This is a genomic window from Suttonella indologenes, assembly GCF_900460215.1.
Taxonomy (GTDB): domain Bacteria; phylum Pseudomonadota; class Gammaproteobacteria; order Cardiobacteriales; family Cardiobacteriaceae; genus Suttonella; species Suttonella indologenes.
This window is the reverse complement of record NZ_UHIA01000003.1, coordinates 112545-227887: the sequence shown is the minus strand read 5'-3', so window position 1 is coordinate 227887 and position 115343 is coordinate 112545. Positions and strand designations below refer to the sequence as shown.

Here is a 115343-nt window from a genome sequence, read left to right as displayed (position 1 = left end):
ATTGAAAAACGTAATCCGCCGAATATGCAGCGCCTAATGGCGGCTTTGAAAACCTGTTTTACACATCGTCCGACTTTGGTTTATATGTTGATATTAAGTGCGATGTTTTCGATGATGATGATTTATATCGGTCAGGCGGAGCAGATTTACGGCAGTGCGGTTTATGGTTTGGGCGAGAGGTTTGCGTTGGCTTTTGCCGTAACGGCTTTGGGCATGGTGGCGGCTTCTGTGGTCAATGCGCAGATTGTGATGCGTTTGGGTATGCACCGTATTGCTTTCTGGGCTTTGCTTGCCATGGTAATCGGCGACGGTTTCTTATTAGTCAATGCTTTATTGTTTGGCGGCAAACCGCCTTTATGGATTTTTATGCCGCTGCTCATGTTTCATATGTTTTGCTTTAGCTTGACGATGCCGAATCTCAACAGCTTGATTTTAGAACCGCATGGAGGTATTGCCGGCACGATTTCCGCGATGGTCGGCACGATTATGTCGGTAATTGGTTTGGCGGTGGCGCATCTTGTGTCAGGACAATTCAACGGTACGGTTTTTCCTTTGGCGATAGCTTGGTTCGTATTGTCTTTGCTTGCGAATCTGGGTAATTATTATGTCAATCGTCTGACGCGCTATATGTATTGAAATATAAGATATCGTCATAATTGCGTGTTTTGACTTTATCATTTCAATTGTGTTATGCTGAGCTTTCTTTTAACAAAGGAGCAAAAAATGACTGATACGCGTGTTCAAAAATTGGAACAAGATATTGAAAATTTCCGCAAAGATTTTGCCGAAATCGGCAAAACATTGCGTCAAATCGCGGAAAGCAAAGGTAATGAGGCTTCTGCGCGTGCGCAACATGCTTATGATCGTTTCAGCCGTCAGGCGCAGAATTTTATGGATGATGCCAGCGCTCAAGGTCAGGCTTATTATGAGCGTGCGCGCGAGCATTTTGATAATACGGTTGAAAATGCTACCGATCGTGTGCGTGAAAATCCTTTGCAATCCGTGGCGATTGTCGCAGGAGTAAGCTTTATTGTTGGCTTTTTGATGAGCCGCCGCTAAGAGGTTCCCTTGATTGGTAGGCTAATCAAATTTTTCTTGCCTTATGCTGTGCAAATGGGCTTGCAACGCAAGCAGCCGCAGCGTATGGTATTAAGTCTTATTGCTGCAGTGTTGATCTTGGTTGCTGTGATTTTCGCCCTGATTGCTCTGCATCAATATTTGTTAATTGAACAATTGCTGTCGATTTATCAAGTCAACGGTTTATTTGCATTAGGCTTTATCGCTCTTGCTTTGGTTTGTCTACTGATTAGTGCGATAAAAAAACCTCAAGCAAAGAAAAATCCCGTATTGGCTGAAATCGGCAAAACTGCGACGGATATGAAAGAGGTGGCTCAATATCATTTGAAAAACCAAGCGCATGAATTGCAGTATGTTACCGAGCGCGGGATTCAGCGTCACGCGGGCAAAGCCTTAACGGCGGCTATTTTAGCCGGTCTGATTATGGGGATTCGCACCGGGCGCAAATAAGTCTTGCGATGAGATATGCCATTATCGGCTGCTGTGCTACTTAAGCAAAAATAAACCCTGCTTCATGCAGGGTTTATTTTTGCTTATTTCGGATTTAGGCGGTGAGTGTTTCGTAAACCAAAGGACGCTCCTCAGGTTTTGCTTCGCCGATCTGCAAGGCGGCGCGATAAGCTTTTGCGGCGGCTTGCCATGTAGCTTCGTCTTTGGCATGAATCATTGTCAAAGGCGTGCCGACTTCGACTTTGCTGCCGATGACTAAGATTTCATCAAAGCCGACACTATGGTCAATATGATCGCTGGCAATGCGTCGGCCACCGCCAAGATTAATGACCGCTACGCCGATATCGCGCGTGCTCATGCTTTGAATATAGCCGGTGCTTTCCGCTAAGACGGGTTTGACGATATTGGCAAGGGGTAATTGATCAAATTGCGTCGAACCGCCTTGTGCATGAATCATTTTTTCAAAGATTTCATAAGCTTTTCCGGAGTCTAAAACGTTTTGCAATTGTTGGCGGGCTGTTTGGCGGGAATCGGCTAATTTGCCATTGACCAAAGCTTCTGCACAAAGGGCAAGGTTGATTTCATGCAAACGCGGATTGCGAACACCCTCGCCGCGTAAATAGCGGATGGCTTCGCGCACTTCTACGGCATTGCCGGCGCTAGAGGCTAAGACTTCGTTCATATCTGTCAATAAGGCGGTCGTTTGGCAGCCTGATTGTGTGGCTACTGCGGCAATACTTTGTGCCAAGGCTTTGGATAATTCATAGCTTGGCATAAATGCACCGTTGCCTACTTTAACGTCCATCACCAGACTGTCTAAGCCTTCCGCCAATTTTTTAGAGAGAATGGAGGCGGTGATGAGTGATATGTTTTCCACCGTGGCAGTAACGTCGCGAGTGGCATAAATTTTGCGATCGGCGGGAGCGAGATTGCCTGTTTGTCCTACGATGACGCAGCCGATTTCTTTAACTAATTCCTGCATTTTCTGAGGATTGGGGAAAATATCAAAGCCTTTAATACTTTCTAATTTATCCAAAGTGCCGCCGGTGTGCCCTAAACCGCGTCCTGCAATCATCGGCACGAAACCGCCGCAGGCGGCAAGCATGGGCGCAAGCATTAATGAGACCACATCGCCCACGCCGCCGGTGGAATGTTTGTCTAGGGTAGGAGCGTTGAGCTGATAAGATTCCCATTGCAAACTGTCGCCGCTGTCGCGCATGGCAAGTGTTAAGGCACTGCGTTCTTCTATATCAAGATCGTTAAAATAAATCGCCATACACATGGCGGCAATTTGGCTTTCGCTGATGCTGCCGTCAGTCACGCCTTGGATGTAAAATTGAATTTCTTCCGGACTTAATTTTTGCTTGTCGCGTTTTTTACGGATAATTTCTTGAATTAACATTGATTTCTCCTTTTTGATTCAATCAATTTTTAAACAAAGTAGAAGCGTCAATATGCTTTGACGCAGGTTTAGCCCTGCAGTCGTGATGACGACTTTACAAGACCAAATAAGATAAAGGTATGCTATAAACAGCGTAAGCCTAATCCGAAACCAGTGTCAACATATCGAAAATGCTGTTAATAACCTCCATAATTGAAATATCTTCATGTAAAAAGTATGATGAAAAGGGAACGGACTAACAGATTGTTAACAGAAAAGGCATTCTACCCATTCTTATTTTTAATTGCCACTTGGAATAATAAAAATGTTGAGTTTTTTAGATAAAAATGAAGTCGAGCAGGGCAGTAAGGCATTTGGCAATGATCCGATTGCCTTTGCTCTCTCTTTATTGCCGCAGGCGGCGACACTGGCGGTGACGCCGGTTTCTCAATTTAATGTGGCGGCAATTGCCATTGATAAAGAAGGCAATTTTTATATCGGCGTTAACCAAGAATGCCGAGAAGCGGATATGGGGCAGACCGTACATGCCGAGCAAAGCGCTATTGCACATGCTTGGCAAAGGGGCGCAGATATCATCAGCGATATTGTGGTGAATTACACGCCTTGCGGACATTGCCGCCAATTTCTGAATGAATTGCGCCATGCGCAGCAGATAAAAATCCATTTGCCGCATAGCCGCGACCAATTGTTGCAACAGTATCTGCCCGATAGTTTTTCGCCTAAAGATCTTGGTTTGGATATTTGTTTGCTAGATAAAATGCAGCATGAATTATCGCCGCCCAAAGCTTCCTTGGACGCCTTGGAACAGGCGGCTTTTGAAGCGGCGAACACCTGCTATGCGCCTTATAGCCGTGCTTACGCAGGCATTGCATTAGCGCTTGAAGGAAAAATCATTACAGGGCGCTATGCGGAAAATGCCGCCTATAATCCCAGTTTGCCGCCTTTGCAAGTAGCGATTAACAGTCTGCGTTTAAGCGGTTTATCGCTTGCACAAGTGAGCCGGGCGGTATTATGCTGCACCGCGCACGGCGGACATGAGTCGCGCAGTCGCGAATTATGGCAGGCATTAGGACAATGCGAACTGGAAATTTTAACGCTTTCATCATAACAATAAAGGAACGTGTATGAACCTACTCAATACAGCCAAGCAATGGCTTGCACAAGACCCTGATACTGAAACGCGGGCTGAACTTGGCGCATTAATCGAAGCCGCCGATGGCGGTGAGCAAAGCGCTCTTGCGCAATTGCAGCAACGCTTTGAAGGACGTTTGCAATTCGGTACCGCCGGTTTGCGCGGACCTCAGCAGGCGGGACCAATGGGTATGAACCGCGTATTGGTTGCGCAGGCGGCAAAAGGGCTTGCCGATTATTTGCTGAGCTTCGACCCGGAGCAGACCAGTATCGTGATTGGTTATGACGGACGCAAAAACTCCGATGTTTATGCACGCGACACCGCTGCCATTATGGCAGGGGCGGGAATTAAAACCTATCTGCTGCCGCGTGCTTTGCCTACTCCCGTGCTTGCCTATGCCATTCAGCATTTGGATGCCAGCGGCGCTGTCATGGTGACCGCCAGTCATAACCCGCCCGAAGACAATGGCTATAAAGTTTATCTGGGCAAATCTAATGGCGGCGGACAAATTGTCTCTCCTGCCGACAGCGCCATTGCCGAAAATATTGCCGCCGCCGCACAAACGCCGATTGGTGAATATCCGCGCAGCGAAGCTTTTGACTTAGTGGAAGAAAGTTTGATTGAATCCTATGTGCAAAAAACCGCTGCCTTAGCGCAGGAAGCTGCCTGTGAATTGAATTATGTGTACACCGCGATGCACGGCGTGGGTAAAGAAATATTATTCAAAACCTTAGTCGCCGCGCAATTGCCGCTTCCGCATGTGGTGGCAGAGCAGGCGGAGCCGGACGGCACTTTCCCCACCGTATCCTTCCCTAATCCCGAAGAAAAAGGAGCGCTTGATTTGGCGATTGCGCTTGCCAAAACCAAAAACGCGGAATTTATTTTGGCAAATGATCCCGATGCTGACCGCCTTGCAGTTGCCATTGCCGACGAGACAGGGCAATGGAAAGCCTTGCACGGCAATACCATTGGCTGTTATCTGGCATGGTATTTGGCGCAAAGATATCAAGGTAGTACAGGTACTTTTGCCTGTTCTTTGGTCTCCTCTCCCGCCTTAGCGCACATCGCCCGACATTACGGCTTTGACAGCGAAGAAACCCTGACGGGCTTCAAATATATCGGTAAAGTGGAAAATTTGCGCTATGGTTTTGAAGAAGCCATCGGCTATTTGGTCGATCCCGACAAAGTCCGCGACAAAGACGGCATTTCGGCGGCAATCGTCTTTTTAGATTTGGTGCGTCATTTAAAAGCGCAGGGCAAAACGTTGTTAGATTTGGCGGAAGAATTTGCCCAAACCTTCGGTGCTTTTGTGAGTTCGCAAATTTCTATCCGCGTGAAAGAACTCGCCGATATCGCAAGGCTTATGCAAGCCTTGCGCAGCCAAGCGCCTAGCCATATCGGCAACCATGCCGTCAGCGAATTCATCGATCATTTGAATACGGAGCGGCGCAGCGATATTTTGGTCTTCTACATGGACAACGGCAGCCGTTTGATTGTGCGCCCTTCCGGCACTGAGCCGAAAGTCAAATGCTATTTGGATGCCAAAGGCGATAACGCTGCGCAAGCGCAAAGCGTTTTGCAGGAATTCGACGCCGCCGTGCGCGCCTTATTGCGTGAAGAACGCTACGGCAAACAGCAATGCTAACACGCTTAGCAATTTTCTATCCACTTAAAATTAAGGAAAAATTTATATGGCAACACCCCATATCAGCGCTGCAAAAGACGCTTTCGCCCCAACCATTCTCATGCCAGGCGATCCCTTGCGCGCCCAATACATCGCAGAAAATTTCCTCCAAGATGCCGAACAAGTTACCGCTGTGCGCAATATGTACGGATACACAGGTACTTACCAAGGTAAAAAAATCTCCGTCATGGGGCACGGCATGGGCATTCCCTCCTGCTCCATTTATGCCAAAGAATTGATTACGGAATACGGCGTGCAACATCTGATTCGAGTCGGCTCCTGCGGCGCGGTTTTAGACGATGTGCATGTGCGCGACGTTGTCATCGGCATGGGCGCAAGCACGGATAGCCAAGTCAACCGCAGCCGCTTCCACGGCTATGATTTTGCCGCATTAGCCGATTTCGGCATCGTGCAAGCGCTTGCTCAGGCGGCTCAGGCACGGGGCGTGAAGGCGAAAGTAGGCAATTTGTTTTCTTCGGATTTGTTCTATCATCCTGATCAGGCGCTCACGCAAACCCTGCGTAAATATGGCATTTTAGGCGTAGAAATGGAGGCGGCGGGCATTTACGGCGTGGCGGCGGAATTCGGCGCGAAAGCAGCGACCATCTGCACCGTTTCCGATCACATCATCCGTGAAGAATACACCACTGCCGAAGAGCGCCAATCCACCTTCAATGAAATGATAGAAATCGCTCTGGATGCGGCTCTGACTTTATAAATATAGTCGGAGAAGTGAAAAAGTAGTACAAGGCGGCAAGCCGCAGACAGTACAAGAGCGTACGGCAAGGCGAGCCAACGCTGTAATACTTTTTCAATTCTTTGACTATATCACTATCGCGCCATTTCTGTTTCCAAGTGCTTGAAACGGAAATGGCGATGTTTAACGGCGTTGGCGCAATAAACAATATTGGCGCAGCGTCAGCCAAGCATCGCCGCGCTCTACGCCTTTATTGATGCGGTCGAGTTTCGCGGCAAGCTGATTTAAGCTCAACACCAGACTGATGGGAAAATGCTGTGCCGCCTGCCGCAAAGCCGCCTGCTGGCGCGGATAAAACAGGCGCGCGCGTTTGAAAATCTCTTCTTTTGATTGCGGCGCATGATGCAGTTCTAGCAAAACATTGGCATCGCGCGCCAATTGCCAGACCAGCAAAGTGATTTCGTTTTTACTGCTTTGGGCGATTTTTTCCGCACTACGATAAGCACCTAGCCAATCGCCGCCCAATAAGGATTCGCGAAAAGCATTGACGCCGAAATGGGAAAAATCGTCCAGCAGGCGGGCAATATCGGCTTCTTCCAATAAACCTTCGCGCGCCGGACTATGACAAAGCCGCGCAATCGATTGCTGCGCCGCCGCCAAATTGCCCTCGTGAAAATCAATAAACAGAGCTTTTGCCGCCGCATCCAAATGCAATTGGCTGCGATGCAGGCGTTGCTCGATTTGGGCGGCAAATTCTTCTTCATTAAGCGCATAGCCGCGCACTTCTAAAAAATCTTGCTTGGCTAAATGTTTATACCACGCCGCTTGGCTGACTTTTTCCAAGCGCGGAAAATACAATACAATCCGCACATTATTCAAATGCAAACCTGCGATTTTCTGCACATGCGCCGCCGCCTGCTTATCCAGACTTTTCTGCTCGCCGTGTACTTCAATCAAACTGCGCGGCGCAAATAAAGACGGGGTTTCCACCTCATTGAGCAATTCCTGCCAATCGGCGGCGCTGCGCCCGACATCAAGGCGTTTACGTTCGCTAAAATCCGCTTTCAAGGCTTGCTGACGAATCGCGTCTAAGGCTTCCTGCAATAGCTGAGGCTCTTCGCCGTAGAGCAGCGTCAGGGCAGGCAGTCCTTTTTTATGTAAATGCGCGCTTAACTGCGTTGCGCTGATGCTCATTGAGCGGCTTTTGTATGCGTTTGGATAAAGCGTAAGGCGCTATGCGCATTTTCGCGCGCCAGCTGCTCATGCATATTGCGTTCTTCCTGCAGGCTGCCGATAAATTGCCCTGCGCTGTAAGCAATATTGCTGCGGCTTTGCACGGTTGTTTCGCCTAAGTTTTTATTGTCTTTAAACAAAGTGATGGAATAGCTGTCGCTGATTTCCAATTCGCGACTATTGCCGCTGTCGCCGCCGATTGCCACTTCACGACTGTGAAAACGGAAATTCGAGACCACCAATTTATGCGCGCTTGCCGCCTCACTGTCAACAAGCTTAACGCCGCTTTCGCGCAAAGCATCCAGCAAAGCTTCATAAGTCAGCTGCTGCGAGGCATCGGGTTTTTCTACCGTACTCAATACATAAATATCGCTGAAATTCAGACTGCTACCGCTCAAACCTTTGAGATGGAAACCGCAGGCGGAAAGCAGACACAGACAGGCAAATAAGCAGAGTTTTTTCATTAAAAATTCCTTACTGGTTGAAACCCTTCCCTTTAGGAAAGGCAATGAAAGCAAAAGATGCGCAAACCGCCCTTTTCAAAGCAAGACGCAGAACGATGTTTTTGTATCTTCCTGCCTGCTGAAACATACTTAATCGCTCACCACTAAATTCAATAATTTTTGCGGCACGACAATCGCCTTGCGCAGCGTTTTGCCGTCGGTATAGCGGCGTAATTCGCCGTCATTTAATGCCGTCTGCACAATGCTGTCCTCATCGGCATCCGCCGCCACCTGAATTTCGCCGCGTTTTTTGCCATTGATTTGTACCACCAAAGTAAAGCGGTTCTGCACCAATGCCGCCTCATCCGGCTGCGGCATTTGCTGATTGAGCAAATCGCCGCCGAAGTCTAATTCCTGCCATAAGACACTGACAATATGCGGCACAATCGGCGCCAAAATCAATAACAAAATCCGCACGCCCTCGCGGCGCAAAGCCGCATAATCCGGCTCAATATTGCCAAGCGCATTGAGAATTTTCATCGCGGCGGAAACAACCGTATTAAATTGATTGCGCTCATAATCAAAGCGCGCGCTGCGCAGCTGCTCATGAATCTCGCGGCGGATGCTCTGATGCTTCTCGTCCAAGGCAATTGCTTCATGGCTTTGGCTCAGGCTTTGACGGTATTCATAAGCATAAGCCCAGAGGCGGCGCAAAAAGCGGTTTGCCCCCTCCACACCATGTTCCGACCATTCCAAAGTGCTTTCAGGCGGTGAAGTAAACATGGTATATAAACGCGCGGTATCCGCGCCGTATTGCTCAATCAAGGCTTGCGGATCGACACCGTTGTTTTTGGATTTCGACATTTTTTCCATGCCGCCGTATAAGACCGCTTCGCCGTCGCGCTGCAGACTGCCGCCGATAATTCGCCCTTTCTCATCGGTTAGGGTGCTGACTTCATTAGGATTAAACCAATGTTTTTTGCCGCTTGCTTCTTCGCGGTACCATGTACCTGCCAGCACCATGCCTTGGGTAAGCAAACGTTGGAAAGGCTCATCGACTTGCACAATACCTTCGTCGCGCATCAATTTGGTATAAAAACGCGCATAGAGCAAATGCAAAATCGCATGTTCGATGCCGCCGATATATTGATCGGCGCTTTGCCAATATGCCGCCGCCTCGGACTCAAGCATGCCTTGCGCATAATCGGGTGACATATAGCGGAATTGATACCAGCTGGATTCCATAAAGGTATCCATGGTATCGGTTTCGCGTTTTGCCGCTTTGCCGCAATTCGGACAAACCGTTTCATAAAATTCGGGCATTTTTGCCAATGGCGAGCCGCTGCCGTCCGGTACCACATCTTCAGGCAAGACCACCGGCAAATCTTTATCCGGCACCGGCACGTCGCCGCAATCCTCGCAATGAATAATCGGAATCGGACAACCCCAATAACGCTGCCGCGAAATGCCCCAATCGCGCAGGCGGTATTGAGTTTTCGGCTCGCCGGCGCCAAGGCTTTGCAATTTTTTGCCGATGGCTTCAAAAGCCTGTTCGAAATTCAAACCGTTAAACTCGCCGCTATTGATAAGAGTAATGTTTTCTTTGTTGCCGTACCATTCCTGCCATGCCTGATTATCATAAGGCTTATCTTCTTGAGCAATCACTTGTTTAATCGGCAAATCATATTTAAGCGCAAATTCAAAATCGCGCTCATCATGTGCCGGCACCACCATGACCGCGCCGTCGCCATAGCCCCAAATCACATAATTGGCAATCCAAACTTCCAAACGTTCGCCGCTAAGGGGATTGATGACATAACGCCCCGTCGGCATGCCTTTCTTTTCCATTGTCGCCACATCGGCTTCTGCGACCGAACCCGCCTTACATTCTGCGATAAAGGCTTGCAAATCCGCGCGATTCTCCGCCGCCGCACCTGCTAAAGGATGTTCGGCGGCCACAACCACCGCACAAGCGCCGAAAATCGTATCGGGACGCGTAGTATAGACCTGCACATATTGCGCCGCCTCGCCGCTCAAGCCCGCTTTGCTCTCCTCGGCAATCGCAAAACGCAGGGTCATGCCGCGCGATTTACCGATCCAATTGCGCTGCATCGTTTTCACGCGCTCCGGCCAATGCTCGAGCTTATCCAAATCGGCTAATAATTCTTCGGCATAATCGCTGATGCGGAAGTAATACATCGGAATTTCGCGCTTTTCGACCAAAGCGCCGCTGCGCCAACCGCGGCCGTCAATCACTTGCTCATTTGCCAACACCGTCTGATCAACAGGATCCCAATTCACCGTACCGTTTTTGCGGTAAACAATCCCTTTTTGAAACAGGCGCGTAAACAGCCATTGCTCCCAGCGATAATAATCCGGCCGGCAAGTGGTAATCTCGCGCGACCAATCAATAGCAAAACCGAGCAGTTTTAATTGATTGCGCATGTAGTCGATATTTTCATAGGTCCATTTGGCAGGAGCGACCTGATGATTCATCGCCGCATTTTCCGCCGGCATACCGAAAGCGTCCCAACCCATGGTTTGCAAAACATTTTTGCCATTCATACGCTGATAGCGCGAAATCACATCGCCGATCGTGTAATTGCGCACATGCCCCATATGCAGGCGCCCCGAAGGATAGGGGAACATCGACAAACAGTAAAACTTTTCCTTATTCGGCTGAATTTCAGCACGAAAACTCTTATTTTTCGCCCAATTCTCTTGGACTTGGGCTTCAATAATATTCGCTTGATATTGCTCTTGCATGATTTTTCCGCATTGGGTACAACAAAGCGGCAATGATAGCATAGAGCAGCCACAGAGAAATAAAGAGCGTATTGCCGAAGCGCGCGTAAGGCGTTAGCCCTATGCGCGGCTGAATCCAACCCGATAACACCGCCTGCTCATGCTGCGGCAGACTGCTTAGGATTTTGCCTTGGCTGTCAATAAATACCGTAATCCCCGTGCTCGTTGCCCGCGCCATCTCGCGCCCTAATTCCAAGGCGCGCATCTGGCTCATCTGCAAATGCTGATGTGCGGCAATTGAGCCCTGAAACCAGCCGTCATTCGAGACATTGATTAAATACTGCGCATTAGTCACGCCCTGCCGCACCTGCCGCCCGAAAGCCGATTCGAAACAAATCGACACCGCAGCGGGAACTCCCTGCGTAAAAATCGGCGCCTGTTGACTGCCGCCGCGCGAAAAATCGCCCAAAGGCATATCCACAAAGCGGCTAAAAATTTGAAATACTGGTTTAAACGGAATAAATTCGCCGAAAGGCAGCAGATGATTTTTGGCATAACGACCGTTTGCCGCCCCTAAAGTAATGACGCTGTTATAATAATCGGCACGAATATTGCCGCTGGGAATGCCTAAAACCACCGCCTGCCGCTTATCCTTAAACAAAGCATCCAAAGGCTCCAAAACCGGCGCTTTAATACTCTCTTCCATAAACGCCACCGCCGTTTCCGGCCAAATAATCACGCTTTCGCTGCGCGCTGCGCTGAGTGCAATATAATCCTCCATATCCTTCTGCATATGCTCGGCATCAAACTTCGTATATTGCGAAGCATTGCCCTGCACCAAAGCCACCGAAAAGGGCTGCCCGATTGCATGGGTAAAAGACAATTCGCGTGAGACTAGTGCAATAGCGACAATAAAGCCGGCAATCACAGTAGGATAAGCCACCCGCTGCGACAGCGTGTAAGCGAATAAAGCGCATATCAAGAGTAAAAACAGCCCCGTACCGAATACGCCGAAAATCGGCACAAAACCGTTCAGCACGCCGTAAAGCTGCGAATATGCCGCCGACAACCAAGGAAAACCCGTTAAGAAATAAGCGCGTAAAAACTCCGCTCCCAACCATAGCAAAGGAATCAGCAGCAAGCGATAGACCGTGCGCGGCGCGCTCAAACGCCGCAAAACATAGCCTACCAAAGCAGGGTATAGCGCCAAATACAGCACTAACAGAATATTCGCCAAAATAGCGAAAATCAGCGGCGCATTGCCGAAGCGATACAAACTGATATAAACCCAATACACGCCTGAGCCAAAATTGCCCAAGCCGAAGAGGAAGCCGTAACGCACCGTGCGGTTAGTCGGCGCATGCAGCCACACCCAAGCCAAAGCCGTCAGGCTAATAAACGCCGCATACCAATAATCAAAAGGGGAAAAGGCCGCGGTAAACAATAAACCGCTGAAAAAACTCACCAGCGCATACATAGCAAACAAACCACTTTAGCTTAAAAATTTCCAAGCATAGCCCAAAGCCGAGCGGTTAAGGCTTACCGCTTATCCAGTTTTGGCTGATGCACCTAAGAGTAACAATAATCAAAGCAAATAAATCCTTATAAAGCGCATTATGTTGAAAATGAGAATAACCATATCAAATACATAAAGATACGACAGCTTTTCCTACATGGCTTGCGGGGATTTGCTACAATGCGCGCTTAATTTTGAACATAGAACAAACATGACAGCTTATTTTGATGCCGCTTTAATAGAAAAATACCGCATGAGCGGACCGCGTTATACCTCTTACCCCACCGCCGTACAATTCACGGATCAATTTACCCAAGAAGACCATATCCGGCATTTGCAGGCCAGCAATGCCGGCAAGCGCGATTTATCCGTTTATCTTCATATTCCTTTTTGCGAGCATGTCTGCTATTTCTGCGGTTGCAATAAAATCATCACGCGCAATCACAGCAAATCAGGGGAATATTTAGACTATTTGACACAGGACATCACGCGCCAAGCGGCGCATATCGACAGCGACCGCCGCATGATTCAATTGCATTACGGCGGCGGCACGCCGACTTTTATCAGCATGGACGAGCAAAGTCGGCTGATGGATTTATTGCATCGGCATTTTCGCTTTGCCGATGATCATGAGGGCGAATTTTCGATTGAAATCGATCCGCGCACGATTAACCGCGACTACCTCGCCCATTTGCGCAAATTAGGTTTTAACCGCGTCAGCTTCGGTGTGCAGGATTTTGATCCTGCGGTGCAAAAGGCGGTCAACCGCATTCAGCCGCGCGAAGAGGTGGCAAGGCTGATGGAGGATGCGCGCGATTTAGGTTTTCACAGCATTTCGGTGGATTTAATCTATGGTCTGCCTTTGCAGACGGTGGACAGCTTCAGCCATACCCTTGAGCAAATGATTGAATTGGCGCCGGATCGCCTTGCGATTTTCAACTATGCCCATATGCCGGATTTATTCGGCGCACAAAAGCAAATCAAGCAGGCGGATTTGCCCAGCCCTGCCGTCAAACTGGCGATTTTGGAGCGCACGATTGCCATGCTCACCGGCGCGGATTATGAATTTATCGGACTGGATCATTTCGCCAAACCGGAAGACAGTCTGGTCAAACATCAGAAAAACGGCACTTTGTACCGCAATTTCCAAGGCTATTCCACTTTCTCGGACACGGATTTACTGGGCTTCGGCATCTCAGCCATCTCGCAGGTGCAGGGCAGTTACAGCCAAAACCATAAAGCGCGCGATAAATATTACCGCGCCATTGACGGCGGCGATTTAGCCATTGCGCGCGGCGTGGCATTAAATTCAGACGATGAAATCCGCCGCTATGTGATTACCGAAATTATGTGCAATTTAGGTTTGGATTTGGCGAAAGTTTCCGCCAAATACGGCATTGATGCCGTCGCCTATTTTGCCAAAGAATGGGCGCAGCTCGAGCCGCTGGCCGCCGACGGACTGCTGCAATTGCAAGGCAATCGCATGCAGGTGCAAGCTCCCGGGCGGCTCTTGATTCGCAATATTGCGATGGTCTTCGATGCTTATCTACAAGCGGAAAAGCACCGCTTTTCACAAGTGATTTAGAAAAAACGAAAATTGCGATATTTTTTTAATTGAAACTACTTTTTCGTAATTTGAAGTTTCTAACAAACTTGTCAGAATTGAAGACAAAAAAATAATTGGCTTAAAAATTGCATTTGGCTTAAAATAGCTTTTAAGCTTTTAAGCTTTTAAGCTTTATTGAAATTTTTTTGCATCAAAGCAAATATTGTCTTCATTAAAGCAAAGGAACTTTTATGTCCAACATAAAACGCATCATACCCGGCCTGCTCTCATTGGTCTTAGCCGCCTGTGCCCATCAAGGCAATCACATCAGCTGGCAAGACTTCAATCAAAGCGGCGTACAAGAAGCACAAGCGCAGCAAGGCCTGCTGGTTTTCTACCGCAGCGGGGAAGAGAAAATGGGCTCGGCCGTAAACCTCTCTATTGACGGACAATACCTCAGCTCCCTACTTGCCGGCGGACACATCAGCACCCCCGTATGCCCCAGTGCCCACCAAATCACCGCCGTCCCCACAGGCAAAGACCAAGCCTACCTAAACAAACTCAAGCAACACGGCAGCAGCCTCAACATCCAAGCAGGGCAAACCGTTTACATCAAAATCCATAGCGACGGCAACAACGCGCAACTCCAACAAATCGACCCGCAAACCGCTCAAACAGAACTTGCGCAGACCCGAACACAAGCCCACACCCTTGCGCGCCTGAGCCCAAGCATCAGCTGCGCCCACTAAACACGTATCAAGAAACACAAAGCAAAAAGGTAAAAACACATGGCAACAATCACAGTATCCATCCAACAAGGCAACAACACCCTTAACAGCCACCGCCTCGCCACAGAAAACACAGAAGCCCTACGCATCCAAGCGCAAAAAAACGTCAACTACCTATTAACAGACGAAAGCACAGGCTTCGCCCCTGAAAACCTCACCGCCACCCGACACGGCAAAGACCTGCATATCGCCTTCGAAGGCAGCCAAGAAGCCGACCTCATCATTGAAAACTACTACGAAGACGGCAACAACAACCTCCTCATCGGCCTACACGAAAACGGTCAATACTACGCCTACATTCCGGAATCGGCGAACAACCTCGACATCGTCACCCAACTGGCCGAACAAGTCTCGGCAGGACAAGCCCTAGGCGGCGAAGCACTGAGCGCAGCCGTATTTAACTCCGCATTCAACCCCGCCTGGCTCTTCCTTCCCCTCGCCATCGGCGGCATAGCCGCAGCAGCCGGCGGCGGCAGCAGCAGCAATAATGGCGGCGGCAGCAATAATAATAACAACAGCGTAATAGCAAGCCCCGACATCGAACCCAGCACCAATAATGCTGAGAACAAATTTGACGGCGGCGCCAGCGTGATACCTAGCGCTAATGCCGGCACACTCAACATCAGCTACCTCGACCACAACGGCAAAAAAATAGAAATTAAAGCGACTAAAAGCGATCATGACAACGATCCTTCTACCCCTGCCATCTGGACGGCAACCGACCAAAACGGCAAAACATTGCCAAATGCCCAAGACCCTAACAGCCCTTGGATAGACCCGACAAGCGGCAAAGTAACCCTGCCGCCCAACAGCGTACCAAACGGCGAAACAGTGAGCGCCGAGCAAAGCATTGACGGCAAAAACAGCAGCCCTGCGACAGAAAAAATCACCGACCAAATCCCGCCGAATGCACTGCACATCAGCGTCGACCAAGACAGCGGCAAAGTCAGCATTGATCCAAACACAGATCCAAGCACGACACAAACAAGCATTACTTATATTAACGACCAAGGCGAAGAAACAACCGTTATTACCGCCAAAGGCGACCATGACAATAATCCGAACACGCCGGATACTTGGGCGGTAGTGGATGAGAACGGCGAAGAAATTTCAAACTCAGATGTTGAAATCGATTCGAGAACAGGAACCATTACCATTGCCGGCGAAAAAATCAAAGCGGAAAGCAAAATCGAAGCGAAAGCCTCAGACGGTCTCAATATTAGCCAGCCTGCAACAGCCTACGAACCGGCAGCGCCTCAACCGCGCATTACCGCCAACATCGACGGCAGCGCCACCGTAGACGCACTCAAAAACGTAAAAGATTCGACCCTCGAGATTTCAGGCACCTACGCACAACCGCAAGCAGGCATAGACACATTCAAATTCACTCTGAACTGGGACGGCATAAAATGGGCGGCCCAAAATACGAGCGACCCCATTACAGTCGGAACCGACCCTGCTGACGGCAAACCCATCGTCACCGTTAACGCAGGCGTTGCCAAAGACGGCAGCCAAATCACAGCCATTCAAAAGGTTCCCGGACTTGGACAAGGTAAACATGAAGTCACCATGCGCGATCAAATCCCCGAGCCGCAGGTCATTGACAACAGCGACGGCTCCGTCAGCATCACGCCGAAAACAAGCAAAATCGCAGAACCGACAGAAGTCACCATCACCTACACCGATGAAAGCGGTGCAGAGAAAACCGTGACTGTTAGCAAAGATCCGAACAACAACAAATGGACATCATCGAATCCTAACATCACAGCAAACCCTATCACAGGGGCAGTCACCCTTCCCGAGTCAAGCGTACAAGACGGCTCAACCGTCAGCGCCAAACAAAAAGTAACACTCACAGACCCTAACACCCAAAAACAAACAAGCGTCGTCAGCAGCGACGAAACCGTCATTGCCGGCAACGCAATCCCTAATCCTGAAATCATCGCCAACAACGACGGCTCCGTCAGCATCAAACCCAGCGACACCGCCAAGCAAACCACCATCAACTACACCGACGAAAACGGCAAAGAACAAGAAAAAACCTTCACCAAAGAAGATACCAATGGCGACGGCAGACCGGACACTTGGAAAGACAATGACCCTAACGACAAAGTCAGCATCGACCCGATGACCGGCGAAATCACCATCCCTGCCGACGAAGTCAAAGACGACAGCACCGCTACCGCCACCCAAACCCTGCTTAACGACACACAAGGAACCGGACAAACCACCGCCAAAGCCCAAAACGGCGACAGCAGCACCACCGTCAAACCGGACATCAAAGCAGGACCGGACGGCTCAGCCATCGTCACCCTGCACCCGGATGCCGAAAAAAGCACCATCACCTACACCGATGAAAAAGGCAAAGGCAAAATCGTCACCGTCAGCAAAGACCCCAAAACCAATGAATGGACAAGCAGCGATCCGAAAGTCAGCATCGATGCAAGCGGTGAAAAACCCGTCATCACCGTCGCCGGCACAGACATCAAAGACGGATCAACCGTCACCGCCACCCAAAGCACCGCCGCAGGCGCCAGCGCCCCTGTCAGCGTTAAAGTAGCGGACAATACACCTGAGCCGACAATTAAAGCCAAAGAAAACGGCAGCGTAAGCGTGACGCCGAGCAAAAAAGCGACAGAAGTCAACATCCGCTACACCGATGAAAGCGGTGCAGAGAAAACCGCGACTGTTAGCAAAGATCTCAATACCAACGAATGGACAAGCAACAATCCTTCAGTCAGCGTAGACAAAGACAAAGGCACCGTTAGCATACCTGCGGATAAAGTCAAAGACGGCAGTGAAGTCACCGCCAACCAAACCGTTGACGGACAGAAAAGCAATGATGCTACTGATCGCGCCAAAGAAAATGACACCGCAGACAAACCGAGCAAACCTGGCGACTCAAACGGAGACGGAGTTGTTAACGAACAAGACGACTCACCGAAAACTACCGACATACCGGTCAAACAAGCCGACGGAACAACCCAACCAGAACCTACGGCGAAAAATACCGATGGCAAACCGAACATTGTCTTTGTAGACGATGCGGATAAAAACGGCACATTGAGCGATGCGGAAATTGGCACAGACAATAAAGTTCAGGCAGCCATTACCATTCCTGACAAAACCCAAGCAGGAGATAAAATAGCGGTAAGCATCAACGGTGCTGCAAAAGAAGTGACCTTAACGGATGCAGACATCCAAACAGGTCATATTGTGGTAGACGTTCCGACAGTAGACGAGAATGGTAAAAAACTGGCAGAAGTATCAGTAAAAGCCAAAGCTGTCACTGCAGATGGAAAACACGAATCCGGAGAAGGCGAGGAAAAAGCCTCAGTAGCAGCCACCAAACCTGGCGACTCAAACGGAGACGGAGTTGTTAACGAACAAGACGACTCACCGAAAACTACCGACATACCGGTCAAACAAGCCGACGGAACAACCCAACCAGAACCTACGGCGAAAAATACCGATGGCAAACCGAACATTGTCTTTGTAGACGATGCGGATAAAAACGGCACATTGAGCGATGCGGAAATTGGCACAGACAATAAAGTTCAGGCAGCCATTACCATTCCTGACAAAACCCAAGCAGGAGATAAAATAGCGGTAAGCATCAACGGTGGTGCTGTAAAAGAAGTGACCTTAACGGATGCAGACATCCAAACAGGTCATATTGTGGTAGACGTTCCGACAGTAGACGAGAATGGTAAAAAACTGGCAGAAATATCAGTAAAAGCCAAAGCTGTCACTGCAGATGGAAAACACGAATCCGGAGAAGGCGAGGAAAAAGCCTCAGTAGCAGCCACCAAACCTGGCGACTCAAACGGAGACGGAGTTGTTAACGAACAAGACGACTCACCGAAAACTACCGACATACCGGTCAAACAAGCCGACGGAACAACCCAACCAGAACCTACGGCGAAAAATACCGATGGCAAACCGAACATTGTCTTTGTAGACGATGCGGATAAAAACGGCACATTGAGCGATGCGGAAATTGGCACAGACAATAAAGTTCAGGCAGCCATTACCATTCCTGACAAAACCCAAGCAGGAGATAAAATAGCGGTAAGCATCAACGGTGCTGCAAAAGAAGTGACCTTAACGGATGCAGACATCCAAACAGGTCATATTGTGGTAGACGTTCCGACAGTAGACGAGAATGGTAAAAAACTGGCAGAAATATCAGTAAAAGCCAAAGCTGTCACTGCAGATGGAAAACACGAATCCGGAGAAGGCGAGGAAAAAGCCTCAGTAGCAGCCACCAAACCTGGCGACTCAAACGGAGACGGAGTTGTTAACGAACAAGACGACTCACCGAAAACTACCGACATACCGGTCAAACAAGCCGACGGAACAACCCAACCAGAACCTACGGCGAAAAATACCGATGGCAAACCGAACATTGTCTTTGTAGACGATGCGGATAAAAACGGCAAATTGAGCGATGCGGAAATTGGCACAGACAATAAAGTTCAGGCAGCCATTACCATTCCTGACAAAACCCAAGCAGGAGATAAAATAGCGGTAAGCATCAACGGTGGTGCTGTAAAAGAAGTGACCTTAACGGATGCAGACATCCAAACAGGTCATATTGTGGTAGACGTTCCGACAGTAGACGAGAATGGTAAAAAACTGGCAGAAATATCAGTAAAAGCCAAAGCTGTCACTGCAGATGGAAAACACGAATCCGGAGAAGGCGAGGAAAAAGCCTCAGTAGCAGCCACCAAACCTGGCGACTCAAACGGAGACGGAGTTGTTAACGAACAAGACGACTCACCGAAAACTACCGACATACCGGTCAAACAAGCCGACGGAACAACCCAACCAGAACCTACGGCGAAAAATACCGATGGCAAACCGAACATTGTCTTTGTAGACGATGCGGATAAAAACGGCACATTGAGCGATGCGGAAATTGGCACAGACAATAAAGTTCAGGCAGCCATTACCATTCCTGACAAAACCCAAGCAGGAGATAAAATAGCGGTAAGCATCAACGGTGCTGCAAAAGAAGTGACCTTAACGGATGCAGACATCCAAACAGGTCATATTGTGGTAGACGTTCCGACAGTAGACGAGAATGGTAAAAAACTGGCAGAAATATCAGTAAAAGCCAAAGCTGTCACTGCAGATGGAAAACACGAATCCGGAGAAGGCGAGGAAAAAGCCTCAGTAGCAGCCACCAAACCTGGCGACTCAAACGGAGACGGAGTTGTTAACGAACAAGACGACTCACCGAAAACTACCGACATACCGGTCAAACAAGCCGACGGAACAACCCAACCAGAACCTACGGCGAAAAATACCGATGGCAAACCGAACATTGTCTTTGTAGACGATGCGGATAAAAACGGCAAATTGAGCGATGCGGAAATTGGCACAGACAATAAAGTTCAGGCAGCCATTACCATTCCTGACAAAACCCAAGCAGGAGATAAAATAGCGGTAAGCATCAACGGTGGTGCTGTAAAAGAAGTGACCTTAACGGATGCAGACATCCAAACAGGTCATATTGTGGTAGACGTTCCGACAGTAGACGAGAATGGTAAAAAACTGGCAGAAATATCAGTAAAAGCCAAAGCTGTCACTGCAGATGGAAAACACGAATCCGGAGAAGGCGAGGAAAAAGCCTCAGTAGCAGCCACCAAACCTGGCGACTCAAACGGAGACGGAGTTGTTAACGAACAAGACGACTCACCGAAAACTACCGACATACCGGTCAAACAAGCCGACGGAACAACCCAACCAGAACCTACGGCGAAAAATACCGATGGCAAACCGAACATTGTCTTTGTAGACGATGCGGATAAAAACGGCATATTGAACGATGCGGAAATTGGCACAGACAATAAAGTTCAGGCAGCCATTACCATTCCTGACAAAACCCAAGCAGGAGATAAAATAGCGGTAAGCATCAACGGTGGTGCTGTAAAAGAAGTGACCTTAACGGATGCAGACATCCAAACAGGTCATATTGTGGTAGACGTTCCGACAGTAGACGAGAATGGTAAAAAACTGGCAGAAATATCAGTAAAAGCCAAAGCTGTCACTGCAGATGGAAAACACGAATCCGGAGAAGGCGAGGAAAAAGCCTCAGTAGCAGCCACCAAACCTGGCGACTCAAACGGAGACGGAGTTGTTAACGAACAAGACGACTCACCGAAAACTACCGACATACCGGTCAAACAAGCCGACGGAACAACCCAACCAGAACCTACGGCGAAAAATACCGATGGCAAACCGAACATTGTCTTTGTAGACGATGCGGATAAAAACGGCACATTGAGCGATGCGGAAATTGGCACAGACAATAAAGTTCAGGCAGCCATTACCATTCCTGACAAAACCCAAGCAGGAGATAAAATAGCGGTAAGCATCAACGGTGCTGCAAAAGAAGTGACCTTAACGGATGCAGACATCCAAACAGGTCATATTGTGGTAGACGTTCCGACAGTAGACGAGAATGGTAAAAAACTGGCAGAAGTATCAGTAAAAGCCAAAGCTGTCACTGCAGATGGAAAACACGAATCCGGAGAAGGCGAGGAAAAAGCCTCAGTAGCAGCCACCAAACCTGGCGACTCAAACGGAGACGGAGTTGTTAACGAACAAGACGACTCACCGAAAACTACCGACATACCGGTCAAACAAGCCGACGGAACAACCCAACCAGAACCTACGGCGAAAAATACCGATGGCAAACCGAACATTGTCTTTGTAGACGATGCGGATAAAAACGGCACATTGAGCGATGCGGAAATTGGCACAGACAATAAAGTTCAGGCAGCCATTACCATTCCTGACAAAACCCAAGCAGGAGATAAAATAGCGGTAAGCATCAACGGTGGTGCTGTAAAAGAAGTGACCTTAACGGATGCAGACATCCAAACAGGTCATATTGTGGTAGACGTTCCGACAGTAGACGAGAATGGTAAAAAACTGGCAGAAATATCAGTAAAAGCCAAAGCTGTCACTGCAGATGGAAAACACGAATCCGGAGAAGGCGAGGAAAAAGCCTCAGTAGCAGCCACCAAACCTGGCGACTCAAACGGAGACGGAGTTGTTAACGAACAAGACGACTCACCGAAAACTACCGACATACCGGTCAAACAAGCCGACGGAACAACCCAACCAGAACCTACGGCGAAAAATACCGATGGCAAACCGAACATTGTCTTTGTAGACGATGCGGATAAAAACGGCACATTGAGCGATGCGGAAATTGGCACAGACAATAAAGTTCAGGCAGCCATTACCATTCCTGACAAAACCCAAGCAGGAGATAAAATAGCGGTAAGCATCAACGGTGCTGCAAAAGAAGTGACCTTAACGGATGCAGACATCCAAACAGGTCATATTGTGGTAGACGTTCCGACAGTAGACGAGAATGGTAAAAAACTGGCAGAAATATCAGTAAAAGCCAAAGCTGTCACTGCAGATGGAAAACACGAATCCGGAGAAGGCGAGGAAAAAGCCTCAGTAGCAGCCACCAAACCTGGCGACTCAAACGGAGACGGAGTTGTTAACGAACAAGACGACTCACCGAAAACTACCGACATACCGGTCAAACAAGCCGACGGAACAACCCAACCAGAACCTACGGCGAAAAATACCGATGGCAAACCGAACATTGTCTTTGTAGACGATGCGGATAAAAACGGCAAATTGAGCGATGCGGAAATTGGCACAGACAATAAAGTTCAGGCAGCCATTACCATTCCTGACAAAACCCAAGCAGGAGATAAAATAGCGGTAAGCATCAACGGTGGTGCTGTAAAAGAAGTGACCTTAACGGATGCAGACATCCAAACAGGTCATATTGTGGTAGACGTTCCGACAGTAGACGAGAATGGTAAAAAACTGGCAGAAATATCAGTAAAAGCCAAAGCTGTCACTGCAGATGGAAAACACGAATCCGGAGAAGGCGAGGAAAAAGCCTCAGTAGCAGCCACCAAACCTGGCGACTCAAACGGAGACGGAGTTGTTAACGAACAAGACGACTCACCGAAAACTACCGACATACCGGTCAAACAAGCCGACGGAACAACCCAACCAGAACCTACGGCGAAAAATACCGATGGCAAACCGAACATTGTCTTTGTAGACGATGCGGATAAAAACGGCACATTGAGCGATGCGGAAATTGGCACAGACAATAAAGTTCAGGCAGCCATTACCATTCCTGACAAAACCCAAGCAGGAGATAAAATAGCGGTAAGCATCAACGGTGCTGCAAAAGAAGTGACCTTAACGGATGCAGACATCCAAACAGGTCATATTGTGGTAGACGTTCCGACAGTAGACGAGAATGGTAAAAAACTGGCAGAAATATCAGTAAAAGCCAAAGCTGTCACTGCAGATGGAAAACACGAATCCGGAGAAGGCGAGGAAAAAGCCTCAGTAGCAGCCACCAAACCTGGCGACTCAAACGGAGACGGAGTTGTTAACGAACAAGACGACTCACCGAAAACTACCGACATACCGGTCAAACAAGCCGACGGAACAACCCAACCAGAACCTACGGCGAAAAATACCGATGGCAAACCGAACATTGTCTTTGTAGACGATGCGGATAAAAACGGCACATTGAGCGATGCGGAAATTGGCACAGACAATAAAGTTCAGGCAGCCATTACCATTCCTGACAAAACCCAAGCAGGAGATAAAATAGCGGTAAGCATCAACGGTGCTGCAAAAGAAGTGACCTTAACGGATGCAGACATCCAAACAGGTCATATTGTGGTAGACGTTCCGACAGTAGACGAGAATGGTAAAAAACTGGCAGAAATATCAGTAAAAGCCAAAGCTGTCACTGCAGATGGAAAACACGAATCCGGAGAAGGCGAGGAAAAAGCCTCAGTAGCAGCCACCAAACCTGGCGACTCAAACGGAGACGGAGTTGTTAACGAACAAGACGACTCACCGAAAACTACCGACATACCGGTCAAACAAGCCGACGGAACAACCCAACCAGAACCTACGGCGAAAAATACCGATGGCAAACCGAACATTGTCTTTGTAGACGATGCGGATAAAAACGGCAAATTGAGCGATGCGGAAATTGGCACAGACAATAAAGTTCAGGCAGCCATTACCATTCCTGACAAAACCCAAGCAGGAGATAAAATAGCGGTAAGCATCAACGGTGGTGCTGTAAAAGAAGTGACCTTAACGGATGCAGACATCCAAACAGGTCATATTGTGGTAGACGTTCCGACAGTAGACGAGAATGGTAAAAAACTGGCAGAAATATCAGTAAAAGCCAAAGCTGTCACTGCAGATGGAAAACACGAATCCGGAGAAGGCGAGGAAAAAGCCTCAGTAGCAGCCACCAAACCTGGCGACTCAAACGGAGACGGAGTTGTTAACGAACAAGACGACTCACCGAAAACTACCGACATACCGGTCAAACAAGCCGACGGAACAACCCAACCAGAACCTACGGCGAAAAATACCGATGGCAAACCGAACATTGTCTTTGTAGACGATGCGGATAAAAACGGCACATTGAGCGATGCGGAAATTGGCACAGACAATAAAGTTCAGGCAGCCATTACCATTCCTGACAAAACCCAAGCAGGAGATAAAATAGCGGTAAGCATCAACGGTGGTGCTGTAAAAGAAGTGACCTTAACGGATGCAGACATCCAAACAGGTCATATTGTGGTAGACGTTCCGACAGTAGACGAGAATGGTAAAAAACTGGCAGAAATATCAGTAAAAGCCAAAGCTGTCACTGCAGATGGAAAACACGAATCCGGAGAAGGCGAGGAAAAAGCCTCAGTAGCAGCCACCAAACCTGGCGACTCAAACGGAGACGGAGTTGTTAACGAACAAGACGACTCACCGAAAACTACCGACATACCGGTCAAACAAGCCGACGGAACAACCCAACCAGAACCTACGGCGAAAAATACCGATGGCAAACCGAACATTGTCTTTGTAGACGATGCGGATAAAAACGGCACATTGAGCGATGCGGAAATTGGCACAGACAATAAAGTTCAGGCAGCCATTACCATTCCTGACAAAACCCAAGCAGGAGATAAAATAGCGGTAAGCATCAACGGTGCTGCAAAAGAAGTGACCTTAACGGATGCAGACATCCAAACAGGTCATATTGTGGTAGACGTTCCGACAGTAGACGAGAATGGTAAAAAACTGGCAGAAGTATCAGTAAAAGCCAAAGCTGTCACTGCAGATGGAAAACACGAATCCGGAGAAGGCGAGGAAAAAGCCTCAGTAGCAGCCACCAAACCTGGCGACTCAAACGGAGACGGAGTTGTTAACGAACAAGACGACTCACCGAAAACTACCGACATACCGGTCAAACAAGCCGACGGAACAACCCAACCAGAACCTACGGCGAAAAATACCGATGGCAAACCGAACATTGTCTTTGTAGACGATGCGGATAAAAACGGCACATTGAGCGATGCGGAAATTGGCACAGACAATAAAGTTCAGGCAGCCATTACCATTCCTGACAAAACCCAAGCAGGAGATAAAATAGCGGTAAGCATCAACGGTGGTGCTGTAAAAGAAGTGACCTTAACGGATGCAGACATCCAAACAGGTCATATTGTGGTAGACGTTCCGACAGTAGACGAGAATGGTAAAAAACTGGCAGAAATATCAGTAAAAGCCAAAGCTGTCACTGCAGATGGAAAACACGAATCCGGAGAAGGCGAGGAAAAAGCCTCAGTAGCAGCCACCAAACCTGGCGACTCAAACGGAGACGGAGTTGTTAACGAACAAGACGACTCACCGAAAACTACCGACATACCGGTCAAACAAGCCGACGGAACAACCCAACCAGAACCTACGGCGAAAAATACCGATGGCAAACCGAACATTGTCTTTGTAGACGATGCGGATAAAAACGGCACATTGAGCGATGCGGAAATTGGCACAGACAATAAAGTTCAGGCAGCCATTACCATTCCTGACAAAACCCAAGCAGGAGATAAAATAGCGGTAAGCATCAACGGTGCTGCAAAAGAAGTGACCTTAACGGATGCAGACATCCAAACAGGTCATATTGTGGTAGACGTTCCGACAGTAGACGAGAATGGTAAAAAACTGGCAGAAATATCAGTAAAAGCCAAAGCTGTCACTGCAGATGGAAAACACGAATCCGGAGAAGGCGAGGAAAAAGCCTCAGTAGCAGCCACCAAACCTGGCGACTCAAACGGAGACGGAGTTGTTAACGAACAAGACGACTCACCGAAAACTACCGACATACCGGTCAAACAAGCCGACGGAACAACCCAACCAGAACCTACGGCGAAAAATACCGATGGCAAACCGAACATTGTCTTTGTAGACGATGCGGATAAAAACGGCAAATTGAGCGATGCGGAAATTGGCACAGACAATAAAGTTCAGGCAGCCATTACCATTCCTGACAAAACCCAAGCAGGAGATAAAATAGCGGTAAGCATCAACGGTGGTGCTGTAAAAGAAGTGACCTTAACGGATGCAGACATCCAAACAGGTCATATTGTGGTAGACGTTCCGACAGTAGACGAGAATGGTAAAAAACTGGCAGAAATATCAGTAAAAGCCAAAGCTGTCACTGCAGATGGAAAACACGAATCCGGAGAAGGCGAGGAAAAAGCCTCAGTAGCAGCCACCAAACCTGGCGACTCAAACGGAGACGGAGTTGTTAACGAACAAGACGACTCACCGAAAACTACCGACATACCGGTCAAACAAGCCGACGGAACAACCCAACCAGAACCTACGGCGAAAAATACCGATGGCAAACCGAACATTGTCTTTGTAGACGATGCGGATAAAAACGGCACATTGAGCGATGCGGAAATTGGCACAGACAATAAAGTTCAGGCAGCCATTACCATTCCTGACAAAACCCAAGCAGGAGATAAAATAGCGGTAAGCATCAACGGTGCTGCAAAAGAAGTGACCTTAACGGATGCAGACATCCAAACAGGTCATATTGTGGTAGACGTTCCGACAGTAGACGAGAATGGTAAAAAACTGGCAGAAGTATCAGTAAAAGCCAAAGCTGTCACTGCAGATGGAAAACACGAATCCGGAGAAGGCGAGGAAAAAGCCTCAGTAGCAGCCACCAAACCTGGCGACTCAAACGGAGACGGAGTTGTTAACGAACAAGACGACTCACCGAAAACTACCGACATACCGGTCAAACAAGCCGACGGAACAACCCAACCAGAACCTACGGCGAAAAATACCGATGGCAAACCGAACATTGTCTTTGTAGACGATGCGGATAAAAACGGCACATTGAGCGATGCGGAAATTGGCACAGACAATAAAGTTCAGGCAGCCATTACCATTCCTGACAAAACCCAAGCAGGAGATAAAATAGCGGTAAGCATCAACGGTGCTGCAAAAGAAGTGACCTTAACGGATGCAGACATCCAAACAGGTCATATTGTGGTAGACGTTCCGACAGTAGACGAGAATGGTAAAAAACTGGCAGAAATATCAGTAAAAGCCAAAGCTGTCACTGCAGATGGAAAACACGAATCCGGAGAAGGCGAGGAAAAAGCCTCAGTAGCAGCCACCAAACCTGGCGACTCAAACGGAGACGGAGTTGTTAACGAACAAGACGACTCACCGAAAACTACCGACATACCGGTCAAACAAGCCGACGGAACAACCCAACCAGAACCTACGGCGAAAAATACCGATGGCAAACCGAACATTGTCTTTGTAGACGATGCGGATAAAAACGGCAAATTGAGCGATGCGGAAATTGGCACAGACAATAAAGTTCAGGCAGCCATTACCATTCCTGACAAAACCCAAGCAGGAGATAAAATAGCGGTAAGCATCAACGGTGGTGCTGTAAAAGAAGTGACCTTAACGGATGCAGACATCCAAACAGGTCATATTGTGGTAGACGTTCCGACAGTAGACGAGAATGGTAAAAAACTGGCAGAAATATCAGTAAAAGCCAAAGCTGTCACTGCAGATGGAAAACACGAATCCGGAGAAGGCGAGGAAAAAGCCTCAGTAGCAGCCACCAAACCTGGCGACTCAAACGGAGACGGAGTTGTTAACGAACAAGACGACTCACCGAAAACTACCGACATACCGGTCAAACAAGCCGACGGAACAACCCAACCAGAACCTACGGCGAAAAATACCGATGGCAAACCGAACATTGTCTTTGTAGACGATGCGGATAAAAACGGCACATTGAGCGATGCGGAAATTGGCACAGACAATAAAGTTCAGGCAGCCATTACCATTCCTGACAAAACCCAAGCAGGAGATAAAATAGCGGTAAGCATCAACGGTGGTGCTGTAAAAGAAGTGACCTTAACGGATGCAGACATCCAAACAGGTCATATTGTGGTAGACGTTCCGACAGTAGACGAGAATGGTAAAAAACTGGCAGAAATATCAGTAAAAGCCAAAGCTGTCACTGCAGATGGAAAACACGAATCCGGAGAAGGCGAGGAAAAAGCCTCAGTAGCAGCCACCAAACCTGGCGACTCAAACGGAGACGGAGTTGTTAACGAACAAGACGACTCACCGAAAACTACCGACATACCGGTCAAACAAGCCGACGGAACAACCCAACCAGAACCTACGGCGAAAAATACCGATGGCAAACCGAACATTGTCTTTGTAGACGATGCGGATAAAAACGGCACATTGAGCGATGCGGAAATTGGCACAGACAATAAAGTTCAGGCAGCCATTACCATTCCTGACAAAACCCAAGCAGGAGATAAAATAGCGGTAAGCATCAACGGTGCTGCAAAAGAAGTGACCTTAACGGATGCAGACATCCAAACAGGTCATATTGTGGTAGACGTTCCGACAGTAGACGAGAATGGTAAAAAACTGGCAGAAGTATCAGTAAAAGCCAAAGCTGTCACTGCAGATGGAAAACACGAATCCGGAGAAGGCGAGGAAAAAGCCTCAGTAGCAGCCACCAAACCTGGCGACTCAAACGGAGACGGAGTTGTTAACGAACAAGACGACTCACCGAAAACTACCGACATACCGGTCAAACAAGCCGACGGAACAACCCAACCAGAACCTACGGCGAAAAATACCGATGGCAAACCGAACATTGTCTTTGTAGACGATGCGGATAAAAACGGCATATTGAACGATGCGGAAATTGGCACAGACAAAAAAGTTCAGGCAGCCATTACCATTCCTGACAAAACCCAAGCAGGAGATAAAATAGCGGTAAGCATCAACGGTGGTGCTGTAAAAGAAGTGACCTTAACGGATGCAGACATCCAAACAGGTCATATTGTGGTAGACGTTCCGACAGTAGACGAGAATGGTAAAAAACTGGCAGAAATATCAGTAAAAGCCAAAGCTGTCACTGCAGATGGAAAACGCGAATCCGGAGAAGGCGAGAAAACAGCAGCATTGATGGGTAAGTTGACTGTTTCTATTGAAGGTAAAGATAACTTGACCGATGAGGATTCGAGTAAGCTACCAACAAATTATGATAAAGATAAATTTATAGGTAAAGTCAATAATTCTAAAGGTTTAAATTATGAAAATCTTACTACAGGTTTGACTAACGATAGTAATATTAAATTTACAGTCACTCTGCAGCGGGAGATGACTGATAAAGAAAAAGTTACTATCGTTCGTCAGACAGTCGTTAGAGATAAAGATGGCAATATTATTAGTGTTGGTAAAGAAGAGGAAATTAAAAGTTTAACTAATAAAGATAAATTTGTTTTTGATGCGACTGATAACAAGTTCAAATTTAACTTTGAGGATTCAATGTTAAAAGGTATAGAGACTTATGGCACAGAATATCGTTATACTGCTAAAGTCAAAGATGGCAATACTCTTATATCTGACCCGTCAGTACTAAATTTAAAATTAGATACAATAGTAGAAGCTTTTAATATGATCAGTGCAAGTAACAATAGAACTGGCTATATCTTTGAAGGAAAAACAGAGAAAGGTTCTAAAATTCATCTTACTTATGAAGATACAAATGGTGTGACAAAAACCCTTGATGCGACAGTAGGAGATGAAGGTCAATTTAACTTCACAATACCAAACGATTGGAAAAGAAATTCAAAAAATGCGGTGCTAACGATAACTGATGCTGCGGGTAATGTTTCGCAAACTAATTTGTCATATATCAAAAGACTATATGTTGATATGAATACTGAAAACGCATTAAGCTTTGTAACTCAGAATAATCCTATCGGTTCACAACGCACATCCACCGACAAAAATCAAGCTCATATTATGTCTGATGATAATGATTGGGTGTTTATTGGTGGCACAATTGGTACACAGTGGAAAGCGCCTAATATTGATATGTCAGGTGGAGATGATTACCTATTCGTTGATGGTAATATTACCTCTGGACCTAAAATTGACATGGGTTCAGGAAATGATAAATTAGAAGTTAAGGGTGGTTTTGCTGCAGGTTTTTACAGTATTAAACTTGGTAATGGCAATGATATTTTAGATATTGCTACTAATATTGATAATAGTGTAACAGCAGATATTGATGCTGGTGCAGGTAATGATATTTTCCGTATTGGTGGTAACTGGGATGGAAAAGGTACAGTTGACTTTGGTGCTGGTGATGATATTGCAACCATCGGTGGCTATATCGCAGGTGCTAAGACTATCGACTTTGGTGAAGGTAATGATGTTCTGATTGTTAATGGTAAAGCACCAGCAATTATTCCTGGAACTCCTTCAATTTATGGTAATAACACCATTACTATGGGGGCAGGAAATGATACGGTTGTAGTTAAAGGTAAAATTACTGCAACTAAGCTTGATGCAGGTGATGGTTATGATATTTTGCGCTTCTCTGATGAAGGTGTTGAACAAAATCTAAGTAATATTGTTAATTTTGAACTGATTGATTTGACTGGATCGCAAAAAGGAGCTAATAGGCTAAACATTTCAATTGATGATGTTTTGAAAAACGGTGATACTGTTACTGAAATTGATGGTGTTTCTTATAAAGGTCTGTTTATCAATGGTACAAGTAGTGATACGGTTGACTTAGGTAATAATGGTGATCGTGGTCTAGGCGGTTTCGAAAAAACTACTGAAAATGTTCCAAATGGCTATAAGGCTTATTGGGATGGAAGCAATAAAGAAAGTTTGATTTTCATTCAGAATGATATCAATATTATCTAAGCAGCCTGAAAAGTTATCCGATTTCATCTGATAGCTTTTTAAAAGCAACCGCAGCGGATTTCCGCTGCGGTTTTTTTATTGCTTGAATTAAAAATTTATAGAGCAGATTATTTCATATTTTTATAATTTTGGTTTTCAATTATCCCTTACACAAGCAGTTTGCCGTTTTCAATCAGCCCTTGCTGTGATTGGCGCAGGATGTCGGCGCTGTGTTGCAGTTGCCGGCGTTCCGCTTCGCTTAGGGCGGGCATCAGGCTGTGCATAATGCCTTCTTTGCCGACGACGTTGGGCAGTGCCAAACTGAGTCCGAATTCGCTGATGCCGCTGACGGTCATCACGGCGCGGCTGTCTTTTAATACGGCTTCCACGATTTTCGCCACAGCGGCGCCGATGCCGTAGTAGGTGGCTTGTTTGCCGGCGATAATGGTGCCGGCGGCGCCGCGGACTTTTTCTTCTATGCGTTTGGCATCTGCTGCTGTCCAGTCTTTATTGATGGTGGCGAGGTAGTCTTTAACGGAGAGGCCGGCAATTTGCGCATGCGCCCAACATAATACGGAGGAGTCGCCGTGTTCGCCTAGGACGTTGGCATGGATGTAGCGCGGGCTGACGCCGCTTTCGCGTCCGAGCAGGTCGCGAAAACGTGCGGTGTCTAGCACGGTGCCTGTGCCTAAGACGCGTTGCGGTTGCGGATGCAGGGTGCGGGTGACGTCGGTCATGATGTCGACCGGATTGGTCGCGACGATGACGACGGCTTCAGGCGCCATGGTGACAATTTGCGGCACGATGGATTTAAAGATTTCGGCATTGCGCGTTAAAAGGGCGAGGCGGGATTCGCCGGGTTTTTGGTTGACGCCTGCGGCGATGACGATGACGGCGGAGCCTTTGATGTCGACGTAGTCGCCGCTATGTACGCGTACGCCGCTGGCGACTGCCGCACCGTGTGAGATGTCGGCCGCTTCTGCTTTTGCGCGGTCGCGGTTGGCGTCCACTAATAATAGATCGCTGCATATGCCTTGCAGGGCAAGGGCGAAGGCTGAGCTGGCGCCTACAAATCCTGTGCCGATAACGCTGACTTTTGTCATGTGTGTCTCCTGTTTATGAAAAGGCTTATTTTAACGGTATTGTTTTGCCGATAGGAATATTTTTCTTAGGCTCTAGTCTAGCCTTGTTAAATGTTTCTATTGATTTTCTCATATTCTAAAAATAGAATAATCTCAAGTTTAAAATCAATAGAAGTCGTCTATGAAAGAAAAAATATACATAATAATCATTTCGTTACTTTCACTTTTCAGCTCTATATCCTCCGCACATACAGTGTTTGCTCCTAATGGACAAGCCATGATATTTGTTTGTTCTCGTTGTGGTTCTCTATAGTCGGAGAAGTGAAAAAGTAGTACAAGGCGGCGAGCCGCAGACAGTACAGATAGTACGGCAAGGCGAGCCAACGCCGTAATACTTTTCAATTCTTCGACTATAGATGAAAATTGGCAATCTCCAATTGGAAATTTATGCGCGTGGTGCTTCATAAAATATTCGGCTTTCATCCTTCTCATTTCAAATAAATTAAATAGATATGATAAATAAGACGGGGAAATTGTCTCCTCATGCCCTCATTGAATTTGATTTGATGATTAAAGGAGATAAGGATGTATCTTTTTTTTACGGTGAAATAGAGAACAATAGCACTGTGGATAAAAGATTTTTTCACTTAAAACCAGAATATGGAATTGAAAAACTAGATAAAAAATCCGAGTTTCCTATCCATATTTTTTATAGAAAAGAAAAAAAATACAAGGCGTTATTTTTATTTAATATATTAGAAGCAACGCTCTTTAACAAAGATCAAATTTTCCTAAAAGAATTAGAGATTATTACAGGCAGTTTATTGGGATATTCTAAAGAAGATATAGAGTTATATCTTGAAAAAAATGGACTGAATTAATGAAAATTAATGTAGAACAACATTGTTTTATATATAAAAAAGCCCACAGAGTGGGCTAATGTCATTGATTGAAATGGTTTGTCTCTACTATTTTAGAAAAACCACCAGTTCTTACACTGATGACTTGTAATGATTCAGAAAACTTGGAAAAACTAAGTAGATCAACCAAATAATTCAGAATGAGAACCTAAACGCGCCAAATGCAGCTTGTCGCCACGAATGGCATATACAAGCAACAAATCAGGTTTAACATGGCATTCTCGGTAGTCATCTAAATCGCCTTTAAGTTGATGATCGCAGTATTTTTCTGCTAATGGCAAATCATTCAGCAAACAATACATGACTTCCGTCCAATTTTCAGTTAGTAGCTCTGCTATATTTTTCTTTGCTTCTCGCCTAAATTGAGCTGTGGGTATTGGTTTTCTTTTGTTCACACTCATGACTTCTCAATATCCCGCATCATATCTTCCAAACTGTTGTACGCTTTTGCTGTTTCAAACTCTTTTCTAGCATCAATTAAGCTTTTGCGTGTTGCTTCGCTATAGGTTTTAGAATTCGCATTATGCGTGAATGAAAGCGGAATAGTGCGTGTATCTGCAACTTGATGTAAAAACAGTTTGATTGCTTGCGCTGGCGCTAAACCGTAGCTCTCAAAGACTGAGAAAGCTCGGTCACGCAAATTTTGATCTATGCGAATATTATAGTTTGTAGTGGTCATTGCTTTACTCCTGCTTGATGTTTGTTTTACACTTGACGTACAAATACTAAACCTCTACTTTATTTTTGGCAAGCATTTCTTGCAGCTTCTCAAAGGAGTCGATTTGATAATCGGGCGTGGTTGCCGGATTGTTGATAAGCGCTTCGTTGTCGCAGTAGCCGTAGCTGACGAAGAGGGTAGGGCTGCCGGCGGCTTTGGCGGAGAGCATGTCGTTGGGCGAGTCGCCGACCATAAGAACTTGCTCGGGTGCGAGATTGAAGTCTTTGGCGACGCCTAGAATTTGGTCGGGCGCAGGTTTATGCACGGGCAGGGTGTCGCCGCCGTAAATGGCGGCGAAGTATTCGATGATGCCGTAGTGTTCGAGGATTTTTCTGGCATGTCTTTCGATTTTATTGGTGACAAGGGCAATGCGGATGTCGCGTGCCTGCAAGGCGGCAAGGGTTTCTTTGACATGAGGGTAGAGTTGGGTGCGGTTGGTGAAATGTTCGCCGTAGTAGGCGATATGGATGGCAAGGGCTTCTTCAATGCGGGCTTCGTCTGTGCCATTAAAATCCGCGGTGAGAGCGCGGTGCATGAGATGGGTGACGCCGTCGCCGATGAAGGTTTCAATCAGGCTTTCTTCTAAGGGCGGCATGCCGAAATGGGCGCGCACGGTATTGGCGCTGTCGGCTAAATCGGGTAGGGAGTGGATAAGGGTGCCGTCGAGGTCGAAGGCAATGGCTTGAATGTTTTTCATCAAAATTTCCTTATTGCTTAAAACCCCTCCCTTTAGGGAGGATAATCTTGTGGGAGAGGTGTAAGCTCTTCCAATTCAGGGCAACACGTAGAGCGACGCTTTCTGTGTCGCTCTGTGTGTTGAAACATGTTCGGCAGGCTTGTCATGACTTAAGCTGTCGATGCTCTCTATGTCTTGTATAGTCGAAGAATTGAAAAAGTATTACGGACTTGGCTCGCCTTGCCGTACTATCTGTACTGTCTGCGGCTCGCCGCCTTGTACTAATTTTCACTTCTCCGACTATATATTGCTTTTTTTAGCCATAGCTGTTCCTTGTGCTGGGGTTTGCCAGTGTAGCAAATTGCTTTAAGGATAAAAAAGATTTTTCACCAAAATTTCCTTACTGGTTGAAGCCCCTTCCTTTAGGGAGGATAATCTGTGGGAGAGGTGTAACCTCTTCCAATTCAGGGCAACACGTAGAGCGACGCTTTATGTGTCGCTCTGTGTGTTGAAACATCTGTTGCAAAAATGATGCAAAAGCGCAATCTTTGCGGTAAGGTATCACTTCTTTTCTTCAAAAAAAACGATATAGAGGCATGAACGAGGCTTTATCCGCAAGCGCGCCGCTGCTGACGGTGCGCGATTTACAAGTCAGCTATCCTTCGCGGCACGGGCGTTTCGATGCCGTGAAAGCGGTGTCTTTCGATTTATACGCAGGCGAGATTTTAGGCATTGTCGGCGAGTCCGGCGCTGGTAAATCCACGATTGGCAATGCGATTGCCGGTTTGCTGACGCCGCCGGGCTATGTGGCGGGCGGCGAGGTCTTTTTAGACGGTAAGGATTTGCGCCGCTTATCCGAGAACGAATTGCGCTTGGTGCGCGGCAAGGATATCGGCTTTATTTTCCAAGACCCGATGACTTCTTTAAATCCGCTGTTGACGATCGGCGAGCAATTGATGGAGCCGATGCTTCTGTATTTGCCGCTGACGGCGGCGCAGGCGCGGCAAAAAGCGCTGGAATTATTAGCGGCGGTGGGCATCAGCGAGCCGGAAGTGCGTATGGGGCAATATCCGCATCAGTTTTCGGGCGGCATGCGTCAGCGCGTGGTGATTGCGATTGCTTTGGCGACCGAGCCGAAATTCGTGATTGCCGATGAGCCGACCACGGCTTTGGACGTCTCGATTCAAGACCAAATTCTGCAATTGCTGCGCAAGCTCTGCCGCGAGCAGAATGTGGGCTGTATTTTAGTCACGCACGATATGGGCGTGGTGGCTTCGGTAACCGACCGCGTGATGGTGACTTATCGCGGCGCTTTGATGGAAATCGGGGCGACGAAGCAGGTGTTGCGCCGTCCGCAGCATGATTACACCAAAAGTCTGATTTCCGCCGTACCGCCTTCTACGCATAAAATCGCGCGTTTTCCGTTGGTTACCTATATCGAAGCCGGCACGGAGCATCAGCAGGCGGTGCTGGATTTGCAAAGCCATTGGCTGGGGCAGAAAGAAGCGGTGCAGACGGCGGATTATGCCGGCGGTATTTTGCAGGTGCGCGATGTCTCGCTGCGTTTTTGCACTCGCCATTCTTTGTTCCCGAGCAAACGCCGCTATGTGCAGGCGGTCAATCAGGTCAGCTTTTCAATTGCCAAAGGCGAGAGTTTCGGCTTGGTGGGCGAATCCGGCTCGGGTAAATCAACCATTGCCCGCATTATCACGGGTTTATATGCACCCGATAGCGGGCAAATTATCTTTGAAGACCGCGATTTAACGGCTTTAAGCAGCGAAAAAGCGCGTCTGCCCTATCGTCGCGAAATGCAAATGGTCTTCCAAAATCCTTATTCTTCGCTTAATCCGCGCATGAAAGTCAAAGACATCATTGCCGAGCCGATGCTCTTCCATCAATTGGCGGATAGCGCCCAAGCGCGGCAGGTGGTGCAGGATTTGATTGATTATGTCGGACTGGCGGCTAATGCCGGCGACAAATATCCGCATGAATTTTCCGGCGGGCAGCGGCAGCGGATTTCGATTGCCCGCGCCCTTGCCACGCGTCCGCGGCTGCTGATTTGCGATGAACCCACTTCTGCTTTGGATGTGTCGGTGCAGGCGCAAATTTTAAATCTGCTCAAAGATTTGCAGTCGGAATTGGGCTTGACGATGCTCTTTATCAGCCATGATTTGCCGGTCATACGGCAAATGTGCGACCGTATCGGCGTGATGAAATTCGGGCAATTGCTCGAAATTGGCGACAGCGACCGCATTTTCGAGCAGGCGGAAAACGACTATACGCGCGAATTGATTGCCCTCATGCCGCGTTTTGAACAAACCAGCCCTGCTGGACTGTAACCACTACTCAATAGGAGACAACATGAAAAAAACCTTACTCAGCGCTGCTATGGCGGCTTCATTCCTTTCATGGGCGCAGGCGGCGAATATTACCATCGCTTATGATTCCGACCCCGTATCTATGGACCCGATGGAGCAATTATCCAACGGCACTTTGCAAATGGCGCACATGATTTTCGAGCCATTGGTGCGGATCAGCGCCGATTTGGAGCCGCAGGCGCGTTTGGCGGAAAAATGGGAATACCTCGACCCTGAAAATCCGACCGTGATGCGCTTTTATTTGCGCAAAGACGTGAAATTCCACAGCGGCAATCCTTTTACTGCCGATGATGTGATTTTCAGCTTTAACCGCGTTAAAACTTCCGCCGATTTCAAAGGTTTGTATGAATCTTATGAAGGCATGGAAAAAGTCGATGATTACACCGTCGATTTGAAATTCAAACAGCCTTATCCGCTGGTGCTGAACAATATTTCCTACCTCTTTATCATGGACAGCAAGCACTACAGCGGTAATGACGATAAAGGTCGTGCCAAAGATTTATTGGAAAAAAGCACCGGCACTTTCGCCTCGACCACGCCTTCCGGCACCGGGCCGTTCAAATTGGACAGCCGCACGCAGGGGCAACGCAGCGTCTATAGCGCTTTCGGCGATTATTGGAACAAAGCCAATCGTGGTAACGTCGATAAAATCACGCTGGTAACGATTAAAGAAAACGCCACGCGCCTATCCGCTCTGCTTTCCGGCGATGTGGACTGGATTTATCCGGTGCCGCCGACTGATGTGGAGCGCATTCAAAAATCAGACAAACATCAGCTTTTATCATTAGCCGGTGACCGCCTCATCGCCATTCAGATGAACCAAAACGTGGTGCCTGAATTCAAAGATGTGCGCGTGCGTCAGGCGGTGGTGCATGCCGTGAACAGCGAAGGCATTGTAGAAAAAATCATGCGCGGCAACGGTACGGCAGGGGCGCAATTCTCGCCTGAAGGCTATAGCGGCTACAAACCCGAATTGAAACCGCGCTTTGATTTGAACAAAGCTCAAGCCTTGATGAAAGAAGCCGGCATGGAAAAAGGCTTCAGCGTAACTATGATTACGCCGAACGACCGCTATGTGAATGATGAGAAAATCGCGCAAACCGTCTCGGCGATGTTGGCAAAAATCAATGTGAAAGTGAATTTGAACGCCATGCCGAAAGCACAATATTGGGATGAATTCGATAAATGCGCCGCCGGCTTACAGCTTGTGGGCTGGTCATCCGATACCGGCGATTCCGCCAATTACAGCGAATTTTTGACCATGACGCGCGATGCCGACACCGGCATGGGACAATACAACTGTAACGGCTACAGCAATCCGAAGCTCGACGAGTTGGTGCGCCAAGCCAATGTCGAAACCGATATTGAAAAACGTAAGTCCCTGCTGCGCGAAGTGGCGCAAATCGAATTTGACGATGCGGTCGTGATTCCCCTGCATTGGGAAAACCTCAATTGGGGCATGAGCAAACGTTTTGAAAATTTTGAAGAAATCGTCAATTTGAAAAACTATCCCTATTGGGAAGAACTCAAAGTGAAAGAATAAGCCTTTCCACTTTATCCGCCTGTCTTAAGACAGGCGGATTTTTCCCTTTTTGACCTTAAAGAACACTATGTTGACTTTTTTGCTTAAACGCCTCGCGCAATTACTGATTGTGATGCTGGCAATTTCCTTTATCGCCTTTGCCATTCAAAGCAAATTGGGCGATCCTGTGGCGCAGATGTCGGGCATGATGACTTCCAATGCCGAAAAAGAACTGCTGCGCGAACGCATGGGGCTGAACGATCCCTTCCTGAGCCAATACGGACGCTATCTTAGCAATATCGTTACTGCCGGCGATTTCGGCGACAGCTATTTTTTAAAACGCCCCACCTTAGAACTGATTTTGCAGGCGCTGCCCGCCACCTTGGAATTGGTGCTGGCAAGCTCCTTTATCGTCATCGGCTTATCCATTCCCTTAGGCATTTACGCCGCCATTCATCCGCGCAATTGGCTGACGAAAATCATCATGGGCATTTCAACGGTCGGCATCTCCATACCGGTATTTTTGACCGCGATTTTATTGCTCTTTGTCTTCTCGCAATGGCTGGGCTGGCTGCCTTCCTACGGACGCGGCGAAACGGTGGCATTTTTCGGCGGCGCTTTGAGCTTGGGCATTCTGACATGGGACGGCTTTTTGCATCTCATTTTGCCGGCGATTGCCTTATCCACCATCATGCTGCCGCTGTTCATCCGCTTGGTGCGCAGCGAAATGATGGAAAGTTTGGGGCAGGAATACATCCGCTTTGCCCGCGCCAAAGGCTTGCCCAAGCGCAAAATTTATTACCGCCACGCCCTGAAAAACACCATGTTGCCGGTAATTACCGTCGGCGGCGTGCAATTAGGCACGATGATTGCCTACACCATTCTCACGGAACGCGTGTTCGAATGGCCGGGCATGGGCAATTTATTCCTTGAAGCGATTAACCGCGCCGATATTCCTTTGATTACCACCTATATCGTCTTTGTAGGATTTATCTTTGTGATGACCAATACCATTGTGGATTTAATTTACGGACTGATTGATCCGCGCGTCAGCATCGGCGGAGGCAAGGCAAAATGAAAGCATTCTTAGCCAGTGATTTTTTCTACTATTTCAAGCGCGATAAAGTCGCGATTTTGTCCTTTCTGATTTTATTCGGCATGATTGTCTTGGCGTTTTTCGCCCCCGTCTTGGCGCCGCACAATCCCTATGATTTGGCGACCATCGACATCATGGATGCGGAATTGCCGCCGCTGGGCTTGGACGGCGCGCAAAGCCACTTTTTGCTTGGCACGGACGAGCAGGGACGCGACATGCTTTCCACCATGATGTACGGGCTGCGCACCTCCCTGACCATCGGTATTTTCGCCGTTGCTCTGCAAATGCTGCTGGGGGTCGTCATCGGCTTGCTCGCCGCCTATTACGGCGGTTGGCTGGATAATCTCCTGATGCGGGTTGCCGATATTCAGCTGTCTTTCTCCACTTTAATGGTTGCCATCATTATTTCCGCGATTTTCAAAACCGCCTTCGGCACGGCGTTTTTTGTCGCCCATGCAGTCAGCATCTTGGTCATCATTATCGGCATTTCCGAATGGCCGCAGTATGCGCGCACCATCCGCGCCACCGCTTTGGCGGAAAAAAGCAAAGAATATGTGGAAGCGGCGAAAGTCATGGGCTTTAGCTCGCCGCGGATTATGTTCCGCCATATGCTGCCCAACTGTCTCTCGCCGATTTTAGTCATTTCCACCGTGCAAATCGCTAATGCCGTGATGAGCGAAGCCGCCTTATCCTTCTTAGGCTTGGGCATGCCGCCCGACAAACCTTCGCTGGGTTCTCTGATTTCCAACGGCTTTGAGTACATCAGCAGCGGCTCGTGGTGGATTACGCTCTTTCCGGGTATTGTCTTGGTTGTGCTGACCTTAAGCGTCAATCTGCTTGGCGACTGGCTGCGCGATGTCTTTAATCCCAAATTGTATAAAGGATAAAAAATGACGCTCATCGACAGCTTAGGCAAACAGGCCAAAGCGGCAGCCCCCTTGATTGCCGCCGCCTCCACTACACAGAAAAATCGGGCTTTGCAGCATTTGGCGCAGGAATTGGAGGCGCAGGCGCAGCACATCTTGGCAGTGAATGCACAGGATATGCAGGCGGCAGGCGAAAAAGGCTTGGATGCGGCTTTGGCAGAACGTCTGGAACTCAATCCCAAGCGGATTGAAAGCATGATTGACGGCGTGCGCCAAATCGCCGCCTTGCCCGATCCCATCGGCGAAATTGCAGCCATGAAAACCAATGCCAAACGCTTGCAAGTGGGCAGAATGCGCGTGCCGCTGGGTGTTATCGGGATTATTTACGAATCGCGCCCCAATGTGAGTATCGATGCCGCCGCCCTGTGTTTGAAATCGGGCAATGCCGTGATTTTGCGCGGCGGTTCGGAAGCCCTGAATACCAATCTGGTCTTGCAAGACTGCATTGAGCGCAGTTTGCAGGCGGCAGGTTTGCCAATCGCCGCCGTGCAGATGATTAAAGACAGCGACCGCCGCCATGTGCAGGATTTGCTGCAAGCGGCGGATTATGTCGATGTGCTAATTCCTCGCGGCGGCAAAGGCTTGGTCAAACTGGTTAGCGAGCAGGCACGCATGCCCGTGATTAAGCATTTGGACGGCATCTGCCATATTTATGTGGACAAAGCGGCGGATATGGACAAGGCATTGCGCATCGTCGATAACGGCAAAACCTACCGCTACGGCATCTGCGGCGCTACCGAAACCCTGCTGGTACATCAAGACATTGCCGCCGTCTTTCTGCCGTCAATTGCGGAAATATTTGTCAGTAAAGGCGTGGAAATTCGCGCTTGTGAGCAAACTTGTCAACTCCTGCCGCAAGCAAAATCTGCTGTTGAAGAGGATTGGCGCAGCGAATATCTCGCGCCTATCATCAGCGTGAAAATTGTCGCCGATATCGACAGCGCCATCGCGCATATCGAAGCCTACGGCTCACATCACACCGATGCGATTGTGACGGAAAATCTCGCCGCCGCGCAGCAATTCCTGCGCCAAGTGGATTCTGCCAGCGTGATGCTCAATACGCCGACCTGCTTTGCTGACGGCTATGAATACGGCTTGGGCGCGGAAATCGGCATCTCGACCGATAAAATTCATTGGCGCGGGCCGGTGGGATTGGAAGGCTTGACTAGCCAGAAATTCATCATCATCAGCGACGGGATTACGCGTTAGGCGCAAAATTTGCTATTATGCACCGACATTTTTAATTTAAGACATTATGACACAAGCATTAAAAGACATCGTCAATCATAGCCTTGAAGAATTAAAGGCAGTGGAAATTCAAATCATCGACCTCAAAGGCAAAGCCGATTTTGCCGATTATATGGTTATTGCCGGCGGTACTTCCGACCGCCATCTGCACGCCATGGCGGGCAAAGTACAGGATGATGCCAAAGCAGCCGGTTTTCCTGTCTTGGGTGTAGAAGGGGAAGACAGCCGCGATTGGGTATTAGTCGATTTGGGCGATATCGTCGTGCATCTGATGCGCCCTGAAACACGACAACTTTATGCGCTGGACAAATTGTGGTCTTTGCCGCCTAAACGTGAAGAATAATTGTGTTTGCAATGATATTAGCCGCTAATGAATCTGATATGAAAAATATCGGATTTTTAAGTAAGATATTTTCTAAGATATGGAGGAGACAATGATGAAAGGTTTTTTGAAAACATTTTTAGCAGTTAATTTAAGCTTATATATGGCTTTTGCGCAGTCGCAAGAAGTGTATAAAGCCGCTACAGAAGGCAATATCTTGCCGATCGCATTTAAAGACGAAAACGGCTTGCTGATAGGTCTGAATGTAGAAATAATGAATCGTATTGCGGAATTGGAAGGATTTAAAGTCGAATTCTTTGAGGCTACATGGGAAGATATTTTCGCAGGAATAGATAGTAAACGCTTTGATATAGCGATTACCGATATTTCTTATACAGACGAAAGAAATGAAAAATATACACTGTCTAATCCATATTTGGCCGCTCCGAGTGCTATTATGGTTACGAATAAGCATCATGAAGTCAAAGGTATTGCGGATTTAAGTTCTTTGCGCATCGGTTTGATGAAAGATGCGAAACATAAAAGCGTTTTGGAAACGGCTGGCGTACAAAATATACAAGAAGAAAATAGTACTTTTTCTTTGTTTAAATTATTAGCGCAAGGTAAAGTAGATGCTATTTTGCATGACAGCATTATTCTAGAATATTTTGCTAATGCGTATGCGCATACCAATTTGGATTTTAAAATTATCACGTACGAAGCCGAATCAAAACTTGAATCCCAATTAGTGTTTTTGATGAGCAAAGGCAATGCCTCCTTGCAGGGAAAAGTTAACCGTGGTATTGAGCAATTGAAATCCAGCGGCGAATTGGAAAAAATTAAAAATAAATGGCTGAATTTTAAAAATTAAGATATTGGCTTAGATTATTTGAATTATCATCGGAGAAACGAAAAAATATTAAGTCGACAGATTGTAGTAGTGTAGCAAGAGACTCAAGGCTTTAATATTTTTTCGATTTCCTATTTTTTCGATTTCCTGCTTATGATGTTTAAAAAGAGTATGTCCTTATTTAGGAGGCATTATGAAAAAATGGAATGGATTAACCTCTGCCGCCATGTTGGCAGCTTGTTCCGGTCATGCGCAAACTTTGCCGACAGAGCCGCCAAGCGCGGAGGATCTTTATTTATCCGCCAAGGAAACCCCCGGGATTCAGGTGCCGAAAGAAGAGGTGACGCAGGACAGTTTGCATAAGCATCAATGCGAATTGATTGAAGACAAATATTATCGTTGCGAAGTGACGATTGCCTATTATCTGCAAACAGGCGATGTATTGTTAGACAAGCAGGAATTGTTATTGTCTTGGCAGGACGGTCAGTGGCAGCGGCAATAGAAGAATGAGATGTTGAGCGTATTCTCGGTTGTATGTGTTTATTGTTTATCAAAATTTCCTTACTGGTTAAAACCCATCCCTTTAGGAGGATAATCTTGTGGGAGAGGTGTAACCTCTTCCAATTCAGAGCAACACGTAGAGCGACGCTTTATGTGTCGCTCTGTGTTGAAACATTGTGAATTAATAAAAAAATAGAGATTCTTTCGAATCTCTATTGTTAATTTCCTATTTATTTAAATTTGAACAAATAGGTTTTTCTAATTAGACAATTGACTCGATATGGATATGTTGGTTATCTAAATAGTCTAGACCTTTGAATTGCGCAATGGCTACAGCCGCTTTTGAACCGTTGCCGTCGGCATCGTAGTAAAGCTGTTTGGAGACGGTATCAAAAATGATATGGTCATTGCTGTCTTTGGCAGTGGCATTTGCCCCTGATACGAAATAATCGCTGCGGAGCATGCCTTTTCCTAAATGCCCGAAGACACTTGCATCCAAGACAATGCTGTCGCTTTCTCTCATATTGAAATCGAGTACAACATCTCTATCTTCAGAGTTGAGGCTGTTAAAGACGAATTTATCTTTTCCCGTACCGCCTACTAAGATGTCTTGACCGCTGCCGCCGATGAGAATGTCATTTCCTGCACCGCCTTCCAGCCAATCCTTACCTGCGCCGCCTTCAATACGGTCGTTTCCTGCACCGCCTTGAATATGGTTATTGGTTTCGTTGCCGATGAGGATATCATTGCCGCGTCCGCCTTTGAGATTTTCAATTTGTGTGCCAAAACCGATAAACATCTGATCGCCTACAGGATTGCCTTTGGCATCATAGACTAAGGTGTCGGCTTTGTAGTCGCCGCGATAAATCCAAGAGCCGGGCGTGAGGTTAATATAGAGATTTTGGGTTTCGGCGCTGCCGTCAAAGGTATCATTGCCCGAGCCGTCCCAAATATAGATGTCGTTGCCTAATGTTTTTGGATTGAAATCCTTAAAGGTATAAGTGGTGTCGCCGGCATGTTGCGACTTGTTCACACCGAAGCGGTAGTGTAAGGCAGCCAAGTCAAAGATGCCGAAATTGCTTGTGCTGACCGTGGTATAGACGGTTTGCCCGTTTTGCAATACAACATGTTCTTTGATGTCGTTGCTATAAGACATCATGGTTAAATGGCTTTTGTCTTCGGCCGAATTTTTCTGAATGCGGTGATTACCGTCAAAAGGATGCGTAAGTCCGACGCTATGCCCGATTTCATGGATTAAGGTGCCGAATCCGCCGCTGATCCACGAGGTATAGCGACCATTAACGGTTTCAATGATTTTCGTATCACGGTTTAAGTCGGTGTCGCCGCCGAATTTCGTGGAATTCATATGCACGTCGCCGCCGAAATAGGCATAGCCCGCCACAAATGAGTCGAAGGCTTTGTCGCCGTTGACGGTTTGTTTGCTGCAGCTGGCGCAATTACATTTATAGGCAACCGGATTATGGTCTTCGGATGTGTTTTCCGTGCCGAAATGACGATGGTTATTGGCGTAGGTTTTATCTACCGTTAAATCGTCTAAGTAGAATTTGAAATTGGCTTTTCCTCCCGAACCGGGTGCTTTTTCCGTAAATTTCAGATTGGTTTGCTCTTCATAGAGTTTTAAGGCATCGCGTACTGCCTGTTTTTGCGTGTTGCTATATTTTTGGAAACCGCGAACCGTGAAAGCATAGCCCGAACCGGAATCGCTGGCGCTTGTGGCGAATTCATAGCTGATATTGGCACCGCTGCCGGGGCCGTCCCAAGTTTTATGCAGATAGCCTGATTTTTCACCGTTTAAAATTTTAATGAAGTAAGGCAGTTCGACTTTATTTAAATCGCGGCTGTCATGGAAGCGCGTATCCACTTCAAATTGCGTCTTGACAGGCTCATATACAGGTGGCTTAGGTGCCGGATTGCTTGGGGTTGGTGTCGGCGTCGGTCTATCCACATGTCCGTTAACGGTATTGGCGACGTCTAATGTGCCGATGCTGCTGATGGCTTTGCCGTCATAGGCGACGACTTTCAGATCAGGCAGATTTTGTCCTGCATTAATCATTGATACGCCCACAGAGCTTAAGCTGACGACACCGGTTTTATGATTAATCACATAAGGATTGTTGTGATCATTTACGAGGTAATAGCTGAGTTGATCGCCGTCAATATCTTTTGCCGCAGCTTTGGCGACAATATCGCCGACTTTCGCTTGACCTTTGACAAATTGTTTGACTGGTGAAGTGAACACCGGTGTTTGCGGCGCATGATTGACTGCCGTGACTTTCACGATGGTGTCGGCAACATCCAATCTGCCTACTTCGCTGGTCGCTTGTCCGTCATAAGCCAGTACTTTCAGATCGGGCAGGTTTTGTCCTGCATTGACCATTGCCACGCCTCTTGCGCTAAGTGTCACAACGCCTGTTTTAGCATCAATCACATAAACATTATTCGGGTTTTCAGCCAAATGGTAGGTGACTTGATCGCCGTCGATATCTTTGGCACTGGCTTTGGCAACGATATCCCCGATTTTGGCCTGACCTTTGACGAATTGCGTGACTTGCGAAGTCACTACAGGGGTTTGCGGCGCATGATTGACGGCAACCGGTTCGGGATCTGAGAATTGTAAGGTTGAAGTCGAGCTGCTTGCTCTGCCGTCATGGGCAATCACGTTGATAGGCGGCAGGGGATAGCCGTTGTTCATGGCATAAGCGCCTGTAGAGGTTAAGTAAATATACCCTGTTTTTGCATCGATGCTGTAATAGTTGGAATGATTGCCTGATAAATAGTAGTTGATGCTGTCTCCATTGGCATCAAACGAGCGCACCGCCGCAATCAAATCTCCCGATTTGGCCTGCCCGCGTACTAATGAATTTGAGATATAGGTAAATTCAGGCGTAGTCGGGGCATAATTAGGCTGATAATAATTGTTAAAGTAGTTGCCATATGTTCCATAGAAGTTACTGTAACTATTATAGTAATTACTGTAGTGGCTACTGTAATTAGCTGTAAAAGTATTTTGGTAATATGAACCTAGTCTATACATTAAGAGCTCCTAAAATATTACTTGCTTAATTAAATAATTTGTCGGTGTTTATATGTACCGTCAGATATTTCCAGTAAATAATTTTCTCGAATAATGTTCAATACAACAGATGAGTGATTAGGTATCTAATATCATTATTGATAGTGAATCATTTGATATGTTTATATTTATGTATCCTTGCGTATCGAGAGGAAATTCTGCTTATTTGCATCGGCAGTCTATACTGTTAAGCAAGCAGGATTGATATGAATTTATTATAAATCGGTGATTTATAATAATCTCGACTCAGTGCTTAAATTTAATAAATAGCGCTGAGTCGGCATGGATTTTACAGGATTGTTTCTTTAGATTAAAGAAAAATTAATCTCGTTACATCAAATGTTTATTAAATAATTTGTTTTATGAAAACATAAAAAAATCCCTCTAAATGAGGATTTAACGTGAATTTATATTATAGCGTATCAATTTAAATAAGGCTTAAATCAACATCGAAGCGGCTTTGATAAGCGCGCCGAGTTTGTTCAGGGTTTCCTGCCATTCGCTGTCGGGATTGCTGTCATAGACAACGCCGGCGCCCGCTTGAGCATAGAGTTTGCCGTTTTTAATCAATCCGGTGCGGATAGCGATGGCGAGATCCATATTGCCTTTCCATGCCCAGTAGCCGATGGCGCCGCCGTAGATGCCGCGCCGCGACAGTTCCACTTCATCAATGATTTCCATGGCGCGGACTTTGGAGGCGCCGGAAAGCGTGCCGGCGGGGAAGGTGGCTTTAAATACGTCCAAAGCGCCGGCATTGTCCGCCAATTCGCCTTCTACGTTGGAGACGATGTGCATGACGTGGGAGTAGCGTTCGATGCCCATTTTTTCCGTGACTTTAACGCTGCCGGTTTTGCAGACGCGTCCGATGTCGTTGCGCCCGAGGTCGATAAGCATGGTGTGTTCGGCGAGTTCTTTTTCGTCGGCGAGCAGATCGGCTTCAAGCGCCAAATCTTCTTCCATCGTCTGTCCGCGTTTGCGTGTGCCGGCAATCGGGCGGACGGTAACTTTGCGGTTTTCCACGCGCGCCAAAATCTCGGGCGAGGAGCCGACGATTTCGTGATCGCCCATGTTCAGCACGTACATATAGGGTGAGGGGTTGGTGATGCGCAGGGCGCGGTATAAATCCAGCGCGGGGCGGTCGAAATCGATGTGCAGGCGTTGCGAGGGCACGACTTGCATCACGTCTCCCGCCGCGACGTAGTCTTTGATTTTATTGACGACGGCTTTATAACCGTCTTCGCCCATTTCGTATTGCGGGCGAAAGCGTTCCGCTTTGGCTTCGCCGAGCGCTAAAGGTGCAGAGGCAAAGGGCGCGAAGAGGGTGGCTTGCATGGCGTCGAGTTTGGCTTCGGCTTGGGCGATGCCTTCGGCTTTGCGGCAGTCGGCAATGGCTAGTAAATTCGCCTCGCCGCGCAGATTGTCCATGACGACGACGGCATCGGATACGCAGAATAGCATGTCCGGCAGTTGGAGTACGTCGTTTGTCGGGCGTTTGGCAAGGCGTTTTTCAATGTAGCCGATGCAGTCATAGGCAAAATAGCCGACCAGTCCACCGCTGAAAGGCAGGTCTTCGGGAATATCCGCCACATGGCGCTGCGCATGGAAGGCTTCTAAAAAAGCAAAGGGATCGCCGCTGTGACGGCTGATTTCTACGCCGTCGCGCTGATGGACAATCTCGCCGTTTTTGACTTGAATCCATTCGTCGGCAGGCAGTCCGACGACGGAGAAGCGCGCCCAGCGTTCGCCGCCTTCAACCGATTCCAATAAATAGCTGTAAGGCGCATTGCCTAGGCGTTGATAAATAGCGACGGGGGTCAGCGTGTCGGCTAAGACTTTGCGGCGCAATACGCGGTGTGTGATGTCTGTGTTCATCGGCGAACCTTGGCGATTTCGCCGCGCATGGCGGCAATGGTGGCGGCATAGTCTTCGGCAGCAAAAATGGCTGAACCGGCGACAAACATATCGGCGCCGGCGGCAGCGATGTCGGCGATATTGCCGGTTTTTACGCCGCCGTCGACTTCTAAGCGGATATCCATGCCGCTGGCATCAATCCATTGTCTGGCCGCTTTGATTTTTTCCAAAGCGCGCGGAATAAAGGCTTGTCCGCCGAAACCGGGATTGACCGACATAATTAAAATCAAATCCAATTTATCGGCTACCTCGTCCAGCACATGCAAAGGCGTGGCAGGATTAAAGACCAAGCCCGCTTTGCAGCCGCGGCTTTTAATCAATTGCAAAGAGCGGTCGATATGGCGGCTGGCTTCGGGGTGGAAAGAAATATAGGCGGCGCCGGCATCGGCAAATTGGGCGATGAGATCGTCCACAGGTTCGGCCATCAAATGCACGTCAATCGGCGCTTGAATACCGTAATCGATTAAGGCTTGGCAGGCCGCCGGCCCGAAAGACAAATTCGGCACATAGTGATTATCCATCACGTCAAAATGAATCACGTCCGCGCCGGCTGCAATCACATCTTCGACTTCCTCGCCGAGGCGGGCGAAATCCGCTGCCAAAATCGACGGCGCAATCCAATCTTTGAATACGGGCATTGCAATCTTCTCCTGCTGATTTAGAATTGCGCCATTCTAACAAAGCGACAAGCCGATGACAGCCATTCATTCTTATCATTTTGCCGAGCTGGATTCCACCCAAACCTATTTGCTCAAACATGCCGCCCTGAATGCGGCGGTTTTTTGCCGTGCCGAACAGCAAACAGCAGGAATAGGGCAGCGCGGTGCGCAATGGCAATCGCCGCAGGGCGGATTGTATTTTTCCTTGCGCTATCCCTTGGCGGGCGGTGCGGCATTGCATGGCGGACTGGCGCAGGCCTGCGCCCTCAGTATCGCCGAATGCCTCGATCCCGCAGCGCAAAGCCTGCGTCTGAAATGGCCGAACGATTTATACGTCGGCGAGAAAAAAATGGGCGGTATTTTAATCGACATGCTCGGCGATAGCGCCGTGATCGGCATCGGCATCAATCTCCGCGGCGAGCGGCAGGACATTGCCTATGCGGACGAGCATTTTCCCGCCCTCAAGACAGACGAATGCTATCCGCGCCTGCAAGAAGCATTGCTGCACATGCTGGAAAAATGGGCGCGCCATCCCTATTTAGCCCTCAATCATCGCTGGAATGATTACGACCGCTTTTATGGTCAAGACATCCGCTTGGAAGCGCGGACAGATAGCGTGCGCAATCTGGGTATCGACCAAAAAGGACGTTTAATCATCGCCGATGAACAAGGCATTGCCTGCCTCAGCAATGCCAGAATTTCTTTGCAGCCTTAAACAGGGCAAATCATTTAAGGAACATTATGTATTTACTCATCGATGCCGGCAATTCGCGCTTAAAATGGCTTTATGGCAATAACGTGCCGGGGATTGTCGAAGCCGTCTCTTACCGCAGCGACTGGCAGCGCAAACTCTATCTGGCTTGGCATCTGCTGCCCGAGCCGCGCATCATCGCCTTTTCCAGCGTCAATCATGCGGAAATCGAAGAACAAGTAGCGGCATTGGTGCAGCGTCTGTGGCAGAAACCCCTGCATACCTTTACCGCACAAAAGCAAACCAATCATACCCTGACGATTGCCTATGAAGAACCGCACACTCTCGGCACAGACCGCTACCTCGCCATGCTCGGCGCGCGCAGTTTGAGCCAAGATCCCTTCTGCGTCGTCGGCTGCGGTACCGCCATCACGCTGGACGCGGTGGACGGCAGCGGCAACCATCTCGGTGGCTTAATCCTGCCGGGCATTCGTTTGGCGGAAAACGCGCTCCTGCAAAACACGCAGAAGCTCATTCCGATGCGTTGGACGCCCAATCCCCTCGGCACGGATACCGCCGGCTGCATCGGCGCCGGCATTCATCATGCCCTACCGGCAGGCATCGACCACATCATTGACGAACTGGAAAGTACGCACGGCTATTATTTCAAACGCTTCGCCTTTGGCGGCGACGCGCAAATCCTTTTCGGCAACCGCCCCACCTACCGCATCGAACCCGATTTACTCTTCGGCGGCATGATTGCCCGCCTACAACCGCAATCCTCACAACCATAGGAAAACACGATATTTCAACACATAGAGCGACACATAAAGCGTCGCTCTATGTGTTGTCCTGAATTGGAAGAGGTTACACCTCTCCCACAAGATTATCCTCCCTAAAGGGAGGGGGTTTAACCAGTAAGGAAATTTTGATAAAAAATAGCACATTTATAGATGCGCTATTTTTTATTTCTTTTGTTTTCTGATTGATACATTATTGAGAGATATGATGATTGTTATATTTGTTTACATAAAAAATAATTTTTAAATTTAATACACTATAAAGTGATAGTTGCATGGCTATTACTGTTTGACTATGATAGACGCGCAATAAATTGCTATTTCTATAAAAAAATAATATTTTACAGTTACTTATCTTCTAGAATGTTAAAAGAGAAAACAATGAAAAAATATCAACGCTATGTACTTTCAATCGGTTTGAGCATCTGCTTGTTGGCTCCTGGCGTCTCTTGGGCGGAAAGCTTCCGCCTTTTGCGCAATTATCCTGATCGTATGCCTTTGAGTTTTATGGACGGAAAAGGACAGCCGACAGGATTTGAAACGGAATTAATGGCGGAAATTGTCAAACGCAGCGGATTATCGCTGAATGAAGAATTTGTGCCGAGCATTCGTCACGGTTTGCAGGCTTTGCGCGAAGGTGAGGCGGATTTGCTCGTTGCGGCGGTGAGTATTACCGAAGAGCGGAAGAAGGAATTCGATTTCAGCGAAGAATATTTTCTCTCCAGACCGATGATTATTACCAAAGACAGCAGCATTAAAAGTTTTGCCGATTTGGCGGATAAAAAAGTAGGCATGATTCAAGATTCCGTGCATGAGCGCCGCATTCGCGCCGTTCAAGAAGGAACGGAGCAGGAAGGCTCGACGCTTGGACGCGATACGATTTTTTTGGCTTTGAAAGATATGCTGCAAGGAAAAAGCGCGGCGATTGTCGGCGGCGAATCCTATATGGCGCAAATTCCTTCTTTGTATGAGAAATATCAATTAACGGCGGTTTTTGATGATTCGTTTGCCCAAGATCACTATGCGGTGGCGATTAGAAAAGGCAATGATAATTTGCGGCTGAAAATCAATGTGGCTTTGCAGCAAATGAAAGAAGACGGCGCTTTGCAGCGGCTGACGGATAAATGGTACGGACAGAAAAAGCTTTAATATTTGTGTTGGCATATTGTCGGAAAAGTGGAAAAAGTACAGGCGGCGCATTGATTTCTCATGCGCCGCCTTTGTTGTGTGAAGAAGTGTTTATTAAATAACGAATGCAGTTTATCTTTGAGCGGAATCAAGCGCGCTTAATTTCTTGCCGAGCAGACGTTGCGTTACTACGCCGGCAGTCATCGAACCGTTCACATTCACCGCGGTGCGCATCATATCAATCACCGGTTCAATCGAAATCAGCAAGCCCGCCAATTCAATCGGCAAACCCAAAGTGGACAGCACGATAATCGCTGCGAAGGTCGCGCCGCCGCCCACGCCCGCCACGCCGAAAGAAGCAATCACGACCACGACGATAACAGAAGCGATAAAGGAGAAAGACCAAGGATCGATGCCCATTGTCGGTGCAATCATGATGGCGAGCATGGCGGGATAGACGCCTGCACAGCCGTTTTGTCCGATGGTGGCGCCGAAAGAGGCGGCGAAATTGGCAATCGGCGAGGCGATATGCAGGGCTTGGGTCTGCGCTTCGATATTCAGCGCAATGGTGGCTGCCGAGCTGCGCGAGGTAAAGGCGAAAGTCAGCACGGGCAGCACTTTGCGCACATAATCTTTCACATTGCGCCCGCTGGCGTAAATAATCGCGGCGTGCATCAAGAGCACCAAAGCAAGGGCGATATAAGAGGCGACAAAGAATTTTGCCAATTGCAGCAAGGCGCCCGCATTGGTGGAAACCATGACTTTTACCATCAGGGCGGCGACACCGTAAGGCGTGAGGCGGATAATCATGCGCACCAAAGCCAACACCCATATCTGCAATGTCTCCACGCACAGCGCAATGCGTTCGCCCTGCAGCGCATCTTTGCGCGCCACTTGCAAGGCGGCAATGCCGAGCAAGGAAGCGATAATCACGGTGGAAATCATGGCGGTATCGCCCAAGCCGGCTAGGCTCGCCACGATATTGCTCGGGATAAAGCTCTGCAATAAAGCGGGAATCGTCAGAGCGGCGGTCTTGTCTTGATTTGCCAACATACTGGCGCCGCGTGCTTTTTCTGCTTCGCCGGCGACTAAGGAAGCGGCATTGAGGTCAAAGAGATTGGCGATGACGATGCCGATAAATGCGGCGGCAGCGGTGGTCAGCAATAAAGTGGCAATCACAAAAAAGCTGATTTTGCCGATGGCGCTGGCGCGCTCGACCTTAGCCACCGCCGCCAGAATGGAAACAAAAACCAAAGGCAGGGCAATCATTTTCAAGAGTTGCACATAGCCGTTGCCCACGATATTGACCCACAGCAGCACTTCTTTCGCTAAAGAAGAAAAAGACAGCAGCAAGCCATAGACAAGACCGGCAAACAAACCGGCGAAAACGACTTTGCTTAAAGACGATTCGCGCTGCTGCCAATGGAACAGACCGTATAAAATGCCGATAAAAGGCAGTAAATAAAGCAGAATTAACATAGAGATTCCTTAAAAATAAAGGCGCATTATCGCAGATGCCGACAGGTGCGGGTATCGTGTTTATTTATGGTCTGATAACTTTTGCTTATGAGGGCTTTCAGCGGCGGACGGCATTTTGCGCTATAATGCCGCGATTTTTTAAATCGGGAGGAAATATGCGTATTGTTGAAGAAGCCCTAACCTTTGACGATGTTTTGCTGGTGCCGGATTATTCGGAAATACTGCCACGCGACGCGGATTTGAGCGTCCAGATTGCACGCGGCATCAAGCTCAATATCCCGCTGTTTTCCGCTGCAATGGATACCGTTTCCGAAGCGCGTTTGGCAATTGCTTTGGCGCAATTGGGCGGCATGGCGGTCATTCATAAAAATATGACGCCCGAGCAGCAGGCGCAGGAAGTGCGCAAGGTCAAACGCTATGAATCCGGCGTGATTCGCGATCCCCTGACTACCACGCCGCAGACCTCAATTGGCGAAGTGCGCAGCATCACGCGCGAACACGGCTTTTCCGGCTTGCCGGTTTTGGAAAACGGGCGCTTAGTCGGCATTGTGACGCGACGCGATGTGCGCTATGCCGATGATGCGGGCTTGGTCAAAGATGTGATGACGCCGCAGGAGCGATTGGTCACGGCAAAAGAAAATACGCCCACCGAGCAAATCAAAGCCCTGCTGCAAGAACATCGGATTGAAAAAATTCTGGTCGTAGACGATGAATTTCATTTGAAAGGTTTGGTAACGGTCAAAGATTTGCGCAGCGCACGCGATTATCCGATGGCGACAAAAGATGAAAACGAAAGCCTGCGCGTGGGCGCGGCCATCGGACCGAGCGGCGACAGCGAGCAAAGGATCGAATTGCTGACCAAGGCCGGCGTGGATTTACTGGTCGTCGATACCGCGCACGGACATTCCAAAGGCGTGATTGAGCGCGTACGCGAATTGCGGCGCAGTCATCCTGATTTGGCGATTGTCGGCGGCAATATCGCCACCGCCGAAGCGGCGATTGCCTTGGCGGATGCCGGTGCGGACGTCGTGAAAGTCGGCATCGGGCCGGGCTCGATTTGCACCACGCGGATTGTTGCCGGTGTCGGTGTGCCGCAAATTTCCGCCGTCAGCAATGTGGCAAAAGCTATGAAAGGACGCGGCGTAACAGTGATTGCCGACGGCGGTCTGCGTTATTCGGGCGACATCGCCAAAGCGATTGCCGCCGGTGCGCATGCGGTGATGGTCGGCGGATTGTTGGCGGGCACGGAAGAGTCGCCCGGCGAAGTTGAGCTGTATCAAGGACGTTCTTATAAATCTTATCGCGGCATGGGTTCGCTGGGCGCGATGAGCGCAGGCTCTGCCGACCGCTACTTCCAAGGCGGACAAAAAGCGGAAAAATATGTGCCTGAAGGCATTGAAGGTCGCGTGCCCTATAAAGGCGCGGTTTCTGCCGTGATTGAGCAATTGATGGGCGGCTTGCGTTCCTCAATGGGCTATGTGGGCTGCGCCACTTTGGAAGACATGCGCGAAAAACCGCGCTTTGTGCGTATCAGTAATGCGGGTATGCAGGAATCGCATGTGCATGACGTGACGATTACCAAAGAACCGCCGAACTACCGCCGTTAAAAACGAAAGCGCAGAATATCTGCGCTTTTTTATCAAAATTTCCTTACTGGTTGAAGCTCCTTCCTTTAGGGAGGATAATCTTGTGGAAGAGGTTACACCTCTCCCAATTCAGGGCAACACACAGAGCGACGCTTTATGTGTCGCTCTGTGTGTTGAAACATGAGTAAATAATATGAAACAAGACAAAATTCTGATTTTAGATTTCGGCTCGCAAGTCGCGCAACTGATTGCGCGACGTGTGCGCGAAGCCCATGTGTATTGCGAATTGCACCCCTACGATATGCCTTTGGACGACATTAAAACCTTCAATCCCAAAGGCATTATTCTTTCAGGCAGCCCGCAATCGGTTTACGATGATGCGAATTATCATGCCGATACCGCCTTGTTTGATTTGGGCGTGCCAGTGTTAGGGATTTGCTACGGCATGCAGTTTATGGCGCACCATTTTGGTGGTGCGGTGGAAGCGGGTAATCAGCGCGAATTCGGTTACGCGCAAGTCAAAACCATTGATTGCGCACTCACGCGCGGCATTTTTGACAATCAGCCCAATCATTTAGATGTATGGATGAGCCATGGCGACAAAGTGGCGAAACTGCCAGAGGGTTTTGTCGTGATTGGTGACACGCCGTCTTGCCCGATTGCGATGATGGAACACGCCGAAAAACAATTTTACGGCATTCAATTTCACCCCGAAGTTACCCACACCAAACAAGGTCGCGCTTTAATCAACCGTTTTGTGTTGGACATTTGCGGCGCAACGCCCAGCTGGACGATGCCCAATTACATTGACGAAGCCGTTGCCAAAATCCGCGAACAAGTGGGCGGCGATGAAGTGATTTTGGGCTTGTCTGGCGGTGTGGACAGTTCTGTGGCGGCGGCATTGATTCATCGTGCGATTGGCGATCAACTGACTTGCGTGTTTGTTGACCACGGTTTATTGCGTTTGAATGAAGCGGAAAATGTGATGAATATGTTTGCTGCGTCCTTGGGCGTGAAAGTGATTCATGTGGACGCAAGCGAGCAATTCATGAGCAAATTGGCAGGCGTAAGCGACCCCGAACGCAAACGTAAAATCATTGGCGCGGAATTTGTTGAAGTATTTGATACAGAAGAGAAAAAACTCACCAAAGCCAAATGGTTGGCGCAAGGCACCATTTACCCCGATGTGATTGAATCCGCAGGTGCCAAAAACAGCAAAGCCCATGCCATCAAATCGCATCATAATGTTGGTGGGCTGCCTGAAAACATGAAATTGAAATTGCTCGAACCCTTGCGCGATTTGTTTAAAGATGAAGTGCGCGAATTGGGCGTGGCATTGGGATTGCCGCGTGAAATGGTCTACCGCCATCCCTTCCCCGGGCCGGGTTTGGGTGTGCGGATTTTGGGTGAAGTGAAACGCGAATACGCCGATTTATTGCGCCGCGCCGATGACATTTTCATTGAAGAATTGCGCCATACGGTGGACGAAGCCTCGGGCAAATCTTGGTATGATTTGACCAGTCAAGCCTTTGCGGTGTTTTTGCCTGTGAAATCGGTGGGCGTGATGGGCGATGGGCGCACTTACGATTATGTGGTGGCCTTGCGCGCAGTGGTTACCAGCGATTTCATGACGGCGCATTGGGCGGAATTGCCCTATGCTTTGCTGGGCAAGGTATCGAACCGCATCATCAACGAAATCCGCGGCATCAATCGCGTGGTGTACGATGTGAGTGGCAAACCGCCTGCCACCATTGAGTGGGAATAAGCCTCTGCCGACAGCAACTGTTCTATACTCGGAGAAACGAAAAAGCATACAAAGCGAGCCAAGCCCGACATGCTTTTTCAATTCTCCGGCTATACTTTTTCACTTCTCCGACGATATAGTACCTTAACTTCAAAATGAGACTTAGAGATACACATTTTGTCAGGAGAAGCGCTTAGAATAATCTCATTTTGAAGTTAAGAGACTATAACATACAGGGCGAGCCTCGCCTGAGCAAAAGGCGTTTTTATCCATCAATCTGCGCATCTTGCTGCGGCTTTTTGCTACAATGCCCCATCTAAAATGTCACTAAACAAAAGCTTATGAGTCTATTTGAATTTTTCTTGATTTTATTTATCTTAACCGCGGTGAGCGCGGTGATTTCATCGGCAGAAATTGCGCTTGCCAGTTCGCGCAAACTGCGTTTGCAGCAAATGGGCAGCAATGGCGATTTACGCGCCTTAATGGTTTTGCAGTTGCAGGAGCAGCCGGGACGCTTTATCACGGTAGTGCAAATTGGTTTGAACATGGTGGCGGTGGCAGCCGGTGTGGTCGGTGAGGCGAATTTAAGCATTTATATTAAAGACTTGCTGCATAGATATTTCCCGCAAGCACCGTGGATTGATAATGCCGCCACATGGATTTCCTTTATCGGCGTGACCTCTGCCTTTATCCTTTTTGCCGATTTAATGCCCAAGCGCTTAGCCATGGTTTATCCCGAAGCGATTGCGGTGCGCACGGTACGCATCATGAATTTCTTGATATTCATTCTCAAACCGATTGTTTGGATATTTGATTTTATTGCCAATCAAACCTTTAAATTATTCAAACTGCCTTCGGTACGCCAGGAAAATATGACCTCGCAAGATATTGTCGCTTTCGTCGATGCCGGTGCGCAAGCAGGAGTCGTCATGGCGCAAGAACAGTATCTAATTGAAAATATTTTTGAAATGCAGGAACGCCGTGTGACTTCCACGATGACTACGCGCGAAAGCATTGTCTATTGCGACCGCACCGATAACCGCGATGCGATTCTGGCATTGGTCGCCGAACATCCGCATACCAAATTGCTGGTTTGCGACAATGGTTTGGATAAAATTCTGGGCTATGTGGAATCGCATAATCTGCTGCGCATGTATCTGCAAAATCCTGATCAGCCGATCGCCATCAGCGATCCGCAATTGCTGCGCAAAGCCTTGTTTATTCCCGATACGCTGTCTTTATATGAGGTGCTGGAGCTCTTCAAATCCTCGGGCGAGGATTTTGCCGTGATTGTGAATGAATACGCGCTGGTGGTGGGGGTGGTGACGCTTAAAGACGTGATGAGTATCGTGATGGGTGAATTGGTTTCCACCGAAGAAGAGCAAATCGTGCAGCGCGATGCGGATTCATGGCTGATTGACGGCGCAACGCCTTGTGAAGATGTGCTGCGCGTTTTGGATTTAACCGCTTTCCCCGAAGAGGAAAATTATGAAACTATCGGCGGATTCATGATGTATATGCTGCGCAAAATTCCGAAAAAAACCGATTTTGTTTTATACGATAATTATAAATTTGAAATTATTGACACCGAAAATTTCAAAATCGACCAATTGCTTGTTTCAAGGTGTAAAGATATGCCTGTTGTGAATGAAGAGGATTAATTTTTAAATCCGCAGATAAAATAGTTTACTTATATGTTAAGCATTTTTTCACTTGAATAAAATGAAATGCCGTCATTAATAATGATGGCATTTCATTTTACAACATCTCTATTAAGCTAAAGTGAATATAAGATTTGTTTTACAGTTACTGTAAAATGAAATTATTAAACTATAGTCGGAGAAGTGAAAAAGTAGTACAAGGCGGCGAGCCGCAGACAGTACAGATAGTACGGCAAGGCGAGCCAACGCCGTAATATAGTCTCTTAACTTCAAAATGAGATTATTCTAAGCGCTTCTCCTGACAAAATGTGTATCTCTAAGTCTCATTTTGAAGTTAAGGTACTATACTTTTTCAATTCTTCGACTATACAAGAAATACATACTTTTTAATGCTTTATCGCAGCGCTGATTTGGCTGCCTTGCGGCGCAATCAGATAATCGCAGCAATGCATGAAGGCAAGGTCGATTAAGCTGTCGCCCATGCCGATGCACAGCAAATCAGGGTCTTGCTTGCGAAAGCGGCGCAGAAGTTCTTCAACGGCTTGGGATTTGTCCAGCCACGGCGGCAGTACGGCAAGATTATTGGCATTGAGGTGTAATTGTTCTGCGGGCAGTAGTTGGCTGCGTAGGCAGGCGGCGGCTTGCTCCAGATTTACTTGATACTGGCTGCGCGATTTCACCAGCAGATAAAAGCTAATGCCCATATCGCTGATGAGGCGGATATGCAGGTCGTCATAAAGGGTGGTGGGTAGTTGCCGCAGGCTGTCGGCAAGTGCCTTTAAGCGGCTGTGGCTGCCGCGGGCAGCATTTTCGCTGCGTTGAAACCAGTCTTCGTCAATACTGCCGTTGGGCAGCAAAATGATACCGCCATAATTGATAACGGCATGATGTTTAAAGGCGATATTCACGCGGCGGAAGCTGTCCAAATTGCGTGCGGTAACCGGTATGAGGCGGCTGTGTGTCAGCCAATGTTGCAGCCATTGCTGCTGTTTGCGGTCGGCGTAGGAAATGGGGCTGCCGTCTTGCAAAAAGGCGAGGGCTTGGCTGTCGGCGGTCGGGGATTTCTTGCGGCAGCTGTTAAACAGAGTGTCGTCTAAATCGGTAAATAAAATGATGCTGCTCATAGGAATTCCGGTCGGATGAGTTGCGCGCCCAGTTCTGCGGCACAGGCACTAAGCGCCGAATTTGCCGCATGCTCATGGCAGATATAGATGCGATCATAGCAATCGGGGGCGGCGAGATTGTAGAGGTAATAGGGAATGCCTTCGTCATAAGGGTCGGCAAAGGCGCATTTGTGTTGCAGGATGTTCCAGACTTGCGCGGGCGAGCGGGTGCTGGATTGCAGAAAAAATTGCGCCGCGCTTTGGGCGGCAAGCCCCTGCGCAAAAAGGGCGGCAGGGTGGATGTATTCGCCTGTGCCCAATACCAGAACGCGTTCGCCGCTGCGGTGGGCGGCGGCATAATGGGCGATTTGCTCGGGATTGATGTGCAAAGGACGATCTATGCCCGTGCGTCCGCAGCCGCTGTCGATGATTTGCGGTGCTTCTCGGCTTTGGGCTGCCGCCGCAGGCGCCGTGTCAGCAATCGAGGGATGCGGCGTAAAGTGCCAATCGCCCTGCAAGAGGCTGTGGCGCTGAATGTCCGGTGTGTCTTGTCGGCAAAAATCGGTCAGACAGAGCCAATGCTGCTCGAGCGGCTGCGGCAAATGTCGCTGCAATGCCTGATGTAATTGCCGAAAAGTGCGCCCTGTGGAGAGCTCGTCATCAATCAGCACAAGGCGCTGCGCCTGCTGAAAAAGCGCCGATAGCCGCGGCGATGCGGGCAGATGCAGTAATTGACGGCTGGCGTGGCTGTGGCTTTCTTCAAATTCGCAGAGGACATGCCCTTGCGCGCGCAGGCGGCTGCTGTGCAGATATAGGGCTTGAGCTTGCGGATAGCGCTTCAGCCATGCTTCAAAGACGCCTTGGGCGAGGGCGGTGGCGGTTTCCGCCATGCCGATAAAGAGCGTGATTTTGCTTTCGGGAGCAGGGAGTTTTGCCGCAAGGGATTGATAAATATGCTCAAACGTTTCGGTGCCGACAGGATAATGCTTGCCCAGCACTTTGCTGACGAATAGAAAAGCGCGTTTGGGATTGTCTCGCGCGCCAATGCCGAACAGCGCATCGGGCGGCAGTTCGCTATGATGAATATTGAGTTGCAGAGTGCCAGTAGGGAGATGATGAGTTTGTTGCATGGTGTTGAAAATAATTCAATTAAATTAGAGGTGATGGTGTTTCTATAGTACCTTAACTTCAAAATGAGACTTAGAGATACACATTTTGTCAGGAGAAGCGCTTAGAATAATCTCATTTTGAAGTTAAGAGACTATATTAGGCGTATCTCTATTTTTTAGAGATGTTTGACGCTGCGCTGGGCGTTACTTTTTTTGCCTTGCCAAAAAAAAAGTAACCAAAAAAAGGCAATCCCGTTGCGGCGGTTTGCTTTGCAAACTATAAGTCGAAGAATTGAAAAAGTATTACGGCGTTGGCTCGCCTTGCCGTACGCTCTTGTACTGTCTACGGCTCGCCGCCTTGTACTACTTTTCCACTTCTCCGACTATACCACTAAGAAAATTGGCGAATATTTTTATAGTCTCTTAATGTCAAAATGCGCATCTCTAAATCCCATTTTTATGTAAAGAGATTATAAAAATATTCAGACAGGCGAAGCTGTCTGAATGTCATCAAGTGGCGGATTAGAGATGCGGCAGAATGCGCGGTACGATTTTGTCCGGTGTGGCGCCTTGGCTGTTTTCGCCGATAGCGTGCATTTTCCATTCGCCGTTGTGGCGGTAGATTTTCGCCATGATTTGCGCGGTGTGCTTGCCTTGCGCGGAGAGGTTGTAGCGCGCGATTTCCTGTCCGTTTTGTCCGTTGATGAGGCGGCAATAGGCGTTTTCCACTTTGCTGAAATCTTGTCCGGTGTAGTTGCTGACGGTAAAGACCAAGGTTTTGATATGCGCGGGAATGCGCGTGAGGGCTACCGCGATTTGCTCGTCGTCGCCGTCGCCTTCGCCGGTGCGGTTGTCGCCGCTGTGTTGGATAGAGCCGTCTTGGCTGCGCAGTTGTCCGAAATAGACGAGATCGCGCAATTCGTTTTGCTCGTCAAATAAAAAGCAGGAGGCGTCCAAATCGATTTCGCCACCGCCGCCAAAGCCTAAAAAGCCTCTTTTTTTGACCGCATCCCAACCTAAGCCCATAACAACGCTGTTTAATTCGCCGCCCGCTTCTTTGGCAAGCGAGATTTTCTGTCCTTTTTCTAAATTGATACCCATCTTAATTCCTGGATTGTGAATTCATCGCGCCCAAGGGCGTGATTTTCATATTGCGCGAGCAAATAATGACTTTGCCGCTGCCGGAAAATTTCAGCACTACGCCTTCGCCGCTGGTCATGCTGTTGACGATGTTGCCCAATAGTCCGCGGCTTTGCGAGCCGGTATTGAGCGCGATTTTATAGTGCAGGCGGCTGTCCCATGCCACCACATGACCGTTGTCGATGGTTATGGGATTATCGGGGCTGACGTCAAGCGTAAATAAGGTGCCGTAGCCGCAAACGGCTAATTGCCCTTTGCCGCTGCTTTGCCCGATGAAAAAACCGCCGCTGCCGCCGAAGACGGCAGTACCGAGGCTTTGCATTTGCGCGGTTACTGCCACGCCTTCATCGGCGGCAAGATAGGCGCCGTCGGCAATTTTATATTGCGTTTCGCCTACTTTAAGCACTTCAATCGCGCCGGGAAAATTGGGGGCGAGCAGGCAATCGCCTTTGCCGCGCACCGCTTTGATGTGCTGCTGGAAAAAGCTCTCGCCGTTGACCAATTTGCGCGCCAATGCGCTTAAAATCCCACCCTGCATACGACCGGAAAGCGCTAAGGCGCTTTCCATCATGACCATGGCATTGCTTTCGCAGGAAATGCTTTCGCCTTGCTCGAGGCTGATATGCAGGAAGGGGTCATTTTCGCTCGTAATGCTGAAAATGCTCATAAATTAGACGTTGACGCCGTAATTTTTTGCCAAAGGTCCTAAGCCGCCTTTAAAGCCCTGTCCGATGGCTTTGAATTTCCATTCGCCGTTATGGCGATAAACTTCGCCGAAAATCATCGCGGTTTCCACAGAAGCGTCTTCCGATAAATCGAAACGCGCGATTTCGCTATTGCCGTCGGCATTGACGCAGCGGATAAAGGCGCTGGAAACCATGCCGAAGTTTTGTCCGCGGGCTTCGGCATCGTGAATGGTGACGGAAATCGCGATTTTCTGTACGTCCGCCGGCACTTTGCCTAAATCGATGATGATTTGCTCGTCGTCGCCATCGCCTTCGCCGGTGCGGTTGTCGCCGGTATGTTCGACGGAGCCGTCGGCGGATTTGCTTTGATTGTAGAAAATGAAGTCGGCGTCCGAACGCACTTTGCCGCTTTCATTGAGCAAGAAGGCGCTGCCGTCCAAGTCGAAATCGGCGCCGTCGGTGGCACGCACGTCCCAGCCTAAGCCGATAATCATTTTGCTCATGCTTGGGGCTTCTTTGCTCAAGCTGACGTTGCCGCCTTTTTGTAAACTAATTGCCATAGTGTTTCTCCTGTTAGGTTGAGTAAAAAATTAACCGACATTCACGCCGTATTGCTGACACAGCGCAAGCAGACCGCCTGCATAGCCCTGCCCGATGGCGCGGAATTTCCATTCGCCATTGTGGCGGTAAACTTCGCCGAATACCATGGCGGTTTCCGTACTGTAATCTTCGGACAAATCAAAGCGCAGCGCTTCCTGTCCGTTTTCATGATTGACCAAGCGCACAAAGGCATTGCGGACTTGTCCGAAATTCTGGCGGCGGTTTTCGGCGTCGTGGATAGTGACGGTAATCAACAGCGATTTGATGTTTGCCGGCACTTTTTCCAGCTCGACAATCAGACTTTCGTCATCGCCGTCGCCTTCACCCGTGAGGTTGTCGCCGGTGTGTTTGACCGAGCCGCAGGGCGATTGCAATTGATTGTAGAAAATGAAATGGCTGTCGGAAGGCACTTTGCCGTTCTCCGCCGTCATAAAAACGCTGGCGTCCAAATCGAAATCTTGTCCGTCGCTGCTGCGCGCGTCCCAGCCTAAGCCGATTAAAATATGCTTGAGACTGGGGTCGGTTTTGCTTAGGGATACGTTTTGACCTTTGCTGAGGCTAACTGCCATTTCCTACTCCTTAGATATTTATTTGCCATTTTTTTGCCTGTGTTTAAAGCATCATCTTGAAACATTGTATCTGCCTTGGCGGATAAAAAGAAGCCGCTTGAAACAAGCGGCCTTGTTTAGGCTTTCGGCGCTGCGTCAAACAAGCGACCTTTGTTTAGCTGTTCGGGCTGTCTTCGTCTTCATCTTTTTCAGGGAAAATAAATGAAGCGGTAATGCCGATGGCTAGAACGACTAAGACCACAATCAAAGACGCATTGGGCGAGATGTCCCAGCCGTGATGGAAGATGTGGTTCGTCGCGGATAAGCCGAGCTTAAAGGCGATAAAGAAGAGCAGCACAATCACCGCTTTTTCCAAATGCACCAAATAGCCTTTGAGCGCTTCCAAAACGAAATACATGGTACGCAGACCCAAAATCGCAAACATCATCGCGCTATAGACAATCAGGGGTTCTTTAGAAACCGCAATCACCGCCGGCACGGAGTCGAAGGCGAACATCACGTCTGATAATTCGATGACCGCCAAGCATAAAAAGAGCGGCGTGGCGACCCATGTGCCTTTTTTCAGCGGATGCGGATGGCTGTTTTCAGGGTGTTTGAGGTCTTCGCCTGCCAGCTCTAAATGCACGTTGGGGTGCTTGGCGCGCGCGGCGGCGAGTTCTTCGCTATTGAGGAAGAAGTTATGTCCATGCAGGCGCGGCCAGACGGGGAAGTATTTATGCACCCAGCGATAGGCCAAATGCTCGGAATAGTCTTCGTTTTCTTCCTCTTCTTCGCCGCTTTTAAGCATCATCACGGCGGTCCATGCCACGACGACGGCGAAAATCAGTTCTACATAAGGTCCGAGGGCAAGCAAACCTGTGCCGATTGCCACAAAGACCATACGGAAGGCGATGGCGCCGATAATGCCCCAATACAATACGCGGTGGCGGTAGCCGTCCGGCACTTTAAACCATGTGAAAATCGCCATCATGACGAAGAGATTATCCACCGACAGCACTTTTTCCAGCGCATAGCCGGTAAAGAAGAGGCTGGCATAAGTGCTGCCGTGGTGCATCCAGAGATAGAGGCCGAAGGCAATCGATACCAAAATCCAGAAAACCGACCAGATGGAGGCGCTTTTCAGGGACAGGGGTTTGTCATCGCGGTGGGCGTATAAATCCACGATGATGGCGCCGATGGAAAAAATCGCGAAGATTAAGACGGTTTCAATCGGAAAGCCGAGTGAGGGTAGAGCATTGTTTGTGCTCGCTAAAGTCTCGTTCATAAATATCCTGTAAAGAGGGGTGAAAAAGGCAGCCGTCAGAGCGGCGGCTGTTGGCGCGCATTATATGCCAAGCCTTGAAAAAATAACTTACCGTCCTGCCATTTGCACCATAATCAGGCGTCCGCCCTGTCCTTTTTGCAAGAGGATTTGGGCATTGTCTGTGAGTTTGACTTTATCGCCGATGGCAACCGCGCTTTTATTGCCGACGTCATAGAGCTCGGGCAGTCCTTCATTGACCAGCCACCAATCGCCCTGATGCAGCACAAAATAGCCGATGCGTTTGGCGTCTTGGGCGCTGATTTTTTCATTGGGGAAGATGTTGCTGTCGGCATGCCATTTGAACAGCGATTGTCCGCTATAGACCATGATGCGGTGATTATCGGGACGATAGCTGCCGTTGGGCGTGGCGGAATAGAGGTTTAAGACCGGCAGTTTGCCTTGATGCGCGGTGCCGCAGAAGGGGCAATGCGGCCTTCGGCTGTTGTCGAAGGCATACCATTTCTGTTCGCAGCGCGGATTGGCGCAGGGCTGAAGCAAATCCACGGTTTTAATCAGGGCGTTTTCCCATTCATCGGCGGTCGGGCGCAGGGCGGGCTGATGCAGACCGTCGATAAAGGCGCGTTCGAAGAGTTTGGCGATATAGGGCCCGCAGACGCTGTAGGGGATTTTGGCGGTGTCTTTCCAAGGCAGTTCGCTAGGTTTCAAATGCTTACTTTTGATGCGGTTGCTGCTGTCTGTGGGGTGTTCGACAAATAGGGCTTTTTCGCCCATGCTCAGTTCTTCGTCGCGCTGACTGTCGTCGGGGTCGTGGATTTTGTCGCCGCGCAGAGGGTGGCGGTAGAGCAGGTACATGTAAATCAGCACCGCCAAAGCGTGCAAATCGGTGGTGCGGCTGGGCAGTTTGCGCATCGGATCGTCTTTGGATAAATGCGCGGTCGCCACGACTTCGGGGGCGATGAAATCCGGCGTGCCGACCACGGTGGGCGGATGCACGCCCGGCACGACCAAGCCGTCGATGTCAATCAGGCAGGCTTGCCCCGTGATGGGGTCGATGAGGCAGTTTTTATAGCCCAAATCGCTGTGGCTTAAGCCCGCCATGTGCATGCGGCGTACCGCGCGCGCCAGCATGATGCAGACTTTGATGTGCCGCATCCAATCGCCTAATTCGCGTTCGTCTAAAAATTTTTGCCGATTGTTGGCGCTGGCGAACCATTTGCCGTCTTTGTCCTTGCCTTTGATGCCGAGCATGTCGTTGTTGCGGCTGCCGTGCTCAAAGAAAAAGCAGGAGCGGTAAAAAGGCGAGACCACGCCCAAGCGTCCTTCATACTCGACCACCGCGGTCGGCCAGCAATAGAGGTTTTGCAGATAGTCGCCGCCGGCCTGATTGAAAATGCGCTCGCGGTAGCGTCCTGTAATCATCTCCAGTCTTTCGCGCATCGCCGCATCGGGTTTGTCGCGGAAAAACGCCACGACATAGCTTTTGTCGGGGGCGAACATCACGTCTTTCATGCCGCCCTGTGCTTTGATTTCGTTGATAAATTGAATGGTTTCGCCGTTGCTGGCGGTCAGCGTAACGATATTGCTCATGCCGTATCTCCTGTGGCGGCGAGGTAGCGCTTGGGAACAAGCAGGGCGATGCTGCGGTCGTCATGATTGCCGGGCGACCAGAAATGTAGCCATTCTTCAAGGGCGGCGGCGCGATGCTCGGCTTGCAGCGGCGTTTGCAGTTCCTGCCACAATGCCTGCCAATGTTCGGCTTGGGCAAGCTGGGCTTCGGTTTCAAATTTGGGGTCGGAAACGCCGTCGGTCATGAGCAACAGCAGCGGCAATTCCTTACTGATGTGGCGGTAAATGCGCTGCTGCAAGCCTGTGTCTTTCACGTATTCGGCGGCTAAAAAACGGGTTTCGCCCGAATAGGCGCCCGAATCGCTTTCGCCCATCAAGACAATTTCCTGCGTTTCGGGGCGGTAAATGCCGATGGCACCGTCGCCTACCCAATAGCTGAGGCTTAAAAATCCGCCTTCTTGCAGCGGCAAGACCAGCGCGATTAAGAGGGTGCAGGACAGACTTTTGAGGCTGACTTCTTCGTCAAGGGCTTGATGATGCGCGGCAAGGGATTGATAGGCGGCGACGGTAATCAGAGCTTCGGCGGTGGCTTGGCGTTGCCGATTGTCCATTTCCGCCAAGCGGTGATAATTTTGTCGGGTATCTGTCAGCAGTTTGCCGATGCTGTCTCGCACGGCATTGACCGCCAAACGCGAGCCTTCGCGCGAGAAGGCGGCGCTGCCGGCGCCGTCGGAAACCGTCAACAGATAGATGTCTTGCGCCTCGAAATAGGCAAAGGCGATGTCGTCATCGCAGAAGCTGCCGACGTGGGCATGCGAGCGTCCGCGCAGGCGCGCGGCAAGCAGGGCAGCGGCGGCAGTGTCGAATTCGGCATGGGCGCTGTCTGTTTTGGCGAATTTGCCCTGCGGGTCGCTGGGCAGGTTTTTCCACAGGCTTTGCGGATTGGGATTGATGTAGAGCTTTTGCTGCGCTTGGCGGCGGTCAGCGAAATAAAAATCTACCTGCACGTCGCCGCTGAGGTTGGGGCTGCCGTGTATGCGGTGCTTTTCGCCGTCCCACAACAGGCCGCAATCGGGGCGGAATTGTACGTCGATGATGTCCGCACTCAGGCGGCTTTCATAGGCTTTGCCTTCTTGGGCATTGTGCAGCAAATTGAGGCTGCGGATAGATTGGGCGGCGGGGGGCGGAGCGGTGGCTTTGCTGGGATGAATCGGCATAGTATCGGGGCTGTATTGGTTTTGATGGGAAGTATTGCCGAGCATGGCTTCGAGGGCGGGATTTGCCGCTTCGGTAATGAGCAAAGGTTCGGCGGGCGGCAGGGCTGCCTTATCGAGCGCTTCGGGTAAGTCGGCAGAATAGTGTGCCTCTTGTTCGGATATAAACGGCATCACATCGGCGGCAATTGTGCTTTCCTGCTTCGGTAAGTCCAAACTGCCGCTGTCGTCATCAGCGGGCGGCGCAGCAGTCTGCGCTTGCTGAAATTGCTGCCAAGCCGTCTGCACTTCGGCGAGCAATGCCGCGTGTTCGGCGGCAAAAGCGGCGAATTGTGCGGAATCGAGCAATTGATTAAGCGCGTGTTTGAGAGCTTGGGTATCCATGTTTAACCTCGCGAGCGGGCAATGTCGAAATCGCCTTCGGCGCTGCCCATGTAAATGGTTTGCTGACAGCCGGGGCAGACGACTTCGCCGTCGCCCTCTACGCACAGTATCTGTCCGCAGCTGCAAGTCGCTAAAGCATAAGCCGCGCCGCAATGCGGACAACCGCCGCCGCCTTCCAAATGCGAGGCGGCAATGGTGTTGGCGTTGAGGCGCGTATCCGACCACTCGGCGTAATCGGCTTCCACAGGAAATACGCCGGTGTAGCGATAGACTTGCGGCGATTGGTTTTTGAAAAAGGGAATGTCGGCAATATCGGGCATGCGCTCGTATTTCATCAAATAAGGCAATTTGGATTTGCTGCATAAGCCGCTGATAATCACATAGTTCTCATCAAGCGCAGCGGCTTCTTCCAATTCTTTGACCAAAGACAGGGCAAAACTCTCGTCCTTTTTATGCAAAGACAGGGGCGCGTCTATGCCTAAGCTGCGACTTTGGCTGGAAATGGATTGGGTAATCCAGTCGATAAAACTTTTCAGGCTTTTTTCATCGCTGTTTTCAAGGCGCAGACTGTGGCTGCTGATGCTTTGCAGGACGCTCAAATCCGCATATTGCCCGATGCCGATGCTGATTAGGGTCGCCCGCTGCTGATAATGCTGCTGCCAACGCGCAATGGCGGCGCTCGGATTGTCGGTCGCGCGTCCGTCCGACAGGAAATATACCACCGGCTTCCAATCGCCTTTCTGTTCTTTGCTGCTGCGCTGCACTTGGCGGTCAATCTCATCCATCAAATGATTGAGCGCCGCGCCGATTGAAGTGCCGGCGCCAATCGGCAAACGCGGCGGATAGAAAGCGAATAATTCCACCAAGGGCGCCAAGGTTTTCGCCACTCCGGCAAAAGCAATCACGGATAGATGCACGGTTTCCAAGGCATGCGGGTCTGTGCGTAATTCGCTGATTAAACGGGAAATGCCTTCCTGCATGGCGCGCAGCGGCGTGCCGATCATGCTTTCCGAAACATCAATCACTAAAAAAATAGGTAAACGACGCATGTCATTCCTTCTCCTGCGGCTAATCCGATAATTATTTCCTGCCCGCCTGCCAGCGGAAGCCCCAGCCGAAGGCTTGGTCGAGTTCTTTGTGTCCGCTGAAATAGCGGTTAATCCGCTCGACGTGAATCGCGCCGCCTTGATTGACCAAGCGCGCAATGCCGCACATCGGGTGGCGTGCATTGCCGTCGGTCAGGCGGGTTTCGATTTCCTGCCCTTGCACATATAGGGTTACGACGCCGTCGGTCGCGTCCCAATTCGGGATGCCCTGATAGATAAAGGCATAAATCAGCACTTCATCTATCTGCTGCCATTGTGCGCCGTTTACGTCCAACCATTCGCCCTCTGCCACATCGCCCGTGCGGTCATCGCCGCGCAAATGCACAAAAGGCGCCTGACTCAAACTGCCGAAATTGCCGCCCAAAGCCTGCACGCAGTCTTGCTGTCCGTTTTTCAGCCGCACAAAAGCGCCCAAATCCAAATCAATGCCTTGACTGCCGCCTAAAAGCGATTTGAGAAAACCGCTGCTTTGTGCTTTCGCGCCGCCGCGTTGCCAATTCAGATTGATGCGGATTTTTCCGAAATCGGCTTTTTTCTCCAGCGTTAAAGAAGATTTCGCCTTATCTAAAGTGATTTTTTGCAAATTGAGGCGCGGATTAGTCGTCGAGCTGGGGACGGGCGGCGGATTGGGCGCAGGGGCATCATCGCTGATTTCCACGCCGAAATGTTCGGATAGGGGCTTGAGTCCGCCGTTAAAGCCTTGCGCGACAAAGCGGAATTTCCATTGTCCGTTGCGGCGGTAGCATTCGCCCAAAATCAGGGCTTTTTCCGTTCTGTGGCTTAATTCCACAGGGCATTGCAAAGTGGGGCTGCCGTTTTCTAATACTGTCAGCGATACGCTGCCTAGTTGTGAGACGGGCAGGTCGGCAGAAAAGGCAATGGCGATGCGCTCGATGGCGGCAGGTTGCGCAGCTAAATCGAGGCTGAATTCGCCGCGGCGTTCATTGCCCGAAAAACGGACGCTGCCGTCATCGGATTGTGTTTGTCCGTAGAAAATCATATCACCGTCGCCGCGTACTTTTTGCGTGGCGGCAAGGCGGTAGGCGGCGACATCGATATTGGCGCCGCTGTCTATGCGGATGAGCAGAGAAGAGGCGGATAAATTGGCGTTTGCGCCGGCGACTAGGGTTTGCATAGGGGGTTCTCCGATAGGTGATTACAGCACGATATTGATTTCCGGCGGTGGCGGCGGCAGATGATTATCGGCATTGGGATTGCCCACGCTGACGCTGCTGCCCGAGATGGCGGCGGATACCCATTGGAAGAATTTGCCGAATGAGGCGGCATCCATGGTATCAAGGGAAACCACGGTGTCGCTCAATTGTTTTAAATAGCTGGCATCGGCTTTCGGGCCTGCTGCGCAGGCAACGATATTGCCGAAGCCGAGCGCTTTCAGCGGCGCAAGGGCTTCGCTATAGACCAGCAAATCCGTGGGCTTGCCGTCGGTCAGTACAATCAGGATGGGGCGCCAATCGCCTTTTTGCTCGGCGGTGCCGACGATGCGGTCGCGCTGCACGGCGGCAATGACGTGTTCAAGCACGGCGCCTAAAAAAGTCGCGCCGCTTTCGGGGCAGACGATTTCGGGCATGACGACTTGTTCCAAAGCGGTCATGGGCAGCACTTCTTTGATGTGGCTGTCAAAGGTAATCACGCTTAAATGCACGCTTTCCAGCGCGTAGGGATTTTGTCTGAGCGCCGCCATCAGCGCCGCCAAACCGTTATTGACTGCCTCAATCGGCTCGCCGCGCATCGAGCCAGAGGTGTCGATGCAGATATAAGTGAGTAATCGTCTGGACATAGTATAAATATATTCTAAGTGATTGAAATTTAAATGGATGTTTTATGGAATACGAACTTTGTTTGTTATTTAAGTTTCTTTTGACGCTGCGCTGGGCGTTACTTTCTTTGTGTCGCCAAAGAAAGTAACCAAAGAAAAGCGACCCCATTGCAGCGCTTCGCTTTGCGAACTGCCTTCGCCAACTTGAATTTTTTGGCGCCTGCCAAACTCGCTCGCTTCTGTTCGCTCAAACATGGCAGGCTTTTCCCAAAAAATTCTGCGCTGACTCAGCGCTGCAAAAGGGGATTGCAGATTCTTTGCTGCAAAATTCAGGGCAGATTTTCATTTTGCGCCGATATTATAAAACCACATTCAATTCCGGCGGCGGAGGCGGCAGTTCGTCTAAGCCGTTCGGCTCTTTGCCCAGCTCGATTTTTTGGCTGGAGACGGAGATTGAGGAGGAGACCCATTTGAAGAAGCTCTTGATGGAAGTGGCGTCGGCGGTGTCGAGGGATACAACGGTTTCGGTAATTTGCTTTAAGGTGTTGCTGTCTGCCGCAGAACCTGCCGCGCAGGCGACGAAAGTACCGGTTTTGATGCGTTTCAAAGCCTCGATGCCGCTTTGCAGATTATCGGTCGGCGAGCCGTCCGAGAGCAGAAAGATGACGGGTTTCCAGTCGCCTTTGGTTTCGGCATTGCCTTTGACGACTTCGCGTTCGATGCAATCCGCCAACAGGCTTAATGCGCCGCCGAGCGCGGTAGTGCCGCCGGCTTGAATATCCGGCACCTGAAAGCTCATCAGTTCGGTAAGCGGTGTGAGTTGGCGCGCTTCGCTGTTAAAGGCGATAACGGATAAATAGGCGGTTTCCAGCGCATAGGGGTCTTGGCGCAGGGCGGAGACCAAGACTTGTAGTCCGTTGCGCACGGCTTCAATCGCCTCGCCATGCATGGAACCTGAGGTATCGACCAATAAATAAACGGGTAAACGGCGCATGTTTTCTCCTTGAAATTGAGATGGTATCACCTGATTGTAGCCTTGGCTTATAATGATGTAAAGCGTGTTGCCGCCGGCTTTATGCGGCGCACGGCGCTTGTCTGTTTTTAGATGGTGAATATATTTTCGGAGATGCTATGAAGGCGGCGAAAACCCTTGCTCATTATCAGCGTTTGCGCACGCAGGCGGTGTGGCGTTTATTGGCGGCGCATCATGCGCCTGTGATTATCGCTTTATTGCAGACGTATTTATACGATAATGAGCGCAGTTTGCCGGCTTCGGTTTTGCTGGAGCGTTTTGATCGAGATTTGGCTTTGCTGCGTGCGCAGGGGGAGGATTTGCCGCAAACGGCTCAGTCGTATTTAAGTGCTTGGCTGGCGGAGGGGTATTTATTACGTTCTTTTCCCGAAGGTGCGGCGGAAGAGGTGTATGAATTATCCGGTGCCGGAATAAACGCGATCCGTTTTGTGATGGGTTTGCTGCAACCGCATGCAAGGGCAACGGAAAGCCGTTTGTCGGTAGTGATTTCGCAATTGCAGGATTTGGCGCAGGATACGGATAAGGATAAATTCCGCCGTATTGATCGTTTGCTGAAGGAACGGGCGCGGATTGATCAGGAAATTGCCGCGATTGAGCAAGGGCAGTTGCGGGTGATGCCCAAGGATCGCGCTGTTGAGCGTTGTCGCGAGATTATTAGTTTGGCTGATGAATTGTTAGGTGATTTTCGCCGTGTGCGCGATGAGTTTGAGCAGCTCAATCGCGATTTGCGTGAAAAGATTTTAGAAGAGGCGAATCGCGGCGAAGTCTTAGAGGCTTTGTTTGCGGGCATGGATGTGATTAGCGAGAGCGAGGCGGGCAAGACTTTCGCAGCGTTTTGGCGTTTGCTGATTGATCAGGAGCAGTCCAGTACTTTGGAATCGGCGCTTGAGGAGATTATGTCGCGCCATTTCGTACGCGAGTTAACGAGCCGTGAGCGACAATTTTTATTGAATTTGACGAAGGTCTTATTAGAACAGGGCGGCGTGGTGCATGATGTGTTGAGTAATTTTGCCGGTAGTTTGCGTCATTTTGTGCAAAGTCGTGAATATTTGGAGTTTCGCCGCTTGAATACGCTTTTGCGTGAGGCGCAGTTGGCGGCTTTGGCGGTAAAAGATAAGGCGCGCGCTAGGCAGCAGTTGAATTATCACTTGCATTTAAGCAGCAGTGCGGTGCATTCTCTTTCCCAATGGCGCTTATATGATCCCAGTCAGCAGGCTGATCCTGCGGCGATGCAGGAGGCGGAAGCGGCGACGGTGGATTTGGCGGCAGTCGGCAATTTGCTGGCGCAATCTGAGATTGATTATCGCCGTTTGCAGGAGAATGTGCGTCAGGTGTTGCTTAAGCATTCGCAGGCATCGGTTGCGCAGGTTTTGGAGGATTTTCCGGCAACTCAAGGTTTGGGTAGTGTGCTCGGCTTATTGTCTTTGGCCAGTCGTGATGGAATTAAGACGCAGGAGACGGAAATGGTGCAATGGCAGGGGCAAGATGGTCTGTTGCGCAGGGCAAGGATTGATAAATTGTTTTTTGTGAGAGATAAGCATGGATTCTGAAGAGCAGGCAATTGAGCCGCTATATGTCGGTGATACGGGAGATTTGTGTTTGGAAAGCCGCCGCGCTTTAATTCAGTTGTTGCAGGGGCCGGCATTGGATGCGCGTTATCATGGCAGATTATGGCAGGCATTGCTGCAAGATGAAGAGAATATCCGCCGTTATTTATCGGCTTTATTTTTAGAGTTGATTATTGATACGTCATCACAAATTGCTTTTGTACGTCAGGCGGATACGCAAGAGTTGGAGGCGCCGCGAATGTTGAAAAGTCTGCCTTTGAATTTCGAGGCTTCCGTCTTGCTTTTGTTTTTGCGTCAGCAATTGATTCAAGCGCAGGCGCAGGGGCGACGGGCGGTGGTATCCGAAAATGAGATTGTGGAATATTTCATGGCTTTTGAGCGCAGCGGCAATACGGATCGGGCTTTGTTTCTCAGACGCATACAGGCAGCGATAGAGAAAATGAAAAAACCGAATATTTTGCAAAAAATTCGCAATAGCGAAGGGCGTTTTGAAATTTCGCCGGTGTTGAAATTGCTCTTTTCGGCGGAAGAGGTTCAAGAGTTGACGCGGCAATATCGGCACATTGCCGCACATCAAGCGCCGGTGTTTGAGGCGCAGGAGGATGCGGATGAGTAGTGCGGATTATAATTTGTCTTTGTTTGAGACCGAGCAATTTAGAATGCGCGCTTTGCAGGTCTATCATTGGGGCACTTTTCATGGCCTGCATCATATTCCGATAAGCGAGAAAGGTTTTTTATTTGTCGGGCGTTCCGGGGCTGGAAAATCCACTTTATTAGATGCCATTTCGGCTTTGCTTGTGCCGCCGCGTTGGCTGGATTTTAATGCTGCCGCGCGTGAAATGGCGCGCAGCGGTCATGATCGGAATGTGTTGAGCTATGTGCGCGGAGCATGGTCGGAGCAAAAAGACGATGATTCGGGGGAAATTGCCACGCGTTATTTGCGCACAGGAACGACTTGGAGCGCTTTGGCTTTGCGTTATGAAAATCCTTCGGGACGCGTGGTGGTCTTGGTGCAGATTTTTTGGCTGCGCGGCAATAGCAATAGCAATACCGATGTGCGGCGCGTGTATTTGATTAGCGAGGGCGATTTTGATTTGCGGGCTTTGCAGAGTTTTGCAGAGAGTAATTTTGATCTCCGCAAACTTAAGCAAACTTTTTCGCAGGCTTTTATCCGCGAAGAGTTCAGCGCTTACGCAGAAAGGTTTCGCCATTTATTGGGCATAGAGAGCGAGATGGCTTTGCGCTTGCTGCATAAAACGCAGTCGGCGAAGAATTTAGGCGATTTAAATGTGTTTTTGCGCGATTTTATGCTGGATAAACCGCAAACATTTGCGGTGGCGCAGCGTTTGGTCAATGAATTCGCCGAGTTGAATGCGGCATATCGGGCGGTGGTGGATGCGCGTGAGCAGATTGCGGTATTGCGTCCCGCAGCTCAGGCGCATCAGGAATATGTTCATCTGCAATCTTTGCGCAGCTATCATGAGCAATTAAAGCAAGGAATTGATATTTATAGCAATCATTGTCGTCGGCAATTGTTGGGCAAAGCGATTGAGCGTTTGATGAAGCGGCAGCATCATCAGCAGCATGTGCAGCAGCAGGCGGAGCAGGAGAAAAATCATCAGGAAGTATTGCTGGAAAATCTCAGATTGCAGCATTTGGCGGCAGGCGGCAGCGAGCTGAGGCATTTGGAGCAGGCGTGCAGGGATTGGGAAGACAAACGGGATAAACGGGTGCAGCAATCGGCGGAATTGCAGAAGATTTGTCTGGCTTTGGATTGGCATTTTCCTAATACGGTAGAGGAATTTGCCCAGCTCAGTGTATCGGCACAGCAAGAAAAAGAAGACTGGAATGCTCGTTATGATTCGGAAAACGAGCGCTATATCGCGCTTAAGCAGGCGCTGAATCAAGCCTTGCAAGAGCGGGATTCTTTGCAGGCGGATATTCTGGAGATGCTGCGCCAGCCTTCCAATATTCCAAGAACTCTGCTGACTTTGCGCCGAGAGATGGCCGAGGCTTTGAATGTGCATGAAAGTCAGTTTCCTTTTGTCGGCGAGCTTTTGGAGGTGAAAGCGCAAGAAGCTGCTTGGCGTGGGGCAATCGAGCGTTTGCTGCGCGGTTTTGCTTTGTCTTTGTTGGTAGATGAAGCGCAGTATGCCGGTGTCAATAAATATGTGAATGAGCGGCAATTAGGGCAGCGATTGGTGTTTTATCGCTTAAGCGGAGTCGATAAAAGCCCTTCTTCTTTGCGCTCGACGGATTCGGTATTGCATAAATTACAGATTAAAGAGCATCCGCATCGTTATTGGCTGGAGCAGCAGTTGCGGCAGCGTTTCGATTATGTCTGCGTTGAGAATTTGGCGGCATTGCGCCAAGTCGAACGTGCGCTTACCCAAGAAGGGCAGATTAAACATAATCAGATGCGTCATGAAAAAGATGACCGTCATGCGCTAAATGAGCGCCGTCAATGGGTCTTGGGTTTTGATAATCGCGAGAAATTGGCTTTGTACCAGCAGCAATTGCATCAGCTTGAGGCGGAAATCGAAGCGCTTGAGCAAACGATTGATGGTCTGCAGAAAAAGAAAAAGCAGCAGGAAGAGCGCATGGGTTATTGTCATCGTCTGATGCTGCTAAATTGGCAGGATGTCGATGTATCGAGTGCGGTAAAACATATTGATGCCTTAAATCGGCAGATTGATCGTCTGCGGCAAGATGCACAGCATTTGCAGACGTTAGAAGCGGAGATTGAGCAGCAGCACAGCCGCTATCAGAAGGTCAAAGAGGTTTGGGAGCAAGCGCGGTTGGCTTATTTGCAGATTGAACAGGATTTGGCTAAATATCAAAAGCAATTAGAGCATTTACAGACTCAGGCACTGGCTACATTGCTCCCGCGTGAAAAAGAGGCGCTTGCCGAGCGGTTTCAATCGATTGCCAAAGAGCTGACGCAAGAGAATTTGTCTGAGGTAACTTTGGCGGTTGAGCGGCAATTAAGCGAGGACATCAAAGGGCAGACTAAGCAGATTCATAGTCATGAGCGTTTTATTGAAGAATGTTTTGCGGAATTTAAGCGGCGTTGGCAGGCGGAAGCCGGCGATGTGGATGCGAGCTTGGCGAGCGCCGGCGATTATTTCAATAAATTAAATCGTTTGGAAAGTGACGGTCTGCCGGAATATGAGCAGCGGTTTTTTGATTTGCTGCAGAGTCAGAGTCAGCAGAATCTTGCCGCCTTGTCCAGCTATTTAATGCAGGCGCGCAAGGATATTCTGCATCGTATGGAGCTGGTGAATGAGAGTCTGGGGCAGGTGCCTTTTAATCAGCAGGGCGGAGAAAAAAGTTTTTTGAAAATTGAGGTAAAAGACCGCTATTTGCCCGAAGTGAAGGAATTTAGAAAAGATATTCAGCAGGCATTAAGCCATGCTTTTGTGCAGGAATCGCGCGAAGAGGCGGAGGCGCGGTTTTTAATTTTGCAGAAAATCGTGCAGCGCTTATCCGGCACGGAAGCAGAGGCGAAGCGTTGGCGCGAGTTGATGTTGGATGTGCGCCTGCATGTGGAATTTATCGGGCTTGAGTATGATGAGGCAGGAAAGGTGTTGGAAACGCATCGCAGCGGTGCGGCAAAATCGGGCGGTCAGCGGCAAAAATTGGCGGCTACCTGTTTGGCGGCAGCTTTGCGTTATCAATTAGGCGGGCATGATCACGGTTTGCCGATGTATGCTCCTGTGGTGCTCGATGAGGCTTTTGATAAGGCGGATAATGAATTTACCGCCTTGGCAATGAATATTTTCATTAATTTTGGCTTTCAGATGATTGTGGCAACGCCTTTGAAATCGGTGATGACGTTGGAACCCTTTATCGGCGGGGCTTGCTTTGTCGATATTTCCGAACGCAAATATTCTTCCGTCTTGCTGATTGATTATGACGAATCGCATCAGCGGCTGAATGTGCCGGCGGATGCGGCGCAATGAAATTTCCAGACGATGTGCTGAACATATTGCGCCGCCGCTTTGATGCGAATTATCGACAATGGCTGCAGCAGGGATTTGGCGAATGTTCCGTATCGCTGGGCTTGCCGAGCGAGCAGAAGGCTCAGCAGGATATGCAGCGTTTTCTCGCTTGGCTGCAAGCTTGGCAGAAATGGCAGGGCGGCGGTGAGTTGCGGTACAGTCAAAAACAATGGAAACATTTGTCCGTGCAAAGATTGCCCGAAAAATTGCTATTCACACAAGCGGAAGCGCTTGCCGCCGCCATAGGTCGGGCAGAGGCTTGGCAAAGCATGAGAAAGCGCTATCAATCCTTGGTGAATCAATGGCGGCAGCTGGCCGGCGTGGCAGCGAAACATATTGAAAAGCTCAGTTCCTATAGTGATGAGGATTTTTTACGTTTGCAGCATTTGCTGCTTTGGCTGATTGAGCATGAGGCTGCTTCGCTTTATCCGCGCCAATTGCCGATTGCAGGCATGGACAGCAAATGGTTAGAAAGTCGCAAGGGATTGATTGTAGATTGTTTGTCGGCTATCCGCGGCGGTTTGAACGAAAAAGATTTCTATGCCTGTACGGGCTTGCTCGCCCCGCCGACACGTTTGCGTATGCGTATTTTAGATGCGGATTTACGCAGGCTGTGCGGCGGTTTAAGCGATATTTCGGCACCGGTGGCAGAAATTGCCGCATTGGCGATTGCGCCGCGGCGAGTCTTTATCGTGGAGAATGTGCAAACCGGTTTGGCATTTACGGATATGCGGCAGACGGTCGTGATGATGGGTTTGGGCTATGCGGTAGATGTCTTGGCGGAAATCGTTTGGCTCAAACAGGCGTATGTGTATTATTGGGGCGATATCGATACGCACGGTTTTGCGATTTTGCACCGCGCACGCACTTATGTGCCGCATTTGCAATCGATTTTAATGGACGAAGCGACTATGCTGGCGCATCAAAGTTTATGGGGTAGGGAAGACAAACCGCATAGCGCGGATGGATTTGAAGGGCTGATGCCGACTGAGCAGTCATTGTATGAGACCTTAAAAAACAATCGTTATGCCCAGCATCTGCGTCTTGAACAAGAGCGGATTGATTGGCATTGGGCTTGGCAGATAATCGCAAATGCCGCAAACATTAAGGAGAATGAATGATGAAAGCCTTTCATGGCAGTTATTTGCCGCATCAGGTGCAGTTTTTGCTCAAGCCGATCGAGATGCAATTGATGGAGGACGTGAAAGAAAAAGAGCGTTTGATTCAAACGGGGGCGAAGCATTATAGCGAGATGCTTTCGCCCGAGGCTTTGCCTTCGCCGGCGTATTGGGCTTTGTTCGAACGCGCCTGCGCGCAGCATTTGCCGCAGATGGCGCAGGATTGCCGACAATTGGCGGCTTTGATTGCCCGAGAGCGGCAGGCGCCGGTTTTGGTTTCTTTGGCACGGGCGGGGACGCCGGTGGGCGTGGCTTTGCAGGCGATATTAAGCTGGCATTACGGCAGACAGGTGCCGCATTTTTCCGTCTCGATTATTCGTGATCGCGGGATTGATGCCAATGCGTTGCGCTATATTTTGCAGCAGGGTTTTGCGTCCGAGCAGATTGTGTTTATCGACGGCTGGACGGGCAAGGGCGTGATTCATCGCGAATTGTGCAAGGCGGTGGCGGATGTTAATCGGCGCGAAGATGTGAATTTGAGCAGCGATTTGTATGTTTTGAGCGATTTGGCGGGCGTAACGCCTTTTGCCGCCGGCAGCGAGGATTATTTGATTCCTTCGGCGATTTTAAATGCTTGCGTGAGCGGTTTGGTCAGTCGTTCGATTTTGAATGAACAGATTGGCGCGACGGATTTTCACGGCTGCGTGTTTTTTAAAGAATGGGCGGCGCATGATGTGTCGCAGCGTTTTATTCGGGATTTGCTCAATCACGTGCCGCAGGGCGATTTGCCGCCGGCACAGCCTTTGCCGACCGCGGAAAGAGCGCAGCAGAACCGCGATTTCATTGCCGCCATGCAGGCGGAATTTGCCATCGGTAATGTGAATTTAATCAAGCCCGGCATCGGCGAAGCCACACGCGTCTTGTTGCGTCGTCAGCCGCAAAGACTGCTGCTGCGCGATGCCGATTTGCCCGCCGTGCAACATTTGCGGCAATTGGCGGCGGAAAAGCAGGTGACGATTGAGATTCGCCCCCGACTGCCTTATTTAGCCACCGCCCTTATTCAGAAAAGAAATCATGATTAATCCTTATCAACTAGGCGCTTCTTTATATGTGCCTGCCATTCACGAGCAATTGCCGGCGATTGCGCGCGGCGACAGGCTCGGCTTTGTGCGCAGCTTGATTTATTGCACCGAAGATGCCCTGCATCCCAATGATTTGCCGCAAGCTTTTGCGCAATTGCAATTATTATTAGATACCTTGCCGGCGCAAGACCGACGGCTGCATTTTATCCGCCTGCGCAATCCGCAAGTGATGCAGGAAATCTTGCAATTGCGCGGTATTGAGAAAATCAGCGGCTTTGTTCTGCCGAAAATAAGTCCGCATAATCTGCATGAGTATGCGCCGCTGCTGTCTTATGATTTTGCCCTGATGCCGACTTTGGAAACCGGCGATACCTTCCTTGAAAGCGCGATGCTGGATTTGCGCCGCCAATTATTGCATCCCGAATGGTTCGCAAGGATTTTATGTCTGCGCATCGGCGGCAATGATTTATTGAGCCTGCTGCACATGCGCCGCTCGCGCGATGCCACGATTTATCAAGGCGCATTGGGCGTATTGATTGCGCGTTTGGTCGGTATCTTCAAGCCCTACGGCTTTTATTTGACTGCGCCCGTATTTGAATTTTTGGAAGAACAGGCATTGCTGGCGCAGGAAGTACAGGAAGATTTGCGCTACGGCTTAATCGGCAAAACCGCCATTCACCCCGAACAAATTCCCCTGATTGAGCGGCATTACCGCGTCTCTGCCGGCGATAAATACCTCGCCGAGCAGATTCTCTCCAGTCAAAGGGCGGTATTTAATGCCGATGCCACTATGCAGGAAGTCAGCACGCACAGCAATTGGGCGCAGGCGGTACTCAAGGCTTGGGCGGTGTATGGGGAGAAATGAGAGGCTGATTAATTCTTAATTTTAGTAGCTTAGGCGCTAAAATTATGGCGGACGGATTGTCGCTAAATGATAAAAAAGATAAAATTACGGTCATTTTCTAATCTTATTTTTGAATCATTCAGGAGACAATATGGCTGCCTACGTATTTCATGTTTATCGCGGCGAAGGGCTTAGTTCATCGATTCATTTAAGCAGCGGTCAAACCGTGCATTTGAAAGCCTTGGGCGATATGCAGTATCAACTGTTGGCAGAGAACGGCAGCCTGATTAATAATCCGGAATTTATTATCAAAGGCAATGATTTATGGATTTTGAAAGAGGGTGTCTCCGAGCCTTTGCTGATTATCGAAGACCATGCGATCACGGCGTATCAAGGCGGCTTTATCAGCGACGCTAGTCAGCTGACGGTATTTGAAACGGCAAATCAAAGCTTTGCCACGCTGCCTGAAGGCACGCCGCAGGCGGCTTTGCAGGCAAGCCAAGTGCAAACAAGCAGTATCTTGCTGCCAAGTCTGGGGATTGCGACGGCGGTGGGCGCGATTGGTTTGAGCGCAGCCGGCGGCAGCGATAAGAATGATGCCGATACTAAGGCGCAGACTCCTGCAAATCCGAATACGCCGAATACGCCGAATACGCCGAATACGCCGAATACGCCAAATACGCCAAATACGCCAAATACGCCAAATACGCCAAATACGCCAAATACGCCAAATACGCCAAATACGCCAAATACGCCAAATACGCCAAATACGCCAAATACGCCAAATACGCCAAATACGCCAAATACGCCAAATACGCCAAATACGCCAAATACGCCAAATGCTTTGGTTTCCAAAGTGACATTTGAAAAAATCACGGGTGATAATTTGATTGATACCGCAGAGGCGGCACAAAAACAGATGATTGTCGGCAAGGTCAGCCATATGCAAGACGGCGCGGAAGTTGTGCTGAATATCGGCGGCAATCACTATCGCGCACAGTTGCAAAACGGCGGTTTTAGCTTTGAGGTGGACGGGGCGACATTGTCCAATCATAGTCAAATCAGCGCAACGGTTAAGGGTACGCAGACAAATGGACAATCAGCAACGGTTAGCGGTAGCCAAGATTACCGCTTGATGCCGAGCATCAGCATTGATGATGTCACGCAAGATAATGTGGTGAATATCGAAGAATCTGCCGGCAATATTACCGTAAGCGGTAAAATTAAAGGCTTATTGATTGAAGATGCGATTAAAATTACCTGCGGCTGTGTGGCTTGCGTGGCAACACGCGATCAAATCAAAATCGATAATGAAGGCAATTTTACGGTGGATTTTGCAGGCAGCGGCGTTGTGCAGGGCGATAAGGTCAAAGTCGAAATCATGGATAAGGATACGACAAAACTCGCCGAAGAAAGCAAGACCTATCAGGTGGATTTGCAAGCGCCGCAAATCAGCATCAGCCTCAATGCGATAGGCAGCGGTAAGCTGAGTCAGGAGCAATTAAGTAAGACTTTTGTTATTAACGGCTCTTATCAAGTGCAGGCAGAAGATTTAGCCGATTTACAGATTGAGCTTAGCATCGGCAGCAATATTTATTCTTCTGCCGGTTTAAATCCGAAAGTCATTATAAACGAATCGGATAAAACCTTTCGTTTGGAGGTTGACGGCGCAGTTCTTCGGGGGCAGCAAAAAGTCAGCGCCAGTATTAAAGCGCTTGATAAGGCGGGCAATCCTACAACGCAGACGACGGAGCAGCCGTATGAGATTGATGCTTCTCAGATTGAGCCTAGCATTACCGTGGCGGCGGTGGATGACGGTTTGATTAATGCCAATGATTTGAATAAATCCGTTATTATTCGAGGCGTTTATGCTCATGACGAATATGCAGCGCTTGATCCGTTCAAGATTGAAGTCTATAAAAATAATGTATTGTTGGGACAGGCGACGCCTCATGCGGCAGATAAAACTTGGCAATTGACGCTTCAAGGCAAGGACTTGGCCGGCGCAGAAGGCGGTAATCGAATTCATGCGGTGATTCGTGTAGACGGCAAAACAGCGCAGTCTTTACCTTTGACGTATCAAGTAGATACGCAATTGGAGGCAAGCGCGCAAATTGAGAGCATTGCCGGCGATGACAATCGGGTTTCTGTAGCGGAAATCGCGCAGGATGTCGTCGTGAAAGGACGCATTGAAGGCGAATTTAAGCAGGGCGATGCGGTGAGCATTTATGCGGGCACGCAGCGCTTAGGCAAATCGACCGTGCAGACAGGCGGTGATTTTGAGGTCAAGATTGCCGGAAAATCGCTTTATGATTTAGGCGATAAAACCTTGGTTGCTGCGGTTGAGGCCCATGATCAGGCCGGTAACAGCCGTGAGGTAAGAAGTACGGCGAAAAGCTATCATATTGAAATACCGGGCAGAACGTTAAATGTAGCATTTGATGATATTACAGGCGACAACTTTATCAATGCTCATGAAGCAAAACAAAATATCACATTGAGCGGCACGATCAGCAATGCCCAAGAAGGCGAGAAAATCAGCTTAATCGTAGGTAAGCAGAGCGTGACGGCAACCGTAGAAGCAGGCGGACGCTTTACAAGCCATATCAATGGCAGCGCTTTTGCCGAGGCGGGCGCCGGCAGCCTGCGCGCACAGGTCGACGGCGCCTTAGTCACCGGTGAAAAAGTATTTACCGTTGCCGATAATGCGCAGGCAAAAATCGAGATTCTTTCAATTGGCAAAGACGGTAAGGGTATTATCGGCTTTAGCAATGGCGAGAATGTGGTGCGGATAAACGGAACGCTGGAAGTCTTTGATCAGCAGTTCTCAATTGGGCGCAATATCGGAAGGATTAAATCGATTACATTGAATATCGGCGATAAAAAATACGAAGCAGGTATTAATGAAGAAAACCAAACTTTCTTTGCCGATATAAAAGCCGAGGATTTGATTGCGGCAAATGGCAAAAAAATTTCTTATTCCATTGAGGCGGCAGATAAATATTATAATTTAGAGGAAAGTTATTATTCCGGTTATTCAAAAGTCGCTAATTTGAAAACGGCAGGTGAGCTAACCGAAGATAATACTAATATCCATCTGGAAAAAAATGTTTATTTAACCGGTGATGCTCAAAACGGTTATCGGATTAACAGCGCGGCTTTAAAAGAGAGTCTTTATACCGAGGTGCATGGAAAAATCAGCGGTGCGGCGGTAAAAGCAAGCGATAACGTTAATCTGGTCATTGCCGGTAATACTTACAAGGCCCAAGTCAATAATGATTTGAGTTTTACGGCGAAAATCGACACGGCGGATTTGCAAGGCCGGGGAGAGAAAGGTTTGGCTAAAATCCAAGCGACTGTCGAATCGCAAAATGCCGCAGGCGAAACCGTTACCGTAAGCAGTTCTGAGTATGCGGCTCTCGCCTCTGCCGCTAATGGCGCTATGCAACATCATAGCGGTCGCTTAAAACATTTTAATGATTTGCCTTATTTTATGCAGGTATTGGATATCGAGCATTACAAAGAGAGTTACGGTTATCGTTATGCGATTGGAGAACGTTTAGAAAAATATGAATTCGGTAATCCAAACGGTACTAAAATAATTAGCTATAGTTTCGGCAGCTATGGAGACAGCGTTAAGGTGAATAATAAATCGGAAACCAATACCCGTTTTACCGCCGGCAATCAAGCGATTGTTCGCGAAGTGCTAAAAACCTTTGAAGATTATATTGACGTGAAATTCGTTGAGAAGCCGTATGTCCGAGATGCGGATTTCGGTTTTTATCTCGTGAATTTGAATAATGGCGATATTTCAAAAGGAGCTACTTTAGGCTTTGCCACTTTCGGCGGAGATGTCGTTATCAGTAATGAAGTCTATGGCGATAACGGTCGCATCGTCGGAAGAGATGGAGATAATAATGTTATTCGGCAGGGCAGTCTGAATTCTAAAGACGGTTGGGTCACAGTAGCGCATGAACTGATGCACACTTTCGGTATGACGCATCCTTTTAGAGGTTTTCCTGAAAATTCTACGCCATATAAAACCCCTCTGGAATTCTCTGAAGATGAAAGCCTGGGAGTAACGCTGCTATCTTACGAAAGCGCCCATGATTTCGTGGGCAGCCAAGATTTGCGGCTCTTTGATTTGGCTTATTTGCATTACCGCTTCGGCGTGAGCCAAAACGCACGTAAAGGTAATGATACTTACGGCTTTAAAACCTTTAATCAGTCTAGCGCCGATAATGATATTTATATTTGGGACGGCGGCGGTGTCGATACTTTTGACGCCTCGCAGGAAAAAAACGGCGTTTATGTGAATCTGACGCCGGGATCGCGCAGTTATAACGGCAAACATCTGCCGGCTTGGAATGAATTCGATACCTGGTTGGCGCAGTTGGACCGTTCGAAATTCGGCGTGATTCGTAATTTTGCCAGCAATAAAGCCGATTATTTCGGCGTAGGGCGCACGGCTAATGATCATCTTCTTGTGGCCGAAATAGTCAATAATCGAGCCAAACTTATCAGCAGTTCTAACGGTCAGCCATTAGAAGTGCCGGAAGATTATGATTTTACTGACGATCAAGTATTTATCGGTTACAACACGCAAATCGAGAATCTTAAAGGTTCTGCCTTTAATGACATTTTGTTTGGCAATAATGCGACCAATCATATAGAAGGCGGTGCGGGCAATGACCGTATCGACGGCGGCGCAGGCGATGATTACATCGATGGCGGTATCGGAGCCGATGTGATGCTGGGCGGTGCCGGCAATGATATTTTTATTGTGGATAATAAAGATGACGAAGTTATCGAATATGCCGGTCAAGGCAGAGATAAAGTATTGAGCAGCGTTGACTATCGTTTAAGCGATCACGTTGAAGATTTGCAGCTTTTAACCGGAGCATCTGAAGGTATTGGCAATAATGAGGACAATCATTTGATTGGCAATAGCGCAGATAATCGTTTAGAAGGCCGCGATGGCGACGATATTTTAGAAGGGCGCAGCGGTAATGATATTTTATTAGGCGGTTTGGGCAAAGATACTTTTGTCTTTAATACCGAATTAGACGGTAGTATTACAAAGATTGAAGATTTCACGGTAGGCGAAGATATTATTTCCTTATCTAAATCTGTCTTTGCATCCTTAACGGATAATACGATGAGTAACTGGAATGACTATGTATTTTATGACAAAGCCAGCGGCGCGCTTAGTTATGACGCTGATGGAAGCGGTCATACCGATGCCATACATTTTGCTACATTATCACTCAATTTGAATTTAGATAATAACAGCTTTATTGTGGTGTAAATATCATTCTTCAATATTTAAAATATGCTATGCCGAAAGCATAGCTGCTTTAATAAAATGCCAAAACAGCGGATGAATAAATTCCGCTGTTTTTTGCTATAGTCGAAGAATTAAAAAAATATTACGGATTTGGTTCGCCTTGCTGTACGCTCTGTACTGCCTGCGGCTCGCCGCCTTGTGCCAGTTTTTCAAATCTTCGACTATAGTCGAAGAATTAAAAATGACTACGATGTTACGCAGTTCTTTCACTTCTTTACCCATGTCTACATGAGGAAATTTGAGCGAGTTTTTGTGTTTTTTAGATGTTTTCATATAAAAAGCAATAAATTAACGTAAAGAGCTCGTTTTTTCACATTTTTCTATGGACAGTGTTTTCTCCTTATGCTAGGATTGCCGCCATTCTTGGCAAAGGAGGATTTTATGAAAGCCATCATAAAAGTTTTCCTGCGTTTTATACGCAATCGCGTATTATTGCCTTGGTTTATTCAAGACCATAAAATGGCATTCTATTTTCCATAGTCTTTTATTCTTTCTGTATTCGCTTAATTGCGGATTTCATTATCTTTTCTGCAAAAAATTTGATTAAATTCTCCGGATACCATTATTTTTTGGAAGCCTGAAATCTATTCAAAATTTTTGAGTATATAAATAATATTTGAATGATTATTAAGGATACACTATGGACAATTTTAAACATTTACCAGAACCTTTCCGCATCCGCGTTATTGAACCCGTCAAACGTACGACCATTGAATACCGTGAAGAAGCGCTGAAACGCGCCGGCATGAATCCTTTTTTATTAGACAGCGAAGACGTATTCATCGATTTATTAACCGATAGCGGAACAGGTGCCGTCACTCAAGACATGCAGGCGGCAATGCTGCGCGGAGACGAGGCATATAGCGGCAGCCGCAGTTATCATGCTTTGTGCAAGGCGGTAAAAGAGATTTTCGGTTATGAATACACCATTCCCACGCATCAAGGTCGCGGAGCGGAGCAGGTCTATATTCCCGTATTGATTGAAAAATGCCTGCGCGAAAAAGGCGGCGACCGCAGCAAAATGGTCGCGATTTCCAATTATTTCTTTGATACCACGCAGGGGCATACGCAAATCAATCAATGCGTTGCGCGCAATGTTTATACGCCGAATGCTTTTAATACCAAAGTCTATGAAGATTTCAAAGGCAATTTTGATTTGGAAAAATTAGAACAAAGCATTCAGGAAATCGGTCCGCAACATGTGCCTTATATCGTGCTGACGATTACCTGCAATTCCGCCGGCGGACAACCCGTATCTATCGCCAATATGAAAGCCGCTTATGAAATCGCGAAAAAATACGATATTCCGGTAGTCATGGATTCCGCGCGCTTTGCCGAAAACGCTTATTTTATTCAGCAGCGTGAAAAAGAATATGCCGATTGGACGATTGAGCAAATTACCTACGAATCCTACAAATACGCCGATATGCTGGCGATGTCGGCAAAAAAAGACGCCATGGTGCCGATGGGCGGTCTGCTCTGCTTTAAAGACGAGAAATGGCTGGAAGAATATAATGCCTGCCGCACCTTATGCGTGGTGCAGGAAGGCTTCCCGACTTACGGCGGCTTGGAAGGCGGTGCGATGGAACGTTTAGCCGTCGGTCTGCGCGACGGTATGCGCCAAGACTGGCTGGAATACCGCATTGCCCAAGTGCGGTACCTGGTCGAAGGTTTGGAAGCTATCGGCATTTATTGCCAGCAGCCCGGCGGACATGCCGCTTTTGTGGATGCAGGACGCTTGCTGCCGCATATCCCTGCCGAACAATTCCCCGCGCAGGCATTGTCTTGCGAACTCTATCGGGTAGCCGGTATTCGAGCGGTGGAAATCGGGTCTTTCTTATTGGGACGCGATCCGAAAACAGGCAAGCAACTGCCATGCCCTGCGGAATTGCTGCGCTTAACCATTCCGCGCGCCACCTACACGCAAACCCATATGGACTTTATCATTGAAGCCTTTGGACGCGTGAAAGAAAATGTCGCTAAAATTCGCGGTTTGGACTTCACTTACGAGCCGAAAGTCCTGCGGCATTTCACGGCAAGACTGAAAGAAATTTAACATCAAGGGGGCGCGACATTTGTCGCGCCTTTTTTGTCTAAGAAAAAGGATTTCGCTATGGAAAAAACACCTTCTATTTTCGGCGGTGCCTGTATTATCGCCGGTGTTTGCGTAGGGGCGGGCATGCTGGGCTTGCCCACTTCCGGCGCAGGGGCTTGGACATGGGTATCTTTGGCAGCCATTATCTTAACAATGGTGATTATGACCATTTCCGGTCTGATGTTATTAGAAACATTCAAGCATTATGATATTCATGCCTCATTCGATACGGTAACCAATGATTTATTGGGCAAAAAACTGAATATGATTAATGATATTTCCGTATATTTTGTCGGCGGCATCTTACTATATGCCTATATCACGACCTCGGGCGGTATTTTGCAGCAGCTCACGCAAATCAATAATAAAGTCATGTCGATAATATTTGTGCTGATATTTGCCGCGGTTGTTTGGCATTCCACAAGGCTGGTCGATAGAATTTCCACCATACTGATTATTTTTATGGGCTTGAGTTTTATCTTCAGCATCTCCGGCATGGCGGCAAATATTAAACTGGATATTTTATTTGACAGCCATAATGCCGATGGCGCCTATCTGCCGTATTTCTTCGGCATGCTGCCTGTGGCATTAGTCTCTTTCGGCTATCATCACTCCGTCGCCTCCATGCGGATTTATTACGGCGACGAACACAAAGCGCAAAAAGCCATTATCGGCGGCACTTCTATCGCCTTAGGTTTTTATATCATTTGGTTAGTCAGCATATTCGGCAATTTGCCGCGTGCGGAATTTGCCCCTGTGATTGAAAAAAGCGGCGAAATAGAAGCCTTATTGGCGGCATTGGGAAATGCCATCGAATCCAAAACCGTCGCCCAAACCATTCACGCCTTTTCCATCGCCGCGATACTGTCTTCCTTTATCGGCGTAGGCTTGGGATTATTTGATTTTCTCGCCGATTTCTTTCACCGCAGCGATGATAAAAAAGGACGTTTCATTACCTGTTTATTCACTTTTGTGCCGCCTTTAATTTTATCTTTGCTCTTCCCCTTCGGCTTTGTCATTGCCATCGGCTATGCAGGGGCGGCGGCGACCATTTGGGCTTGCATTATCCCCGCCTTATTAGTGAGCAAAGTGCGCAAACGTCATCCGAATGCGGGCGGATTTAAAACCGTCGGCGGTTCGGGCATGGTCATTGCCGTGATTATTTACGGCGTGGCGGTAATGATTTTCCACTTTATGAATATGTTGGAACTATTGCCGGCTTTTAAAGGCTAAATAGGATAAAGCCATTCGGATTGCTTCACCGCGCTGAATGGCTTATGTGTTTTTCAATGAGTTATCAGGTAGGATATTCATAGTAAATTCATGACAAAATTAATCACTTTTCAATCGGGTAGGTCGGATACTTGTATCCGACATTGCTTGAAGTATCAATTTGTCGGATTTAAGAATCCAAACTGGCGAAAAATTTTAAAGGCTAAATAGGATAATACCATTCAGATTGCTTTATCCGCTCTTAATGCCCTCGTTATAGGGAAAATTAGCTGCGGGCTTTATATCTCTTTTTCTGTGTTTCAATGTAGAAGTCAATTTCTTCTTTTGAGTATCCTAAGATTTCTCCTATTTCTCTTTCGACTGCTTCATTTAATTCTTTGGTTTTACGAGTTTCTTTTATGAGCTGTTCTAGTCTTATAGCGCTCTTTCTGTGTCCTACTAAATAAAAAATATAAACACAGGGGTCTTCTGCAAAATCATAAAATTCTATTTCTCTATTATATTTGTATCCGATTAGAAATTCTGGGGGTATTTCCATGAAGAAATAGCTTACATTCTTTTTCCCAGCAAGCATCAGGTCTAATTCAGCTAAGTTGTGGGGGGATAATCTAGGGTCTGTCATTTTCGACCTCTTCCGCTTCTATAACCACCACCTATATGGCATGAACCATTACAACCACCGCCACCGGGAATAAATCCTCCACCACCTCCTCTGCTAGCAGGATTGGAACCGTCAGGACGTACTCCAAATTCCTTAAAATAGCAATCAGGGCATAAATCCCACCAATACTGCCGCTTTTAGCTCCGCAATTTACACAATCAGTTCGAGGTGAGCGTTTACCAGTTTTTTCAATCTTATTAATGTAATTATGTACTTCACCATCGAAACCATAATATGAGAGTTTTTCTTCATTTGATGTTTGAGCATGCGATGCAAACATAAATATGAATATAATTGATGATAAGAGTCTTTTCATTGGTTTTTAAAAACAATATATGTAAGAAATTAATTATACTTGGATGAGTGCTAGATAGCAATCGTAAGCGATTAATAAATATATGTTACTGAGACAGATTTCTGAACGTCCTCTAAATTAACCTGAGTTCGGGATAAGCACCCCACTAAAAAATAAAGAGCAATTGTGATAATCTACTGTTTTGACAAAACAAACCATCACAAAAGCCCTTTAACATGGAACATCTTACAACACTTTTCTGCCAAGTAGATGATTTTTGTAAAACATTTGAAGCAGACTTTAACCGCACACTCATCAGCAAACCCAACAGCAGAAACCGAAAAGCCTCTATCAGCACTTGCGAAATCATTACCGTATGGATCTATTTCCACCATATCCGCATACGTGATTTCAAAAGCTACTATCTATGGCAAATTAAAACCATTTGGAAAACAGCATTCCCCACCATGCCAAGCTACAATCGATTTATCGAATTAGCACAACGTGCATTACCTGCTATGTTGGTTTTTCTCAGTACTCAAATGGGGAAATGTACAGGCATCAGTATCGTGGATTCCACCATCTTATCTGTTTGTCACAATCGTCGAATTCATAGGCATAAAGTGTTTAAAAACATTGCTCAACGTGGCAAAAACAGCATGGGTTGGTTCTATGGATTCAAACTTCATGCAGTGTTTAATCATGTAGGAGAGCTAGTCAATTTCTGCCTAACGCCAGGCAATGTTGATGACCGTAAAGGCTTACGACAAATGGCAAACAAACTGTTTGGATTGTTGGTTGGGGATAGAGGCTATATCAGCAAAGAGTTAAGCGATTGCTTAGAAAAGAGATACAACATCACTTTACTGACAGGCAAGAAAAAGAATATGAAATCCCCGCCCCAAAGTCCTGAACAAAAAAGGTTGTTAAAACAAAGATGTGTTGTTGAAACAATTTTTGATCAGTTAAAGAATCTATGCCAAATTGAACATACTCGCCATCGTTCAGAGAAGGGATTTTTGTTGAATCTGATTTCTGGATTAACGGCATATTGCTTGTTTGCGTATAAGCCGCAGATGCTTGGGAAGAATGCTTTGGCGGCTGCTAAATAAAGGTGGCTTATCCCGAACTCAGGTTAAGCTAAAAAGAAACTTTGAAAATAATGTGGCTCTAGCCTTTGCTTATCAATGGCTTAAGATATGAATGTTCAACAGAACCTAATATATTTTGAAATTTTGTTAAGAGATTATATATGTGTATAGAATTAAATCGTTTTATTAAATTAATAAATGAAAATTTCAAAGATATCTCAAATGAGGAAAATGAATCCTTAGTTATAGCTATCTTTAGAGATTTAGATAAACAAGAACTATGGAATGATAGGTCAGCTCTCTATAGCTACATAAAAGGGAGTAACTCACTAAATCAGCATATCGATTATATTGAAAATAATATAAAACAAGGACTATTTATTGAGCCTTTTAAAATATGGACGGATATACCAGATTGGTATCTTCCCGATTTAAGTCATGAGGGTTTAAGTTTTACAACTCCAACGAAGAGAAATTTTTATATCCCAAAATTTATTATTCAGACAATAACGCAAAAGTTTCCAACCAAGACTAACCTAAATGATTTATCATTTTTTGCATGGGAAAATCACCTTTTACCACCATTTATAAAGGGTTTAGAATATCCTAAAAATGAATATTATAATGATTTTACCAAATTAGATGATAAACAAAAAAGTTTAATAGCTTTCTTTTTATGCCATAGATTTGAAGAAAAACAGATCATTTTTGACAAACCAGATAAAACTCAAAAAACCTTTTTTTACGAATATTGGCTACCTTACTTGAAGGTATTATTTAGTGATATAAATCTATTTGACAGTGACAATATGGATTGATCTTTGACATTAAAGCCGAAAAATAAAGCTAAAACAAGGGTAACGGTGGATGAGACGACAGGTTTGGTGAAAAACTTGAATCAAGATGCGGTCAATACGGCGATACAGGATTACCAAAAACAGGTAGAGGCTTACTTGCAACAAAACCATCCGAATGCGACGGTAGGCGATGTGTTGGGTACCAGTAAGATTAAAGAGTATAAGAGTCAGTTTTTAAGCCCTGGTTGCCGTATCAAGTGAAGACGGTAATCAGTGAGGCTCTAGACTAGCAGGGTGATTGGTATAATTTATTGCAGAAGCGACCATAAATGTTTTTCTAAATCATCAATACTCTGCTTCCAGCGCCATTCGCATTCCTTCAAATGCTATTCGAAATTTTTGCTTACACCGTTAAATTTTGCAAGCCTTCTTTTGGTAAAACTCCAAAAACTTTCTATACCGTTGATGTGTCTGCTGTCATGTGCAAATTCGTTTTGTCCGTGATTCTAAATAATCTATGGTTAATAGAGCGCTATTAGGTTATTTAATGTATTCAAACAGCCCATTTTTATCCCTGTAATAACTTGGTGTCTATAATTTTTGACGCAACCCCCCCCCCATCACCTCCTTTAATTTTAGTTACCTTTGATAAAGTCTATCTATTCCGCATGTGCGGCTTCGCGGTGGTAATGGCGCAGGGCGTGTTCTTTACGCCGTCCGCCGGAAAAAGCGGAAACGCGTTTGAGGTAGCCGATGACGCGCGTGCCGTAGTCGATATTGTCCGAGCCGCAGGCAGGGCAGGCGCATAAGGTGCGTTTGTCGATGTGTTCGCAGTCATTGCAGATGGTAATGCGCACGTTGACGCAGAAATAGTTGCAGCCTGTTTTGGCGGCGATATTGAGCAAAGACAGATAGCCGCTTGCCGGTAGTGCTTCATCAAGATTCAAATGCAGAGCAGAGCCGCCGTCAAGCCAGTCAATCAATTCTTTGCCGTGCAGGAGGAATTTGTCTAGGGCATTGATGCTGTCGTCTTCCACGGCGTAAAAATAGGAGTTGTAGCAGTCGCGTTTGACGGCGTAGCCGTCGGCTTTATCCCATTTGGCGTTTTTTACGCCGAGATTTTCCGCCGGCACGAATTCGGTGTTGAATTTAACGCCGTAATGTTTGGAAGCGGCTTGATTGGCTTCAAAGATGGTTTTGAGGCGGCTTTGTACAAATTCTACGTATTGCGCATGATAGCCGGGGCGAATGCCTTGAGATTCCGCCGCTTCGACCATGCCGTTGATGCCGATGGTTAAGAATTGTTTGTCGAGCGTGATGAAACCTGCATCATAGACCGGCAGCATGCCTGCCGCTTGGTAGTCTTCCATCAGTTTGCGGTAGGCGTATTGATATTGATGAATTTTGGCGACTTCTTGCGCCAAATCGCGTCCGTCTTGTTCAAGACGGTTCATATTGATGCTGATGACGTTGATTGAGCCTGTCGCGACGCCGCCCGCACCCAAGGTGTAGGAAAAGCTGCGGTCTTCAACGGCATTGCGCAGGCGGCAGCAGGACGCCAATGAGTCGGGATTATCCGATAGGTACATGAAAAAGGAGTTGCCTTCTGCCAGTTGCTGCGCCAGCATTTGCGCAAAAGGCATGTCTTTGCAGCTGCCTTCGGCGGTAAGCATAGCGGCGGTAACGACAGGGAAGGTTAATAAGGCGCGGCGGCGTTCTTGGTTAAACCATGTCAGGAAAAATTCCTGCAAGGCGGAGACGCTTTGCCAGTCGGGGCGCGACAAATCCGGAAAGACGAAGTTGCCGAACATCGCTTCAAAATAATGGCGGTCATATACCGAGATATTCCAGAATACGCTTTGATAGCCGCGCGCCGCCGCCGGTTGGTTGATGCTATAGACGACTTGCTGTAAGTGATTGGCGATTTCCGCGCGGTGGCTGCGTAAATAATCATCGCCGTAATCTTTGCGGGCGAAATAATCAAAATAGCTGAGAAATTCCACTGTCGCCACCGCGCCGGCAAATTGTGCGCTGATGGCAAATACTAAGTTCACAAAAGAACCGCAAAAAGAAGCCAGATGTTTGGGTGCATCGGATTCGCCGCCCAATGTGCGCAAGCCGTCCAATAAAAACGGATAGAGCGTTACCGATACGCAATAAGGCTTGAGGCTGGTTTCATCATGCACATAAATTTCATGTGCTTCGATTTGGCGCAAATATTCATCGGCGCAGTCCTGCCCGAATAATTGCGCGATTTTGCCCGATACTTGTGCGCGGTTGATTTGCACAAAGAAATCTTTCATCAGCTCGGCTTCCATCGTGGCGATGTTTTTCTGCGTGACATTGGCATTGGCATCCATCGTCGAGCCGTCGGCGGCATTGTTTGCCGCGATGTAGCGGCGCATAAAATCCAATTTGCCTGCGATTTGCGCATTATCCAAACGAATCATTTTTCCTCCTGTTTAATAAACCGATACGGTATTGGTATTAGCATTGCGGGCGAGAAACAGATGGTTCAATACCTTGCCGCTGCTGACTTCGATAAAACGCTGATTGCTGCAAGGGTTGTCCAATCCGCCCAAATCCGCTTTCCAAGGCCCTGTTTTCACATAATCCAAATAGGGCAGCAAAGGCGGCGTCAATTGCTGCAAATCCTCAAGTTCCGCTCCTGTGTAAAGGCAGGTTTTCAAACCCTGCGCCCGCGCGATGCGCAGCAATTCCTGCAAGGCTTGCGGCTGCCATTCGCCGCCCATAAATAGCAGACAGGTAATGAGTCCGCGATAGATGTGCAGGCGCTGTCGCAAATAATCGGCGCTTAATGCCTGCGCCTGCTGCGGATGCCAAGAATCCGCACTATGGCAACCATGGCAGCGCAGCGGACAGCCGGCAATCAAAAAAGCTAAAGAGGCTTCCTGCGGCACTTCCTGCCAGACAATGTCTTCGGAACAGAAAAATAAGGAATTTTTCACAATATATGGTGTATTTTGTTTTGTCATGCACAATATATTGTGCCTAAATGTATCGATTGGCAAGGAGATTTTATTAACTTGGCAATAGATATTCATTAAGCGGCAGATAAAAGAAAGATTTTTTCGCAGAGATTTTTGCGGTTTTTGTCTTTGGTAGATTTTTTCATCAAAATTTCCTTACTGGTTGAAACCCCTTCCTTTAGGGAGGATAATCTTGTGGGAGAGGTGTAACCTCTTCCAATTCAGGGCAACACGTAGAGCGACGCTTTATGTGTCGCTCTGTGTGTTGAAACATGTCGGATTCTTGAATGACTAGCTATCTATTTGATAATCATGTTTTTTGATTACATTTTCAATATTTGAGGCAATAAAAAACCCGCTAAAAAGCGGGTTTACAAGCAAAGCAGGCGAAAATCTTAAGCGGCAATCGCTTTGATTTTGGCATTCACGCGGCTTTTAAGGCGCGCGGCTTTGTTTTTATGAATGAGTCCTTTGCTCGCAGCGCGGTCAAGCAGGCTGACGGCGTATTGGTAGTTGCTGCGTGCAGCGTCCAAATCTTTGGCTTCAATTGCTTTGAGAACTTTTTTCACAGAAGTACGCATTGCAGAACGTTGGCTTGCGTTGCGTGCGCGGGCTTTTTCCGCTTGGCGGACTCGTTTTTTGGCTTGTGCTGAATTTGCCATGAATGCTCCTAATAAAATTAGCTTTTGCTTGAAATTTAAGGCGGCAGATAATGCCTGAATCAGGTAGAAAAGTCAATGTTATTGCCTGACTATCTCAAATAACGGTATTTTGCGATTTTGCGGCGTTTAGAAGAAGGCGGCGCCTGCTCCACTTAAATTCTATCTATTTATTTTGCCAGTATCGGCTTGTAATTGCCGCCACATCCACAGATAATGCCAAAAATTTATCAAAAATTCTTTGTTGTTTGATTGCTTGAAACGCTTTTCTTCAGCGAGGATAATGAAATGGAGAGCGATTGCTCTCTCTTGATTCGGGACAAAATATAGAGCGGCGCTTTATTGCGTCGTCCTGCGTGTTGAAACATCGTAAATGAGAGGATTATATGTCATACCCAGCTTCGTATCAGGCTTTTGAACGTGCTAAAAAAGTGATTCCCGGCGGGGTGAATTCGCCGGTGCGGGCTTTCGCTAGTGTGGGCGGCGATCCCTTGTTTATCCGCCGCGCCGAAGGGGCTTTTATTCAAGATATTGATGAGACGCGCTATATCGATTATGTCGGCTCCTACGGCCCGATGATTAACGGACATGCGCATCCCGAGGTGGTAAAAGCGGTGCAGGAAGCGGCGGCTTTGGGTATGAGCTTCGGCGCGCCCACAGAGGCGGAATCGCAATTGGCGGAGATGGTGGTGGCGCGCGTATCGGGTATCGATATGGTGCGGATGTGCAATTCCGGCACCGAGGCGACCATGAGCGCTTTGCGTTTGGCACGCGCTTTTACCGGACGCGATAAGATTTTGAAATTTGCCGGTTGTTATCACGGGCATTCGGACGGTTTGCTGGTAGCGGCGGGTTCGGGTGCGCTGACTTTCGGCGTGCCGAATTCTCCCGGTGTGCCGGCGGCGTTTGCGGCGCAGACCTTAACCGCTGTCTATAACGATGTGGCGGCATTGGAGCAGATCTTCCAAGCGCAGGGCAGGGAATTGGCGGCGGTAATTGTCGAGCCGATTGCCGGCAATATGAATTGCGTGCCGCCGACGCTTGAATTTCATCAGCGTTTGCGCGCTTTATGCGACGAATACGGCGTCTTATTGATTTGGGACGAGGTCATGACCGGTTTTCGCGTGGCTTACGGCGGTGCGCAAGAATTGTTCGGCATTCAGGCGGATATTCTGACTTTCGGCAAGGTCATCGGCGGCGGCATGCCGGTAGGCGCTTTTGCCGCGCGCGCCGAGATTATGCAGCATTTAGCGCCTTTGGGCGGCGTGTATCAGGCAGGGACTTTATCGGGTAATCCGGTGGCGATGGCGGCGGGGATTGCCAATTTGCGTTTAACCGAGGTGGAAGGCTTTTATCCGTATTTGGCGGCTTTGACGGCGCGTTTGGCAGAAGGAATTCGCGCTGCGGCACAAGCGCATGCGGTGGATGTGGTAGTCAATCATACCTGCGGTATGTTGGGATTGTTCTTTACGCAAGCGCCGCAGGTGGCGAATTTTGCCGATGTGCAAACGGTCGATACGGCGAAATTCGCGCGCTTTTTCCATTTGATGCTGGAAGAAGGTATTTATCTTGCGCCTTCGGCTTATGAGGCTTTGTTCGTCAGCACAGCGCATACGGAGGAAGTGATTGATGCCACGATTGCCGCCTTTGGGCGCGTCTTCGAGGTTTTGTAGGAGCGGACGATGGATATTGGCAATCTTCGCAAGGATTTTACCGACCACGCGCCGCTGCTGCGCGAGGATTTGGCGGATAATCCTTTTGAGCAGTTTCAGCAATGGCTGGGCGAGGCGATGGCGGCAAAAATAGACGAGCCGAACGCCTTTGTTCTGGCGACTGTGGATGCGCAGGGCATGCCTTCGCAGCGCACGGTTCTGCTGAAATTCTTTGATGAGCAGGGTTTTGTTTTTTATACCAATTATAAGAGTGCGAAAGCACAGGATATTGCGCATAATCCGCAGGTGTCGATGTCCTTTCCTTGGTATGCCTTGCAGCGGCAGGTCAAGATTCAGGGGCGAGCGGAAAAAATCAGCCGCGAACAGTCTTTAAAATATTTTTTAAGCCGTCCTACAGGCAGTCAATTGGGAGCATGGACGTCGCCGCAGAGCAAAATCATCGATTCGCGCGATTTTCTGATGTTGCAATGGCAGAAAATGCGCGAAAAATTTAAAGAAGGGCAAATTCCTTTGCCCGATTTTTGGGGCGGCTACTGCATTTGCGCGGAAAAAATCGAATTCTGGCAGGGACAGCCGAGCCGCCTGCATGACCGTTTTGAGTATCGCCGCCGCGATAATGATTGGGAGATTGTGCGCCTAGCACCCTAAAAACTAGGGAGGATACAGATGAATAAAACCGCTGTTTTGCAATTAATTCAGGATTTTTCGATAGAAACCACACCGCGCGGGCTGAGTAAATTAGCGCCCTTGGCACAATACCTGCCTGCCCAAACGCGCGTATTCATCACATTCCTGCCCGGTGCGGCATTTGCCGATACGGTGCGCTCGGCGCAAGAGATTGCGGCGCAAGGTTTCACACCCGTCGTGCATGTGGCGGCGCGCAATCTGCAATCGCAGGCGGAATTGCAGGAGGGTTTGGAAGCCTTGCAAGCCGGCGGCATTCGCGATTTGCTGCTCTTGGCAGGCGGCAGCATTCATACCCGTTCGCCGTTTCAAAATGCGCTGGAGATTTTAGACAGCGGCATTTTGGAACCATTCGATTGGCGCAGTATCGGCTTTGCCGGACACCCCGAGGGGCATCCCGATGTGCAGGCGGAAGAATTGCGCCGCGCCTTAGAAATCAAATGGCAATATGCTCGCCAATATCCGCGTGAGTATTATTTAGCCACGCAATTCTGTTTCCAAGCCGAGCCGGTAATTGCTTGGCGGCAATCCTTATTGGCGGCGGATATTCATTTTCCCCTGCGTTTGGGCGTAGCGGGCTTGGCGAATACCGCCGCCTTGATTCGCCATGCGCAATTATGCGGCGTCGGGCCTTCGATTAATTTCCTGATTAAAAACGCGGGCGTATTCCGGCGTCTGTTGGGCGGTGTAGCGGCACCGGGGCGCTTGGTGGCGGATTTGGCGCAGGCGGTACAGGACGGCAGCATTGACGAAGACGTGCGCCTGCATTTCTTCCCTTTAGGCGATTTTTCGCGTACCACCGCTTGGATTGCGGCGATTCAAGCCGGAAAATTTTATTTGGATAATCAACAGGGAGTACACATTGAACAATAAACTCGGATGGCTGGCGACGGCTTTCGTATTAAGCGCTTGCGGCACAAGCGCAGGTTTGGATTTGCCGCGTTTGCAGAGCGGAGAAGCCCGTATTTATCATTACAATTGCGCCGATGCCGAAGGCATGGACGTCGAATATGCCCACATGGCGGGCATTTATAGCGCGACAATCAAAATTCTTGACGGCAAAAAGGTGCTCAATCGCGAAGCCGACGGTGCCTTCCGTTTAGACGACTGGACGTGGCAAAGCGGCGCCGACGGGCGTTTTGAGCTGAAAGAGGGTGATAAAGTCCTGCGCAGCGCCTGCATCGCCATGAACCAAGCCGCGCCTGATGACAAACGCAGCGCGCGGAAAAATCTCTTCGGCGGCGATGAGGATGCGGGGCGAAAAACGCAGCCGCGGTAGCTTTCGCGGGCATTTCTCGCTATCATAGACGCCCGAATTTTCTCAATATTTAAGGACAGCTATTCATGGCAAGAGTTACCGTAGAAGATTGTTTAGTAGAAGAAAACAACCGCTTTCGTTTGATTTTGGCCGCCAGCGGTCGCGCGCGTGAAATCGCTTTCGGCGCCAGTCCGCTTGTGGCGCCGCTCAATGACAAACCCACCGTGATTGCTTTGCGCGAAATCGAAGAAGGACAAAGCAGCATCGCCCAGTTGCTGCAAAAAAATCAAAAAGGCATGTTTTAATCGGGACGCATCATGGCAATCGCGCTGACTTATCAACCCTTTGCAGGACTTACCGGCGCAAATGAATTAATCGCCGCTTGGGAGGCTTTGCGGCAGGAATTAAGCCATTATCTTGATGATGAAACGATTGCCGAAGTCTTGCGCGCCGCCGTCTATGGCGCGCAAGCCCATGAAGGACAAATGCGCCAGTCCGGCGAGCCTTATTTTGTCCACCCGATTGCCGTCAGCAAAATCTTAGCCGCGCAGCGCTTTGATTTGCCTGTCTTGCAGGCGGGCTTACTGCACGATGTATTAGAAGATACGCCGATTAGCAAAGCGGAAATGGCGCAGGTTTTCGGCACGGAAGTAACCGCCATCGTCGACGGCGTGTCCAAATTAGACCGCCTCAAAGACCAAGCGCCGCAAGAAGCGCAGGCAGACAGCTTTAAAAAAATGCTGGTGGCGATGACCGATGATCCGCGCGTGATTATCATCAAACTTGCCGACCGCCTGCATAATATGCAGACCCTCGGCGCGCTGCGTCCCGACAAGCGCATTCGCAAAGCCCGCGAAACCTTGGACGTCTATGCCTCGATTGCGGGGCGTTTGGGCTTATTCTATTTCCGTATACAATTGGAAGATTTGGCGTTTTCCCATTTGCATCCTTGGCGTTACGCCGTCCTGCAAAAGCATTATCAGCAGCGTTTTACCAATAAAACCGTGATTAACCGCCTGCGGCAGGAAATGCAGCCGCAATTGATGCGTTTAAATATCCAAGCCAGCATTAGCAAGCGGCAGCGCCATTTATGGGGCGTGTATTTGCGTATGAAGCGCAAGCAGAGTTTTGACGAGGCCTGCCGCACCATTCCCGTGCGCATCATTACGCAAAGCGAAGACGATTGTTATCGCGTTTTGGGTGTTTTGCATAAATCCTGCCGCCCGATTTCGGGCAAATTCGAAGATTATATCGCCGCGCCGAAAAGCAACGGCTACCGCTCTTTGCACAGCAGCGTTTTGATGAAAACCGTCGGCGCCGTGCTGAATGTGCAAATCCGCACTCGCGATATGCACAGTTTGGCGGAAACGGGGATTATCGCCGTCTGGCATCAGCATTTGAAAAATCTCTCTTTGCGCAATGAACATCATAATGTAGTTGCGGAAAAATACATGCGCGACTGGTTGTCGCGGCTGCGCGAAGTGCAAAATATCACGGACGACCCTTTGGAATTTTACGATGCGGTCAAAAAAGAGCTGAGTTCCGGCGATATTCATGTCTATACGCCGACAGGGCAAATCATTGATTTGCCGCATGGCGCCACGCCCGTCGATTTTGCCTATGCTATTCATTCGGAAATCGGCAATCATTGCGTAGGCGCGAAAGTCAACGGACTGCCCTATGCGATTTTTCGCCCTCTGCAAAGCGCGCAAACTGTGGAAATCATTACCGATTCGCAGGCACATCCGCATGCCGGCTGGCTGCAATTCGTGGTAACCGCCAAAGCGCGGGCGGGCGTGAATCATCATTTGCGCAGTCTGGAGAAAAAAGAAGCGCGGACTTTAGGCATGCATTTGCTGGATGCGGCTTTGCACGAATTCGGCAGCGACTATGCGGCGGTGGAAAAAGAATTAGTCGCCTATGCCAAGATGCAGGAAATTGAAATCAATGATTTATTAGATGATATTGCCTATGGACGCAAGCAGTCGGGCCTGATTGCCGCCGCCTTATTGGGCAAGGCGAAAAGTGAGCTGGGGCAGGAGCAGGTCTTGTACGTGCATAGCGCCTTAGACAGCGGCGTCTATTTGGGCGAATGCTGCCATCCCCTGAATCAGGATGCGATTATCGGACATATTGAACGCGGCAAAGGCATTCAAATTCACCGCCGCGATTGCGTTTTGGCGAAAGTCAGCGACGGGCAGGATTGGTTGCGCGCCGAATGGGCGGAAGATGTGCACGGCATTTTCAACAGCAAATTGGTCTTTGTGGTGCAGGACCGTCCGAAAATGCTTTCGCAAGTGGCGCAAATCATCGGCGATTGCGGCAGCAATATCACGGATTTGCAATTGGAGCGCTTGGGGCATCGCAATGATCAGCAGCGCTTTATTATGAAATTGGAAGTGCAGGGTTTGGAACAGTTGGAAAAGATTATGCAGCAATTGCGCTTGATTGACGGCATCAGTCAGATTGAGCGCGTCTAAATAAGGAGAAATGTATGTTTGAAAAGCAGATTATTCAAAGCGATAAAGCACCGAAAGCGATCGGACCTTACTCCCAAGCGGTGCGCGTGGGCGATTTGGTTTTCGTATCGGGACAAATTCCGCTCGACCCGAATACCGGCGAACTGGTCGGCGAAGATTTCAAAGCCCAAGCCGAGCAAGTGATTGATAATCTTGCCGCGATTTGCCAAGCGGCAGGCGGCGATTTAAGCAATATCGTGAAATTGAATGTCTATCTGACGGATTTAAGCCGCTTTGCCGAATTTAACGAAGTGATGAATTCGCGCTTTGCCGCCCCTTATCCGGCGCGTGCGGCGCTGGGCATCAGCGCTTTGCCCAAAGGCGCGCAGGTGGAAGCCGAAGCGGTGCTTGCGCTTGCTTAATAATGCTGGATTTTGACGACAGTCTGCAATCCGCTTTAGGTCTGAGTGATGCCCTCACTCAGACTTTTTTACGTGCGGGTCTGCGCCGCGTGCGCGATGTCTTGCTGACCTTGCCGCTGCGCTATGAAGATCGCTCGCATCTCACGCCGGTCGCCGCTTTGCGCGACGGACAAACGGCACTGGTGCACGGCTATGTGCAGCGCTGCCAAATTCAGGAAGGCCGCCGCCGCTTGCTGCGCGTGGAGATTAAAGACGATAACGGCGATGTCTTCCGCTTGGTATATTTCCGTTTTTACCCCAGCCAAATCAAACCGTTTCGCGAAAACCGCCGCGGCTTGTTTTACGGCAAGGTTGCCTACAACTCCTATGGCTACGATATGGCGCATCCTGAAATCACATGGCTGGACGAGGGCGATGTGGTGCAATTGCCCGACAGTTTGCAGGCGGTCTATCCCAGCGTGAAAGGCTTAAGCCAAATGCGTTGGCGGCAAGCGGTGCATCAGCTCTTAGCGCAATTGCCGCCTGCGCCGCAGGACCCTTTAAGCGCGGCGGGTTACTGGGATTTTGCCCGCGCTTTGCATGCCCTGCATCAGCCCTCATTGGCGGAGGTCTTGCCCTGTCCCGATGATAATCAGCATCCTGCGAAAAAACGCCTGATTATCGAAGAATTAGCCGCGCATCAATTGTCCTTGCACAATGCCCGCACCCAATTGCGCCGCCTACCTGCGCCCGCCCTGCCGGCGGATAGTCCTTTAGTGCGGCGTTTTTTGCAAGGTCTGCCTTTTCAGCTGACAGAGGCGCAAGCGCGTGTATATCAGGAAATTGCCGCCGATATGGCGCGCCCTGTGCCGATGCTGCGTTTGGTGCAGGGCGATGTCGGTTCGGGCAAAACGGTGATTGCCCTGCTGGCTTGCTTGCAGGCGGTGGCGGCCGGTAAACAGGCCGTCTTTATGGCGCCGACGGAGCTTTTAGCCGAGCAACATGCGCAAAATATGCAGCGTTTACTGGCGGATTTGCCGCTGCGCAGCGTTTTGCTGGTCAGCAAATTACGCGCTAAAGAGAAGAGACAAATATTGGCGGAGATTGCGGCAGGCGAAGCGCATCTGATTATCGGCACCCATGCCGTCTTCCAAGAACAGGTGCAATATCAGGATTTGGCTTTGGTGGCGGTGGACGAGCAGCACCGCTTTGGCGTGCATCAACGTCTACAATTGCAGGAAAAAGCCGCCGCCGGGCAGGCGGTGCATCAATTGGTGCTGACCGCCACGCCGATTCCGCGCACCCTCGCCATGAGCGCTTACGGCGAATTGGATACCTCGATTATCGACGTATTACCGGCAGGGCGGCAGCCGATTCGCACCTCCGTGATGAGCAATGCGCGCCGCGACGAGCTGATTGCCAGAGTGGGCGCCGCTTGCCGCCAAGGCGCACAGGCCTATTGGGTCTGTCCGTTGATTGAAGAATCGGAAGTCTTGGAATGCGAAAACGCCGAGGCGGTCAGCGCTCACATCCAAGCCCTCCTGCCCGATGTGCGCGTGGCATTGGTACATGGGCGAATAGAGAGTAAAGAACGCAGCGAGACCATGCGGCGCTTTGCGGCGGCGGAGATTGATTTATTAGTCGCCACTACCGTGATAGAAGTGGGCGTAGATGTGCCGAATGCCTCGCTGATGGTTATTGAAAACGCCGAACGTTTCGGACTCTCGCAATTGCACCAATTGCGCGGGCGGGTCGGGCGCGGCAGCGTGCAATCGGACTGCATTTTGATGTATCAAGCGCCTTTGGGCGAAACCGCCAAACGCCGCCTGAATATGATGCGCGACAGTACGGACGGTTTTCGCATCGCCGAAGAGGATTTGCGCATTCGCGGCGCGGGAGAATTACTCGGCACGCGGCAGACCGGCGCATTGGGTTTGAAAATCGCCGATATCGAACGCGACCAAGTCTTGCTTGCTGAAGCGGAGCAAATCGCCGACGCATTGGAAGGCAGCGATTATGCCGCAGTCTTACTGGCGCGCTGGATTGGGAAAAATACAGAATATTTGAAGGTATAGACGCACTGCCGCGGATATGAGGGCAATACTCAGACACAGAAGCTATAGTCGAAGCCTTTGATGCAGATTGGCTGTTAGAGGAACTGAACGAAAGCGCTTGCCAAGCGGTGATTGCGCCGACGAGCAAGCGAAAACTGCAACGTGCTTATGATCGGCATATGTACAAATGGCGTCATTTGCTAGAAAATGTTTTCTGTGATTTAAAAGAGTTTAAGAAGATAGCCATGCCTTCGGAGAAAACGGACAGATCCTTTGCGGCAAACATTTACCTCGCTGCAACCATTATGGCTTTAAGGTGATTGTCAACAGACCCTAGAATAGAAACACGAAAGGCACCTTAAACAGAAAGTGCCTTTTTATATAGTACCTTAACTTCAAAATGAGACTTAGAGATACACATTTTGTCAGGAGAAGCGCTTAGAATAATCTCATTTTGAAGTTAAGAGACTATATTTTTCAATTCCTTATAACACGCAGACTTGTAAACCGAAGGACACCGGTTTTTCTGTTTGCGCCGAGCGCAGCTGCGGATCGGGTTGCTCCATAAAACGAATCGCAAAGCGATGATTGTCGCCGCTGATGCGCGGAAAGACTGAATATTGCGGGGCAAGATGCACGCGTAATAATTGGTTTTTTTTGTCCTTTTCCAAGGTTTTTAAAAACATGCCGTCATCGGTATGTTCTTCGGTAATCGTCGCACCGCAGCGCACTAAGGTCAAAATTAAGCCGATGGCTTTGGCAATGGGAGAAAATAATGAATAGCAGTAGGGCAGAAAGCCGTTTCCCTGCTCGCAATTTTTTGCCAGCCAAAATTGATAGGCCGGTACTTCAAACAGGCAGTTGCCGCTCTGATTGAAATTGCGTTGGCGCAGACTGTTAAATAATTCATTCTCGCGCAAAGCGCTAATCGGATTGAAATTCATGTCGTGAATCTCAATGAGACTGCGGTCAATATCTTCGTCATGCCGGCAATGGATATGCACATGTTCGATTTCACGTGCCAGTAAAATTCTTAAGCGCTGTAATTCTTTGAGAATTTCCGCACGGATTTCATAGCGGTGGAGAAAATCCAAGACATCGAATAAAGCATCTAAAAAAAGCTGAATCGAATAATATTCGTCGGCTTTGTGAAACAGACGCATCTGTTCGAACATGCTGTCAAGACGCATAAATAAACGCATACGTTCCGAAAGCGGATGTTCATAGATATAAGACTTTGCTTCAATGGGATTATTCTGCATAAAACTTCCTTTATTTTGCGGCATATCCTGTCATAAGATAGGGACTAGGGCAAGCTTGAGAATTGCCTATATCGGTCCAAATTGGTATAGTTTAGCGCCTCAAGATTTCACTACTAAACGGAATTTTTTCGTGTTACACGCGTTCGGAAACGACAGATTTTTTACAGCAGCGGGCTACGCATTTGTTTTTGCTTGGCTTGATGCTTATTTCTATTGTGTACTTAACCTATTATCACCGGCAAAAAGCGCCTTGAGAGCGTTTGTCGGCTCTTGGAGAATTCAAAATAATGAAAAAGATGCTTATCAATGCCACGCAGCACGAAGAGCTGCGCGTGGCGCTGGTCGACGGCCAGCAACTCTACGATCTGGATATGGAAACCCTCTATTCCGCCCAGAAAAAATCCAATATCTACAAAGGCAAAATTACAAGAATTGAGCCCTCTTTAGAAGCGGTTTTTGTCGATTACGGCAGCCAAAGACACGGTTTTTTGCCCTTTAAGGAAATCGCTAAAGAATATCTGATCGGCTCCACCAATACCCAAGGCGAAAAGCTCGGCATGAAAGACATGCTCGAAGTCGGACAAGATGTTTTGGTGCAGATTGAAAAAGAAGAGCGCGGCAATAAAGGCGCGGCACTGACGACCTATATCAGTCTGGCAGGGCGTTTCTTAGTCCTGATGCCGAATAATCCGCGCGCCGGCGGCGTTTCGCGCCGCATTCAGGGCGATGAGCGCAAAGAATTGCGCGATACTTTGGACCAATTGGAAATCCCTGAAGATATGGGCGTGATTGTGCGCACCGCAGGGGTCGGACGTGTGCAGGAAGAATTGCAATGGGATTTGGATTTTCTCATGCAAGTCTGGACGGCGATTAGCGAAGAATACGTTAAAAGCCCGCCGCAGCGCCTTATTTATCAAGAAAGCAATATTATCGTGCGCGCTTTGCGCGATTATCTGCGCCCCGATATTGCGCAGATTCTGATTGACGACCCGCGCGTCTATCAGCAAGCCTTGAGCTTCATGAATTTGGTCATGCCATCTAGCGCGAACAAACTCAAATTATACGAAGACACCACGCCGCTCTTTACCCGCTATCAAATCGAAGGACAAATCGAAAGCGCCTATCAACGCACCGTCAAACTGCCTTCCGGCGGCGAGATTGTGATTGACTACACCGAAGCCTTGGTCTCGATTGACATCAACTCCTCCAAAGCTACCAAAGGCGGCGATATTGAAGAAACCGCCTATCAAACCAATTTGGAAGCGGCGGACGAAATTGCCCGCCAAATGCGTCTGCGCGATTTCGGCGGATTGATTGTGATCGATTTCATCGACATGCTTTCGCAGCGCAACCGCAAAGATATTGAACAGCGTCTGTATGATGCCACCACTATCGACCGTGCGCGCGTGCAAATCGGGCGGATTTCGCGCTTCGGTTTATTGGAAATGTCGCGCCAACGGCTGCGCGCTTCGATTGACGAAGCCAGTCATCAAGTCTGTCCGCGTTGCAAAGGGCAGGGCAGCATCCGCGGTATTCAGTCGCAGTCATTATCGATTCTGCGCCTGATTGAAGAAGAGGCGATGAAAGACCGCACCGTGCGCATCATCGGCGAATTGCCGGTTTCGATCGCCACTTACCTGCTCAATGAAAAACGCAGCGCCCTGCGCGGCATCGAGCAGCGTCATGAAGTAGATATCGTTTTGATGCCGAACGTGAATTTGCATACGCCGGATTATTGCATCGAGCGTGTGCGCGATGACGAGGTCGATGAAGAGCGGATTCCAAGCTATCGCATGCCGCTGCGCCATGAAAGCAACGAAGATACGCCGCTTCAGCACGGACACATGCCTGCGCCGGAGCAGGCGGCGGTATCGAATATTGTGCCGCATGCTCCTGCGCCGCAGCAGTCCGAGAAAACGGAAAAACGCGAGAAAGGCGGTCTGTCCGCCCTGTTCTCGAAAGTCGTTGCCTTGTTTAAAGACAGCGGCAGTGCTGCGCCTAATGCCGAGCAAGTGCGCGAGCAGGTAAAAAACAAAGAAAAAAATAATCGTCAGCCGCGGCAAGACCGTCAGCGGCAAGCGCGTCAAGAACGCCAAGAAGCGCGCGGCGAGAAAGAAAATCGCGATGAAGAGCGGCGTCAGCCACGGCGCGAACGTCAGCGTCAGCAAGACACGGCGGCGCTTGAGAAACTTGCTGCGCAAGAGCGTGTTGAGTCAAATACCGCTGCGGGAAACCTGCCGCGCGAAGAGAAAAGCAATCGCCGCCGCGCCAAAGCCGAGCCGGTGCAAGATGATGTGAATCCGAGCATCGAGCAATTGCAAAATCCGCCGGAAACGATTAACGGACGTCCCGTCGGCAAAGGCCGTCCGCGTGACGTGCATGCGGTACGCGGACAAGGCAAAGCGCCTGAAACCCGCCGTGCCGCCCAAGAGCAGCAAGCGGCTTATGAGGTGGAAGCGGAAACCGCAGCGTTCGAAAATCTGCAAGCCGATTTGCCCTTTGCTCCTGCGCAGCATAATGAAGCCGCAGCAGTCCAAGAGCCGGCACCGCAAGCCCCTGCCGTTAAATCCGCTCAGCCGGGTTTGGTGAGCTTTTTAAGCGACGGCGAAACCGCAACGACAGCCGAAACGGTGGAAACCGCGGCAGAAGAAGCGGCTACAGAAGCAGTCGAAACGGAAGAAACAGCGCCAATAACGGCGGACGTGGCCGCAGAAGCGCATGAAAGCGCCGCAACAGCCGTCGGTGAAAACGCGGAAGCCGCCGAAGCGCCGGCGAAAAAAACACGGACGCGCCGCACGAGAAAATCCGCCGCAGAAAAAGCGGCGGCAGAAGCGGCGCAGGCGGCAGAAGCCGAGACGGAAATCCCTGCCGAATCCGTAGCGGCAGAAACGCTTAGCGAAACTGCTGAAGCGCAAGTCCTAGAAGTGCAGGAAGAAAAGCCTGTGCAAGCGGTAGAAGCGGCTGAAACCGCCGCTCCGCTTGAGCAAGCCGAACCAAGCAGCGAAGAAACGGTCGCTGAAGCGGAAAAGGCAGTAACTGAGGAAGAAGCGGCTGTCCAAGTGAAGGAAGAAGCGGCAGAAACTACAGAAGTCATTGCGGAAAAAGCCAATCCCCTACAGCAATTGGCGCAATTCGGGCAGAGCGCTTGGTATGACAACATCCACCGCGCCATGCTGAAAAACGGCGAATTGCAACGTCTGATTGAAGAAGACGATTTGCGCGGCGTAACCTCCAATCCGGCGATTTTCCAAAAAGCGCTGGCGGAAAGCGAAGGTTATGACCAAGCCTTGCAGCACTGGCTGGAGAACAACACCGGCGGCGTGCGCGACGCTTTCTTCGCCTTGGCAATCGAAGATATTCAAATGGCCTGCGACCAAATGTTGCCCGTATTTGAGCGCACAGGCGGCGTGGACGGCATGGTATCTTTGGAAGTTTCGCCCGATATTGCCCATGACAGCGAAAAAACCATTGCCGAAGCCAAAGCCCTGTTTGCCAAAGTGGCGCGTGAAAACGTGATGATTAAAGTGCCGGCGACCGAAGCAGGTGTGCGCGCCGTTCGCGAACTGACGGCGGCAGGCGTGCATGTCAATGCCACTTTGCTCTTCTCCGTCTCGCGCTATCAGCAAGTGCTGGAAGCCTATATCGACGGCTTGAAAGCGCGTGTGGCGGCAGGTGAGTCGATTGATTACCTGCGTTCGGTGGCGAGTTTCTTCGTCAGCCGCGTGGACAGCGCGATTGACGAAGCCCTGCCGGAAGAACATGCCGCTCTGCGCGGACGGGCGGCGGTAGCCAATGCGCAATTGGCGTACCGCTACTTCTTGGAGCGGATTAGCCATGACGATTGGCTGGACTTGCAGCAAAAAGGCGCGAAAGTGCAGCGTTTGCTCTGGGCAAGCACCGGCACGAAAAATCCGCAGTATTCCGACACCCGCTATGTCGATTTATTAATCGGGCGCAATACCGTCAATACCATTCCGCCTGCCACCTATCAAGCCTTTAAAGACCACGGACGTGCCAGCGACAGCCTGCTGCGCCGCATAGAGGAAGCGCCGCAATTGATGCGGCGCATGGCGGAAATCGGCATCGATATGGAGAAAATCGCGGCGAAATTGGAAAAAGAAGGCATCGCGCAATTTGAAAAAGCCTTTGCCGATTTACTCAATACGTTATCAGGCAAAATCAAAGCGCTGCGTCAAGCACCAGCCGATGAGGGGCAAAATGAACACGAAGAAGAGGGCGCGGATGATGGACAATAATCTGCTTGCCCTGCTGCGCTGCCCGATTGACGGCAATCCCTTGGAATTGAGTGACGACGGCGCTTATTTAATCAATCAGGCGGCGCAGCGCCGCTATCCGATTGAAAACGGCATTGCCATGCTCCTGCCCGAGCATGCGCAAAATCCGGCATCTTTACCGGCGCCTGATGAGCCGCAAGATGACTGATATTCAAATCGTCATTCCTGCCCGCTATGCCGCCACGCGCTTGCCGGGCAAACCCTTGCAATTATTAGCCGGCGAGCCGATGATTGTGCATACGGCGCGCCGTGCCGCCCAAAGCGGTCTGCCTGTTTTAGTCGCTTATGATGATGAACGCATCGGTGCGGTATTGGCGCAATACGGCATTGCCGCCATTGCCACCAGTACCGCGCATGAAAACGGCACGCACCGCTTAAGCGAAGTGGTACAGAAAAAAGGCTGGAATGACGACACCCTGATTGTTAATGTGCAGGGCGACGAACCGCTGCTGCCGCCGACTTTGATTAGACAAGTGGCGGATTGCCTTATCCGCCATCCCGAAGCGGCGGTCGCCACCCTTGCCACGCCTTTTCAGAGCGATGAATCGCCGGCATCGCCCAATATGGTAAAAGTCGTCAGCGATATGCAGGGTTATGCCCTGTATTTCTCGCGCAGCTTATTGCCCTGCGTGCGCGACGGCGGCGATTTTCCTTACCGCCGCCATATTGGCATTTATGCCTATCGCGGCAAAGCCCTGCGCGCCTATCCGCAATTAGCCGCCACCCCTTTGGAGCAGGCGGAAAAGCTCGAGCAACTGCGCTTTTTGGAGCAGGGTTTCCGCATTGCGGTGGACAATGTGGCGCAGGCGCCGCCGGCAGGCGTGGACAGTCCCGAAGATGCGCAGCGCGTTGATGCGCTCTTGCGTGCCACCGCAGACTAGTCGGCAAGCGTGTTTTGATGGCGATGAGCGAACAGCGCCGTTTTGATCCCAAAACCTTTTTAAGCCATGTGACTACCCGCCCGGGAGTGTACCAAATGCGCGATGCCGCCGGCGTTGTTTTATATGTCGGCAAAGCCAAAAACCTGCGCAAACGCCTCTCGAGCTATTTCCGCAGCCAAGGCTTGTCCGGTAAAACCCAAGCATTGATGAAAGCGGTGGTCGATATCGATACCACCGCCACCGCCAGCGAAACCGAAGCCCTGATTTTAGAAAACAATCTGATTAAGGCGCATCGTCCCAAATTCAATATCTTATTGCGCGACGATAAAAGTTACCCCTTCATTCATCTGTCGGCGCATGCTTTTCCGCGTCTGTCCCTGCATCGCGGCGCGCGCAAACAGGGCGAATATTTCGGGCCTTATCCGAATGTGCAGGCGGTGCGCCATGCCTTGGATTTGCTGCAAAAAGTCTTCCGCGTGCGCCAATGCGAAGACAGCTATTTCGCCAACCGCAGCCGTCCTTGCCTACAATATCAAATCGAGCGCTGCTACGCCCCCTGCGTGGACTACATCGCCAAAGCGGACTATGCGCAAACCGTTGCCGCTACGCGCGATTTCCTCAAAGGACGCAGCGACAGCCTGCTGCAAGACTTAGACCAAGCCATGCAAGCCGCCAGCCATGCACAGGAATACGAACAAGCGGCGCGTTTGCGCGACCAATTGATGCAATTACGCAAACTCACGGAGCGCCAACACATGGTGGCAGGCGCGGCGGATGCCGATATCTTGGCGGTGGTCAGCGACTACGGCGAAGTCTGCGTGCAAGCCCTGTTTTACCGCGACGGACACAATGTCAGCTCGCAGGCCTTCTATCCCAAACTGCCCGAGCCTTTGCCGGAAGCGGAAGTCTTGGCGGCATTTATCGGGCAGTTCTATCATGAACGCCTGCCGCCGCCGCAACTCATCCTTAGCCATGAACCGCCGGATGCCGATTGGCTGATGGATTATTTAAGCGAAAAAGCGGGGCGCAAAGTGCAATTCAGTACCCAGCCGCGTGAAGACCGCCGCCGCTGGCTGGAAATGGCGCAGGAAAACGCCAAAATGAGCCTTAGCCTGCGTTTATCGGGCAAAATGACGATGGAAAACCGCTTCCGCGCCCTTGCCGAAGCCTTTCATTTGCCGTCGATTCCCCAGCGTCTCGAATGCGGCGACATCAGCCATATGCAGGGCGAATATACCATCGCTTCCTGCGTTGTCTTCGACCATCGCGGCGCGCTGAAATCCGACTATCGCCGCTATAAAATTCAAGATATTCAGCCCGGCGACGACTATGCCGCCATGCGACAAATGCTCATGCGCCGCTTCACGCGCCTGAAAAACGGCGAAGGCATCATGCCGGATATCTTCTTTGTCGACGGCGGACGCGGACAACTCAATCAAGCGATAGAAGTCTTTGCCGAACTCGGTATTCAAGGCGTGCAGCTTATCGGCGTCGCCAAAGGGCAGGGGCGCAAAGCCGGCTTGGAACAATTCTGGTTTCCCCATGAAAGCCAAGCCCGCTACCTGCCGCCGGACAGCCAAGCCATGCAATTAATCGTACAAATCCGCGACGAAGCCCACCGCTTCGCCATCACCGGACACCGCAGCGGACGCGATAAAAAAGCCAAGCAATCGGTCTTGGAAAACATCGCCGGCGTAGGCGCGAAACGCCGTCAAGCCCTGATTCGCCATTTCGGCGGCATACAGGGCGTCTTGGCGGCAAGCAGCGAAGAGATTTCGCGCGTTCAAGGAATTAGTGCTACACTGGCGCAGGAAATTTATGCCAGCTTGCACGAAAACGGCTGAAATAAAGCATTCAAGGGAAAAAGGATGAATCATGGCAGGTCTTGCTACCAAACTCACCATATTGCGCGTTGCCTTAATACCGCTCTTTGCGCTCTTTTACTATTGCCACCCCGAATCATGGGGACAATGGCTGGCCTTATGGGTCTATGTCATTGCCTGCGTGACCGATTATTTCGACGGCTATCTGGCGCGCCGTATGAAGGAAGTCAGCGCTTTCGGCGCCTTTCTCGACCCCGTGGCGGATAAACTCATGGTCTGCGTCATCTTAGTTATCGTCCTCTCGCACTTTCCCGAGCAATGGCTGCTGCTCTGCACTCTCATTATCATCGCACGCGAAATTTGGATTTCCGCCCTACGCGAATGGATGGCATCGATGAACATGCGTGATGTGGTTGCCGTCGGCAAAGTCGGCAAATGGAAAACCACCGCCCAAATGCTGGCATTAGGCTTTTTAATCTTCCGCGAACCCTTTATCGGTCTGCCCATTTGGCAAATCGGACAAGTGCTGCTGATTATCGCCGCCGCCTTAACCCTATACTCCATGCTTCTCTACACCCAGCAGGCATGGCAAGCCCTCAATCAAACGAAATAAAGCGCAGGAGCGCATGACAGAAAGAAAAATCAACCGGCGTTTTCGCGGCTTTTTGCCCGTTGTCGTCGATGTGGAAACAGGCGGCTTCGACCGCAGCAAAGACGCCCTATTAGAAGTCGCCGCCGTCTTTGTGAACTTTAACGCCGAAGGCAAACTCGTGCCTGTGGACACTCTGCATTACCACGTCAAACCCTTTGCAGGCGCCAACATCGACCCCGAATCCCTCAAAATTACGGGCATCGACCCCTTTCATCCCCTGCGCCCCGCTCTGGACGAAGGCAAAGTCGCAAACAAACTCTTCGGTGCCATCCGCGAATACCAAAAAGCCCAGCAATGCACGCGCAGCATTCTAGTCGGACACAACGCCCAATTTGATCTAGGCTTTATCAACGCCCTTGCCGAGCGTACCAAATACGATCGCAACCCCTTCCATCCCTTTAGCGCCCTAGACACCGTATCCCTCGGCGCATTGGCATACGGGCAAACCGTATTGGCACGCATTGCCCGCCAAGCGGGATTGGAATACGACAGCAGCCGCGCGCACGGCGCCAAATACGACACCGAACTCACGGCGGAAATCTTCTGCCGCATCGTTAATCTATGGTCTGAAAAATACGGAGAACTGCCATTTTATGAAGCAAGCGACCCTGATAGCCCCTGAAGGCTGGACAGTACTCAAGCCCGCCGAGCAAAACGCATTCATTCAAGCGGAATTCGGACAAGAACTGGGGCGTAACATCCTCGCCGTGGCGCGCAAAAACGGCGCGCAAGACGTATTCGCGCTATTGGAATACCGCCAAACAGGCTACATCGAAAATCCCTCATTGCAGCAAATCAACGAACAAGTACTGATTCAAAAAGCCAATGAAGACCTGCAAATGATGAACCAAGAAAACGGCTTCTCCGAAGCGGAAAAAATCCGCTGGAAAGGCTTTGTCCTCAAACCGCGCTTTGACGAACAACACTATGTGCTCGATTACGGCGTAGAACTGCGTTTCGGCGACCTGCCGGCAGTCAATCTCTACCGCATGCAACTGCTGCGCGACGGCGTGCTGATTCTGACCCTTGTCGGCATGTCGCAAGACCAACTCAATTTCAACGGCTGGCAATACCGCTACGACAGCGCATGGAATTATCGGCAATACAATCCCAACCGCGACCGCAAAGCAGAAGGCACGTTAGCGAACCTTATGCTGATGAACCGCTTTATCTAAAAAAGTCGGATATTTATATCCGACTTTTTGTTTGTTAAAAACATTGTTTTAAATCAAAAAGATATCGGATTCGAGAATCCGACCTAGTGCTGAAGCAAATAATCCTTTTAGAGTGGGCAACTTGTTGCCCACGCGGTTTAATCTTTTACACATCGGCGTAAACAATAAGGAATATAACGCTTTAAGCGTTCTCCTTTGTCATGAATTGACTATATAGCTAATTCATGACGAAATTGATTATTTTTCAATCGGGTAGGTCGGATACTTGTATCCGACATGACTTAAAATATAAATTTGTCGGATTCAAGAATCCGACCTATCTCTTTATAAATTAGTATCTTAGGTATTTATGTCCAACATAATTTGTCATGCGAGTACTTTCCGGCATAAACGCCTAAGCTAAGGTTAAAAATATAATGTTCATATTTGTCATGAATGACTATATATATTTTTTCCTAGCTTTTTAAATAGCTTAATCGCTTTTTGGTCAAAAGTTGCAAAACTTTCTGCGCCTAATTGACTACCGGCATATTCATTGACACCATCGGCAAAATCACCGCCTTCCTGCATAAAAGCAAAACCCGCCTCTACTTCTGCTTGCGCATATATCAATTTCGGATGAGTAAGAAAATACGACAACTTATAGTAGATGTCGTGATTCGATTGCTGGTAAAGTCTCCGCAACACCCAAATCGTCTCGCAAAAGACAGTTGTTGGAATGATGATGTTCTCCGCCTGATCTAAAATTTCCAATGATTGCCGATGCTGTTTTTCATCATCTATCACGAATAGCCTGACTAAAATATTGGTATCAATGGCGACTTTCATTTATTAGAAATTCCTTGCACACCTGCTTCTGCATAAGCATCGGCAATCGCATCGTTTAATTCTTCGATGGTGAATTGTTTGCCGCTGTGATTGCTAAACAATCCTGCAAATTCTGCAAAAGAAGAGTTTTTTTTCGGTCTTTTGGCTGAAATTTTGATTGCCCCGTCTGCAAGTTTTTCTACGTCTAGCACCGTTCCGGCATCAGCGCCTAAATGTTGTAAGAATTCTTTTTTTAGGGTGATTTGTCCCTTAGAGGTGAGCTTTAATTGTACAGCCATAGAGTCTCCTAATGGTAAGGTTGATTGGTGAATTATGTCTTACTTTATTTGATGAATCAAGCCATAACATATTGAGTTGTTGATGTATTTTTATTCGTCCTTTTAATCGATACGACTAGCTTGTCTATCGGTATGGCAAAATCCGCCGGCGTTTTTCATTGCCTATTTTCTTCAGGTATAAATGCCCGCCTAACACAGAGCATTATAGTACCTTAAGGTCAAAATGAGATATAGAGATATATATTTTTGTCACAATAAGTGCTTGTAATAATCTCATTTGACCTTAAAAGACTATAAAATCCTGAAAAAGCTCCCATTTTATTAAAATGTCCCGCTTTTACAGCAAGCAACTCATAGGAAATCGCCATATGGACACTGCCCATTCTCTCCATGCTTCTCGCCGTCGCCACCATGCTGACCGCACCGCTCGGCGTCAAACTCTCGCACCGCCT

At 49.0% G+C, this 115343-nt stretch carries 90 protein-coding genes and 3 pseudogenes (2 of these 93 cut by a window edge); 54 read left to right on the top strand and 39 right to left on the bottom strand.

Going from position 1 to position 115343, the window contains the following annotated elements; translation table 11 throughout:
* The 3 genes from DYC63_RS01420 to DYC63_RS01410 all read left to right on the top strand — a co-directional run.
* A protein-coding gene (locus DYC63_RS01420; RefSeq protein ID WP_115217605.1) for a multidrug effflux MFS transporter crosses the window boundary here: on the top strand, positions 1-636 show its 3' portion. It extends 573 nt beyond the left edge of the window; the window shows 636 of its 1209 coding nt (coding positions 574-1209); its start codon lies beyond the left edge, outside the window; the stop codon is at positions 634-636.
* Positions 637-723: 87 nt separating this feature from the next.
* Complete coding sequence (locus DYC63_RS01415) at positions 724-1059, top strand: ElaB/YgaM/YqjD family protein (RefSeq protein ID WP_172459361.1); 336 nt, start codon at positions 724-726, stop codon at positions 1057-1059.
* 9 nt (positions 1060-1068) lie between these two features.
* On the top strand, positions 1069-1527 hold the full coding sequence (locus tag DYC63_RS01410; protein ID WP_115217603.1) for a hypothetical protein: 459 nt from the start codon (positions 1069-1071) through the stop codon (positions 1525-1527).
* A gap of 94 nt (positions 1528-1621) precedes the next feature.
* Here the strand turns inward: DYC63_RS01410 and deoA are convergent, their stop codons facing one another.
* Positions 1622-2929: a thymidine phosphorylase gene (deoA, locus tag DYC63_RS01405; protein WP_115217602.1), complete on the bottom strand. Its 1308-nt coding sequence runs from the start codon at positions 2927-2929 to the stop codon at positions 1622-1624.
* Positions 2930-3233: 304 nt separating this feature from the next.
* Here deoA and cdd point away from each other — a divergent pair, with 304 nt between their 5' ends.
* The 4 genes and pseudogenes from cdd to DYC63_RS13605 all read left to right on the top strand — a co-directional run.
* On the top strand, positions 3234-4037 hold the full coding sequence (cdd, locus tag DYC63_RS01400) for a cytidine deaminase (RefSeq protein ID WP_115217601.1): 804 nt from the start codon (positions 3234-3236) through the stop codon (positions 4035-4037).
* A gap of 16 nt (positions 4038-4053) precedes the next feature.
* The gene (locus DYC63_RS01395) at positions 4054-5706 is read left to right on the top strand and encodes a phospho-sugar mutase (RefSeq protein ID WP_115217600.1); all 1653 of its coding nucleotides are present in this window, start codon (positions 4054-4056) and stop codon (positions 5704-5706) included.
* Between the two features lie 46 nt (positions 5707-5752).
* The gene (deoD, locus tag DYC63_RS01390) at positions 5753-6463 is read left to right on the top strand and encodes a purine-nucleoside phosphorylase (protein ID WP_115217599.1); all 711 of its coding nucleotides are present in this window, start codon (positions 5753-5755) and stop codon (positions 6461-6463) included.
* A gap of 1 nt (position 6464) precedes the next feature.
* A pseudogene (locus DYC63_RS13605) lies at positions 6465-6572 on the top strand (IS30 family transposase); the annotation flags it as partial.
* Positions 6573-6625: 53 nt separating this feature from the next.
* Here DYC63_RS13605 and holA read toward each other — a convergent pair.
* From holA to lnt, 4 genes are all read right to left on the bottom strand, one after another.
* On the bottom strand, positions 6626-7636 hold the full coding sequence (holA, locus tag DYC63_RS01385; RefSeq protein ID WP_115217598.1) for a DNA polymerase III subunit delta: 1011 nt from the start codon (positions 7634-7636) through the stop codon (positions 6626-6628).
* Positions 7633-8139 (bottom strand): LPS-assembly lipoprotein LptE, encoded by a 507-nt coding sequence (locus DYC63_RS01380; protein WP_115217597.1) that lies wholly within the window; start codon positions 8137-8139, stop codon positions 7633-7635. The genes holA and DYC63_RS01380 overlap by 4 nt, the downstream gene beginning before the upstream one ends.
* Before the next feature lie 129 nt (positions 8140-8268).
* Complete coding sequence (gene leuS, locus DYC63_RS01375; RefSeq protein ID WP_115217596.1) at positions 8269-10884, bottom strand: leucine--tRNA ligase; 2616 nt, start codon at positions 10882-10884, stop codon at positions 8269-8271.
* Entirely contained in the window at positions 10853-12328 is a 1476-nt protein-coding gene (gene lnt / locus DYC63_RS01370; RefSeq protein ID WP_245887974.1) for an apolipoprotein N-acyltransferase, read from the bottom strand. Before lnt ends, leuS begins: the two co-directional genes overlap by 32 nt.
* Before the next feature lie 262 nt (positions 12329-12590).
* Here lnt and hemN point away from each other — a divergent pair, with 262 nt between their 5' ends.
* The 3 genes from hemN (at position 12591) to DYC63_RS01355 (ending at position 30865) form a co-directional block, all read left to right on the top strand.
* Positions 12591-13964, top strand: a complete 1374-nt coding sequence (gene hemN, locus DYC63_RS01365) for an oxygen-independent coproporphyrinogen III oxidase (protein WP_115217594.1) — start codon at positions 12591-12593, stop codon at positions 13962-13964.
* A 212-nt stretch (positions 13965-14176) separates the two neighbouring features.
* A complete protein-coding gene (locus DYC63_RS01360) occupies positions 14177-14674 on the top strand; it encodes a hypothetical protein (RefSeq protein WP_115217593.1) in 498 nt (165 codons plus the stop codon).
* A 39-nt stretch (positions 14675-14713) separates the two neighbouring features.
* Positions 14714-30865 (top strand): Ig-like domain-containing protein, encoded by a 16152-nt coding sequence (locus tag DYC63_RS01355; RefSeq protein WP_115217592.1) that lies wholly within the window; start codon positions 14714-14716, stop codon positions 30863-30865.
* A 146-nt stretch (positions 30866-31011) separates the two neighbouring features.
* Here the strand turns inward: DYC63_RS01355 and DYC63_RS01350 are convergent, their stop codons facing one another.
* The gene (locus tag DYC63_RS01350; protein WP_115217591.1) at positions 31012-31947 is read right to left on the bottom strand and encodes an L-lactate dehydrogenase; all 936 of its coding nucleotides are present in this window, start codon (positions 31945-31947) and stop codon (positions 31012-31014) included.
* A 144-nt stretch (positions 31948-32091) separates the two neighbouring features.
* Positions 32092-32409 (bottom strand): hypothetical protein, encoded by a 318-nt coding sequence (locus DYC63_RS12495; RefSeq protein WP_172459359.1) that lies wholly within the window; start codon positions 32407-32409, stop codon positions 32092-32094.
* Between the two features lie 29 nt (positions 32410-32438).
* Between DYC63_RS12495 and DYC63_RS01345 the strand changes: the two genes are divergently transcribed.
* Positions 32439-32807, top strand: coding sequence for a hypothetical protein (locus tag DYC63_RS01345; protein ID WP_115217590.1), 369 nt, complete (start codon positions 32439-32441; stop codon positions 32805-32807).
* Positions 32808-32968: 161 nt separating this feature from the next.
* On the opposite strand, the gene DYC63_RS01340 is transcribed toward DYC63_RS01345, so the two are convergent.
* Genes DYC63_RS01340 through DYC63_RS01330 form a run of 3 tightly spaced genes read right to left on the bottom strand, consistent with a single transcriptional unit; the run spans position 32969 to position 34261 of the window.
* Positions 32969-33247: a type II toxin-antitoxin system YafQ family toxin gene (locus DYC63_RS01340; RefSeq protein ID WP_115217589.1), complete on the bottom strand. Its 279-nt coding sequence runs from the start codon at positions 33245-33247 to the stop codon at positions 32969-32971.
* Complete coding sequence (locus DYC63_RS01335) at positions 33244-33525, bottom strand: type II toxin-antitoxin system RelB/DinJ family antitoxin (protein ID WP_115217588.1); 282 nt, start codon at positions 33523-33525, stop codon at positions 33244-33246. Before DYC63_RS01335 ends, DYC63_RS01340 begins: the two co-directional genes overlap by 4 nt.
* Positions 33526-33571: 46 nt before the next feature.
* A complete protein-coding gene (locus tag DYC63_RS01330) occupies positions 33572-34261 on the bottom strand; it encodes a phosphoglycolate phosphatase (protein ID WP_115217587.1) in 690 nt (229 codons plus the stop codon).
* Positions 34262-34836: 575 nt separating this feature from the next.
* Between DYC63_RS01330 and DYC63_RS01320 the strand changes: the two genes are divergently transcribed.
* From DYC63_RS01320 to DYC63_RS01285, 8 genes are all read left to right on the top strand, one after another.
* Positions 34837-36579, top strand: coding sequence for a dipeptide ABC transporter ATP-binding protein (locus DYC63_RS01320; protein ID WP_115217585.1), 1743 nt, complete (start codon positions 34837-34839; stop codon positions 36577-36579).
* A 22-nt stretch (positions 36580-36601) separates the two neighbouring features.
* A complete protein-coding gene (locus tag DYC63_RS01315; protein WP_115217584.1) occupies positions 36602-38161 on the top strand; it encodes an ABC transporter substrate-binding protein in 1560 nt (519 codons plus the stop codon).
* Positions 38162-38228: 67 nt separating this feature from the next.
* Positions 38229-39218 carry an ABC transporter permease gene (locus DYC63_RS01310; protein ID WP_115217583.1) on the top strand — a complete coding sequence of 330 codons (990 nt, stop codon included), beginning with the start codon at positions 38229-38231 and terminating at the stop codon, positions 39216-39218.
* Positions 39215-40123, top strand: a complete 909-nt coding sequence (locus DYC63_RS01305; RefSeq protein WP_115217582.1) for an ABC transporter permease — start codon at positions 39215-39217, stop codon at positions 40121-40123. The genes DYC63_RS01310 and DYC63_RS01305 overlap by 4 nt, the downstream gene beginning before the upstream one ends.
* Positions 40124-40126: 3 nt before the next feature.
* A complete protein-coding gene (locus DYC63_RS01300) occupies positions 40127-41371 on the top strand; it encodes a glutamate-5-semialdehyde dehydrogenase (RefSeq protein ID WP_172459358.1) in 1245 nt (414 codons plus the stop codon).
* A gap of 46 nt (positions 41372-41417) precedes the next feature.
* The gene (gene rsfS, locus DYC63_RS01295; RefSeq protein ID WP_115217581.1) at positions 41418-41753 is read left to right on the top strand and encodes a ribosome silencing factor; all 336 of its coding nucleotides are present in this window, start codon (positions 41418-41420) and stop codon (positions 41751-41753) included.
* A 94-nt stretch (positions 41754-41847) separates the two neighbouring features.
* A complete protein-coding gene (locus DYC63_RS01290; protein ID WP_218564506.1) occupies positions 41848-42603 on the top strand; it encodes a substrate-binding periplasmic protein in 756 nt (251 codons plus the stop codon).
* A gap of 172 nt (positions 42604-42775) precedes the next feature.
* A complete protein-coding gene (locus tag DYC63_RS01285) occupies positions 42776-43084 on the top strand; it encodes a hypothetical protein (protein WP_115217579.1) in 309 nt (102 codons plus the stop codon).
* A 261-nt stretch (positions 43085-43345) separates the two neighbouring features.
* Here DYC63_RS01285 and DYC63_RS01280 read toward each other — a convergent pair whose 3' ends face one another.
* The 3 genes from DYC63_RS01280 to rpe all read right to left on the bottom strand — a co-directional run bounded on the left by DYC63_RS01280 (position 43346) and on the right by rpe (position 48726).
* Positions 43346-46138, bottom strand: a complete 2793-nt coding sequence (locus tag DYC63_RS01280) for a M10 family metallopeptidase C-terminal domain-containing protein (protein WP_115217578.1) — start codon at positions 46136-46138, stop codon at positions 43346-43348.
* Between the two features lie 477 nt (positions 46139-46615).
* Entirely contained in the window at positions 46616-48049 is a 1434-nt protein-coding gene (trpE, locus tag DYC63_RS01275) for an anthranilate synthase component I (protein WP_115217577.1), read from the bottom strand.
* The gene (gene rpe / locus DYC63_RS01270) at positions 48046-48726 is read right to left on the bottom strand and encodes a ribulose-phosphate 3-epimerase (protein WP_115217576.1); all 681 of its coding nucleotides are present in this window, start codon (positions 48724-48726) and stop codon (positions 48046-48048) included. The genes trpE and rpe overlap by 4 nt, the downstream gene beginning before the upstream one ends.
* Positions 48727-48781: 55 nt before the next feature.
* On the opposite strand from rpe, the gene DYC63_RS01265 reads away from it, so the two are divergent.
* The 3 genes from DYC63_RS01265 to DYC63_RS01255 all read left to right on the top strand — a co-directional run bounded on the left by DYC63_RS01265 (position 48782) and on the right by DYC63_RS01255 (position 51387).
* Positions 48782-49462, top strand: a complete 681-nt coding sequence (locus DYC63_RS01265; protein ID WP_115217575.1) for a biotin--[acetyl-CoA-carboxylase] ligase — start codon at positions 48782-48784, stop codon at positions 49460-49462.
* A 26-nt stretch (positions 49463-49488) separates the two neighbouring features.
* Positions 49489-50232 carry a type III pantothenate kinase gene (locus tag DYC63_RS01260; protein WP_115217574.1) on the top strand — a complete coding sequence of 248 codons (744 nt, stop codon included), beginning with the start codon at positions 49489-49491 and terminating at the stop codon, positions 50230-50232.
* A 387-nt stretch (positions 50233-50619) separates the two neighbouring features.
* Complete coding sequence (locus DYC63_RS01255; protein WP_172459356.1) at positions 50620-51387, top strand: substrate-binding periplasmic protein; 768 nt, start codon at positions 50620-50622, stop codon at positions 51385-51387.
* A 111-nt stretch (positions 51388-51498) separates the two neighbouring features.
* On the opposite strand, the gene DYC63_RS01250 is transcribed toward DYC63_RS01255, so the two are convergent.
* Positions 51499-52845 carry a cation:dicarboxylate symporter family transporter gene (locus tag DYC63_RS01250; RefSeq protein WP_115217572.1) on the bottom strand — a complete coding sequence of 449 codons (1347 nt, stop codon included), beginning with the start codon at positions 52843-52845 and terminating at the stop codon, positions 51499-51501.
* A gap of 155 nt (positions 52846-53000) precedes the next feature.
* On the opposite strand from DYC63_RS01250, the gene guaB reads away from it, so the two are divergent.
* The 3 genes from guaB to paeA all read left to right on the top strand — a co-directional run bounded on the left by guaB (position 53001) and on the right by paeA (position 57836).
* Positions 53001-54452, top strand: a complete 1452-nt coding sequence (gene guaB, locus DYC63_RS01245) for an IMP dehydrogenase (RefSeq protein WP_115218029.1) — start codon at positions 53001-53003, stop codon at positions 54450-54452.
* A 172-nt stretch (positions 54453-54624) separates the two neighbouring features.
* Entirely contained in the window at positions 54625-56196 is a 1572-nt protein-coding gene (gene guaA / locus DYC63_RS01240) for a glutamine-hydrolyzing GMP synthase (RefSeq protein ID WP_115217571.1), read from the top strand.
* A gap of 320 nt (positions 56197-56516) precedes the next feature.
* On the top strand, positions 56517-57836 hold the full coding sequence (paeA, locus tag DYC63_RS01235; RefSeq protein ID WP_115217570.1) for a polyamine export protein PaeA: 1320 nt from the start codon (positions 56517-56519) through the stop codon (positions 57834-57836).
* A gap of 386 nt (positions 57837-58222) precedes the next feature.
* On the opposite strand, the gene DYC63_RS01230 is transcribed toward paeA, so the two are convergent.
* From DYC63_RS01230 to DYC63_RS01170, 15 genes and pseudogenes are all read right to left on the bottom strand, one after another.
* Positions 58223-58960 carry an HAD family hydrolase gene (locus tag DYC63_RS01230; protein ID WP_115217569.1) on the bottom strand — a complete coding sequence of 246 codons (738 nt, stop codon included), beginning with the start codon at positions 58958-58960 and terminating at the stop codon, positions 58223-58225.
* Positions 58957-60069 (bottom strand): phosphoribosyltransferase domain-containing protein, encoded by a 1113-nt coding sequence (locus DYC63_RS01225; protein WP_115217568.1) that lies wholly within the window; start codon positions 60067-60069, stop codon positions 58957-58959. The genes DYC63_RS01230 and DYC63_RS01225 overlap by 4 nt, the downstream gene beginning before the upstream one ends.
* A gap of 262 nt (positions 60070-60331) precedes the next feature.
* Positions 60332-60436: pseudogene (locus DYC63_RS13600) on the bottom strand (IS30 family transposase); the annotation flags it as partial.
* 134 nt (positions 60437-60570) lie between these two features.
* Complete coding sequence (locus tag DYC63_RS01220; protein WP_072281343.1) at positions 60571-61149, bottom strand: TerD family protein; 579 nt, start codon at positions 61147-61149, stop codon at positions 60571-60573.
* Position 61150: 1 nt separating this feature from the next.
* Complete coding sequence (locus tag DYC63_RS01215; RefSeq protein ID WP_115217567.1) at positions 61151-61855, bottom strand: TIGR00266 family protein; 705 nt, start codon at positions 61853-61855, stop codon at positions 61151-61153.
* A gap of 3 nt (positions 61856-61858) precedes the next feature.
* Positions 61859-62434: a TerD family protein gene (locus tag DYC63_RS01210; protein ID WP_115217566.1), complete on the bottom strand. Its 576-nt coding sequence runs from the start codon at positions 62432-62434 to the stop codon at positions 61859-61861.
* Between the two features lie 30 nt (positions 62435-62464).
* Complete coding sequence (locus tag DYC63_RS01205) at positions 62465-63043, bottom strand: TerD family protein (RefSeq protein WP_072281345.1); 579 nt, start codon at positions 63041-63043, stop codon at positions 62465-62467.
* A 154-nt stretch (positions 63044-63197) separates the two neighbouring features.
* Positions 63198-64307: a TerC/Alx family metal homeostasis membrane protein gene (locus tag DYC63_RS01200; RefSeq protein WP_115217565.1), complete on the bottom strand. Its 1110-nt coding sequence runs from the start codon at positions 64305-64307 to the stop codon at positions 63198-63200.
* 87 nt (positions 64308-64394) lie between these two features.
* Entirely contained in the window at positions 64395-65894 is a 1500-nt protein-coding gene (locus tag DYC63_RS01195; protein WP_115217564.1) for a helix-hairpin-helix domain-containing protein, read from the bottom strand.
* A complete protein-coding gene (locus tag DYC63_RS01190; protein ID WP_115217563.1) occupies positions 65891-67471 on the bottom strand; it encodes a PP2C family serine/threonine-protein phosphatase in 1581 nt (526 codons plus the stop codon). The genes DYC63_RS01195 and DYC63_RS01190 overlap by 4 nt, the downstream gene beginning before the upstream one ends.
* A gap of 2 nt (positions 67472-67473) precedes the next feature.
* Positions 67474-68520 carry a TerY-C metal binding domain-containing protein gene (locus tag DYC63_RS01185; protein ID WP_115217562.1) on the bottom strand — a complete coding sequence of 349 codons (1047 nt, stop codon included), beginning with the start codon at positions 68518-68520 and terminating at the stop codon, positions 67474-67476.
* Positions 68521-68551: 31 nt separating this feature from the next.
* Positions 68552-69712, bottom strand: coding sequence for a TerD family protein (locus tag DYC63_RS01180; protein WP_115217561.1), 1161 nt, complete (start codon positions 69710-69712; stop codon positions 68552-68554).
* 21 nt (positions 69713-69733) lie between these two features.
* A complete protein-coding gene (locus DYC63_RS01175) occupies positions 69734-70375 on the bottom strand; it encodes a vWA domain-containing protein (RefSeq protein ID WP_115217560.1) in 642 nt (213 codons plus the stop codon).
* Positions 70376-70444: 69 nt separating this feature from the next.
* The gene (locus DYC63_RS12490) at positions 70445-70609 is read right to left on the bottom strand and encodes a hypothetical protein (protein WP_172459355.1); all 165 of its coding nucleotides are present in this window, start codon (positions 70607-70609) and stop codon (positions 70445-70447) included.
* A 103-nt stretch (positions 70610-70712) separates the two neighbouring features.
* On the bottom strand, positions 70713-71348 hold the full coding sequence (locus tag DYC63_RS01170) for a vWA domain-containing protein (RefSeq protein WP_115217559.1): 636 nt from the start codon (positions 71346-71348) through the stop codon (positions 70713-70715).
* A gap of 137 nt (positions 71349-71485) precedes the next feature.
* Here DYC63_RS01170 and DYC63_RS01165 point away from each other — a divergent pair, with 137 nt between their 5' ends.
* The 7 genes from DYC63_RS01165 to DYC63_RS01135 all read left to right on the top strand — a co-directional run bounded on the left by DYC63_RS01165 (position 71486) and on the right by DYC63_RS01135 (position 85308).
* Positions 71486-72937 (top strand): DUF3375 domain-containing protein, encoded by a 1452-nt coding sequence (locus tag DYC63_RS01165; protein ID WP_115217558.1) that lies wholly within the window; start codon positions 71486-71488, stop codon positions 72935-72937.
* Positions 72927-73571, top strand: coding sequence for a DUF4194 domain-containing protein (locus DYC63_RS01160; RefSeq protein ID WP_115217557.1), 645 nt, complete (start codon positions 72927-72929; stop codon positions 73569-73571). The genes DYC63_RS01165 and DYC63_RS01160 overlap by 11 nt, the downstream gene beginning before the upstream one ends.
* Complete coding sequence (locus tag DYC63_RS01155; protein WP_115217556.1) at positions 73564-76917, top strand: ATP-binding protein; 3354 nt, start codon at positions 73564-73566, stop codon at positions 76915-76917. The genes DYC63_RS01160 and DYC63_RS01155 overlap by 8 nt, the downstream gene beginning before the upstream one ends.
* Complete coding sequence (locus tag DYC63_RS01150) at positions 76914-78077, top strand: Wadjet anti-phage system protein JetD domain-containing protein (protein WP_115217555.1); 1164 nt, start codon at positions 76914-76916, stop codon at positions 78075-78077. Before DYC63_RS01155 ends, DYC63_RS01150 begins: the two co-directional genes overlap by 4 nt.
* Complete coding sequence (locus DYC63_RS01145) at positions 78074-79156, top strand: cysteine protease StiP family protein (RefSeq protein ID WP_115217554.1); 1083 nt, start codon at positions 78074-78076, stop codon at positions 79154-79156. The genes DYC63_RS01150 and DYC63_RS01145 overlap by 4 nt, the downstream gene beginning before the upstream one ends.
* Positions 79149-80021 carry an HpcH/HpaI aldolase/citrate lyase family protein gene (locus DYC63_RS01140; protein WP_115217553.1) on the top strand — a complete coding sequence of 291 codons (873 nt, stop codon included), beginning with the start codon at positions 79149-79151 and terminating at the stop codon, positions 80019-80021. The genes DYC63_RS01145 and DYC63_RS01140 overlap by 8 nt, the downstream gene beginning before the upstream one ends.
* A gap of 130 nt (positions 80022-80151) precedes the next feature.
* On the top strand, positions 80152-85308 hold the full coding sequence (locus DYC63_RS01135; RefSeq protein WP_115217552.1) for an Ig-like domain-containing protein: 5157 nt from the start codon (positions 80152-80154) through the stop codon (positions 85306-85308).
* A gap of 96 nt (positions 85309-85404) precedes the next feature.
* Here DYC63_RS01135 and DYC63_RS12795 read toward each other — a convergent pair whose 3' ends face one another.
* Positions 85405-85620, bottom strand: a complete 216-nt coding sequence (locus DYC63_RS12795; RefSeq protein ID WP_115217551.1) for a hypothetical protein — start codon at positions 85618-85620, stop codon at positions 85405-85407.
* Between the two features lie 108 nt (positions 85621-85728).
* On the opposite strand from DYC63_RS12795, the gene tnaC reads away from it, so the two are divergent.
* The 3 genes from tnaC to DYC63_RS01115 all read left to right on the top strand — a co-directional run bounded on the left by tnaC (position 85729) and on the right by DYC63_RS01115 (position 88675).
* Complete coding sequence (gene tnaC / locus DYC63_RS01125; RefSeq protein WP_115217550.1) at positions 85729-85827, top strand: tryptophanase leader peptide; 99 nt, start codon at positions 85729-85731, stop codon at positions 85825-85827.
* Between the two features lie 160 nt (positions 85828-85987).
* Positions 85988-87403: a tryptophanase gene (gene tnaA, locus DYC63_RS01120; RefSeq protein WP_115217549.1), complete on the top strand. Its 1416-nt coding sequence runs from the start codon at positions 85988-85990 to the stop codon at positions 87401-87403.
* Positions 87404-87460: 57 nt separating this feature from the next.
* On the top strand, positions 87461-88675 hold the full coding sequence (locus tag DYC63_RS01115; RefSeq protein ID WP_115217548.1) for an aromatic amino acid transporter: 1215 nt from the start codon (positions 87461-87463) through the stop codon (positions 88673-88675).
* 265 nt (positions 88676-88940) lie between these two features.
* Here DYC63_RS01115 and DYC63_RS01110 read toward each other — a convergent pair whose 3' ends face one another.
* Both DYC63_RS01110 and DYC63_RS01105 read right to left on the bottom strand, forming a co-directional pair.
* Entirely contained in the window at positions 88941-89297 is a 357-nt protein-coding gene (locus DYC63_RS01110; protein ID WP_115217547.1) for a hypothetical protein, read from the bottom strand.
* Between the two features lie 31 nt (positions 89298-89328).
* The gene (locus DYC63_RS01105; protein WP_115217546.1) at positions 89329-89616 is read right to left on the bottom strand and encodes a hypothetical protein; all 288 of its coding nucleotides are present in this window, start codon (positions 89614-89616) and stop codon (positions 89329-89331) included.
* Positions 89617-89867: 251 nt separating this feature from the next.
* Between DYC63_RS01105 and DYC63_RS01100 the strand changes: the two genes are divergently transcribed.
* The 3 genes from DYC63_RS01100 to DYC63_RS01090 all read left to right on the top strand — a co-directional run bounded on the left by DYC63_RS01100 (position 89868) and on the right by DYC63_RS01090 (position 91780).
* Positions 89868-90743: an IS982 family transposase gene (locus DYC63_RS01100; RefSeq protein ID WP_115217545.1), complete on the top strand. Its 876-nt coding sequence runs from the start codon at positions 89868-89870 to the stop codon at positions 90741-90743.
* 140 nt (positions 90744-90883) lie between these two features.
* Positions 90884-91540, top strand: a complete 657-nt coding sequence (locus DYC63_RS01095; RefSeq protein WP_115217544.1) for a hypothetical protein — start codon at positions 90884-90886, stop codon at positions 91538-91540.
* A gap of 3 nt (positions 91541-91543) precedes the next feature.
* Positions 91544-91780 (top strand): hypothetical protein, encoded by a 237-nt coding sequence (locus tag DYC63_RS01090; protein ID WP_115217543.1) that lies wholly within the window; start codon positions 91544-91546, stop codon positions 91778-91780.
* Between the two features lie 47 nt (positions 91781-91827).
* On the opposite strand, the pseudogene DYC63_RS12790 reads toward DYC63_RS01090, so the two are convergent.
* The 4 genes and pseudogenes from DYC63_RS12790 to rpsT form a co-directional block, all read right to left on the bottom strand.
* Positions 91828-92025 (bottom strand): annotated as a pseudogene (locus tag DYC63_RS12790) (IS1595 family transposase); the annotation flags it as partial.
* Between the two features lie 153 nt (positions 92026-92178).
* Positions 92179-93969: an anaerobic ribonucleoside-triphosphate reductase gene (gene nrdD / locus DYC63_RS01080; RefSeq protein WP_115217542.1), complete on the bottom strand. Its 1791-nt coding sequence runs from the start codon at positions 93967-93969 to the stop codon at positions 92179-92181.
* Positions 93970-93981: 12 nt separating this feature from the next.
* The gene (nrdG, locus tag DYC63_RS01075) at positions 93982-94515 is read right to left on the bottom strand and encodes an anaerobic ribonucleoside-triphosphate reductase activating protein (protein ID WP_115217541.1); all 534 of its coding nucleotides are present in this window, start codon (positions 94513-94515) and stop codon (positions 93982-93984) included.
* A gap of 389 nt (positions 94516-94904) precedes the next feature.
* Complete coding sequence (rpsT, locus tag DYC63_RS01070; protein ID WP_115217540.1) at positions 94905-95171, bottom strand: 30S ribosomal protein S20; 267 nt, start codon at positions 95169-95171, stop codon at positions 94905-94907.
* A 383-nt stretch (positions 95172-95554) separates the two neighbouring features.
* Between rpsT and hemL the strand changes: the two genes are divergently transcribed.
* The 8 genes from hemL (at position 95555) to recG (ending at position 103718) form a co-directional block, all read left to right on the top strand.
* Positions 95555-96841, top strand: coding sequence for a glutamate-1-semialdehyde 2,1-aminomutase (gene hemL, locus DYC63_RS01065; RefSeq protein ID WP_115217539.1), 1287 nt, complete (start codon positions 95555-95557; stop codon positions 96839-96841).
* Positions 96842-96850: 9 nt separating this feature from the next.
* On the top strand, positions 96851-97489 hold the full coding sequence (gene pdxH / locus DYC63_RS01060; protein WP_115217538.1) for a pyridoxamine 5'-phosphate oxidase: 639 nt from the start codon (positions 96851-96853) through the stop codon (positions 97487-97489).
* A gap of 18 nt (positions 97490-97507) precedes the next feature.
* The gene (locus tag DYC63_RS01055) at positions 97508-98398 is read left to right on the top strand and encodes a methylenetetrahydrofolate reductase (protein WP_115217537.1); all 891 of its coding nucleotides are present in this window, start codon (positions 97508-97510) and stop codon (positions 98396-98398) included.
* Entirely contained in the window at positions 98388-98804 is a 417-nt protein-coding gene (locus DYC63_RS01050; protein WP_115217536.1) for a hypothetical protein, read from the top strand. Before DYC63_RS01055 ends, DYC63_RS01050 begins: the two co-directional genes overlap by 11 nt.
* A gap of 65 nt (positions 98805-98869) precedes the next feature.
* Positions 98870-99088, top strand: a complete 219-nt coding sequence (gene rpoZ, locus DYC63_RS01045) for a DNA-directed RNA polymerase subunit omega (protein WP_115217535.1) — start codon at positions 98870-98872, stop codon at positions 99086-99088.
* A gap of 12 nt (positions 99089-99100) precedes the next feature.
* Complete coding sequence (locus DYC63_RS01040) at positions 99101-101263, top strand: RelA/SpoT family protein (RefSeq protein WP_115217534.1); 2163 nt, start codon at positions 99101-99103, stop codon at positions 101261-101263.
* Positions 101264-101277: 14 nt separating this feature from the next.
* Entirely contained in the window at positions 101278-101664 is a 387-nt protein-coding gene (locus DYC63_RS01035) for a RidA family protein (protein WP_115217533.1), read from the top strand.
* Between the two features lie 2 nt (positions 101665-101666).
* On the top strand, positions 101667-103718 hold the full coding sequence (recG, locus tag DYC63_RS01030; protein ID WP_115217532.1) for an ATP-dependent DNA helicase RecG: 2052 nt from the start codon (positions 101667-101669) through the stop codon (positions 103716-103718).
* 464 nt (positions 103719-104182) lie between these two features.
* Here recG and DYC63_RS01020 read toward each other — a convergent pair whose 3' ends face one another.
* The gene (locus DYC63_RS01020) at positions 104183-104959 is read right to left on the bottom strand and encodes a cell division protein ZapD (protein ID WP_115217530.1); all 777 of its coding nucleotides are present in this window, start codon (positions 104957-104959) and stop codon (positions 104183-104185) included.
* Between the two features lie 287 nt (positions 104960-105246).
* On the opposite strand from DYC63_RS01020, the gene tal reads away from it, so the two are divergent.
* The 7 genes from tal to DYC63_RS00985 are packed head-to-tail and all read left to right on the top strand — an operon-like array spanning position 105247 to position 113785.
* Complete coding sequence (tal, locus tag DYC63_RS01015) at positions 105247-109215, top strand: transaldolase (protein ID WP_115217529.1); 3969 nt, start codon at positions 105247-105249, stop codon at positions 109213-109215.
* Complete coding sequence (locus tag DYC63_RS01010) at positions 109205-109402, top strand: Trm112 family protein (protein WP_115217528.1); 198 nt, start codon at positions 109205-109207, stop codon at positions 109400-109402. The genes tal and DYC63_RS01010 overlap by 11 nt, the downstream gene beginning before the upstream one ends.
* On the top strand, positions 109395-110135 hold the full coding sequence (gene kdsB / locus DYC63_RS01005) for a 3-deoxy-manno-octulosonate cytidylyltransferase (protein WP_115217527.1): 741 nt from the start codon (positions 109395-109397) through the stop codon (positions 110133-110135). The genes DYC63_RS01010 and kdsB overlap by 8 nt, the downstream gene beginning before the upstream one ends.
* A 23-nt stretch (positions 110136-110158) precedes the next feature.
* A complete protein-coding gene (gene uvrC / locus DYC63_RS01000) occupies positions 110159-111979 on the top strand; it encodes an excinuclease ABC subunit UvrC (RefSeq protein ID WP_245887971.1) in 1821 nt (606 codons plus the stop codon).
* Between the two features lie 31 nt (positions 111980-112010).
* The gene (gene pgsA / locus DYC63_RS00995) at positions 112011-112571 is read left to right on the top strand and encodes a CDP-diacylglycerol--glycerol-3-phosphate 3-phosphatidyltransferase (RefSeq protein ID WP_115217525.1); all 561 of its coding nucleotides are present in this window, start codon (positions 112011-112013) and stop codon (positions 112569-112571) included.
* 13 nt (positions 112572-112584) lie between these two features.
* The gene (rnt, locus tag DYC63_RS00990) at positions 112585-113232 is read left to right on the top strand and encodes a ribonuclease T (RefSeq protein ID WP_115217524.1); all 648 of its coding nucleotides are present in this window, start codon (positions 112585-112587) and stop codon (positions 113230-113232) included.
* Entirely contained in the window at positions 113204-113785 is a 582-nt protein-coding gene (locus tag DYC63_RS00985; protein ID WP_115217523.1) for a DUF2167 domain-containing protein, read from the top strand. Before rnt ends, DYC63_RS00985 begins: the two co-directional genes overlap by 29 nt.
* 429 nt (positions 113786-114214) lie before the next feature.
* Here the strand turns inward: DYC63_RS00985 and DYC63_RS00980 are convergent, their stop codons facing one another.
* The gene (locus tag DYC63_RS00980; RefSeq protein ID WP_115217522.1) at positions 114215-114613 is read right to left on the bottom strand and encodes a type II toxin-antitoxin system VapC family toxin; all 399 of its coding nucleotides are present in this window, start codon (positions 114611-114613) and stop codon (positions 114215-114217) included.
* Positions 114610-114891 (bottom strand): AbrB/MazE/SpoVT family DNA-binding domain-containing protein, encoded by a 282-nt coding sequence (locus tag DYC63_RS00975; RefSeq protein ID WP_115217521.1) that lies wholly within the window; start codon positions 114889-114891, stop codon positions 114610-114612. The genes DYC63_RS00980 and DYC63_RS00975 overlap by 4 nt, the downstream gene beginning before the upstream one ends.
* 390 nt (positions 114892-115281) lie before the next feature.
* Between DYC63_RS00975 and DYC63_RS00970 the strand changes: the two genes are divergently transcribed.
* A protein-coding gene (locus DYC63_RS00970; RefSeq protein WP_115217520.1) for a sulfite exporter TauE/SafE family protein crosses the window boundary here: on the top strand, positions 115282-115343 show its 5' portion. It continues 82 nt past the right edge of the window; the window shows 62 of its 144 coding nt (coding positions 1-62); the start codon lies at positions 115282-115284; its stop codon lies off the right edge, out of view.

Coding starts and splice junctions, on each gene's coding strand:
- DYC63_RS01415 (WP_172459361.1), top strand. CDS start 724: ATGACTGATACGCGTGTTCAAAAATTGGAACAAGATATTGAAAATTTC.
- deoA (WP_115217602.1), bottom strand. CDS start 2,929: ATGTTAATTCAAGAAATTATCCGTAAAAAACGCGACAAGCAAAAATTA.
- cdd (WP_115217601.1), top strand. CDS start 3,234: ATGTTGAGTTTTTTAGATAAAAATGAAGTCGAGCAGGGCAGTAAGGCA.
- DYC63_RS01395 (WP_115217600.1), top strand. CDS start 4,054: ATGAACCTACTCAATACAGCCAAGCAATGGCTTGCACAAGACCCTGAT.
- deoD (WP_115217599.1), top strand. CDS start 5,753: ATGGCAACACCCCATATCAGCGCTGCAAAAGACGCTTTCGCCCCAACC.
- holA (WP_115217598.1), bottom strand. CDS start 7,636: ATGAGCATCAGCGCAACGCAGTTAAGCGCGCATTTACATAAAAAAGGA.
- DYC63_RS01380 (WP_115217597.1), bottom strand. CDS start 8,139: ATGAAAAAACTCTGCTTATTTGCCTGTCTGTGTCTGCTTTCCGCCTGC.
- leuS (WP_115217596.1), bottom strand. CDS start 10,884: ATGCAAGAGCAATATCAAGCGAATATTATTGAAGCCCAAGTCCAAGAG.
- hemN (WP_115217594.1), top strand. CDS start 12,591: ATGACAGCTTATTTTGATGCCGCTTTAATAGAAAAATACCGCATGAGC.
- DYC63_RS01360 (WP_115217593.1), top strand. CDS start 14,177: ATGTCCAACATAAAACGCATCATACCCGGCCTGCTCTCATTGGTCTTA.
- DYC63_RS01355 (WP_115217592.1), top strand. CDS start 14,714: ATGGCAACAATCACAGTATCCATCCAACAAGGCAACAACACCCTTAAC.
- DYC63_RS01350 (WP_115217591.1), bottom strand. CDS start 31,947: ATGACAAAAGTCAGCGTTATCGGCACAGGATTTGTAGGCGCCAGCTCA.
- DYC63_RS12495 (WP_172459359.1), bottom strand. CDS start 32,409: ATGAAAGCCGAATATTTTATGAAGCACCACGCGCATAAATTTCCAATT.
- DYC63_RS01345 (WP_115217590.1), top strand. CDS start 32,439: ATGATAAATAAGACGGGGAAATTGTCTCCTCATGCCCTCATTGAATTT.
- DYC63_RS01340 (WP_115217589.1), bottom strand. CDS start 33,247: ATGAGTGTGAACAAAAGAAAACCAATACCCACAGCTCAATTTAGGCGA.
- DYC63_RS01335 (WP_115217588.1), bottom strand. CDS start 33,525: ATGACCACTACAAACTATAATATTCGCATAGATCAAAATTTGCGTGAC.
- DYC63_RS01330 (WP_115217587.1), bottom strand. CDS start 34,261: ATGAAAAACATTCAAGCCATTGCCTTCGACCTCGACGGCACCCTTATC.
- DYC63_RS01320 (WP_115217585.1), top strand. CDS start 34,837: ATGAACGAGGCTTTATCCGCAAGCGCGCCGCTGCTGACGGTGCGCGAT.
- DYC63_RS01315 (WP_115217584.1), top strand. CDS start 36,602: ATGAAAAAAACCTTACTCAGCGCTGCTATGGCGGCTTCATTCCTTTCA.
- DYC63_RS01310 (WP_115217583.1), top strand. CDS start 38,229: ATGTTGACTTTTTTGCTTAAACGCCTCGCGCAATTACTGATTGTGATG.
- DYC63_RS01305 (WP_115217582.1), top strand. CDS start 39,215: ATGAAAGCATTCTTAGCCAGTGATTTTTTCTACTATTTCAAGCGCGAT.
- DYC63_RS01300 (WP_172459358.1), top strand. CDS start 40,127: ATGACGCTCATCGACAGCTTAGGCAAACAGGCCAAAGCGGCAGCCCCC.
- rsfS (WP_115217581.1), top strand. CDS start 41,418: ATGACACAAGCATTAAAAGACATCGTCAATCATAGCCTTGAAGAATTA.
- DYC63_RS01290 (WP_218564506.1), top strand. CDS start 41,848: ATGAAAGGTTTTTTGAAAACATTTTTAGCAGTTAATTTAAGCTTATAT.
- DYC63_RS01285 (WP_115217579.1), top strand. CDS start 42,776: ATGAAAAAATGGAATGGATTAACCTCTGCCGCCATGTTGGCAGCTTGT.
- DYC63_RS01280 (WP_115217578.1), bottom strand. CDS start 46,138: ATGTATAGACTAGGTTCATATTACCAAAATACTTTTACAGCTAATTAC.
- trpE (WP_115217577.1), bottom strand. CDS start 48,049: ATGAACACAGACATCACACACCGCGTATTGCGCCGCAAAGTCTTAGCC.
- rpe (WP_115217576.1), bottom strand. CDS start 48,726: ATGCCCGTATTCAAAGATTGGATTGCGCCGTCGATTTTGGCAGCGGAT.
- DYC63_RS01265 (WP_115217575.1), top strand. CDS start 48,782: ATGACAGCCATTCATTCTTATCATTTTGCCGAGCTGGATTCCACCCAA.
- DYC63_RS01260 (WP_115217574.1), top strand. CDS start 49,489: ATGTATTTACTCATCGATGCCGGCAATTCGCGCTTAAAATGGCTTTAT.
- DYC63_RS01255 (WP_172459356.1), top strand. CDS start 50,620: ATGAAAAAATATCAACGCTATGTACTTTCAATCGGTTTGAGCATCTGC.
- DYC63_RS01250 (WP_115217572.1), bottom strand. CDS start 52,845: ATGTTAATTCTGCTTTATTTACTGCCTTTTATCGGCATTTTATACGGT.
- guaB (WP_115218029.1), top strand. CDS start 53,001: ATGCGTATTGTTGAAGAAGCCCTAACCTTTGACGATGTTTTGCTGGTG.
- guaA (WP_115217571.1), top strand. CDS start 54,625: ATGAAACAAGACAAAATTCTGATTTTAGATTTCGGCTCGCAAGTCGCG.
- paeA (WP_115217570.1), top strand. CDS start 56,517: ATGAGTCTATTTGAATTTTTCTTGATTTTATTTATCTTAACCGCGGTG.
- DYC63_RS01230 (WP_115217569.1), bottom strand. CDS start 58,960: ATGAGCAGCATCATTTTATTTACCGATTTAGACGACACTCTGTTTAAC.
- DYC63_RS01225 (WP_115217568.1), bottom strand. CDS start 60,069: ATGCAACAAACTCATCATCTCCCTACTGGCACTCTGCAACTCAATATT.
- DYC63_RS01220 (WP_072281343.1), bottom strand. CDS start 61,149: ATGGGTATCAATTTAGAAAAAGGACAGAAAATCTCGCTTGCCAAAGAA.
- DYC63_RS01215 (WP_115217567.1), bottom strand. CDS start 61,855: ATGAGCATTTTCAGCATTACGAGCGAAAATGACCCCTTCCTGCATATC.
- DYC63_RS01210 (WP_115217566.1), bottom strand. CDS start 62,434: ATGGCAATTAGTTTACAAAAAGGCGGCAACGTCAGCTTGAGCAAAGAA.
- DYC63_RS01205 (WP_072281345.1), bottom strand. CDS start 63,043: ATGGCAGTTAGCCTCAGCAAAGGTCAAAACGTATCCCTAAGCAAAACC.
- DYC63_RS01200 (WP_115217565.1), bottom strand. CDS start 64,307: ATGAACGAGACTTTAGCGAGCACAAACAATGCTCTACCCTCACTCGGC.
- DYC63_RS01195 (WP_115217564.1), bottom strand. CDS start 65,894: ATGAGCAATATCGTTACGCTGACCGCCAGCAACGGCGAAACCATTCAA.
- DYC63_RS01190 (WP_115217563.1), bottom strand. CDS start 67,471: ATGGATACCCAAGCTCTCAAACACGCGCTTAATCAATTGCTCGATTCC.
- DYC63_RS01185 (WP_115217562.1), bottom strand. CDS start 68,520: ATGCGTCGTTTACCTATTTTTTTAGTGATTGATGTTTCGGAAAGCATG.
- DYC63_RS01180 (WP_115217561.1), bottom strand. CDS start 69,712: ATGCAAACCCTAGTCGCCGGCGCAAACGCCAATTTATCCGCCTCTTCT.
- DYC63_RS01175 (WP_115217560.1), bottom strand. CDS start 70,375: ATGTCCAGACGATTACTCACTTATATCTGCATCGACACCTCTGGCTCG.
- DYC63_RS12490 (WP_172459355.1), bottom strand. CDS start 70,609: ATGTTTGAGCGAACAGAAGCGAGCGAGTTTGGCAGGCGCCAAAAAATT.
- DYC63_RS01170 (WP_115217559.1), bottom strand. CDS start 71,348: ATGCGCCGTTTACCCGTTTATTTATTGGTCGATACCTCAGGTTCCATG.
- DYC63_RS01165 (WP_115217558.1), top strand. CDS start 71,486: ATGAAGGCGGCGAAAACCCTTGCTCATTATCAGCGTTTGCGCACGCAG.
- DYC63_RS01160 (WP_115217557.1), top strand. CDS start 72,927: ATGGATTCTGAAGAGCAGGCAATTGAGCCGCTATATGTCGGTGATACG.
- DYC63_RS01155 (WP_115217556.1), top strand. CDS start 73,564: ATGAGTAGTGCGGATTATAATTTGTCTTTGTTTGAGACCGAGCAATTT.
- DYC63_RS01150 (WP_115217555.1), top strand. CDS start 76,914: ATGAAATTTCCAGACGATGTGCTGAACATATTGCGCCGCCGCTTTGAT.
- DYC63_RS01145 (WP_115217554.1), top strand. CDS start 78,074: ATGATGAAAGCCTTTCATGGCAGTTATTTGCCGCATCAGGTGCAGTTT.
- DYC63_RS01140 (WP_115217553.1), top strand. CDS start 79,149: ATGATTAATCCTTATCAACTAGGCGCTTCTTTATATGTGCCTGCCATT.
- DYC63_RS01135 (WP_115217552.1), top strand. CDS start 80,152: ATGGCTGCCTACGTATTTCATGTTTATCGCGGCGAAGGGCTTAGTTCA.
- DYC63_RS12795 (WP_115217551.1), bottom strand. CDS start 85,620: ATGAAAACATCTAAAAAACACAAAAACTCGCTCAAATTTCCTCATGTA.
- tnaC (WP_115217550.1), top strand. CDS start 85,729: ATGAAAGCCATCATAAAAGTTTTCCTGCGTTTTATACGCAATCGCGTA.
- tnaA (WP_115217549.1), top strand. CDS start 85,988: ATGGACAATTTTAAACATTTACCAGAACCTTTCCGCATCCGCGTTATT.
- DYC63_RS01115 (WP_115217548.1), top strand. CDS start 87,461: ATGGAAAAAACACCTTCTATTTTCGGCGGTGCCTGTATTATCGCCGGT.
- DYC63_RS01110 (WP_115217547.1), bottom strand. CDS start 89,297: ATGACAGACCCTAGATTATCCCCCCACAACTTAGCTGAATTAGACCTG.
- DYC63_RS01105 (WP_115217546.1), bottom strand. CDS start 89,616: ATGTTTGCATCGCATGCTCAAACATCAAATGAAGAAAAACTCTCATAT.
- DYC63_RS01100 (WP_115217545.1), top strand. CDS start 89,868: ATGGAACATCTTACAACACTTTTCTGCCAAGTAGATGATTTTTGTAAA.
- DYC63_RS01095 (WP_115217544.1), top strand. CDS start 90,884: ATGTGTATAGAATTAAATCGTTTTATTAAATTAATAAATGAAAATTTC.
- nrdD (WP_115217542.1), bottom strand. CDS start 93,969: ATGATTCGTTTGGATAATGCGCAAATCGCAGGCAAATTGGATTTTATG.
- nrdG (WP_115217541.1), bottom strand. CDS start 94,515: ATGACAAAACAAAATACACCATATATTGTGAAAAATTCCTTATTTTTC.
- rpsT (WP_115217540.1), bottom strand. CDS start 95,171: ATGGCAAATTCAGCACAAGCCAAAAAACGAGTCCGCCAAGCGGAAAAA.
- hemL (WP_115217539.1), top strand. CDS start 95,555: ATGTCATACCCAGCTTCGTATCAGGCTTTTGAACGTGCTAAAAAAGTG.
- pdxH (WP_115217538.1), top strand. CDS start 96,851: ATGGATATTGGCAATCTTCGCAAGGATTTTACCGACCACGCGCCGCTG.
- DYC63_RS01055 (WP_115217537.1), top strand. CDS start 97,508: ATGAATAAAACCGCTGTTTTGCAATTAATTCAGGATTTTTCGATAGAA.
- rpoZ (WP_115217535.1), top strand. CDS start 98,870: ATGGCAAGAGTTACCGTAGAAGATTGTTTAGTAGAAGAAAACAACCGC.
- DYC63_RS01040 (WP_115217534.1), top strand. CDS start 99,101: ATGGCAATCGCGCTGACTTATCAACCCTTTGCAGGACTTACCGGCGCA.
- DYC63_RS01035 (WP_115217533.1), top strand. CDS start 101,278: ATGTTTGAAAAGCAGATTATTCAAAGCGATAAAGCACCGAAAGCGATC.
- recG (WP_115217532.1), top strand. CDS start 101,667: ATGCTGGATTTTGACGACAGTCTGCAATCCGCTTTAGGTCTGAGTGAT.
- DYC63_RS01020 (WP_115217530.1), bottom strand. CDS start 104,959: ATGCAGAATAATCCCATTGAAGCAAAGTCTTATATCTATGAACATCCG.
- tal (WP_115217529.1), top strand. CDS start 105,247: ATGAAAAAGATGCTTATCAATGCCACGCAGCACGAAGAGCTGCGCGTG.
- DYC63_RS01010 (WP_115217528.1), top strand. CDS start 109,205: ATGGACAATAATCTGCTTGCCCTGCTGCGCTGCCCGATTGACGGCAAT.
- kdsB (WP_115217527.1), top strand. CDS start 109,395: ATGACTGATATTCAAATCGTCATTCCTGCCCGCTATGCCGCCACGCGC.
- uvrC (WP_245887971.1), top strand. CDS start 110,159: ATGAGCGAACAGCGCCGTTTTGATCCCAAAACCTTTTTAAGCCATGTG.
- pgsA (WP_115217525.1), top strand. CDS start 112,011: ATGGCAGGTCTTGCTACCAAACTCACCATATTGCGCGTTGCCTTAATA.
- rnt (WP_115217524.1), top strand. CDS start 112,585: ATGACAGAAAGAAAAATCAACCGGCGTTTTCGCGGCTTTTTGCCCGTT.
- DYC63_RS00985 (WP_115217523.1), top strand. CDS start 113,204: ATGAAGCAAGCGACCCTGATAGCCCCTGAAGGCTGGACAGTACTCAAG.
- DYC63_RS00980 (WP_115217522.1), bottom strand. CDS start 114,613: ATGAAAGTCGCCATTGATACCAATATTTTAGTCAGGCTATTCGTGATA.
- DYC63_RS00975 (WP_115217521.1), bottom strand. CDS start 114,891: ATGGCTGTACAATTAAAGCTCACCTCTAAGGGACAAATCACCCTAAAA.